Here is a 115,343-nt window from a genome sequence, read left to right on the forward strand (position 1 = left end):
GACAGACCACGAGCACCCGGCCGGTGAACTGGACCAGCCACGTGCCGTGGTCCTGGTGCCGGACGGGTTCGGCGGGTTCGGCGGGTTCGGCGGCTACGGATTCGGCTGGTACGGGTACGGGTGCGGCGGGATCGGAGCCCGTGGAGGGGAGGGACGGCATGAACGCCATGCTGCCAGCCCTCCCCCGCCGGGCGCCCGCCACCCGGCACCCACTCGGGGCCCAGCGGTCAGCCGGCCTTCCCGGGAGCGGCGGCCGTGGCCCGCAGCAGGTCCCTCAGGAGGACGAAGTCGATCTTCTCCGGTGTGCGGAAGCGCAGGCAGACCTTGCCCATGTCGTGGTCCGCGAGCCGCGCGCCGAAGGCCTCGCGAACCTCCGCGCGCATCAGGTAGAAGGAGACGTACTGCTTCTGGCTCGCGAAGGCGATCTCCCCGACCCCGTCCCGCTCGTACACGGGCATCCCGTACGCCATCGCTTCGGTGAATCCGCGAAGCTCCGTACGGCACAGCTCGCGCAAGCGCACCAGTGCCTCCCTGCGCCCCTCGGGAACCTCCGCGAGGTACGCGTCCACGTCTTCCGCCCGGCTCTGCACCATGGGTCCGAGCGTAGGCGAACTCGCGCGCCCCCTCCTCGCGCAACCTCACGGTTGCGGGATGACGAGGGACGTGCAACCCTGGAGTTGCACCGAATCACTCAATGGCTTGCGACGAAGGAGTCCCTGATGAACGCGGACCGGATCGAACGCGACACCCTGATCGAAGCGTCCCTCGAGCGGGTCTGGTCCCTGGTGGCCGAGCCGGGCTTCTGGGTGGGCGACGAGGGCAGCCTGGCCGGCACGGTGGCCCGGGAGGGCGAGTCGGTCGTGGCGAAGAACAGCGAGTACGGCGAGTTCCCGGTACGGGTGGAGAAGGTGGACCCCCCGACCTATCTGGCGTACCGGTGGGCCAGCGCCTTCCCCGGACAGGAGCTGCGCGCGGACAACAGCACCCTGGTGGAGTTCACGCTGAGCCGCGAGGGCGACAAGACGCGGCTGCGCGTCGTGGAGAGCGGGTTCGCGGCCCTGGCCGGGTCCGAGGAACTGCGCGACAAGGCGCTCAAGGACAACACCGGCGGCTGGCCGCAGGTGCTCGACGCCTTCAAGAAGCGCGTCGAACAACCGGCCGCGTGAGCGAGGACCCCCCCTCGGCCGACGAGGCGGTCGACCAGGTCCTCGTCGCACTGGCCGACCCGACCCGCCGCAGGCTGCTCGGCCTGCTCGCCGCTCACGGCGAGGTCACCGCGACCACGCTCGCCGAGGGGCTGCCCGTCTCCCGGCAAGCGGTGGTCAAGCACCTCGCCGTCCTGGACGCGGCCGGGCTGGTCTCCGGCAGCCGGGTCGGACGCGAGGTCCGGTACACCGTGCGGCCCGCGGCCTTGGACTCGACGGCACGGTGGATGACCACCCTCGCGGCCGACTGGGACCGGCGGCTGGCAGCCGTCAAACGGATCGCCGAGGCGGCGGAACGGGATGCGGGCCGGGGCGCCACGGACCGATAGTGGGAACTGTGAACGACTGGCCGGAGGGAACCGGACGAGCCGAAGGACCCGGGGGGACCGAAGCGGGCGGCGCGGACCACGGCGGCGGGCAGGAGCCCGTCGCCTGGTCCGGGCCGGAGGGCGCGCGGGCCTTCGCCTCCGTGGAGGCGGCCACGGACTGGCTGCTCGGGTATCCCTTCGTCTTCCGGGCCCTGGCCCGGTGGGTCGGCGACGGATCCGTCCTGGTGGACTACGGATGCGGGCCCGGCAAGGTGGCCGACCACGGGGCCCGGCTGCTCGGAGCGAAGGTGCTGGGCGTGGACGCCTCCCCCGAAATGCTCGCGCTGGCCCGCGGCTCGGGGACGGCGGTCGCCGAATACCACCTGGTCACGGACGGGCGCGCGGACTGCCTGGCGGACGGCGGCGCCGACGCCGTCATGTGCAACCACGTCCTGGCGTCGCTGCCCACCGAGGAAACGGTGCTCTCGGTGTTCCGGGAGATCCGCCGGATCCTGCGCCCCGGCGGCCCGTTCGTGCTGCTGGCCACCGATCCCGCGTGCAGCGGGACGGAGTACGCCTCGCTGAGCATCGGCGAGGCGGGTGCCGCGTACGGCCCGGGCGACGAGCTGCCCGTCCGGCTCCGGCGTACGGACGGCAGCTGGCAGGTGATGCCCAACCACGCCTGGCCCGTGGACTTCTACCCGGCCCTGCTGGAGCGGGCCGGATTCACCCTCCTCGTCCAGCACCGCCCGACCGTGGAGGAGGCCTTCGGCATCCCCGGCCTCGTCGACCCGGACCTCGCCGCCGGCCGCGACTGGGCGGCCGAACGGGCCGGCCCCCCGCTGGTGATCACCACGGCGCTGGCGGTCTGAGGGCGGGGGCCTTCCGAAGACACGGGCCCCCTCCAGGACACGGGCCCTTCCCAGGACACGGGCCCTTCCCGGAACACCGGACCGCACGGCGGTCAGCAGGCGCAGGAGATGCCCGAGCGCGGGGCGGTCAGATCGTCGATCGCCCGCTGGTCGGTGCCCTGAGCCGTCTGGAAGGCGAAGCCCTCGCGGACCCAGTACTCGAATCCGCCGAGCATCTCCTTGACCTGGTAGCCCAGGCGGGCGAAGGCCAGCGCCGCCCGCGTGGCGCCGTTGCAGCCGGGTCCCCAGCAGTACGTGACCACCGTCAGCGCCGGGTCGATCAGCGAGGGCGCCAGCTCCGCGATCCGTGCCGTCGGAAGGTGCAGCGCCCCCGGGATGTGGCCCTGGTCCCAGGCGGCCTCGCTGCGGGAGTCGACCACCACCAGGCCGGGGACGCCGGAGAGCAGGTCGGCCCGTACGTCCGAGACGTCCGCCTCGAAGGCGAGCCGGGCGGCGTAGTGGGCGGCCGCTACACCCGGAGCGGCGGCCGGAACGGAGAGGACGGCGCTGGTGATCTCGGACTGGGTGATCTCGGACGGGGCGATCTCGGCGGAGACGGTGGGCAGGACGGTCGCGGACATCGGGGAACTCCTCGTACGGGGTGAAGGGCGGGGCTCGCCGACCGGGTGGACTCCCTCGCGGCGATGACTCCATCCTCTGCGCCCGTCACTCCCGCCACGAGTGGCGTAAACGCCTTCACTCGTCAAGATCCCGCCAGGTGTCACGCCGGCGCCGCGGTGACCCTGACGAACGCCTTCCGGTAGGCCGTCGGCGTCGTCCGCATCTGCCGGGTGAAGTGGTGGCGGTACGTGGCGGTGGAATCGAAGCCGACCGCCGCGGCCACCTCGTCCACCGTCCCCTCGCCCGACTCCAGCAACGGCAGGCTCGCCGAGATCCGCTGGGAGACCACCCAGCGGATCGGGCTCACGCCGTTGCGACGGGTGAAGTGGCGGAGGAAGGAACGCTCCGACATGTTCGCCGCGCGGGCCAGGGCCGGAACGGAGAGCGGACCGTACAGCCGCTGGAGGGCCCAGGCCATGCTCCGGGAGATCCCGTCGTCGGCGCCGTCGGGGCCCATCTCCCCGATCGCCGCCTCGATGAACTGGGCCTGCCCGCCCTCGCGATGGGGCGGTACGACGAATCGGCGGGCCACGGTGTTGGCGACGGCGGCGCCGTGATCGGCGCGGACCAGGTAGAGGCAGAGGTCGATGCCGGCGGCGCTGCCCGCGCTGGTCAGTACGTCGCCGTTGTCGACGTAGAGGACGTCCGCGTCGACCTCCACCTCGGGGTGCTGCTCGGCGAGGGTGCGGGCGTAGCGCCAGTGGGTGGTGGCCCGGCGCCCGTCGAGGAGGCCGGTCGCCGCGAGTGCGAAGGCACCGGAGCAGATGGAGACCAGGCGCGCACCCCGGGCATGGGCCTTGAGGAGGGCCTCGACCAGCTCGGGCGCGATGGCGCCCCCCGCCGGGGAGACTCCGGGGATGATCACGGTGTCCGCGGCGGCGAGGGCGTCGAGCCCGTGCCCTGCGCGGAGCGTGAACCCGCCCACCACGCGCAGGTCCCGGCCGGGTTCCGCCGAGCAGACCCGCAGCTCGTACCAGGGCAGGTCCCCCAGCTCGGGGCGGGCGAGGCCGAACACCTCGACCACCACGCCCAGTTCGAAGGGGGCCATGCCGTCGAAGGCGAGTACGGCCACCACATGGGCCGGAGCCGGCTTGCCGAGGTGCAGGGGTATGGCCTGGGACGTCATGGCCGTACTGTAACCAGCCGTCCCCGCCGGGCCTCACGGCGCCGAATCGGGCCGCACCGGGCCCCTGGAGGAGCGGGTGAGGGGTGGGGGGAGAGGGGCGGGGAGGAATGCGCACTCCTTGCCACTTACAACATATAGCGCACTGGGGGGCTTGCGGCAAGGCCCCCGGCCTGGGGCAAAATCGCGGATCGAGGCCAGAACTTGCCGAAAAATGGGAGATTTAATCAGTGCGTGCTGATATGTCAGCTTATGGAGCACACGGTTCCGTCGAGGCGATGGCGACCGCCACCAGTGCGTTCGAACTTCCCGACCACCTCTCCCCCAAGGCCGACCCGGCTCTCATCGAGGGCGACGAACGGCATTTCGCGGCCATCGCGCACTGCCTGGAGCAGACGATCGCCGAACTCTCCGGCCGCCTGGAGGTCACGCGCAAGGCGCCCGGCGGCATCGGCCGGGGTGCGATGGACCGCGATGCGGAGATCCACCGCCTGACCAGCCGGCTGCGCACCCTGCGCCGCTTCGGGCTGGACCTGTGCCTGGGGCACATCGTCCCCGCCGACGGCTCCGAGCCCGTGTACATCGGACGCCTCGGCCTCACCGACAGCGCGGGCGACCGGCTGCTGCTGGACTGGCGCTCCCCCGCCGCCGAGCCCTTCTTCGCGGCGACGCACGCCGTCCCGATGGGTCTGGCGAGCCGTCGCCGGTACCGCTGGACCCGCGGGCGGATCAGCGACTACTGGGACGAGGTGTTCCGCGCGGACGGGCTCGAAGGGCGCGCCGCGCTCGACGACCAGTCCGCGTTCATCGCGAGCCTGGGCGGCAACCGGTCCGACCGCATGCGCGACGTGCTCGCCACCATCCAGACCGACCAGGACGCCATCATCCGGGCCGGATCCCGCGGCGCCCTCGTCGTCGACGGCGGACCGGGTACGGGCAAGACCGTCGTCGCCCTGCACCGCACCGCCCACCTGCTCTACTCCGATCCCCGGCTCGGCCACCGGCGCGGCGGCGTGCTCTTCGTCGGTCCCAGCCGGCCCTACCTGGCCTACGTCTCGGACGTGCTGCCCAGCCTCGGCGAGGAGGGGGTACAGACCTGCACCCTGCGCGACCTCGTCACCGAGGGAGCCGCCGCGACGGTCGAGGCCGATCCGCGGGTGGCCCTCCTCAAATCGTCCGCCGACCTGGTGAGGTCGATCGAGGCGGCGGTGCGCATCTACGAGGAGCCCCCCACCAAGGGGATCACCGTCTCCAGCCACTGGTCCGACCTCTGGCTGAGCGCCGACGACTGGGCGGCCGCGTTCGAGGCGGTGGAACCGGGCACCCCGCACAACGAGGCGCGCGACCAGATCCTGGAGGAGCTGCTCACGATCCTGATGGACCAGGACGACAGCGACGTCTCGCCCCAGCTGCTGCGCCGTTCGCTGCTCCAGGACCGGGACCTGATCACCACCCTCGACCGCGCGTGGCCGATGCTCGACGCGGCCGAACTCGTCGGAGACCTCTGGTCGGTGCCCGCCTACCTGCGCAAGTGCGCTCCGTGGCTCGGGCCCGAAGACGTGTCCCTCCTCCAGCGCGCCGACGCCCAGGCCTGGACGGTGTCGGACCTGCCGCTCCTGGACGCGGCCCGCCAGCGGCTCGGCGACGCCGAGGCCTCCGTGCGCAAGCGCCGCCACGAAGCCGCCGTCGCCGCCGAGCGGGCGCGCCGGTCCGAGGTCATCGACCGGCTGCTCCAGGACTCCGAGATCGACGAGAGCCAGGGCGCGGTGGGGATGCTGCGGGGACGGGACCTGCAGGACGCCCTGATCGACGGGGACGCGCCGTCCGGCGCCGAACCCGACCTGCTCGCGGGCCCGTTCGCCCACATCGTCGTGGATGAGGCGCAGGAACTGACCGACGCCGAATGGCAGATGCTGCTGGCCCGCTGCCCGTCGCGGAGCTTCACGATCGTCGGGGACCGCGCGCAGGCCCGGCACGGGTTCACCGAGTCCTGGCGGGAGCGGCTCGAGCGCGCTGGGCTCGACCGGATCGCCATGGCCTCCCTCGGCGTCAACTACCGCACGCCGGAAGAGGTCATGGCCGAGGCCGAGCCGGCCATCCGCGCCGCGCTCCCCGACGCGAACGTGCCGACCTCCGTCCGCAGCAGCGGCATCCCGGTCACACACGGCCGTGTCGCGGAGCTGCCGGCGGTCCTCGACGGCTGGCTCGGCTCCCAGTCCGACGGGGTCGCCTGCGTCATCGCCGGCGACGTCGGCGCTGTCACGCTCCCGGCGGCGACGTCGCGGGACGCCCGGGTCCGCGTGCTGACGCCGACGCTGTCGAAGGGGCTCGAATTCGACCTGGTCGTCCTCATCGACCCGGATACCTTCGGCGAGGGCGTCGAGGGCGCCGTCGACCGCTACGTCGCGATGACCCGGGCGACCCAGCGCCTGGTCATCCTCACCCGTTCCTGAACCGGCTGCCGGAGCGGCGGGCGGCCGTAGGCCCGGCCCGCCGCTCTCGGCGGCCCGCCGTTCTAGCGGAAGGCCCCGAAGGCCTTCGTGAACGCCAGCGGCTGCTGGAGGATCGAGCTGCACGTCGCGTCCGCGTAGTTCACGACCCCGGCAGGGCACTGCCGGTCACGGGTCGCGGACCACATCGCGAGCCTGCCGATTCCCTTCTCGCTCGCGAAGTCCACGAGCTGGGTGGCGTCGGCGACGGTGAAGATCTCCGTCGTGACGTCGTTGACACCGATCATCGGGGTGACGGCGACCGCCTTCCAGGCCGCCGCGTCGGAGAGGCCCAGTACACCCTTGATCTGGGCCTGCGTGGCCGTGGCGGCCTGGATCGCGTACTGGCCCATGTCGCCGCTGTAGGCCGGGCCGTAGTCCATGGCCATGATGTTGACGCCGTGGATCCGTACGCCCTCCTTCTTCGCGTCCGCCAACAGGGCCACGCCGGGCTGGGTGAGTCCCTCGGGCATCACGGGCAGGGTGAAGGCCACGTCGAGTCCCGGGTGGGAGCCCTGGAGCAGGGCGATGGCCTGTGCGCGGCGGGTGTTGGCCGCGGTGTCGGGCAGGGCCGCGCCCTCGATGTCGAAGTCGACCTTGGTCAGCCGGTACTGGTCGACGACCTTGCCGTAGGCGGCCGCCAGTTCCTGGGCGGAGCGGCAGTTCAGGGCCAGCTCGTGCCCGGCGGCGCCGCCGAAGGAGACGCGCACGTCCCCGCCCTTGGCCCGCAGGGCCCCGATCTGCGCGGCGACCTTGTCGTCTCCGAGCCCGGTGACCCCGCCCCACAGCGGGGCGCAGCCGCCGCCGGAGGTGATGAAGGCGAGGTGGAACTCCTTGACTCCGGTCCGGGCCGCCGTGTCGACCAGGTCGTAGGCCGGGTACAGGGAGGTGTCCACGTACGGCGCGAAGCGCGCGCCGCCGGCCGGGTTCCCGGTCGGCGGCGGGGTCGTGGCGGTGGCCGTCGCGGTGGGCGGGGCGGGCTTGGTCGGCCGTCCGGAGGGCGCCGGGGGCGTGGGGCTGGCGGGCGCGCTCGTACCGGCCGTCGGCGCCGGCGTCGGCGCGGTGGTGGGGGCGCCCGTGGGGGCGGTGGTGGGGCGGCCGCCCGGCGGGGGTGTCGGGCCCTGGTCCGCCGAGCACTTCGCTCCGTTGATCCGGCAGGCCTTCGGGTTGCCCGGGGTGCCGCTCGCGCTCGTGACGAAGCCGATCGTGACGGAGGATCCCGCGGCCAGCTCCTTGTTCCAGGCCACCGGCTTCACGGTGACGTGGCGGCCGGTGACCGTGTGCGAGGCGTTCCACAGGGAGTCGATCGTCGTGCCCGCGGGCAGGTCGAACTCCAGGGTCCAACCGGTCTGCGTCCGGCTCTTGTTGTTGGTGATCACGTACGTGCCGGTGTAACCGCCGCTCCAGGAGCTCGACTTCGTGTACACCGCGCCGACCGAGGAGGCCTGGGCCGTTCCGGTGAAGCCGAAGGCGGCGGCCGCGATCAGCGCGGCAACCGCCGTCCCGCCCGCGGCCTTGGCCTTCTTGCTCGTTCTGCGCCGGTGACCGGTCGTGCTGCCCATGGCGTGCCTGCCTCTGCGTTGCTGGGGAGTTCGGGGTGCGGCAGCACGCTAGCCGCCCTGAAACGGACATTTGATCGATTCGGGGTGGTGGTGGCGAACCTTAGGTTCCACTTAAGGAAGCGATCGGGCGACCTTAAGGCGGCGGCCTCGAGACCGCGGGCCCGCCCCGGCCGAGGCTCCGTCAAGTCCACTCCGTGAACAGTCGGTTGATCTTCGGGGCACGCGCGACCGCTGCCGCATATGCTCCCTCCGTACCTCAATGCGACGTACATCCGTCCGACCCGCATCCGAACGCCTCGCGAGCCGTAAGGGGACCGCCCCGTGAGTGTCCGAATTCAGCCCTCCTCCCAGGTCGACGAGACGGCCGAGCTCGGGGAGGGGACCACCATCTGGGATCTGGCGCAGGTGCGCGAGGACGCCACGCTCGGCCGCGACTGCATCGTGGGACGCGGGGCGTACGTCGGCCCCGGCGTGCGGATCGGGGACAACGTCAAACTGCAGAACTACGCACTGGTCTACGAGCCCGCCGAACTCGGCGACGGGGTGTTCATCGGCCCGGCCGTGGTGCTCACCAACGACTTCTACCCGCGGGCCGTCGACCCCGACGGCCGGCAGAAGCGCGGTGGCGACTGGGAGGCGGCCGGGGTCGTCGTGGCCGAGGGTGCCTCCCTGGGGGCCCGGTCGGTGTGCGTCGCGGGGGTCCGGATCGGGCGGTGGGCGCTGGTCGCGGCCGGCGCGGTCGTATCCCGGGACGTAGCGGACTTCGCGCTCGTGGCCGGGGTGCCGGCCCGGCGCATCGGCTGGGTGGGCCGGGCCGGGGTCCGCCTCGTGGAACGGAATGGCGAGCCGGGCGTCTGGGAGTGCCCGCGCACCGGCGCCCTGCACGACGAGACCGACGGAACCCTGACCGAGCGCGGCTGACGCAACGTCCGCAATTTGGGTCAATGGCATTTCCTCAAAACCACAATCAATGAACATCCTTGGGCATACCTTGTCCCTGTACACGGGATCTGAGCAGGCAACAGGCTGTGTTCAGTGGGGGGTTGTACACGACGAGGGCAACCACGGACGAGGTGACGGCGGGCGCGGGACCATGCGCCCGTCCGCCGCCGCCGTCCGCGCGCGCCGATCCGGAATCCGTTGGAGGGGGATCCAGCGGGCCCGGACCGCTCGTGCCATCGGGGGGATCACACCGTAGGCACGCGCGACGTCATGCGCAGTCCCCTCCGCCGGAAGACGACCGCCGGGTCTGTCCTAGGAACGATTTTTCAGAGGGGGTAGGTGTGTTGGAGCAGTACGGCTACAGCTCGGACATACAGGGCGAGCAGGACGTACGCGGAACCGGGGTGGGACCCCGGTGACCGCCAGACGATTAGCAGCACTGGCCCACGAGGACCCGGCGCTGCACGCCCTTGCCGAGCGGCTGCTCGCACTGGCAGAGGCGGGGCTGCCCGAGATGTACCTGCCGGGCGCGGAGACCTTCGTCTTCACCCGGGTGGGGACCGTCTCCCCCGACGGCGCGAGGCGCGTGGAACGGCGCGGTACCAGCACCCGGTACGCGGCCATCACCGTGCTGGGCGCGCAGTTCCTCCCCGAGGAGCGGCAGCGCCCCCTCTTCGGCGGCCTCAGCGCCCGGGAGTTCACGTCGCTCCTGGTGGAGCGGCTGCCCGCGGTGACGAACCTCGGCGACGCCGCGCTCATCGCCTGGGCCGCTGCCGAGACCGGCCATCCCAAGCTCGCGGACGCCGTGGCGAGGGTGGCCGAACTGGACGTCCCCGGGCGTCCGCAGTACACGGTGGAAGCCGCCTGGGTGCTGTCCGCCCTCACCGCGGCCCGCACCGCGGTGGACGTCGAGTACCGGCTGACCGCCGCCCGCGACCGCCTGCTGGCGGCCCGGGTCGGAGACGGCCCGCTGTTCCCGCACGCCACCGGGCACGGGCTGGTCCCCGGGTACCGCTCCCACGTGGCCTGCTTCGCGGACCAGACCTATCCGCTCCAGGCCCTGGCCCGGCTGCACGCCAGTAGCCCGGACCCTCGGGCCCTCGCCGCGGCCGACGCCTGCGCCGCCCGGATCTGCGCCCTGCAGGGGGACGGCGGACAGTGGTGGTGGCACTACGACGCCCGCACGGGCGGCGTGGTGGAGGGCTACCCCGTCTACAGCGTGCACCAGCACGCCATGGCCCCGACGGCCCTCTTCGACCTGGCCGAAGCGGGCGGCACCGACTTCGGCGCGGAGATCCGCCGGGGGCTGCGCTGGATGACGGAGGTGCCCGAGATCAGCGGGCCCGACGGCACCCCGCGCGAATCCATGATCCGCGAGGAGTTCGGGGTCACCTGGCGCAAGGTCTACCGCGGCGACCCCGCGAAGGCCGTGCGCGCCGCCCGCGGACTCACCACCCGGGTGGCCCCGCGGGCCCGGCTGGCCCCGCTCGACCGGATCTTCCGCCCCCTGGCGGTGGACCGCGAGTGCAGGCCCTACGAGTTCGGCTGGCTGCTCCACGCCTGGCTCGGGGGGCTCGGCGGATGAAGCACAGACAGTCGCTCTTCGGAGTGTCGCTCGACCCCCTGACCATGGACGAGACGGTCCAGCGCTGCCTCGACGCCGTCGAGCGCGGTGAGCAGATCGAGATCGGCATGGTCAACGCCGCCAAACTGGTCAACATGCGCCGCGACCCCCGCCTCGCCGCGGCGGTCGCCGGCTGCGACCTCGTCCTGGCCGACGGCCAGGCCGTGGTCTGGGCCGGCCGCGTCCTGGGCGTCCGGCTGCCCGAACGGGTCGCGGGAATCGACCTGTTCATGCGGCTGCTGGCCGCGGCGGAGACCGCCTCGATCCCCGTCTACCTGCTCGGCGCGCGGCAGGACGTACTGGACCTCATGCTCGGCCGGATCTCCGAGCGGTTCCCCGCGCTGCGCGTGGCGGGCAGCCGCAACGGCTACTTCGAGGACTCCGAACAGGGCGGGATCGCCGACGCGGTGGCCGCGAGCGGGGCCCGCATGCTGTTCCTCGGCATGACCTCGCCCAAGAAGGAGATCTTCACCGCCGGCTACGGCAAGCGCACCGGCTCCGACGTGGTGCACGGCGTCGGCGGCTCCTTCGACATCCTGGCCGGCATCACCAAGCGCGCCCCCCTGGTCTGGCAGCGGATGGGGCTCGAATGGTTCTACCGGGCCCTCCAGGAACCGCGCCGCCTGGGCAAGCGCTACCTCACCACCAATGCCGCCTTCCTCCTCATGACGGTCCGGGAACTCATCCGCCGCACACCGTCCACACCGCCTTCCACACCGCCTTCCGGTTCCGCGAAGAGGAGTCACTGATGCGCGTCGTCGTCGTGGGACAGGGATACGTCGGCCTTCCGCTGGCCATCAGGGCCGCCGAGGTCGGACACCAGGTGGTCGGCTACGACGTGGACGCGCGGCGGGTCAAGAGCCTCGCCGCCGGCGAGTCGTACGTGGAGGACGTCACCTCCGCGCGGCTGGCCAAGGCCCTGGAGCTGGGCACGTACCAGGCCAGTGACCAGGCCCGGGACTGCGGCGGGTTCGACGTCGCGGTCGTGACCGTCCCGACCCCCTTGCAGGACGGTGCCCCCGACCTGCGCTACATCGAGGAGTCGGCGCACACGCTGGCCCGGTTCCTGCGGCCGGGAGCCACCGTCGTCCTGGAGTCGACCACCTACCCCGGCACCACCGAGGAGCTGTTCGGCCCGATCCTGGAGGACGGTTCGGGCCTCACGGCCGGGGTGGACTTCCACCTCGGCTACAGCCCGGAACGCATCGACCCCGGCAACAAGGTGTGGGGCTTCCAGCAGACGCCGAAGGTGGTCTCCGGCGTCAACCCCCTCTCGCTCAAGGCCGTGGAGACCTTCTACGCGGGACTCGTCGACACCACGGTGCCGGTGCGCTCCCCCAAGGAGGCCGAGCTGGCGAAGCTGCTGGAGAACACCTTCCGGCACGTGAACATCGCCCTGGTCAACGAGATAGCGATGTTCGCCCGGCACCTCGACATCGACGTGTGGCAGACCATCGAGGCCGCCTCCAGCAAGCCGTTCGGCTTCATGAAGTTCACGCCGGGCCCCGGCGTCGGCGGGCACTGCCTGCCCATCGACCCCTCGTACCTGTCGTGGCGGGTGCAGCGCGAACTCGGCCAGAACTTCCGCTTCGTGGAGCTGGCCAACGACATCAACAGCCACATGCCCGAGTACGTGGCGCGCCGCGTCATGGACGCGCTCAACGCCAAGCGCCGCTCGGTCAACGGCTCCCGGATCCTGCTGCTGGGGCTGGCGTACAAGAAGAACACCGGCGACGCCCGGGAGTCTCCCGCGGTACGCGTCTCCCAACTGCTCCTGGACATGGGTGCCAAGGTGCGCGCCGCCGATCCCCACGTGGTGGAGAGCATCAAGGTCGACGCCCGCCTCTCGCGGGTGGAGCCGACCCGCAAGGAACTGGCCGCGGCCGACGTGGTCGTCCTGCTCACGGACCACGACTCCTTCGACTACCCGATGATCACCGAGCACGCCTCGCTGATCCTCGACTGCCGCAACCGGCTGTCGGGACCGACGGTGGAGGTGCTCTGACCCCATGCCCAGAATCATCTGCGTGGCCGGGGCCCGGCCCAACTACATGAAGATCAAACCGGTGATGGACGCTCTGGAGGCGCGCGGCGCGGAGGTCGTCCTCGTCCACACCGGCCAGCACTACGACGAGTCCATGAACGACGTCTTCTTCCGCGACCTCGGCATCCGCTCCCCCGACCGCTATCTGGGCGCCGGGTCCGGCAGCCACGCCGTACAGACCGGCCGGGTGATGGAGGCCTTCGAGCCGCTGCTCGACGAGCTGGTCCCGGACGCGGTCGTGGTCGTCGGGGACATCAACTCCACCCTGGCCTGCGCCCTGGTCACCGCGAAGGCCGGGCCGCTGCTGGCCCATGTGGAGGCCGGTCTGCGCAGCCGGGACTGGAGCATGCCCGAGGAGGTCAACCGGGTCGCCACCGACCGGCTCAGCGACTACCTGCTGGCCCCCTCCCCCGACGCCGCCGCGAACCTGCGGTCGGAGGGGTACCGGGAGGACCAGATCCACGTCGTCGGCAACGTCATGATCGACACCCTGTTCGCCAACCTGGACCGGGCCCGGCGCTCCGACGTCCTGGCCCGCTACGGGCTCACCCGCGGCGGGTACGGACTGGTCACGCTGCACCGGCCGGCCAACGTGGACGATCCGGACGCCCTGCGCGGGCTGCTCAAGGCGCTGGGCGAGATCGCCGGCCGCTGCCCGCTGCTGCTGCCGGTGCACCCCCGGGCCGCCGAGCGGCTGTCCGAGATCGGCGTCCCCGGCGGCATCCGGCTGGTACCGGCCGCCGGATACCTCGATTTCATCGCCCTGCAGGACTCGGCGCGCGTGGTCCTCACCGACTCCGGGGGCATCCAGGAGGAGACCACCGCGCTCGGCGTGCCCTGTGTGACCCTCCGGGAGAACACCGAGCGCCCCATCACCGTCGAGCAGGGCACCAACGTCCTGGCGGGCACCGACCCGGACCGCATCACCGCCACGGTGCACCGGGTGCTCGACGATCCGCCCGCGCCCCGCTGCCCCGAGCTGTGGGACGGCCGCGCGAGCGAGCGCATCGCGCAGGTGCTCCTGGAGGGCGGGAGCGCGGCGACCCGGCCGCGGCCCACCGACCTCGTCGCGGGCACCGGCCTCGTCGCGGGCACCGTGCCCGTCGTCTAGCCCCGTGGCGGGAGGGGTTCACCGGGTCCCGGTGAACCCCTCCCGCCACAGCACCGTTTCCACCCCTGTTCCACTTGGATCGAAAGAAGGCTGATGGACCTCGCGGAGATCTGGCGGGTCATGCGCAGGCGCTGGTACGTGCTGCTGCCCGGGCTGCTGCTCACGGCCGCGCTCATCACCGGCGTGTACCTGCTGGTCCCGGTGGAGTACCGGTCGCAGAGCACCGTGAGCCTCCTCAACTCGGACAAGGCCACGGTCCCCTTCGACGGCAACCCCTTCCTGAGCACCCAGGCCTCGCTCACCGGCATGGCCGACGGGCTGGCCCGAAACCTCAACTCCGACGATTCCAAGGCCGATCTCAAGGCCCACGGACCCGGCGGCCTGTACGAGGCGAAGATCGCCGACAATGCCCTGGGGCCCTTCATGTGGCTGAGCGTCACCGGCACCGACCCGGCCGCCGTACTGGAGGCGGACAAGTTCTTCACCGCGTACGCCGAGAAGCGGCTCCGGGAGTTCCAGGCCCAGCAGGCGGTGGCCCCCAACGCGATGATCCGCATGGTGACCATCGTGCCGCCGCAGAAGCCCGAGGCGCAGACGAAGACCCGGCTCCAGTACCTGGTCATGGCGGGGGCGCTGGGCTTCGTCCTCAGCCTGGTGGCCACCTTCTTCGTCGAGGCCCGGCGCCGCAAGGCCGACAAGCCCGGCCGGCGGGAGCCCGTAGGGGATGACCCGGAGCAGCCCGGGAACCCGGGCCCCGACGCCCTGGGCGGCGCCCTCGACCCCACGGCGACGATGGCGCTCAAGGTCCTGCCCTCGTCTGCCTTCCCCTCCAAGGCACCCCGGTGAGCGCCCCCACCACGGACGCGGGCCCCCAGGAGCCCTCCGGGGGCCCTCCGGAGGTCTCGCCCGGGGCGCCCTCCCTGGGGCGCAAGGTGGGATCCGCCGCCCGGTGGAGCCTGGTCAACACGATGGTGATGCGCCTGGGCAACTTCGTCACCGGCATCATCCTCGCCCGCTTCTTCCTCGGCCCCGAGGCCTGGGGCGTCTACGGGATCGCCCAGACGGTCCTGCTGGTCCTGCTCTCCGCGAACGAGCTCGGCGTCTCCCTGGCCATCGTGCGCTGGGAGGGCGACCCCCGCCGCTTCGCCCCGACGGTCCTCACCCTGAGCGCCGCCTCCAGCCTGCTCCTGTACGCGGTCCTGTTCGCGGCGGCCCCGCTGGTGGCCCGGGGGCTCGGTTCCCCCGAGGCCTCCGGGGTACTGCGCGTGATGTGCGTGTGCGTGGTCCTGGACGGGCTCTCGCAGGTGCCGGCGGGTTTCCTCACCCGGGAGTTCCAGCAGGGCCGGCGGATGGCCATCGACGCCGTCAACTTCGTCCTCAGCACCGCGGTGACCCTGCTGCTGGCCGTCCAGGGCTGGGGGGCGATGAGCTTCGCCTGGGGCTCCGTCGCGGGCAACGTGGCCGCGCTCGCCGGCTGCTGCCTGGCCGCGCCCGGCACCCTGAGGTTCGGCTGGGACCGGGCGCAGGCCCGGGCCCTGCTCCGCTTCGGACTCCCGCTCGCCGGGGCCAGCATGCTGGCGCTCGGGGTCGTCAACGTGGACACGATGGTGGTGGGTTCCTCCCTCGACCAGCTGGCCCTCGGGTTCTACGTGCTCGCCTTCAACATCTCCGGCTGGCCCGTACGGATCATCTCCGAGGCGGCCCGCCGGGTCTCCTTCGCCGGATTCTCCCGGCTGGCCGACAGCGGCACCGGAGGGGGGCCCGGCGCACTGGCCGCCGGCTTCGGCCGCGCCCTCGGCGTGGTGATGACGGGCACGGTCCCGCTCTGCGTGCTGCTGGCCGCCCTCGCCGGGCCGATCGTCGAGCTGGTCTACGGGGAGCGCTGGCTGCCCGCCGCCGCCGCGCTGCCGTGGCTGATGGGGCTCGGACTGGTCCGGATCGGCTGCGAACTGGCCTACGACTGCCTGGTGGCCATCGGGCACCGCCGCTCCCTCATCGGGGTCCAGGGACTGTGGCTCGCCGTCCTGGTCCCGGTGCTGGTGGCCGGGGCCGGCGCGAACGGGATCGAGGGCGTGGCCCAGGGTCACGTCCTGGTCGCCGGGGCCGTCGTGGTGCCGGTGTTCCTCTTCGCCCTGCACCGGGGCGGCGTCGGGCTGGGCACCGTGGCGCGCGCCTGCGCCTGGCCCTTCCTGGCCGGGGCCGTGATGACCGGCGTGGTCCTCGGGCTGGAACGGCTCCTCGGCGACGGCGTCCTCGCGCTCCTCGCGACGGGGGCCGCCGCCACCCTGGCCTACGCGGTGTGCGTCCTGCCGAGCCTGGGCTTCCTCCGCGGCACCGCACCGGCCGCCGCGGCCGCTCCGAAAACGACAATGAGGGACTGACACCCATGGCACGCCTTCGCAGACGCTTGTGGGCCTGGCTCCTGGCCGGGTTCTTAACGATCGCCGCCCTGACGCTCTACCAGGCCGAGCGGACGGGGCGCAGCGAGCCGGTGGCCGGTTCCTGCCCGGAGAGCGCCCTCGAATGCCCCGGCGAGGAGAAACCCCTCCCCCTGCCCGTGCCCGTCGAGCCCACCACCTCACCTTCCGCGTCCGCGAGCCCGAGCCCCTCCGCGACCCCGGTCTCCCCGTCGCCCACTCCACCGCCGGGCAGCAGTGCACCGCCGTCCTCAGCCGCGCCTGGCCCCGCCTGCAACGCGACCTCGCCGGGCGCCTGCGGCTTCCCCGACTCCCGCTCCACCGGTCCCCGGATCGCGCTGAAGCGGCACGACACGGGGAACATGTCCATCAAGACCGACGGCACGGTCATCAAGGGCTGGGACATCAGCGGTTCGCTGGACGTGTACGCCGACAACGTCACGATCATCGACAGCCGGATCACCTCCACCAACTGGTGGGGCGTCAACTTGCGTCCGGGCTTCAAGGGCCTGCGGGTCCTGCACACCACGATCACCGCCGTACCGGGCAAGGGACCCGACAACGGGGGCGTCAACTACGCGGTGTCCAACATGGGCGTGAGCTCCGTCGAGGTCGGCTGGTGCGACGTCTCGGTGTTCGGCAACGCCCTGTCCATGGGCCAGGGCGATCTGCACGACAACTACGTGCACGACATCGTCGCCTTCCGGAACCTCGGCGGGGAGTGGCAGCACACGGATGCCGTGATCAGCGGCGGCGGCAACAAGGGCCGGCTGACGGTCCGCCACAACACCCTGCTGAACTCGGTCCCCATCGACAAGGGCGCCAGCGCCGCACTCGGGCTCTTCGCCGACACCGGCGTGGTCTCCAACGTGATCGTCGACAACAACTGGCTGGCCGGAGGGGCGTACGCGCTCTACGGCGGCGGCCCGGGAGCCACCGGAATCCAGGTCACGGACAACGTGTTCTCCACCCAGTACCACCCCAAGAGCGGGCTCTACGGTGCGGTCGCCGCGTGGAACGCGGGCGGCGCGGGGAACGTGTGGCGCGGCAACCGCATGTCGGACGGGCGCCCCGTCGTACCCGAGCCCTCCCCCTGACCACCGAGAGGACATGACATGCGCCGCATCGCCCGGGCCCCCTGGGAGCTGCTCAAGCGGGCCTTCGGCTGGCTGGTGCTCTTCGAGGCCAGGAACAAGCTCCTGCTGGCCCCTTCGGCCGTGCGGCTGCGCCGTTTCGAGAACGCCGAGACCAGCCGGCTCGGCTCGCTCCTGAAGCGGCCGCCGTCCGCCCTGGTGGCCACCGTGATCGCCACCCACCGGCGTCCCGAGGCCCTGCGCGCGGCCGTGCGCTCGGCCCTGGCGCAGACCGTGTCCGACCAGGTGGTCCTCGTCGTGGACGACGGTGCCGGGCTGCCGGAACTGCCCGCTGATCCGCGGCTGTTCGCGGTGTCGCTGGCCCGCAACACGGCCACCGCCGGAGTCGTGCGCAACGTCGGGATACGGCTGAGCCGCTCGCGGTACGTGGCCTTCCTGGACGACGACAACCTGTGGGAGCCGGACCATCTGGAGCAGGCCCTGACGGTGCTGGAGTCGCCGGGCGGACCGGACGCGGTGTACACGGCGCTGCGCAGGGTGCTTCCCGACGGAACCCAGCGGGACGTGCTGTCGGTGCCCTTCGACCGCCGCCGCTCCGCGCACGAGGCCTTCCTGGACACCAACGCCTTCGTGGCGCGCCGCACCCCGGCCCTGCACTTCAGCCGCCTGCGGCGCACCCCTGAGGTCCTGCCCCGGGAGGACTGGGAGCTCGTACGCCGCTACAGCCGGCGCCACGAGGTCCGCCACCTGCCCCGGCCCACCGTCCGCTACCTGGTCAACCCGGACAGCTTCTGGACCGCGTGGGAGGGCCCGGCGCCCACCGGGCCCTCCCCGACCGTCTAGACCCGCCCGCTCACGGCCCCGGGGTGGCGCGCAGCGCGGTCCGGCTGGCCAGGGCCCGCGCCGCGGCCCGGCTCGCCGGGCGGCCGAGCGCCGCCCGGGAGGTTTCCCGTAGCAGCACGGCCGCGCGGAAGGCCGCGGTGGCCGGCGCCGAGTTCCGGCGGCCGTAGAGGCGTACGCGGTTGAGGGTCAGCAGGGTCCACAGGCGCGGGGAGACCTGCGAGTCCCCGCCCAGGTGGACGGCCGAGGCCGCCGGTTCGAGCCGGGTGAGGAAGCCGTGGTCCCCGGCCCGCAGGCAGTACTCGGTCTCCTCCGAGTACAGGAAGAACGATTCGTCCCAGGCTCCGCAAGCGTCCAGGCACTCCCGGGAGAGCGCCATCATGGCACCGGACGCCCAGTCGGCGACCGTCCGGCTCCGGTACGCGGCCGGATCGGTGACCAGCTCGCTCCACCGCGGGAAGCGCCCCGCGCGGCGGTTGCCGATCACGGCCTCGCCCAGGGCGCGCGTCACCCGCGATTCCCGGCGCAGCGAGTAGTGGAGGGTGCCGTCCTCCTCGTACAGCAGCGGCACGCTGATCCCGACCCGGCCCCCGCCGGCCCCGCCCGCCCCACCGTCGACGGAGGCGCCGAGCGCGCCGACGAGCTGTCGCGCGCAGCCCTCCCGCATCCGCAGGTCCGGGTTGCAGACCAGGCCGGCGCTGAAGCCGCCCTCCCATCCGGCGGCGGCCTCCAGGGCCGCGTTCACCCCGGCGGCATAGCCGGCGTTGCGGCCGGTCTGGACGATCGTGGCGTCCGGCGCCAGCGACCGGATCAGCTCGACGGTGTCGTCGGCGGAGTCGTTGTCGGCGACGACCAGCCGCCAGTCGGTCCCGGCCATGCCCTGCGGCAGGGAGGCGAGGAACCCGGGTATCACCTTGGCGCTGTTCCAGGTGACGACGAGGACGGCTACGGGGCCGGCTGCATCCGGCCGGTCCGGGCGGCGGTCGGCTGCTGGGCCGGAAGCTGTGCTGTCGGATGACACGGGTTCTCCAAGGTTCGGGGCTCGGGCGCGGCGCGCCGTATGAAGCCGAGGTGGCTACCGCCGGCGGCGATCGTCAGGAAGAACATCCCGGCGAACATCGGGAAGCTGAGGGCGTCGAAGGTGGCCGCGCTGACCAGGGCGACGAGGGCCGAGGCGAAGAAGGCCTGGCCCAGCTCCCGGTCGGACTCGGTGGCGGCGAGGCGGCGGATCGCGCCGCCCTGGTGGATTCCGGTGAGGAACAGCGCCAGGAGCGCGAACAGACCCAGCAGGCCCATCTCCGCCAGGGTCAGCATGTACTGGTTGTCGGTGAAGAAGTAGAGGTCCGGAGTGAAGGTGCCCAGCCCCCGGCCGAACAGCGGGCGCTCCTCCAGGTAGGGCACGATCGCGCTGTACTTCACGGTGCGGGCCTGGGTGCTGCTGTCGGAGTTCGACACGAAGGAGGCGAACAGCGTGGTGATCGTCCCGATCAGTCCGGGCACCATCACCTTGAAGACGGCCACCGAGCCGAGCAGCAGGCCGAAGGTGGTCCAGCGGCGCTGCGGCTTCCACCGCGGCACCATCACCAGGACCACGATGAGGGCGCCGATGATGGAGGTCCGCGACACCGTCAGCGGCAGCGCGCCGCCCATCAGCGCCACCGGCGCCCAGCGGCGCCAGCGCTTGAGGTGCGCCCGGGCCGGATCGAAGGCCTGCTGGATCGCGAAGGGCAGCAGCAGGGCGAGCATGCCGCCGAACTCCAGCGGCTGCGCGGTGGTCGAGCGCGGCCTGGTGAACGCCCCGCGGTCCAGGGTGGTGATCTGCGCGACGCTCGACTGGAGCCCGGGGATGCTGATCTTCTCGGCGATGTTCGTCGCGGTGAAGAAGTCGTAGTAGCCGATGGCGGCGACCACCGCCCCCATCACGACGGCCCGCCGCAGCAGCACGTCCAGCCGGGCCCGGTCCTGGATCCCGGCGGAGATCAGCACCACCAGCGACACCCAGACCAGCAGTCCGATCAGCCCGCGGTCGGCGCCCAGCACCTCCTTGTGCGAGCTGCCCCGGGAGGCGTTCGCCAGGTACGAGGCCAGGACCGAGACGGCCAGCAGCCACATCGCGACCCGGGGCAGCCGGGTGCCGGGGGCCGGTCTGATCCGGCCGGTGAGCCAGGTCGCCAGGTACCAGAACAGGGCCAGGAGCGCGAAGACGTTGGCCGGGGTCCCCACGCCGCCGAGGCCCGGCAGGGTCAGGTTCGAGGGGATGAAGAAGGCCAGCCCCAGATAGCCGGTGAGCAGGGCGGTGGCGTCCAGCTCGCGGTGGCGGGTCCGCCGGCGCACGCGCGGCGTGGCCGTACCGGCCGCGGCCGCGGCCGCCTCGCGCCGGCGCCGGCGGCCCGCCAGCAGGCTCTCCAGGACGAACGAGGCGGTGAAACCGGCCACGAGGCCGGCGATCAGCACGGCGAGGACCTGCTGGTAGCGGGTCTTGAGCTGCGGTTTCGGGGTCTGCGGCAGCACCACGGGGGCGGCCTGCACGTAGTACTGGCGTTTCACCTTGGCCGCCGCCTGGAGCGCGTCGAGCTGCTCCCCGGCGAAATTGGTGAGCGTGGTGGTCTCCTTGAGCACCTTCGCCCGGTTGGTGCCCGTGACGGTCAGGGTGAGCATCGGGCCCGAGGCGTTCGCGGCGAAGCCGACCGTGTAGGGGTCGGTCACCCCGAGGCCGTGCAGGTCGCGGGCCGCGTCGGCGCCCGACAGCGTCCTGATGAGCACGTCGGCGGTGACCACGAGCGAACCGCCCGCGTTCGCGATGGGGTTGCCGAAGGTGGGGGCCAGTTGGGCCACGGCCGTGGAGTCGAGCAGGGCCACCGAGCTCTGGGACTGGTAGGAGACCGGGACCGACTGGTACAGCTGCGCGCCCGCGAGGACTCCGCACAGGGTCAGGGGCGCCATGACGTACCAGCGGCGCCGCAATACCGCTGCTATCTCACCGATGTTCACTAACGCTCCCTCGCAACTGCCCGGGAACCGTTGGCGTGTTGCCCGGCGTCCTGGGAAGATCGAACACGACGGAAGGAATCCTGTGTCGCCTGGTGAGCTGTTCCGCGCGCTGCGCCGCCGCTGGTACGTGCTGGTCCTGGCGGCCGTGCTCGCGGCTGCCGGGGCGCTGCAGGTGCTCCGTCCCACGACGACCTACGTGAGCACCGCGATCGTCGTCCTCAAGCCGCCGGTGACCAGCAACCAGCCGAACCAGCTGGCCAATCTGCAGCCGCCGCTGGCGGCCGTCTCCCTCGCCGCGGTACAGCAGTTGGACTCCTACGACGGGGAGAGCGAACTGCGGGCCGCCGGGGTGGCGGGCGCCTACCGGCTGATCCCGCGCAACAGCGGCACGAGCGTCACCCCGCGCTATCTGATCCCCTCCCTCCAGATCCAGGCGGAGCACACGGACCCGGCCACGGCCGACAGCTCGGTGCTGAAGATCGTCGAGATCTACGGGAAGCACCTCTCGGACATGCAGGCCGAGCAGAAGATCCCGGCGGCGGGGCGGATGAGCGTCACGCTGCTCGTCCCGCCGTCCGCGGTGGCACAGCTCGGGACCAAGAGCCGCGGACTGGCCGGGACGGCCCTGCTGGCCCTGGTCACCGGGGTGGCCTGCGCCCTGTGGACCGACCGGTTCCTGGCGGCCCGCGCCCGGCGCCGGCGCGAACGCGCCGACGCCGGGGACGGTGGACGGGCGCGGGACACGAGCCCCGTGCCGGCGACCGCGGCGGCCCGCTGAGACAGCGGGCCGCCCGGCCGCCAACGCCCCCGGTTCGGGGCGGTGGTGCGGTGTCATCAGATCCCTCGGCGCTTCCAGGACTGCCACCAGAGCCACTCGCGCCCCCGGTCGGCGACGGCCGAGAGCACCAGCGGCTGGAGGTACGGCATCACGCGGGCCCCGATCCGCCGGCGCCGGCGCAGGGCCCCGTACTCGGCGAGCGAGGTGTACCGCGGCAGGCACTCGGCGGCGAAGGCCTCGAGTTCCTCGACCGGGACCACCCCGGTGCGCCCGCGGTCGTAGGCCCGGTAGGCGCGCCGCAGCGCGTACCGGGCGAGCCGGGTGCGGGCCGCCGTGGACAGCCGGCCCGCCTCCGGGAGCAGGTCGCCGCACTTCTCCAGCACCGAGTCGAAGGCGACGAGGCGCTGGCGGAGGTCGTCGAGCTGCCCGCCGAAGTCCGTGGTGGACATGTTGTTGCCGTGGACCCGGTAGAAGGCCTGGTCGGCGCCGCGGACGTAGCCCACGTCGGCGTGGGCCGCGAGCCGCATCCACATTTCGATGTCGCCGGCGTGCGGAAGGTCCGGGTCGTAGCCCCCGACCTTGCGCTGCAGGCTGGTGCGTACGACCACTTCGGGTGAGGTGATGCACCCGGTGCCCTCCCGGAAGCGCCGCTCCAGCCACCACCGGCCCGGATAGACCACCGAGCCGGTGGACCGGGTGCGGGCCGCGGGAAGCGGCCCGCCGTGCTGGAACCGCAGCGGCCTGCCGTAGGCGAAGCCGGCCCGCGGGTGCGCGTCGAGCAGGGCCGCGGCGCGCACCAGGGCGCCGGGGACCAGCCGGTCGTCGGCGGAGAGCAGGGCCACGTAGTCCCCGTCCGCCCACTCCAGCAGGCCCTCGTTGTAGGTGGCGATGTGGCCCTGGTTCTTCTCGTGGACCCGGACCTCGATCCGGGGGTCGGCGGCCGCGAGGGCGCGCGCGACGTCCGCGGAGTCGTCGGGGGAGGCGTCGTCGATGATCAGTACCCGTACGTCGACGCCTTCCTGTTCGTCCAGGACGCTCTTGACGCAGTCGGCCAGGAAGTGGCCGTACTTGTAGCAGGGGATCACCACGCTGACCGTGCTCACTGGCCGGACACCTCCGTGGATCCCTCCGCGAGCGGGGCGGGGGCCGTGGTGGTGAAGACCGGGCCGACCCAGTAGTTCACCGATCCGAAGGTGTTGTTCGGGAAGACCGTGGCCGCCCCGTACTTGTAGAGACCGTTGCCGTTGCCCGCGCCGCCGCCGTCGGCCGGGGCCACGAGCGGGTAGGAGCGGTGCGCGGCGCCGAAGTAGCCGCCGTCCACCGAGTACTTGCCGTTCGGCGCGTGGTACGAGGCCACGTACTCGGTGTTCGCGGTGACGGCCACCGGGGTGGTGAAGTGCAGCTGCTGCCAGCCGGACAGGGTCTCGCTGCCGAAGGTTCCGGTGGCCAGGAGCGTGCCGTCGGCCTTCCAGAGGCTGCCGGTGTGCGTGCCGGTGTTCCCGGGGCCCTTGTAGAAGCTGATGCCCGTGACGTAGCCGCCGACCGTGGACTGGAAACGGGTGCCCAGTTCCACGGAGTTGGTGTCGTCGCCGACGTTGGCGGTGGTCGGGGTGGCGTTCGGACCCCACAGGGTGCAGGGGCAGTTCACCGCCGGCGGGCTCGTGCTCGTGGTGAAGGTCCAGGTGACCGGTGCGGCCATGGCGTTGCCCCACAGGTCGGCGACCTGCACCGATGCCGTGTAGGTGGTGTTCAGCGCCAGTTCGGTGGACGGGGTGAAGGTGGCGCTGTTGGAGACGTCGAGGACCTTGCTTCCGGGGACGGTGGCGCCGCCGGGGTCCTTGACGGTGAACACCAGGGTGTCGGCGTCCACGGCCGAGCTGAAGGTGGCCTTCACGCTCGCGGTGATCGCCGTGCCGGTGGCCGCGGACTGCGGGCTGGTCGAGGTGACGGTCGGGGGCGTCGTGCTCGCGGTGGCGGTGTCCAGGACCGCGTCCACCCAGTAGTTGCTGCCGGAGGAGGCGGTGGAGGGGAAGCCGCCGGTGCCGCTGTAGCGGTAGACGCCGTTTCCGCCGTCGGTGCCGCTCTTGAGCGCGGTGAACGGAGCCAGCCCGGCGTCGGCCGAGGCGAAGGTGGCGTCGTAGGAGTATCCGCCGTTGGGGGCGAAGTACGAGGCGATGTAGGTGGTGTTGGCCTTGACGGGGATCGGCGAGGAGAAGTTGAGCTGCTGCCAGCCCGAGGCCGTCTCGTTGGTGAAGGTGCCCGTGGCCAGGCGCTGGCCGGAGCTGCTCCACAGGCTGCCCGTGTGGGTGCCGGTGTTGGCCGGGGACTTGTAGAAGCGGACGCCCGTGATCGAACCGGGCACCGAGGAGCGGACCTTGACTCCGAGTTCCACGGCGCTGCCGTCTCCGGCGTTCACCGTGCCCGGCACGGCCGCAGCGGGCCATACGGTGCAGGGGCACTGCTGGGGGCCCACGGTCAGCGGCACGGTGGTGGTGGCGCCGATGTTGACGCTGTCGTCCACCGCGCGGACCTTGATCTGCGCGGAACCGGGCATCATCGGGGTCCACTTGTAGCTCCAGGACCCCACGCCCGTGGTGGCCTTCCAAGTGGTTCCGCCGTCGGTGGAGACCTCCACCCGGGCGACGACTCCGCCGCCGCTGTCGGTGGCGGTGCCGGTGATCGTCACGGGCCGCAGGGCGGGCACGGTGGCGTTCGCCGCGGGGCTGGTCACGGTGATGGCCGGGCCGGTGTGGTCGGTGGAGGCGGTGGCCACCACCAGGTTGGTCTGCGGGGACTTGGGCTGGACCCCCATGTCGGCGAAGATGTTGACCGTCGCCTGCTGCATCCGCTTGTCCTCGGTGACCACCGCGTCGTCCGGATTCCCGGTCGGCATGTTGGTCAGGCCCCAGGACCACTGCACGGTGCCGGAGCCGAAGACCAGGGCGTTCGAGGTCTGGTCGCGGAAGGCGACCAGGCTGTGCGTCGCGGTCCCGTTGCCGTACGTGTTGCCGTAGTCCAGACGGTACTTGCCGTCGGTGATGTCCACCGTGGTGGAGGACATCGCGATCTGCCCGGCCGGGCGCGCCGCGTCCTCCACGTCGCTGTCCCACTCGTAGCCGAGCGTGCCGACGGGGAAGGTGGCGGTCTGGGAGGGGGTCAGGTTCGCGACGGTGGTGCCCCGCCACAGGCGCATCTTGGCGTAGGCGCCGGGGACGGTGATCGCGTCGCTGCGGTAGCCGTTCACGCTGAACAGCGAGCCGGTGACCTGGTTCTGCGGCTGGAAGGGCCGGCCGTTCGTGGCGCTGGCCGGGTCCATGAAGGTGCCGGTCCAGATCCCGCTCGGGTCGGGGATTCCGTTGGGCTGCGGGAAGGAGAGCTTGGTCTCCTTGTAGCAGACCAGGGTCCGGTTGGCCGTGTTGGCCCCGTCGATGCTGGGGGCCAGCCGGGTCTTCCAGAAGACCTCGTTGCCGGCGAAGTAGGTCTGGTTGACGCCCGCGTGGCGTGCGTTCAGGGCGTTGGTGAACTGGTCCTGGGTCCAGTACTCGTCGTGCCCCGAGGACATGAACACCTTGTGGTTCTGCAGCTGGGTGGCGCCCTTGGTCGACATGTCGATGCCCGACATGTAGCTGACGTCGTACCCGTTGCGCTCCAGCCAGGCGACCATCTGGTACTCGGATCCGTAGATCCCGTTCTCGCCGCCGATGTCCATCGGCCGGTTGTAACTGACCTCGTAGGCACGGCCGTCGGGCGCGGGTCCGGCGCCGTCGTACAGGTCCTGGCCGCCGTAGTTGTTGTACGCCTGCCAGGTCTGGTCGCTGGTCTGCACGACGATGTCGGAGTGACTGGAGTCGTTGCGGACCACGAACGGGTAGGGCATGACCCCGTTGCCGTCCGCCTGGTCGAAGTTGGCTATGTAGAGGCCGGAGACGGCGTCGGAGGGCACCGTCCAGGTCGAGGTGACCGGCCAGTTGCCGCAGTCGACCAGACCGGTGGACGGCTTGGTGGTGCAGCTCTTCGGGTTGCCGCCCTGGGGGAAGTTGGCGGGGTAGGTCTGGGCGGCCTGGGCCGCGGTGGACATCAGGCGGGCCCCGTCACCCCCGTAGTGGCCGAGCCGGTAGACCGAGACCTTGTAGGCGGTCGGCGACTGGACCTTGAACTGCAGGGTCTCGCCCGCCTGCACGCTCGTCTGGGCCGGGAAACCCTTGATGTCGCCGTAGGCGCTGGGTGCGAACCAGTCGGACATCGGCGTGCCCGCCTTCGAGTTCTCGCACACGATCGCGTTGGAGCCGGGGCCGCACGGGTCCGCCGCGACCGCCACCGATGGCGGCAACGCCGCCGCCATCAGCGCTGCCACCACGGTGAAGAGCCCGTACCGCAGCAGCCTTGTCCGTCTGTTCATCCGAACCTCATTTGGGAGGGGCTTGGTGATTCGACGCCGGAGCGTCAGCGCAGCGCTGCTGAGAGCGCGTCCACGACCCGCTGCTGTTGGGCGGCGGTGATCTGCGGGAAGAGCGGGAGGGACAGCATCCGGTCGGCGGCCAGCTCGGCGTGCGGGAAGGCCCCGCGGCCGTGGCCGAGGTGGGCGAAGGCCGGGGTGAGGTGGACCGGGGCCGGATAGTGCACGCCGGCGCCGATGCCCTCCGCGTTGAGCTTGCCGACGACCGCGTCGCGGTCCGCGCAGCTGACCCGGATGACGTACAGGTGCCATACGTGGACGTTGCCCGGCGCCGTGACCGGCAGGGTGAGCCGTCCGGTGGCCGCCAGGTCCGCGAGCAGCCCGTCGTAGCGGGCGGCGGCGGCCCGGCGGGCCTCGTTCCCGTCGGCGAGCCGGGCCAGCTTGGCCCGCAGCACGACGGCTTGCAGACCGTCGAGCCTGCTGTTGAAACCGGCCACGTCGTGCCGGTACTTGGCGACGCCGCCGTGGTTGGCCAGCGCCCGGACCAGGTCGGCGCTCTCCTCGTCGTCGGTCACCACCGCGCCCGCGTCCCCGTAGGCGCCGAGGTTCTTGCCCGGGTAGAAGCTGGTCGCCGCGATCCCGCCGCTGCCGGGGGTGCGGCCCTCGCGGGAGGCTCCCTGGCTCTGCGCGGCGTCCTCGACGAGCTTGGCGTGCGCGGGCAGGGCCGCGGCGAGCGCGGCGGTGTCGGCGCACTGCCCGTACAGGTGGACGGGGACCACCGCGCGGGTGGCCTTGGTGACCGCGTCGAGCGCGGCCCGCGGGTCCAGCAGCAGGGTGTCGGGGAGGCAGTCGGCCAGCACCGGCCGGGCGCCGATCCGGGCGACGGCCCCGGCGGTGGCGATGAAGGTGTTCGCGGGCAGCACGACCTCGTCGCCGACGCCCACGCCGCTCGCCCTCAGGGCCAGTTCCAGGGCGTCGGTGCCGTTGGCCACGCCGACGCAGTGTCCGACCCCGGCGAAGGCCGCGTACTCGCGCTCGAAGGCCCGGACCTCCTCGCCGCCGATGAAGGCGGTGTCGGCCAGGACGCGGTCGAATCCCGCACGTAATTCGTCCGCGACCTCGGCGTGCGCTGCCTTCAGGTCCACGAGCGGTATCTGGTTCATGCGGCTGTGCTCCCCATCCGTGTCTCCGGCCGGAGGCCGGTCTCCAACTCATCGGCCCGCAGCTCGTCGAGCGCCGGGCCCCCCGCCTCGCGCAGCCGGCGGGCGGGGCTTCCGGCCCACACCTCGCCGGCCGGTACGTCGGCCAGGACCGTGCTTCCCATCCCGGTCAGCGACCAGGCGCCGACCTCGATGTACTCCCGGACCAGTGCGCCGGCGCCCACGTAGGCCCCGCGCCCCAGCCGTACCCCGCCGCCGAGTCGGACCCCGGAGGCCAGGGTCGCGAAGTCCCCGACCTCGTCGTCGTGGGTGAGGACCACGTGCGGCATGACCGCCACGTGGGCCCCCACCCGTACCGCGGCCGTCAGGACGCAGTGTGCGAGCAGCACCGTGCCCGGTCCGAGGACCGAGGATCCGGAGAGCGCCGCCGTGGGGTGGACCACGGTGGCGTACCGGCTCTCGGGCAGGGCCAGGCGCCGCACCAGGCGGGCCCGTACCCCGTAGTCGCGGGGGCTGCCGACGCAGACCACCACGCGGGCGGCCGGGCGTTCGTGCACCAGGCCGGTGCCGCCCAGGACGGGCACCCCGTCGACCTCCCGTCCGTGCAGCGCCGGGTCGTCGTCCAGGTGCCCGGCCAGCCGCCGGCGCGGGGCCCGGCCGGCCGCCAGGTCGGCGGCCTCCGCGTCCCGTACGGCCTGGGCGGTCTCCCGGGCGAAGCCGCCCGCGCCGACGATCAGCAGCTCCTCGGTCGGCGCGGTCTCGGTCGGCGCGGTCTCGGTCGGGGCGGCCCCGGTCGCGGGACCGTGGGGCCCGCTCATCCGCCGTCGGCCCGTTCGCGCAGCACCGTCACCACCCGGTCCTGCTGCTCCTCCGTCATGGTGTGGAACAGCGGCAGGATCAGCGAGTCGCGGGTGATCCGCTCGGTCACCGGCAGCGCCGCCGCACCGTGACCGGCGTACGCCGGCTCCAGGTGGGAGGCCATGATCCCGCGCCGGGCCGAGATTCCGGCCTCGGCCAGCACCGCGAGCAGCTCGTCGCGGCCGATGGGGAAGTCCTCGGCCAGGAGCACCCAGTACGACTGGAAGTTGCCCTCGCCGTGGCCGGGGTCCCGGACCGGGGTCAGGCCGGGGACACCGGCGAGGAGCTGCCCGTACCGGGCGGCGAGGAAGCGCCTGCGGGCCACGATCTCGTCCAGTTTGCCCAGTTGCACCAGGCCCACCGCGGCCTGGATGTCGGTCATCCGGTAGTTGTAGCCGACCTCCAGGTAGCTCTCGGCGATCGGCTTGCTGCTCGCGTGCCGCTGCGCCGCGGACACGTTCATGCCGTGCTCGCGCAGGCGGCGCAGCCGCTCGGCCCAGGCGGCGTCGTCCGTGGTCACCATGCCGCCCTCACCGGTGGTGATCACCTTGCGCGGGTGGAAGGACCAGGCGGCCAGCAGCGCCCCCTGGCCGACCGACTTGCCGCCGACGGTGGCGCCGATCCCGCAGGCGGCGTCCTCCACCAGGGCGATGCCCCAGTCGGCGCAGGCCGCGCGCAGCGCGTGCACGTCGGCCGGCACCCCGCCCTGGTGGACGGCGATGACCGCCTTGGTGCGCGGGGTACGGACGGCGTCCACGGTGGCCGCGGTCAGGTTGCCGGTGGCCTCCTCGACGTCCGCGAACACCGGGTGGGCGCCCACGTAGCGCACCGCGTTGGCCGTGGCGATGAAGGACAGCGAGGGGACGACGACCTCGTCGCCCGGCGCGAGGTCCAGCGCGATCAGCGAGAGGTGCAGGGCGGTGGTGCACGAGCTCACCGCGATGCCGTGCTCCGCGCCCACCCGCTCGGCGAAGGCCCGTTCGAACTCGGCGACCCGGGGTCCCTGGGCCACCCAGCCGGACAGGACCGCGTCGGCGGCGGCCCGCGCCTCGTCCTCACCGAGCCACGGGATCATGACGGGGATGCGGGCGGGGGCGGGGGCCGGGGCGGCTCCGGCGTCCTGGGCGCTCATCGGCCGGCCTCCACCGCGGCGGCTTCCGCGTCGGCCGCGCGTTCGGCCCGCCACCAGTCGACCAGGTCCCGCAGCCCGCTGCGCAGGTCGATCCCGGCCGTGAAGCCGAGGCGCTCGGCGGCCTGCGAGGTGTCCGCGAGCCGGCGGGTCACCCCGTTCACGGCGCGGGCCGGTCCGTGCTCCGGCGCCAGGCCCTCGGCGCCCATGGCCTCCAGGAGCCCGTTCGCCAGGTCGAGGAGGCTGGTCTCGGAGCCGCTCGCGACGTTGAACACCTCGTCGGTCAGGTCCGATTCGGCGGCCAGCAGGTTGGCCCTGGCGATGTCCCGGACGTCGACGAAGTCCATGGTCTGGGTGCCGTCGCCGAGAATCAGCGGCGGCTCGCCCGCGGCGATCCGCTCCATCCACCGGATCAGCACCTCGGTGTACAGCCCGTGGATGTCCATCCGGGGGCCGTACACGTTGAAGTAGCGCAGCGCGACGTAGTCCAGCCCGTACATGGCGTGGAAACTGCGCAGCACGCCCTCGTTGAAGGCCTTCGCGGCCCCGTAGAAGGTGTCGTTGTTGTACGCGTGGTGGCGCTCGGTGGTCGGGAAGGACTCGGCCATCCCGTAGACCGAGGCCGAGGACGAGGCGATGACCTTGCCCACGCCGGCGGCCGCGGCGGCCTCCAGCACGTTGAACGTCCCGTCGACCATCACCTCGTTGGCCAGCCGCGGCTCCTCGGCGCACTGGGTGATCCGGATCGCCGCCAGGTGGAAGACGAAGTCGGCCCCCTCGGTCGCCTTGCGGACGGCGGCTATGTCCCGGATGTCGCCCTCGACCAGGTCCACGACCCCGCTGGGCAGGGCGCGGGCCAGGTTGGCGCGGCGTCCCCGTACGAAGTTGTCGAGCACGACGATCTCGCGTGCCCCGTTGTCCACCAGCAGGTCCACCAGGTGCGAGCCGATCGTGCCCGCTCCGCCGGTGACCAGAATCCTCTTGCCTCGTACGCTGCTCAACGCCCTGCCCCTACTGAGTCGGTCATGGTCTTCCCTGCTGTGCCCGGCGCGCCGCACGCGTCCCGGGCGACGCCGTCAACGCTCAACGTCCGGTGCGCAGTCCGACGACGGCGCCCTTGAACTCCAGGCTGCGGGAAGCCGCTTCGAGGATGTCGAGGACCTGGAGTCCCGCCCGGCCGTCGGTGAGCGGCGGTCGCCCCGCCCTGATCGACGCGGCGAATTCCTCGACCATGCTGCGCAGGGCCTCCTTCTCGCCGAGCGCGGGTGCCACCATGTCGCCGGTCCGGTAGGAGACGAGCATGTCGCGGCGCTCGTCCGCGCCGATCTCCTGCGGGGCCGTGAGGTCGACGCCCCGGTCGAACACCGCGACCCGCTGGGTGGGGTTGAGGTCGTCCCACACCAGGGTGCGCTTGGAGCCGCCGACCATGGTGGTGCGAACCTTCACCGGGGACAGCCAGTTGACGTGGACGTGCGCGATGGCGCCCGTGTTGAGCTGGAGCGTCAGATAGGCCACGCAGGACTGGCCGGCCCCGATCGGGTCGGCCCCGTGCGCGGCGACGGCGACCGGGTGGACGTTGTCCGGGAGGATGAAGTCGAGCACCGAGAGGTCGTGGGGGGCCAGGTCCCACAGGACGTCGATGTCCTTCTGGACCAGTCCGAGGTTGATCCTGACCGAGTCCACGAACTGGATGTCACCGAGTTCACCGGAGCGGACCATGTCCCGGATGCGGGCCACCGCCGGGGTGTAGCAGTAGGTGTGGTCGCACATCAGTGTGAGGCCGCGTTCCTCGGCCTCGTTCACCAGCCGCAGCCCGTCCTCGTAGGTGGCGGCGAGCGGCTTCTCCACGAGCACGTGCTTGCCGGCGCGCAGGGCCGCCAGGGCCACGTCGAGGTGGGTTCCGGCCGGGGTGGCCACGGCGACGGCCTCGACCTCGGGGTCGGCCAGGACCGCCGCGTAGTCGGCGGTCGCCTGGACCGTCGAGTAATTGCCGAGCACCTGCCGGGCCCGGTCGACATTCAGATCACAGAGCCAGCGGAGCCTGAACTCCGGACTGGACTGGAAGTTGCGGACGAGATTGGGGCCCCAGTAGCCCGCTCCGACGACGGCGACCCCTAACGGCTCGGTCCGTCCCGCACCCGCACCTGCGCCCGCGGCGTCCCGCCCGGCGTCCTTCGCGGTGTCCTTCACAGCATTCCCTTTCCTTCCGCGCACGCCCGCGGGCGTGTCGACGACCCATGGCCGGGACGCGTGCGAAGGAGGGGGGTTCCGCGGAGGGCAAGCCGGGCGCCTGTGCGACCCGTGCGTGACCCGCCGACGGTGATGGCCCCCACGACCGATGCCGTACGTGTTCCACGTACTTCCGCCCCCCCGGCCGTCCGGCACCCCTAGCGCCGGCCGGCCACGGACAGGCGGCCTGTTCCCCCAAGCCGCCGAACCCGTAAACCTGCCCCAACTACCCTGCGCCGACTGGACCACAGCGTGAGTCACGGCATTGCCGAACCACGCCGAATCCGGTCGGCTGCGTTCAATCTAGACCACGGGGCGTACGCCCGGGGAGAGTTGGAGGAAACGGTCGGTACGGGCGTTCGACCATGCATACTTCCCGTGTGACCAGCATCGTGATCCCGGCCCACAACGAGGGCCGGGTCATCGGCCGGCTCCTCGACGCGCTCCTGTCCGATCCGTCCGGAACTCCGGCCTCCGGGACCGACATCGTCGTGGTGTGCAACGGCTGTACGGACGACACCGCCGCGGTGGCCGCGTCGCGGGGTCCCCGCGTACGGGTCGTCGAGATACCGACTCCCTCCAAACACACGGCACTTCGGGTGGGAGACGAGCACGCTCGCGGCTTCCCCCGCCTCTACGTGGACGCCGACGTGGTGGTCGGCGCGGCCGATGTACGGGCCCTTGCCGACGCCCTCGCCGGCAGCCCGGCCCTCCTGGCCGCGGCCCCCGGCCGGGACATTCCGCTTGGCGCCTGCGCCTGGCCCGTCCGGACGTACTACCGGGTCTGGCAACTACTCCCGGCCGTCCGCGAGGGGCTGTTCGGGCGGGGGGTCATCGCGGTGTCCGAACCGGGGCACGCCCGGCTCGCGGCCCTGCCGCCGCTGATGGCCGACGATCTGGCCGCGTCCCTGGCCTTCGCGCCGGGTGAGCGGCGGGTGGTGGAGTCGGCCAGGGTCGTGGTGCTGCCGCCGCGCACCTGGGGCGACCTGATCAAACGCCGGGTACGGGCGGCCACTTCCTCCGCCGAACTGGAGCGCTTCCAGGCCGCGCGGGCGTCCGGACCGCAGGAGACCCCGCCGTCGGCACGCACCGGCACGGGAGACCTGCGGGCGCTGCTCCGGGCCCAGCCCCGGCTGCTCCCCGGGGTGGTGGTGTTCGTCGTGGCCGCCCTCGCGGCCCGCCGGGGGTCCCGCAAGGCCATCAGCAGCGGGGACTTCTCGACCTGGCTGCGCGACGAGAGCAGCCGCCAGGGCTGAGCGGCCGAATCCCGCCCTGCGCGACCCAGTTGTCCCGTACAACCATTAGGGTGCCACTCGCACGTACGACTGGCTCACCGTTCAGTTCAGACGCCGGACCGGGAGTTCGAAAGCATGTACCTCGCGGACCGCTCCGCGCCCGAGGACGCGAAGGCCAGCGCCGACGGATCCCCCGTCCGCGGACCCGCGGTCGCCTCGACCGTTCTCGCACTGGGCTCGGTCAGCCTGATCACCGATGTCTCCTCCGAGATGGTCACCGCCGTCCTGCCGCTCTACCTCGTCGCCGGACTGGGCCTGAGCCCGCTCGGATTCGGCGCGCTCGACGGCCTGTACAACGGGGTCAGCGCACTGGTGCAGCTGACCGGCGGCCACCTCGCCGACCGGATCCGCAACCACAAGCTGATCGCCGGCATCGGCTACGGACTCTCCGCCGTCTGCAAGCCGCTGCTGCTGCTCGCCCACAGCCTCGGCCCGGTGGCGCTGATCCTGGCCCTGGAACGCACCGGCAAGGGCCTGCGCACCGCCCCGCGCGACGCGCTCATCTCCCTGTCCACGCCGCCCGAGTCGCAGGGGCGGGCCTTCGGGGTGCACCGCGCCATGGACACCACCGGGGCCCTGCTCGGGCCGCTCGCCGCGTTCTTCGTCCTGAGCCTGACGGTCGACGGGTACGACGCCGTCTTCGGGGTCAGCGCCTGCGTGGCCGCCCTGGGTGTCGTGGTGCTCCTGCTGTTCGTCCCGTCCGGCGCCGAGCCGCGGCCGGCCCGGCCGAAGTCCGCCGCACCCCCGGCGCCCGTACCGGCCCCACGGGAGGCCGCTCCCCTCGAGGAAGCCGCCGCCCCGAAGCCGGACGCGGTGAACCTGCGCGACGCGCTGGGCCTGCTGCGGCTGCCCCGGCTCCGCGCCCTGGCGGGCTGCGCCGCCCTGCTCGGACTCACCACCGTCAGCGACGCCTTCCTGTACCTGCTGCTCCAGGACCGCACCGGCATCGGCGAGCGCTGGTTCCCGCTGCTCCCCCTGGGCACCGCGGCCGTCTTCCTGCTGCTGGCCGTCCCGGCGGGCGCCCTCGCGGACCGCGTCGGGCGCCGCACCGTGTTCCTCGCCGGGCACGCCCTCCTGCTGGCCGGCTACGGGCTTCTCCTGTGGGCCCCCGGGCTGCCCGCGCTCCCCTACCTGGTCCTCGCCCTGCACGGCATGTTCTACGCCGCCACCGACGGGGTGCTGCCCGCCGCCGTCGCCGCGACCGTCCCCGCGAAGCTGCGGGCCACCGGCATCGCTCTCGTCGGTACCGGCCAGGCCCTGTCCCGGTTCGGCTGCTCACTGGCCTTCGGCGCCGCGTGGACGGTCCTGGGTTCGGGCCCGGCGCTCGCCGCCGCCGCGGCCGGCCTGTGCTGCTGCGCGGCCGTCGCCGGTTTCGTACTCCGCCCCACGGCCCCGGACGGCGCTGCCGCCGGGGCCCCGCACCCCCGAAGCTCCCGAGGAAATCGATGACGCGCTCACGCCGGCTGCTCGTACTCGCCCTGGCCGTGCTGCTCCTCGGGGGCGTGGCCGGCGTGCTGGTGGTGCGCGCCGCCGCCCGCTCGGAGCAGACCCGCGCGGGCGACCCGACGGCCGCCCCGGGCAAGGTCACGCTCGACCGGCGCGGCGGCCTGGCCTTCCTCAACGGCGCGCAGGGCCCGCACCGCGGAGCCCTCGTCTCCGTACCGGACCGCTCACCGCAGGACGAGCGGACCGCCTCGGGCCTCACCTGTCTGCGGTTCCACGCCGCGGCCGGCACCGGTGTCTGCCTGAGCTCCGTGCCGGGCGCGCTCGCCCAGGAGAACCGGGCCCTGATCGTCGACTCGGAACTGCGCACGCGGCGCGAGTTCCCGCTCGCGGGCACCCCCTCGCGGGCCCGGGTGTCCCCCAGCGGCCGTTTCGCCGCCTGGACCGTCTTCGTCACCGGGGAGTCCTACGGCTCCGCGTTCTTCTCCACCCGGACCTCGATCGTGGACACCCGTACGGGGACGCTCGAACCCGACCTGGAGAAGTTCGCCATCGAGCTGGACGGCCGCCCCTACAGCGCGAGCGACGCCAACTTCTGGGGCGTCACCTTCTCCAAGGACGACGACACCTTCTACGCCACCCTCTCCACCGGCAACCAGACGTACCTGGTGAAGGGTTCGCTCGCGCGGCGCAGCGTCACCACCCTCGCCTCCAACGTGGAGTGCCCGTCCCTCTCCCCCGACGAGACCCGGATCGCGTACAAGAAGCGGGTACAGCGCGGTGCGTCCTTGTGGCGCGAACACGTGCTGGACCTACGGACGTCGCGGGAGCAGCCGCTGACGGAGAAGCGCAGTGTGGACGATCAGGCGCTCTGGCTCGACGACCGGACCCTCGCCTACGCCCTGCCCGCCGAGGGCTCCGTGGACACCACGGACCTCTGGACGGTCCCGGCGGACGGCACCGGAACCCCGCGCCTCCTGGCTCCGGCGGCCTCTTCGCCCACCCGGCTGGGCTGACGCGTCCCCGCTTGGAGCCCCGCGCTCCATCCCGCCGGCCCGGGAGGCGTACCCGGGGGCCCCGCAGAATCGTTGGGGCGGGCATGGGCACTCCACACGCCGTCTCCCCGTCCCCAGCCCGGCACCGGGCACCCGAGCGCACCCCCGCCGCGATGGCGCGGGGCATCCCCCGGCAGCAGTCGGGGGGTGCCGCCCCCTCGGGCGGGGCGGTCGTCTACGAGCAGCTCGCCCGCGAGTGGGAGGCGCGCGGGGCCACCGTCCCGGGCCGTCCCGACCCGCTGTGGGAACGGCTGATCACCTACGCGCACTTCCAGCGCGAGACGGACGCCACGCTGCGCAGCCTGCGCCTGGACGGAGCCGAATCCCCGCCGGCCCCCGCGGCGGCGCGCCCGCGCTGGACCCGGGCATGAGCCGAGCGTGACCCGGGCGGGACCCGGGGTGGCACGCAAAGGCCCGGGGGCCCGGTCGGCAGCTGCCGACCGGGCCCCCGGGCTCCGTACGCGTGGTTCCCGCGGCTCCCGCTACACGTCCGAGGGGGCGCCGAGCATGGCCGACGCCTTCTCGAGCGGGGTCAGGCCGACGGCGGGCGCCGGGACCGTTTCGAGCGGGCGGCAGGTGAAGCCCAGGGCGGTCAGTGCCCTGATCACCTCGGCGGCGGTGAAGTCACGGCGGTCCTGCCGGGTGACGACGGCGCCGACCTGCTTCACGGGGTAGGAACGACGCCCTATGACCACCGAGTCACCGGTGATCGGCTCGGGCTTGACGCCCTTCATCGATTCCAGGACCCCGGCCTTGGTCAAATCGAACGGAAAGCGGGCGATGACGAAGCGCATGCTGCCTCACAGGAAGAAGAGAACCGGGCCAGACACGATCCGAACGGGACGGCCTAAGCCGCCGAGGTGGCCGGGGACTGGCGCTGCGGCCCCCGGGCGGTCGCGGCGGACCTGCTGCGCCGGTCCTGTGCGGGCCGGCTGCGGCGGCCACGGGAGGCACCGCCGGCGGCGCCCCGCGGCCGCTCGCTGACGGGGGCCGTGATGACGACCGGGACGCCGGACGGCGCCTGGGCGCCGGTGATCCGGCTCAGCTCGGCCTCGCCGGAGCGGACCTGGGCGGTCTGCGGGGTGATGCCGGCGGCCTGCATGAGACGGACCATGTCGCGGCGCTGGTTGGGCAGGACCAGGGTGACCACGCTGCCGGACTCGCCGGCGCGGGCGGTGCGGCCACCGCGGTGCAGGTAGTCCTTGGGGTCGGTCGGCGGGTCCACGTTGACGACGAGGTCGAGGTTGTCGACGTGGATGCCGCGGGCCGCGACGTTCGTGGCCACGAGCACGCTGACGTGCCCGCTCTTGAACTGCGTGAGGGTGCGGGTCCGCTGCGGCTGGGACTTTCCGCCGTGCAGGGCCGCGGCGCGCACCCCGTTGCTCAGGAGGTGCTCGGTCAGCCTGTCCACGCCGTGCTTGGTGTCCAGGAACATGATCACGCGGCCCTCGCGGGCGGCGATCTCGGTCGTGGCGGCCTGCTTGTCGAAGTTCTGCACGTGCAGGACGTGGTGTTCCATCGTGGTCACCGCGCCCTGCGAGGGGTCGACGGAGTGCACGACCGGGTCGGTCAGGTAGCGGCGGACCAGCAGGTCCACGTTGCGGTCGAGGGTGGCGGAGAACAGCATCCGCTGGCCCTCGGGGCGCACCTGGTCGAGGAGCGCGGTGACCTGGGGCATGAAGCCCATGTCGGCCATCTGGTCCGCCTCGTCCAGGACGGTGATGGCCACCTGGTTCAGCCGGCAGTCACCCCGCTGGATGAGGTCCTTCAGACGGCCCGGGGTGGCGACGACCACTTCGGCGCCGGCACGCAGCGCACCGGCCTGGCGGTGGATCGGCATGCCGCCGACGACGGTGGCGATCCTCAGCTTCACGGCGCGGGCGTAGGGGGTGAGGGCCGCCGTGACCTGCTGGGCGAGCTCACGGGTGGGTACGAGGACCAGCGCGAGCGGCTGACCCGACTCGGCGCTCTGCCCGGCGGTACGGGCCAGCAGCGCCAGGCCGAAGGCCAGGGTCTTGCCGGAGCCGGTGCGGCCACGGCCCAGGACGTCACGGCCCGCGAGACCGTTCGGCAGGGTGGCCGCCTGGATCGGGAACGGGGTGGTCATGCCCTCACGGGTGAGCGTGGCGAGCAGCTGGGACGGCATCGCCAGGTCGGCGAACGCCTCCACCGCGGGCAGCGCGGGGACCACGGTGACCGGCAGGGCGAACTCGCCCTGCGGTGCGGCGGGACGGCGCCCGCCGTAGCCGCCGCCACCCGAGCGCTTGGGGCCGCCGGAGCGGCTGGGGGCGGAGGAGCCGAACCGGCTGGCCGAGGAGCGGCTGCCGGAGCCCGAGGAGCCACCGTAGGAGCCGTAGGAGCTATTGGATCCACCCGTACGGGAGGACGAAGACCGGTCATTCATGCGGGTCGTGCGGTTCATGCAGAACCTTCCTCGATACGGCGCACATCGAGGAGTTCTCGGCGGCGGAAATCTGGCCGCACGAGGATTCACAAGAATGAGCCGGAGCATAAAAAATATGACGAAGTCGAATCGAACTTCGATCGACGCCACATTAACGATTATCACCCTATGTGTCGGCGAAATATGCGCCGCATGCGGGGTGGGGAGCCGAGGAGCGTGTCCATCGGCCGAACGGTGGGGCGCTGGGACGGGGTTTCCCCGTCGCGCCGCTCACGCGGGCCGAACCGGCCCGCAGATCCAAAAACGCAACGAGCTGGGGCCCGCACCCAAGGTGCGGGCCCCAGCTACGCGGTTACGCGTGAACGTCAGGCGGTGACGATGTTCTCGGCGGTCGGGCCCTTCTGGCCCTGCGCGATGTCAAAGCTGACCTTCTGGCCTTCCTGAAGCTCACGGAAGCCCTGCGAGGCGATGTTCGAGTAGTGGGCGAACACGTCAGGACCGCCACCCTCCTGCTCGATGAAGCCGAAGCCCTTTTCCGCGTTGAACCACTTCACGGTGCCATTAGCCATGTTTTTTACTCCTTCGGGGCACAGCCCAGAGATCCGCACTGTGCGAATCTCAAGTCGCCGATGATTGCCCAGCCCGGAAAACGCCGGAAAAACAAGAACACTCGTCTCTGCTCCTCCGAGGAGGAGTGGGTATGAGGTGCTCGAAATTTTGGGAACCACAACTGCAACTCAAACCACAGTAGCACGGTGGGATCGGATCGGCGTGGAAATAAATCCGCACCTTCCGCTCGTGCGGAAATTCTCACTCGGCCGTGTTCGTTTTTCCGTCCCGGCGGACCTGGATTTTCGGTGGTGGTCGGAGGTCGGCCCTGGATCCCGTACAGTGATGTTCACAACGACGCGGGGTGGAGCAGCTCGGTAGCTCGCTGGGCTCATAACCCAGAGGTCGCAGGTTCAAATCCTGTCCCCGCTACGAAAGACTTCGGCCCCCTTGACGCCCAGGCGTCAAGGGGGCCGAAGTCGTTTCCGGGGTCAGGCGGCCACGCCGCCGTCGATCACCAGGTCGGTGCCGACCACGGAGCCGGCGTCCGGCGAGGCCAGGTAGAGCACCGCCGCCGCGACCTCGGCGGTGGAGGACACCCGGCCCACCGGCGATTCGTCCTTCATCCGCTCCGCACGCTCGGCGTCCCCCTCCCCCGGGCGCAGGGACATCGTGGTGGCGGTCGCGCCGGGGCTGACCGCGTTGATGCGGACACCGTCGGCGATGTGGTCGAGGGCCGCGGCCCGGGTCAGGGCGGAGACGGCCGCCTTGGTCGTGAGGTAGCCGGCGGCTCCCGGGATGCGGGTGTGCGCGCCGAGGTTCGAGGAGATGTTGACGATCGCCCCGCCGCCGGGCTGCTCGCGCATGGCGGCGACCTCGGCCTGGAGGCTGAGCAGGACGCCGGTGACGTTGATGTCCAGCATGCTGCGCCAGTCCTCCTCCGCCAGGTCCGCGACGGGGCCGCCGCCCCGGAAGACCCCCGCGTTGTTCACGGCGACGTCGAGGCTGCCGAAGTGTTCGACGGTGCTGCGCACCAGGGCACGTACGTCCTCGGAGCGGGTCACGTCCGCGGTCACCGCGACCGCCTTGCCGCCCTCCTTCTCGATCAGCTCGACCGTCTCGTCGAGCGGCGCCGCGGTGCGGCCGGCCACGACGACCGCGGCTCCCTCGGCGGCGAAGGCGAGGGCGACGGCCCGGCCGATGCCGGAACCGGCTCCGGTGACGAGGACGCTCTTGCCGGTGAAACGTGCGGACATGATGGTGATCCCTTACTCGGTGGTCTGTCGGTTGTTCGGTGGTCTGTCGGTTGTTCGGTGGTCTGTCGGTTACTTGGTGCGGGTGTGGAGGAAGGCGGCCGCGCCGAAGGCGAGCGCGGTGGCGGCCAGCGAGACCGTGTCGGAGCCCAGGGAGAGCACGGCGGCGAAGACGACCGTCGGGCCGAGCTCCATCGCGGTGTTCATGACCCCGCCGGCGAGTCCCGCCTGGTGCGGCTCCACCCCTTCGGTGGCGAGGACCGCGGCCCCGGCGAAGGCGGCCGCCGTACCGACGGGCAGCAGGATCAGGCCGGGGAGCAGGCCGTAGGCGTACGGGATCTGCGCGGCCAGGCCGGTGAGCGCGAGGAGTCCGAGTCCGCCCGCGGCGGCGACGAGGCCGGCGGTGGTGACGCGGGGCGCCCCGTACCGGCCCACGAGGGGACCGGCGACCCGGCCGGCCACGAGCAGCACCACCGCGAAGGGGAGGAACGCGGCGGAGGTCCGCAGCTCCGACCAGCCGAGTTCCTGCTGGAGGTGAAGGGAGAGGAGGACGAAGGTCACGGTCGTTCCGGCGGCGGTGAGGCCGATGGCCGTGAGAGCGAGGGCCCGGCGGCGGTCGCGGAGGAACGCGAGCGGGAGCAGGGGGTCACGGACCCGGCGCTCGACGAGCGGGAAGGCCAGCAGGAGCACGGCCGCGGTGAGCAGGGTGACCAGGACGCTCGTCGATCCCCAGGACCGGACGTCGGTGAGGACGAAGCCGTAGCTGACGAGGCTGATTCCGGCGGTGGCCAGCAGTGCGCCCGGCAGGTCCAGGGAGCGGCCTTCGCCCGCCGGGGTGGCGGGCAGCAGCCGGGGTGCGAGGAGCAGTGCGGCGACGGCCACCACGACCGGGACGGCGAAGGAGAACCGCCAGCCGGCCAGGGCCGAGATGACTCCGGAGAGCAGGTTGCCCGCGGTGGCGCCGAGTACCGACAGTCCGCCCCAGGTGGCCATCGCCCGTCCGAACGCGGCGGGTTCGGGGAAGACCGCCCGCAGTACGGCCATGGCGGCCGGTGCCGTGAGCGCGGCACCCACCCCCTGGGCGAAGCGGGCGGCGAGCAGGACCCCCGGTCCCTGGGCGAACGGTGCGGCGAGGGAGGCCACGGCGACGACGAGCAGTCCGGCGGTGAGCACCCGGCGCCCGCCGAACCGGTCGGTGAGGCGGCCCCCGAAGAGCAGGAGACCGGCGAAGCTCAGCCCGTAGGCGGCACTGAGGAGCAACAAGTCGTCGCGACCCAGGGCGAGTTCGCGGCCGATCGTGGGCAGCGGCACGACGAGCGAGGTGAGCGCGAAGATCAGCGTCATCTGTACGGTGCCGAGCAGCGCGAAGGCCGGGCCGGGCGCCGGTCGGGACGCCCTTGATCCGGACGCGGTGAGCGTCTGCGTGGTGCGTGCGGTCTGCGTGACGGTCATGACTCCCCCTCGATATTTGAACTGGATCGTACATTCCAGAATGAAGCCTGAAAAGAACCTCCCCGAAGGGAGGCGTTCTCGTGCGTCCGGTCAGTCGAGCAGACTCAGGGCCTGCTCCGCCGCCGCCCGGACCCGGCCCGGGTCCTGCGAGGCCTTGCCCACGACCCGCATGCCCTGCATCAGCACCAGCAGCATGCTGGCGAGGGTGCGCGGATCGCGGTCCGCGGGCAGTTCACCCTGGGCCTGGGCCCGGGTCAGCGCCGAGCGCAGCAGGGTTTCGATGTGGTTCCAGCTCGCTTCGACTTTGCGGGCCGCCGCCGGGTCGTGCGCCCCGAGCTCCGCGGCCGTGTTGGTCACGAAGCAGCCGTTCTGCCGCAGGTCACCGACACTGGACTCGGCGGCGAAGCGGCGTACCACCGTGCGCACGGCCGGCAGCGCGGGTCCCGGCTGGGACAGTTCGCGCAGCAGGTCGGGGTCGAGGTGCTCGCTGTAGCGGTCCAGCGCCTTCAGGTAGAGCTCGCGCTTGTTCCCGAAGGTGGCGTACATGCTGGCTCGCCCGATGCCGAGCGCCTCGACGAGGTCCGCCATAGACGTCGCCTCGTAGCCGCGCCGCCAGAACAGCTCCAGAGCCGACTGCAGCGCGGCGTCCGGATCGAATTCCTTGGTCCTGGCCACATCCCGTACTCTACGGATACTGGAACGGTCGGTCAAGTAATCCGTGCGGTTCGTTCAGATGGTCCGGGACTCCCCCGCCGGGTGGGCACTGAGTTCGACCACCTCGACGCAGCGCCGGAGCTTGGCCTGGGCGCGGGGCGAGTCGGCCGCGGGGACCACGATCTCGCACACCGCGAGCCCGCCGCCGTCGGCGGCCCTGAAGGACAGCCTCCTGACGGACAGGTTGTTCAGGAGCGCGGAGATGCGGGTGAGGGCGTGGCCGCCGTCCCGGACGGTGATGGTCAGCGTGTGGCAGGCGGTGTCGCCGGTACGCACGGCTTCGTCGACGGCGGGGAGAACATCGCTGCAGGTCATGAGGGGGTGGACTCCTGTCCTGGGGAGGTGCGTGGTCCCGGAAAACAAGAAGACCCCTCGCGGATGCGAGAGGTCTGCGTGCGGGCGGTGGGCTGCTGGGGTGGTCTCAGTTCAGCTCCGGGGCCGGCACGCCGGCGCTAATCTTCTGCTGGCGCATGCGGAAGAGTCTGGCACGCCGCCGCCGACATGTGACACCGCATCTCACGATACGGATGGCCCGCGCCATGGGGCCGTTCGGGGCCGCGGGCGTCGCCTACCCGGGCATGCGCAGCCAGACCGTGGTGTCCCCGGGCAGTACGGGCGCGCCGTCCGCGCCGGTGGCGAGCGGGCCGCTGGCGAGCAGGACCCGGGCGCCCCCGGGAAGCGGGACCGGGCTCGCGAAGGCGGTCAGGCAGCGGAAGCCGCCGGGGCGCTCGAAGCACAGGGTGTCGGGTCCCGCGTCGACCCACTCCAGCGTCTCGGGCAGCCGGGCCAGTTCGGCGCCGCGCAGGGCGAGGGCCTCGCGGTAGAGGGTGAGCACGGAGTGCGGGTCCTCCTGCTGCGCCGCCGCGCTGAGAGCGGCCCAGTGCTCGGGCTGGGGCAGCCAGGGAGCGGCCGGTTCGCCACCGGAGGCGCCGGGCGCCTGGGCGCAGAAGCCGAGGGAGGGGCCGTCGGCCTCCCACGGCAGGGGGACGCGGCAGCCGTCGCGGCCGCGGTCCGTGCCGCCGGAGCGGACGAAGGTCGGGTCCTGGAGGACCTCGTCGGGCAGGTCCTGGACCTCGGGCAGGCCGAGTTCGTCGCCCTGGTAGACGTAGACCCCGCCGGGCAGGGCCAGGGAGACGAGGGCCGCGGCGCGTCCCCGGCGGCGGCCGAGCGCGGCGTCGCTGGGGTCGAGGAGCCGCTTGTCGCCCATGTCGAAGGAGGTGTCGGCGCGTCCGTAGCGGGTGACGTGGCGGATGGTGTCGTGGTTGGAGAGCACCCAAGTGGGCGGGGCGCCGACCGGTTCGTGCGAGGCGAGCGTGGAGTCGACGACCTTCCGCAGGGCGCCGGAGTCCCAGGGGGCACACAGGTAGTCGAAGTTGAAGGCGGAGTGCAGTTCGTCGTGGCGCAGGTAGCGGGCGAACTGCGCGGCCTCCGGGAGCCAGACCTCGCCGATGAACACGCGGTCGCCTGGATAGGTGTCGAGGATCTTGCGCCAGGCGCGGTAGACGGCGTGCACGGCGTCCACGTCCTGGTAGGGCAGGTCGGTGGGGTCGGGGTTCGCGCCGATGTCGGGCAGACCGGGCTTCTTGGCCAGGCCGTGCGCCACGTCGATGCGGAAGCCGTCGACCCCGCGGTCGAGCCAGAACCGCAGGACGTCCTCGAACTCAGCTGCCACGTCGGGGTGTTCCCAGTTCAGGTCGGGCTGTTCGGGGGCGAACATGTGCAGGTACCAGGGGCCTTCGGTGCCGTCGGCCTCGGTGATCCGGGTCCAGGCGGGGCCGCCGAAGTAGGAGTGCCAGTCGTTGGGAGGCAGTTCGCCGTGTGCGCCGCGGCCGGGAAGGAACCAGAAGCGCTCGCGCTCGGGGGATCCGGGGCCGGCGGCGAGGGCCCGGGCGAACCAGGGGTGCCGGTCGGAGCAGTGGTTGGGGACGAGGTCCACGATGACCCGCAGCTCGTGGCCGTGGGCCTCTTCGATGAGCTGCTCGGCCTCGGCGAGCGTGCCGAAGAGGGGGTCGATGTCACGGTAGTCGGCCACGTCGTAGCCGGCGTCGGCCATGGGAGAGACGTACCAGGGGTTGAACCAGAGGGCGTCCACACCGAGTTGCCGCAGGTAGGGCAGCCGGGCGCGGACTCCGGCGATATCGCCCGTGCCGTCGCCGTTCCCGTCGCCGAAGCTGCGTATGTAGATCTGGTAGATCGCCGCGTGCCGCCACCAGGGGGAGGCTGCGGGGTGCGGGGTGCGCTGGGTCACGGGGTCTCCTGGTGGGGTGGGGGCGTACGCGTACACGGGCGCGGGGTGGGGTGCGGCGCCGGGGTGCGGGGCCCGGTCGGGCGGCGGGGTGGCTGGGGTGACCGGGCCCCGGGTTCCGGGGGGTGCGTGGTGCGGCGGTGCGTGGTGCGGCGGTGCGGCGGTGCGGCCGGGCTACCAGCCCGAGTTGCCGGCTCCGCGGTTCACGGCGAACCCGCCGGCGAGGCTCAGTCCGCCCGATGCGGCGTCGGTGACCGTGACCCCGCTGAAGGTGCCCGAGCCGGCCGCGTTGATCTCGATGCCGTAGCCGCCGGCCTTGGCGATCCTGGTGTTCTTCACGGTCAGGTTCCCGACGTTCTTCTGCCAGGAGACGAGCAGGCCGCTGTAGGTGCTGTCCAGGATGTCGTTGTCCTGGAGGAGCACCGGGGTGGTGATCTCCGAGGTGTCGGCGTACACCCACAGGGCGCCGAGCTTGCTCGCCCAGTTGGGCTCGTAGCCGCCGGCCCGGTCGATGGTGTTGCGCTGCACGGTCGCCGGTCCGCTGAAGGGGATGCCGAAGCGGGTGCTGACGGCGATTCCGGCGGCGCCGGTCACGGTGTCGGCGACCAGGTTGTCCTCGATCCGGTTGCCGCCGCCGCCGTAGATCGCTGCTCCGTTGGCGAGCAGCGGGAGCTGGACCGTGTTGAAGCGGAGCACGCAGTCGGTGACGGCCTGGGCCTCCGACCACATCGCGAGGGCGTCGTCTCCGGTGTTGCGGATGCTGCTCTGGGAGACCTCGCTGCCCGCGGTGCCCTTGTGCAGGTTGACCCCGTCGGCGTAGGTGTCCCGGATGCGCAGGCCGGTGGCGAGCAGCCCGCGGGTCGGTGCGTCGATCCAGAGGCCGACCTTGCTGTGCTGGATCCAGAGGTTCTGCAGGGTGGAGCCGGAGCCGAAGTCCCCTTCTACGGCGGCGTCGCTGTTGGCGTCGTCGCGGTGGTCGGACTCTCCGGTGACCGCCAGGTCCTGCACGGTGCTGGTGCCGCCGCGGCCGAAGAGCCCGCCCTTGCCGTTCTTGCCGCGCAGGGTGGTGTGCCATTCGCCCGCGCCGCGCAGGACGGCTCCGGTGAGGTTGACGGATCCCGAGATGTCGTAGGTGCCGGCGGGCAGCCACAGGCCCTTGCCCTGGGCGGTGGCGGTGGACAGTGCGCTGTTCAGGGCGCCGGTGTCGTCGCCGCCGTCGTTCGCGGTGACGCCGAGGGTGGTGGCGGAGACGAATCCGGTGGCGGGCATGGTGGCGGCCGCCGGGGCGGTCTCGGTCTCGACGAGGTCGATGGCGTAGGAGGCGGCGGTGTCCCCGGCGTCCTTCTGGAACTTCAGCACGGTGCCGGCGGGGAACTCGCCCGTGAGGGTGCGGGTCTCGTCGAAGAAGCGGTGGGCCTCGCCCTGGGAGGGGTCGTTGCCGTAGGGGTAGGCGCCGTACACCCAGCTGTACTTCGAGGTGAGGGCGAGATCCTTGGTGTGGGCGCCGTTGGCGTAGAGGCTGAGGGTGGCGCTGTTCCCCGTGCCGGCCGCGTTGTCCGGGATCGAGTAGCGCACGGTCACGGCGTTGGCGGCCTTGGCCAGGGTGAACTGGACGTACTCCCCCGTCTGGTCGAGTACGACGGCCCGCCGGCCCGAGGCCTCGGAGGCCAGGGTCTTGTAGGCGCGGTCCGGTCCCGTGACGGAGGCGTTGGTCGCGCCGGCCTCGGCCTCGTAGGCGGTGTACGGGAGGCTCGCGCCGCGGGTGGCGTTCGCGGTGGAGCCGGTGACCTCGATGCCGTCGAGCTGGAGGTCGCCGCTGTCCCCGGCCTCCGTGCGCAGGGTGAGGGTGTTGAGCTGGGCGCGCAGGGGCGCGTCGGTGGTGAAGGAGGCCCAGGCTCCCGAGGTGGCGGGGAGGGTGAGCCGGCGTACGGGGGCTCCGTTGGCCGTCAGGGTGATGGTCGCGGGGTTGGCCCCCGGGGTGCGGTAGCGCACGGCCACCTGCCGGGTGGCGGCGGTGGGCGCGGAGACGGAGAAGACGGCGCGGGCACCGGTGGCGGTGAAGCCCGTCAGGTAACCGGCTCCGCTGAAGCCGGCGACGGCTGAGGCGGGCGCGGGGCCGCCCGAGGCGAAGGCGGTCTCGGCCTGGTGGCTGAGGGAGCCGGGCGGCGGGTCGGTGGGCGTGGTCGTCGGGCCGGTGGGGGTGATGCCGTCGAGGTTCACGTTGCCGGAGTCGGCGGTGGTGAAGGTCAGCGCGACGGTATTGGCACCCTTGGCCAGCGGCAGCGGCTCCTGGCGGACGGCCCAGGTGTCCCAGTTCGCCGTGGCCGGAAGGGAGATCTGGCGGACCTTGACCCCGTTGGCGTAGAGGCTCAGCGTCTGGGGCGAGCCCGTGCCGTTGGCGTACCGGATCGCGACCGAACCCGTACCGGCCGCGGCCGACTGCACCGCGAAGGAGACCGAAGCGGCCCCCTTGTTGCCGTCCGTGAAACCGCCGACGTAGCCCGTACCGGTGTAACCGGAATGCTCCGACTCGACGCGGGCACCGCCCGACAAGGCGGCGGATTCCGCCTCCAGGCCGGTCGAGGGGGCGGTGGGTCCGGCTTCGGCCGGGGCGACGTGGTCGAGGTTCACGTTGCCGGAGTCGGCGGTGGTGAAGGTCAGCGCGACGGTATTGGCACCCTTGGCCAGCGGGACCGGCTCCTGGCGGACGGCCCAGGTGTCCCAGTTCGCCGTGGCCGGAAGGGAGATCTGGCGGACCTTGACCCCGTTCGCGTAGAGGCTCAGCGTCTGGGGCGAGCCCGTGCCGTTGGCGTACCGGATCGCGACCGAACCCGTACCGGCCGCGGCCGACTGCACCGCGAAGGAGACCGAAGCGGCCCCCTTGTTGCCGTCCGTGAAACCGCCGGCATAGCCCGTACCGGTGTAACCGGAATGCTCCGACTCGACGCGGGCACCGCCCGACAGGGCGGCGGATTCCGCCTCCAGGGTGACGGCGGCGGCGTACGACCCGGTGGCGAGGGTGCCGGTGAGGCCGGTGGTGGCCAGGGCGGTGAGGAGGAGTGGGGAGATGAGGCGTGCGGCTCTGGTGCGGGTTCCTCGGGAAGAAGACACGGCGGCGTGTCCTTTCTGAAGGCGCGCCCCGCGCGCGGGGGGCGGGAGGGCGCGGTGGGGGCCGCCGCGGCGGTCCGTCGCTGCGGCGGTGTCGAGGAGCAGTGCTTCGAGGTGGGGCGGGAGGCCCGGGGAGGGGGTGGATCCCGGGGTGGGAGGCGGTGACGGGGGGGACCTGGTGTGGTCAGCCCTTGAGGCTTCCCGCCGTGAGGCCGGAGATGATGTGCCGCTGGAAGAGGAGGAAGAGGACCAGCAGCGGGACGCTCGCCATGACCATGCCGGCGAGGAGCTGGTTGGCCGGCATGAACTCCGCCAGGCGATTGAGTGCGACGGTGATCGGCTGCTTCGTCTCGTCCGGCAGGACGAGCATCGGCCAGAGGAAGTCCTTCCAGACGCCGACGACCGCGAAGATGGACACCACCGCGAGCACCGGGCGGGACAGCGGGAGGATCACCGAGACGAGGATCCGCACCGTGCCCGCGCCGTCTATCCGGGCGGCGTCGAGCAGTTCCGTGGGGATCTGGTCGAAGAACCGCTTGAGGATGAAGACGTTGAAGGCGTTCGCCGCGGCCGGCAGCCAGATGGCGAACGGCGTGTTGATCAGGTTCACGTGGACGAGGGGAACGTCCACGACGGTGAGGTACACGGGTACGAGCAGTGCGGAGACCGGCAGCATCAGGGTGGCCAGCATCATCGCGAGCACCGCGTTGCCCAGCACAGGGCGGAGCTTGGACAGGGCGTACGCGGCGCAGACGTCGATGACGAGTTGGAAGAGCAGGGCTCCGAAGGCGAGCAGGACGGTGTTGAGGAAGTAGCCGGCGAGTCCCGTGTTGGTCCAGGCCTCGGTGTAGCTCTCGGGGTGCCAGCTGCTCGGGAGCAGGGTCGGATGGGGCTCGGCCAGCTCCGCGGAGCTCTTCAGGGCGCCGGTGGTCATCCAGTAGAGCGGGAAGACGAAGGCCAGCGTGAAGCCGGTCAGGGTCGCGCCCAGGACGAAGCGGTGCAGGAACCGGCCCACGGGCCGGGTGAGTTCGGCGGGCGCGATGAGCGTGCGGGAGCGAGGTTCGGTGGCGGCCATGGCGGTCCTCCTTTCAGTCCTTGGTCCGGGTCAGCCGCAGGTAGAGGCCGGCGAAGAGGCCCAGGACGACGAAGAGCAGGGTGCTCATGGCACTGGCCAGGCCGAAGTCGTTGTAGACGAAGGCGTAGCGGTAGAGCAGCAGCAGGATCGTGACGGTGGCGTCGTCGGGGCCGCCGCCGGTGAGGACGAAGGGTTCGACGAACACCTGCATCGTGCCGATGACTTGGAGCAGCAGGGTGATCAGGAGGATGAACCTGACCTGCGGGATCGTGACGTGCCACAGGCGCCGGCGGATGGAGGCGCCGTCGAGTTCGGCCGCCTCGTAGAGCTCCCCGGGGATGCCGCCGAGGGCCGCCAGGTAGATGAGCGTCGTGGTGCCCATGTTGGCCCAGGTGGAGACGAGGACCAGGGAGATCATCGCGAGGTGTTCCGACTCCAGCCACTGCTGGGCGGGCAGGTGCAGGACGCCGAGCACGTTGTTGAAGAGGCCGGGGCCGGGATCGTAGAACCAGCGCCACAGCAGCATGGTGACGATGGGCGGGAGCATCACCGGGAGGTAGACGGTGAGCCGCAGGTACGACTGGCCGCGGCGCAGTTCGTTCAGGACGACGGCCGTGACGAACGGGGCGGCGAAGCCGAAGACGAGTGCCAGGAGCGTGAAGTAGCCGGTGTTGCGCCAGGCGGTGGCGAAGAGCGGATCGGCGAAGAGGCGGCGGAAGTTGTCCAGGCCGACCCACTCGGCCGGCTGTGCGAAGGTCACCTGCTGGAAGCCCAGGAGGACGCCGCGGACGATCGGGTACCAGGCGAAGAGGGCGAAGCAGATCAGCGCGGCGGAGAGGAAGAGGTAGGCGACGAGGTTCTCCCGCAGCCGGCGGGCCCGGCCGGTGGCCGGAACCCGGCTCGCGGCCGTGGCCGGGCTCTCGCCCGCCTTCGGGTTCTCGCCCGCGTTCGGGCTCTCGCCCGCCTTCGGGTTCTCGCCCGCGGCTCCGGTCCGCCGGAGGTCCCGGAGGCGGCGTGCGCGCCGGCCCGGGGCCGCGGGGGTGGGGAGTGCGGACATGTCACTTCACCGTGGCGAGGATGGTGTCGGTGCGGGCGGCGGCCTGCTCGAGCAGGGTGTCGATGTCCGCGTCCTCCTTGGTCAGGACGGACTGCATGACACCGTCCAGGACGGTGTAGATCTGCTGCGCGTTCGGCGGCTCGACCTTGACCTCGACCTGGGGACTGCGGTCGACGAACGGCTTGTAGTTCTCCTGCGGCACGTTGGCGTGCGCGACGTGGATGGCGTCGATCTTCTGCTGGGCGGCGCCGCCGAAGAGGTTGGGCTGGGGGAGGCCGATCGGGACGCCGAGGCCGGAGAACTTGGTGACGTTCTCCTCCTCCCGGTCGGGGTTGAGGTACTTCCACTGGACCCACTGCAGGCCGGCCTTGATCTTCTCGGGCGTGGCCTTGGGGTTGAACATGAAACCGTCGCCGCCGCCGAGGGTGGCCGTGCCGGGGAGGGCCGCGAGGCCGAACTCCTCGTACTTGCGCTCGAACTGCTTGACGATCGTGGGGATGTTGTCGGGTCCGGCCATGTACATACCGAGCTTGCCTGAGCCCATCATCTTCTGGACGTCGCCGATCTCCAGGAGCTGGCGGGTGCCCATGCTCTTGTCGGTCCAGCGCATGTCGTGCAGGGTGTGGAGCGCCTTGCGGCCCGCGTCGCTGTCGAAGGCGGCCTTCCACTTGCCGTTCTCCTCGGTGGCCACCTCGCCGCCCATGGAGTACAGCCAGGACGTCAGGTGCCAGCCGCCCTGGTTGTTCTTGCTGTAGTCGGCGTAGCCCACGGTGTCCTCGCCGAGCTCGCTGATCTTCTTCGCGGCGGCCCGGACCTCTTCCCAGGTGGTCGGGGGCTTGTCGGGGTCGAGTCCGGCCTTGCGGAAGAGCTCGCGGTTGTAGACGAGGCCCATGGAGTAGTTGCCGGTGGGCAGCCCGTAGGTCTTGCCCTCCTTGTCCTTGAACACCTTCTGGAGCTCGGGGCGTATGTCCGACAGGTACGGGACGTCGGCGAGGTAGGGGGTGATGTCGGCGCCCTGCTTGCGCTGGATGAGCCCGGCCGGGTCGGTGAAGTAGACGTAGTAGACGTCTTCGAGCTGGCCCCCGGCGAGTTTGGCCGCGAAGGTCTTGGGGTCCATCTGGCCCTCGCGGGCATCGATCTTGATCTTCGGGTGGGCCGCCTCGAACTGCTTGACCAGCTCCTCGAAGTCCTTGCGGTCGGCGGCCTGCGTCTTGGCCGGCATGCCGTTGACCGTGATCGTCACCACCCCGCCCGCCTTGTCGCCGGCCGGGGCCGGTGTGCCGGCGCAGGCGGTGAGGCCGAGGCTCGCCACGAGGGCGGTGGAGAGGAGCAGGGCACGACGTCTGGTGATGCCATCCATGGGAACAGGCCTTCCGGGCGGGTCGGGCTTCGATGGCGTGACAGTAGAAGCCGTGAACGCAAGAAGTCAATAATGTTACGCAAGACATTACGCATGGAGATTCGGCTATGTGACGGATCGTGACAGGTCGGCTGTCACCTCGGCGGCAGCGGCGGACACGAAAAGAGGGCCCGGCGACCACCGGGCCCTCTTTTCCCGCACCGCCCCCAGCTCCCCCGGTCAGCGCCCCGGAGACGGGCGCGTGGTGGACGAGCGGACGATGAGTTCGGTGTCGAAGAGGATCTCCGAGGACAGGCCCACCCCCGTACGGATCTGCTCGGCCAAGAACTGCACCGCGGCCGAGGCCATGGCGGCGACGGGCTGGCGGGCCGTCGTCAGCGGCGGATCGGTGGCCACCATGAAGAGGGAGTCGTCGAAGCCCACGACGGACAGCCGGGCCGGGACGTCCAGCCCCCGCCGACGCGCCCCGCGAATGGCGCCGAGGGCGAGGGCGTCGCTGGCGCAGACGACCGCCGTCACCCCGCGCGGGAGGAGCTGGGTGATCGCCGTGGCGCCGCCCTCCATCGAGAAGAGGGCGTGGGCGACCAGCGGCCGCCACTCCTGGGCCGGGACCCCGCGCCGGGCGTTGAAAGCCGCGTAACCAGCGAGTTTGCGAACCGAGGGGACGTGGCCGGAGGGGCCCACGATCATGCCGATCCGCTCGTGGCCGAGCGCCGACAGGTGCTCCAGCGCCTGTTCGGCGGCTCCGGCGTCATCCACCGAGACCTGGGCGACGCCGGGGTTCTCGTCGGCCGGATTGACCAGGACGACCGGGATCCCGCGGCGGCGCAGCTCGCGCCCCTGGGCCTCGCCTATGTCGGTGTAGCTGGCGCCGACGAAGACGATCCCGCCGACGTTCTGCCCGAGCAGCATGTCCACGTAGTGCGACTCCGAGACGCCGTCGGCCGTGCGCGTGCACAGCACGGGGACCAGCCCCTGGCCGTTGAGGAGCCCGGCGAGCGCCTCCGCGGCCGCGGAGAAGACGGGGTTCTGGAGGTCGGGGACAACCAGCCCGATCAGCTGGGCCCGTTCCCTGCGGAACTCCGCCGGGCGCTCGAAGCCGCACACGTCCACGGCCGTCAGGACCGCCTCGCGGGTGGCGGGCGCCACGTCCCTGTTGCCGTTCAGGACGCGACTCACCGTAGTCGTGCTGACGCCGGCCATCTCGGCCACTTGGGCTAGCCTCTGGGTGCTCACGCGATCAAGCTACCAGTCGGGTGCGCAAAAAACAGTCCCACTGACGCAAATCTCTTGCAAGCGGATCGGAAGCACACCGCGGACGCGCACCCCGCACGCACACCACATACGCGCCCCTCGGCCCGAGCCCGTCCAATGGCGCACCCCGGTCGCGACCCGCCGTGGAGGGTGATGGTCTGGGTGGGTGACCGTGCGGCCGACCGGGGCCCGTGCGGCCGGGGTGAGGAGACACGTCGTGGCCAAGGCCTATCTGGTGGGTGCCGGCATCGCTTCCCTGTCGGCGGCGGCGCTGCTGATCAGGGAGGGCGGGTTCGCGGGCTCGGACATCACGATCCTGGAAGCCCAGGACCGCACCGGCGGAAGCCTCGACGCCGCGGGAGACCCCGAGAACGGCTACACCATGCGCGGCGGCCGGATGTTCGAGCTGCACTTCGAGTGCACGTACGACCTGCTGCGCTCCATCCCCTCGCTGGACGCTCCGGGCACCTCGGTCACCGAGGACACCTTCGCCTTCCACGAGGACTTCGCCTGGAACGACAAGGCCCGCCTGGTCGACTCCGCCGGTCTGCGGGTCGACACCCGTTCCATGGGGTTCTCCGAGCGCGACCGGCTGGACCTGGTCGCGTGCGTGGCCTCGCCCGAGTCCCGCCTCGACGGCAAGCGCATCTCGGACTGCTTCACCCCGGAGTTCTTCACCACCAACTTCTGGTACATGTGGTGCACGACCTTCGCCTTCGAGCCCTGGCACTCGGCGATCGAGTTCCGGCGCTACCTCAACCGGTTCGTGCACCTCTTCAAGACCTTCGACACCATGTCGGGCATCTACCGCACCCGCTTCAACCAGTACGACTCGATCGTGCGACCGCTCCAGAGCTGGCTGCGGACCAACGGCGTCGTGTTCACGATGAACACCACCGTGACCGACGTGGAGCTCGCCGAGGGCGAAGGCACCACCGTCACCGCCCTCGTCTGCACCCGGGAGGGCGCGGGCCTGCGGATCCCGGTCGCCGCCGAGGACCTGGTGTTCGTCACCAACGGGTCGATGACCGCGAACTCGACCCTGGGATCGACCGACACCCCCGCCGTACTGGACACCTCCGCGCCGGACGCCTCGTGGCGCCTGTGGCAGACCCTGGCGGCCAAGCGCCCCCACCTGGGCGACCCTTCGGTGTTCGACTCCTCCGTCTCGGACTCCACCTGGGGCTCCTTCACCGTCACCAGCCAGGACCCCACCTTCTTCAAGGCCATGGAGGAGTTCTCCGGCAGCGAGGCCGGCAAGGGCGGCCTGATCACCTTCAAGGACTCCGGCTGGCTGCTGACCATCGTCCTCAACCACCAGCCGCACTTCCACGAGCAGCCCGAGGGAACCTACGTCTGGTGGGGGTACGCCCTCTTCCCGGACAAGGCCGGCGACCACGTGGGCAAGACGATGGCCGAGTGCACGGGCCGCGAGATCCTCACCGAGGTGCTCGGGCACCTGCGCCTCGAACAGAGCGAGCAGATCCTGGAGTCCTCCATCGTCGTGCCGGCCCTGATGCCGTACATCACGAGCCAGTTCCTGGTGCGCAAGGGCGGCGACCGGCCCGAGGTGGTTCCGGAGGGCTCCACCAACCTGGCCTTCATCGGCCAGTACGCCGAGGTTCCCGACGACGTGGTGTTCACCGTCGAGTACTCGGTGCGCACCGCGTGGACGGCCGTGGCCCGGCTGCTGCACCTGGACCGGCAGCCGCCGCCGGTCTACAAGGGCGGCCACGATCCCCGGGTGCTCCTGGAGGCCCTGCACACGATGCACCGCCGCTGAGCCGTCGCTCGGCCGCCGCCGGGCCGCCGCGGTCGGGTACCGTACGCCCCTCGACGACAGAGAGGTGCGGCCATCGTGACCCGAATCCCGGACGTGGGCGATGTGGTGGGCGAGTTCTCGCTCCCCGGCGGCCTGCTGAGTGAGGACGCCTTCACGCGCGGGCGGTACACGCTCGGCGAGCAGCGCGGGAACCCGGTCGTTCTCGCCTTCTACCCCGGCGACAACACCCCGGTCTGCACGACGCAGTTGTGCTCCTACTCCGACGGGCTGGAGGCGCTCTCCGCGTGCGGCGCCCAGGTCTGGGGCATCAGCCCGCAGGACGTGGACAGCCACGAGGCCTTCGCCCGGGCCCGGGGTCTGCGGATTCCGCTGCTCGCCGACACCGACCGCGCGGTCGCCCGCGCCTTCGGCATCGCGGCTCCCGTGATCGGCCTGCGGCGCTCCGTCTTCGTCATCGCCCCGGACGGCACCCTGCACTGGAAGCACGTCGGGACCCTCGGCGTGAGGTTCCCCTCCGCGGACACCATCGCGGAGCAGCTCGCCGGTGTCACCACGGGCTGAAGGTCAGGAGATCAGGGGGCCAGCGGATTCCGGAGCCTCCGGACACTCAGGAGACTCAGGAGACTCCGGAGGCCAGGTCGGCCGCGGGCATGAGGCGGCCGACCGAGTTGACCATCTGCCGGCGGCTGAGCAGGCGGCCTCCGACGGCCAACACCCGGTTGAGGGCGCCGGAGATCACGCTCGGGCCCGGATTCCTGCGGTCGAGCGCCGCCAGCGCCGTGCGGACGACCTCCTCGCACGTCTGGACCCGGGTGCCGCCGCCCACCTCGCTGGTCCCGACGACGTCGAAGAACTCGGTCTTCGTCGCGCCGGGCGAGAGCGCCAGCACCCGCAGTCCGGTGCCCTGGGATTCGTGCCAGAGCGCTTCGGTGAAGCTCAGCACGAAGGCCTTGGTCGCGCCGTAGACGGCCATCTGGGGAATGGGCTGGTAGGCGGCCATGCTCGCGACGTTGACGAGGACGCCCTTGCCGTGGGCGCGCAGCGGGCCGATGAAGGCACGGCTGATGTCGACCACCGCGCCCACGTTGACGGCGAGTTCCTGGCGCAGCCGTGCGGGATCCTCCTGGTGGAGCGGGCCGAAGGTGCCGAAGCCGGCGTTGTTGACCAGGCTCGTGACCGTGATGCCGCGCCGCTCCAGCTCTTCGAGGAGCGCGTCGCCGATCCGGTCCGCTCCGAGGTCCATCGGGACGGGCGTGGCCTGGACCCCGTACTCCGCCGAGAGCTCCGCGGCCAGCCGCTCCAGGCGGTCGGCGCGGCGGGCGACCAGGACGAGGCCGGATCCGCGGGCGGCCAGTCGGCGGGCGAACTCCTCGCCGAGGCCGGAGCTCGCTCCCGTGATCAGTGTGGTCTGGCCCCGGTAGTCGACCGCGTTCATGACCCGTCTCCCCTGCGCGTGGTGGCGTGCCTCCCGTACCAGGGCCACCGTACGCGCCGGGTCCCCGGCCGTCCGGCGCGGGAGGCCGGACGAACGGGGACCCGGGCGTGGAGCGGGGCCCGTGCTCAGTTGTTGGAGCCCACCGTGTTGTTGAGGCCCGCGTTGAACACGTCGTCGGCGGCGAACTGCAGCCAGTCACCGAAGACGATCGTGTACGACTTCTCGGACGGGGCGTTGACCGTCACGTCGGCGGAAGCGGCGGAGGCGCAGCCGAGGACGATGACACCGGCGGCGACGAGGGAGAGCACGGAGCGTACGGAACGCATGGATGCACCTTTCGGAAGGTTCGGGTGGGGGCAGTGAGCACCATCGAACCTAGAGAGGCGCCGCCTGTCTGTCCCGCCGCAGGGCCGGGCCGGGCCGAGAGCCAACCGATCGGACGAATCGGACCGCGGAGCGCGGCTCAGCGCGCGCGGGCCGCGCCCGAGGCGAGGGCCTCGCCGACGACGCGGATGGCGCGGGCCAGCCGGGAGAGCTGCTGGAGCTCGGCGGCGTACATCCTGATCGAGGTCTCGATGACCCCTTCGGTCACCCCGAGGGAGGGGAGCTGGGCCCGGCCGGTTTCCAGGGCCACCCGTACGGCCCGCATCTCGTGCTGCACCTGCAGCTGGGCGTGGCGCGCGAGGAGCACGGGGCTCCGGGTCAGGGTCGCGTAGCCGGCGTAGCGGGCCGGCAGGAGATCGCGCAGCCAGTGGGTGGCCGTGCGTTCCCAGTCGTGGTTCCCGGGCCTCTTGACCTGCTGGGGCCAGTCCTGACTGCGGGTGCTGAGAGCCGTCTGAGACATTCCTGCCGCTTCCACGAGGTGTCGAACGCCGATGGAGACGTTTGGCGCGGCCTCGGCCCAGGGGTTGGCCGAGGCCGCAGAGGCGCTGCGGGATCCGAAAGCCGGACGGGACACCAGGCGTCACGTGAGGAGGAGAAACGTCACGTCGGGTGTCTGTTCAAAGACGGTGTGGGGACACCGCCCTCGGCATCTTGACGGATGACCGCGCCGCCATCAGTAAACATATATACCGTTGAGTAAGCAAGGGTATGAAAATATTCATGTGCAAGGGTGCCGTGAATATGGCACCTCGTGCCACTTCGTGGGCTCATGGGTGGATCTAGAGGCCCGGAGCGCCAGTGGGCGACAGGGCTGGGCGTCTAGAGGAAGAAGCCGTGCTGGTCGGCGGCCTGCTCATAGCTTTCGAGCCGGGTTTGCGTCCGCTCGGGGTCCGCGTCCGCCATTGCCTGGAGCAGCGCCGCGGACAGGACGCCCGGCGCCGCGTAGGAGTCGAAGACCAGCCGCGATCCGGTTCCGGCCGTCAGTGCCACGTCGGCCTCGTCCACCAGCGGCCCGAGCGTGCGGTCCGTGATCAGTGCGATCCGCAGCCCCGCCCCGCGGGCCACCCGCAGCGCGGCGAGGGTCTCCTTGGCGTGCCGGGGCATCGCGAAGGCCAGGACCCAGCTGCCGCCCGCCGCCCGGGCCTGCAGCAGCGCGTCCGAGGCGACGCTGCCGCCGCCGGTGACCAGGCGCACGTCGGGGTGGATCCGGCGGGCCGCGTACGCGAAGTACTCCGCGAGCGAGACGGAGATCCGCAGCCCGAGGATCGTCAGCGGCACCGACCGGGCCAGCTCGCGCCCGATGTCGAGCACCTGGTCGGTGTCGGCGAGCAGCTGGCGGACGGTGCGCAGGTTCTCGATCTCGGCGTCGACGGCCGCCTGCAGTTCGTTGCGCCGGGTCTGTGCGGGGCTGTCGGGGGCGCCGGCCACCGCGCTGAGCGCGATCGGCTGGAGCACGTCGCGCAGGGCCGGGTAGCCGCTGAAGCCGAGGGCGGCGGCGAAGCGGGTCACGGAGGGCTGGCTCACGCCGGCCCGTTCCGCGAGCTCGGTGATGGAGAGGAACGCCGCCTCGGTGAGGTGGTCGACGAGGTACTGGGCGATCCGGCGCTGGCCCGGCGAGAGCGGGTGCCCGTCGAACAGCGCCCGGACCCGGTCCGCCGGGGCCCGCTCGTGGTCGATCGGCTGCCCGCCCGGCGTGATCGCCGCCGCCTGTGCGCGCGCCTGCTGCCCCGATGACACCGGCGGTCCTCCCTTTCGTGCCGCTCCGTGATCCCAACATAGCTCACGGCATCCGGCTGACCAGCGCGCTTCCCCGCTCGGCCGGCCGCGCGGACGCACGCGGCGCCCTTCGGCGCGCACCGGCTCCGCGACAGCCGCACGGGCTGATGGATCGTCAGCAGTCCTGTACGGGCTGTCCCGTTGCGATCCGGTGCGGGGCCCGGCCGTCGAGGAGGAGCACCGCGAGGGCCCGCAGGGGCTGGTTCAGCGGAACGAACGCGCCGCCCTCGACGGGTACCGCCCGTACGCCGTGCAGGGCCAGGAGGCTGCCCGTCCGCGCGTACTGGGCCGGGGTGAGCCGGTAGCCGCAGGGCGGGTCGGCGAGGATCTCCCCCGCTGCCGCGGGAGCGTTGTCCGCGCCGCCCAGCAGGACCGGGCCCACCGCGCTCCCGGCTGCCCGTCGCGCGCCGTCCGAGGCCGCCGCCAGGGGGCCCGTACGTGTGGAGACGTAGGCGAACAGGCCCCTCAGTGCGGCCAGTTGGGAGCCGACCCGGCGGCGGTGGTTGAGGGACGGGTCGGCCCGCTCGGCTTCCCCGGCCCTGCCCGAGGGTGCTTCGACGCGGCTTTCGATCAGCAGCGCGACCGCGTGCTTGACGCCCGCCGTGTTGCGCAGGATCCGCTCCTGGCCGTCGCCGGCGGACTGCCCGACCGGGGCGCCGGTCACGGGGTCGGTGCGGATGCCGTAGGTCCCGGTGGAATGGCCCGACGCGTGCGCCGCGCCGCGTACGTACGCTTCGGACAGGGCGCGGGACTGCGCGTACACCGCCGGGTCGGTGTTGAGGTTGCGCGGCCAGAGGTCGAAGAGGTCCTTGTCGTAGGTCCCCGGCGTCGCCCGGTACTCGTGCAGGTCGTACACGAGGTGCGGTCGGTGGTCGCGCAGCACGGCGGCCATCGCCCGCGCCTCCGGTGAAGTCAGGGCCATGTGGTCGCGGTTGATGTCGGTGCCCCCGGCGTTGGCACGGGTGCCGGCCGCCCGCCCGTCCGGGTTGGCCGTCGGGACCACAAGCAGGGTGACCGCTTCCAGGAGCCGCAGGGCCGCCGCTTCCCGGGCGTGGGCGAGGTCCCGCACGGTGCTCAGGCAGGCCTCGCGCCCCGCCGGTTCGTCCCCGTGCTGGCCGCACACCAGCAGGACGGTGACGGGGCCCCGGCCCAGACTCACCAGGTGCAGCGGGCGGCCCCGCGGGGTCGTGCCGATGGTCCGGACGGTGGCGCGCCCGCCGGGCCGGCCGATCGCGTGGAGCAGCTCCCGCTCCTGGGACTCACTGGTCCAGTGCGCACCGTCCGTGGCCTCGAAGCCGGTACGGGGCGGCCCCTCGGCCGCACGCACCGGGCCGGAGGTCAGGGTCGCCGCGAGCACGGCCGCCAGGGTTGCGGCGAGCGCGGACAGGCCGCGCGCCGTCGTCTTCTCGGTCACGCCCCGGTTGTAGCGGGACCGGGACCCCCGCCGCAGGGATCTCCTCCTGAACTCACCCGGGTGGCCGGGCGAGTTCCTCCCGTAGGGCTCGCCCCGGGCCCCTGGCGCGGCCGGCCCTCCGACCCCCGGCCCGCACCGGCTACGGCTGTTCGTCCAGCCCCTCCGGCAGCCGGCCGGTGTGCAGCACCCCCAGGTTCTGGGTCGCGCGCGTCAGGGCGACGTAGAGATCGCTGGGCTCGTGGTCCGCGGGTTCCACGACGATCACGGTGTCGAACTCCAGGCCCTTGGCCTGCCGCGGAGCGAGCAGGACCACGGGGTGGGTGAGGTCGGGCTCCTCCCCCGCCCGGACGCCGGGCAGTGCGGCCGCCAGGGCCTCGTGAAGCGGGCGCGGGGCGATGACCGCCAGGCGGCCCCCGGCCGGCGCGCCCTCCCGTACCGCGTCGGCGACCGCCGCGGCCAGGTCGTCGGTCCGTGCCACCCAGGGGCGGCGCCCCGTGGAGCGGACCGAGCGCGGCGGCTCGAAGCCGGGGTGGCGGGCCCGGAGCACGGCTGCCGCCAGCTCCATGATCTCGGCGGGCGTACGGTAGTTGACGGCGAGGCGCACCAGCTCCCAGCGGTCTTCCACGTAGGGCGCCAGGATCTGCTGCCAGGAACCGCAGCCGGCCTCGTCGCCCGTCTGGGCCGGGTCGCCCACCAGCGTCATGGAACGGGTCGGGCAGCGCCTCATGAGCAGGCGCCAGGCCATGGCGGACAGTTCCTGCGCCTCGTCCACGATCACGTGCCCGAAGGCCCAGGTGCGGTCGGCGGCGGCCCGTTCGGCGGCGCTGCGGTGGTCGGCCTCCTCCTGCCGCTCGGCCATCCGCTCGGCGTCGATGATGTCGTGGGCCGCGAGGAACTCGTTCTCCATGTCCTCGAACTCGTAGGAGTCCGAGCCGGCCGACAGGTCCAGGACGCCCTGCGCGTACGCGACGCGTTCGAGGCGCTCGCGCTCCTCGGCGGCGCGCCGCGCGGTGTCGTCCACTCCGAGCAGTTCGGCGGCCTCGTCGAGCAGCGGGACGTCGGCCGGGGTCCAGTCCGCGTCGCCCGTCGTCGTGCGCCGGATCAGCTCGGCGTCCCGGTCGGGGAGGTAGGTGGGCTCGGCGAGGTAGTCGGAGATCAGCTGCCGGGGGGTGAGCGGGGGCCACAGCGTGTCGATGGCGGCGTGCACCTCGGCGCTGGTCGCGATCTCCTTGCCCAGTTGGGCGATGTCGTCGGGGCCCAGCAGGTTGGGGCCGCCGTAGGGGTCGGCGCCGAGCCGGTCGGCGAGCTGTTCGGTGAGCGCGTCGATGATCCGGAAGGCGAAGTAGGGGCGGGCGAGGTTGTGCGGCAGTCCGGTGGCGCGGGCCCGGTCCCGGGCCTCGTGGGCCATGGTCCGGTCAAGCAGCAGCGTCCCGTAGTCGTCGTGGTCGATCACCAGGGCCGGTTCGGGGACCACGTCGGCGTCCTCGCCGCTGCCCGCGGGCACGGTGTCCGGCAGGGCCTGGCGGTCGCTCACGACGTGGGCGAGGATCCCCGCCATCTCGGCGCGCCCCTTGACGGCGGCGGCGCCGGGGCGGTCGGCGGCGCTCGCGCGCACTCCGGGGAACAGTTCGCCCGGGGTGGCGAGCAGGACCCCGGTCTCGCCGAGGGCCGGGAGGACCTCGCCGATGTAGCCGAGGAAGGCCGGGTTCGGCCCGACGATCAGTACGCCGCGCTTGGCGAGCAGCTCGCGGTGCGCGTAGAGCAGGTAGGCGGCCCGGTGCAGGGCCACGGCGGTCTTTCCGGTGCCCGGGCCGCCCTCGACCACCAGGACGCCGCGGTGGGTGGAGCGGATGATGCGGTCCTGCTCGGCCTGGATGGTCCGCACGATGTCGTGCATCCGGCCGGTCCGGGCCGCGTCGAGCGCGGAGAGCAGCACCGCGTCCGCGTCGGCCCCCTCGTGGCCGGTGCGCTCCGTGTCGGCGAGGTCGAGGATCTCGTCGTGCAGGGCCGTGACCTCGCGGCCCCGGGTGGTGATGTGGCGGCGCCTGCGCAGCCCCATGGGGGAATATCCGGTCGCGAGATAGAACGGGCGTGCGACATCCGCCCGCCAATCGAGTACGAGAGGGGTGCGTTCCCGGTCGTCCTGCCTGATTCCGATGCGGCCGATGTGGTGGTCCGAACCGTCGGAGAACTCCAGCCTGCCGAAACACAGGCCGCTTTCGCCGGAGTTCAGAGCGGAAAGCAGACCGGACTGTTCAGCGACCACGATGTCCCGCTCCAGCCTCGCCTGGAACCCGCTGCCGGCCTCGCCGAGTGCGCCCCGCACGGCACGATCGGCCTGCTCCCGCAGGTCATCGAGGCGTACGTAGAGAGCCGTGATGAATTGCTGTTCATTCCGGAATTCTTCGGTCGGCTCGGTCGGCTCACTCGACTCGGGTGACTCGGTTGACAATTCCACTCCTGACGCGGTACGGTGTCCTCATAAGCTTCTTCACTTTTCGACTCAGCCTCGATGTGAAACATCAAATATACGCAGACAAACACCCCGGCCGTCAATCGGTCCGGGGTGTTTTTGCGTAGTGCCGATAGAGCGGCGGTATTCACTCCGTGCGCAGCATGCGGACCCTCTGGTCGACCAGGTCGTAGCGTGCGACGGCCACGGCGAGCCGGCCAGTGGCTATCCTGCGGGCCAGGTCCGGCTCCGCCGCCAGCAGGTCCCGGGTCCGGCGCGCGTGGGCGTCGATGGTGGCGGCGACCCGGGCCTCGCCGTGCTGACCGCGGTCGATGGACGGCCGGATCCGGTCGGCCAGGTACTGGATGTGGGCGGGCAGCTCGGCACCCGTCTCGTCGGCGTGCACCGCGGCGCCGACGGCCCCGCAGGACTGGTGGGCGAGGACCAGGATCAGGGGGACGTCGAGCTCCAGGACCCCGTACGCGATGCTGCCGAGCACCGCCTCGTCCAGCACCTCGCCCGCCGCGCGTACCGTCAGCAGATCCCCGAGCCCCTGGTCGAAGACGAGCTCCGGCGGCACCCGGGAGTCGACGCAGCCCAGTACGATCGCGAAGGGGTGCTGCTCCCGCGTCACTTGGAGCCGTACGGAGCGCGACTCGTGTGGATGCTGCTGGCGGTACGCAGCCCAGCGCCGGTTGCCGGCCGCCAGGCGGCGCAGCGCCTCCTCCGGGGTCCGCGGACGCGCCCCGTCCAGGAGTTCGGCGGAGGCCTCGGAGGCGGAGGCGGGGAAGACGGAGCCGAGCCCGATGACGGAGCCGGCGGAGCCGACGACCGCGGTTCCGGCCAGGGCGGTGCGCAGGAGGACTCGGCGGCTGGGCGAACCAGTGGAATGCGTCTGTGTGTTCGAGGACATTAGGGGACGCTAACCCCGCACCGGCGCGCCCGGACCCCCTCCGGACGGAAATGGCGGGTTCCCCCCGGAGCCCGGCTCGAACGGGACGAGCGAGTTGTAGGGAACGCCCGTTGACCGCCGGGCCGGCCGACAGTTGCTCCAAAAGCGGTCACCATGCTGCCGGAATGACCGCACCGCCGCCCCCTCCGCTGACCCTGGAAGCCGCCCGGGACCTTCAGAACATGCGCCGCGCCGAGATCGGGCCGGGCCTCGGCGAGCGGGAACTCGACGCGGTCGAGAGGCGCTTCGGGTTCACCTTCTCCGCCGACCACAGGGTCTTCCTCTCCGCCGGGCTTCCGCACGGGTCCCGGAGCTGGCCCGACTGGCGCAGCGGCGACCCCGAGGACCTGGCCGGGCGGCTCTCCCGACCGGTGGAGGGCGTCCTCTTCGACGTGGAGCACAACGGCTTCTGGCACCCCGCCTGGAGTCCGAAGCCCACGGGGACGTCCGAGGCCCTGCGGATCGCACGGACCGAGCTGGCGACCGTCCCGCAGCTGGTCCCCGCTACAGCCGCCGTTACCTGCCCGGCACGGCGGGCGAACACGGCCACCCCGTCCTGTCCGTCCAGCAGACCGACGTCATCTTCTACGGGAACGACCTCGCCGACTACGTCCGCCGCGAGTTCACCGGCCGGGCGAGCGGCCTTCCCGCCCACTCGACCGTCGGCTTCTGGTCGTACTTCGGAGAACGCCGATGCGCTCTTCGACCGGGTACTGGCCGAGCTGGGGCTGACGGAGGGCCTTCCCGCCGATGACACCGACCTGCCCTGGGAGGCGGCACGCTGGGAACTCGTGCGCTGGTGGCTCCGACTGATCGTGAACGGGAGTCTCGCCCCCCGGGACCGGCGGTGACCCGATCACCCACGAGGGCTGGGGCGCTCTGGCCCGGCCCCGGTCGCTCCGCCCGCTGGCCGACACGGTCGACGCGTACAACGACTGGGAGGCGGTCCGGCGCGGCGCCCGCGGGCAACTGGACGGAGCCATCGTCGCGGAGGCCGAGCGCCTGCTCGCCGGCCCCTGGCCACCGCCGGCCTGATAAGGCCCGCCACGGCGCCGGCCTCGGGGGCAGGAGCGAGGCCGGGTGTACGGCGCCCGCGCCGAAGCGCAGGCCGACCCGGTCGATGACCGGCTCCAGGGCGCGGGCGTTCTCCGTGGGCCGGTCGAAGGTCAGTTGTTCGGCGGCGCCGGCCGAGCCGGTCAGCTCGCCGACCCGGGCGGACACCGCCCTCACCCGCGCCCGTTGCAGCCCGAGCGCGGAGAACAATCCGTACAGCGTCTGCTGGAGGGAGGGAGTGTGGGCGGTGGGTTCGGGCAGGGTGCGCGAGCGTGTGGTGCTCGACCGGTCGGCGTAGGTGACCTGCAGCTCGACCGTCCGGGCGACCTGTCCGGCGATCCGTAGCCGGGCTCCGAGATCCGTGGCGGCGCCGAGCAGGGCGCGGCGGATCTCGGCCGGGTCGAGGACGTCCCGGTCGAAGCGCCGGGCGCTGGCGATGGTGGCGGGAGGTCCGGCCGGGGTGACGGTGCGGCGGTCGATCCCCCGGGCCCGCTCGTGCAGGAGGCGGCCGGCGGAGGCGCCGGCGATCCGCTGCACCGTGGACAGCGGGAGCGCGGCCAGGTCGCCGATCGTCTCGACCCCGTACCGGAGCAGCGAGCGCTCCAGGACGGACCCGACCCCGGGCAGTGCCCGCACCCGGCAGCCGTGCAGGAACCGCTCCTGTTCGGCCGGATCGTCGGGCAGCACCCGGACGGTGCCGGGCGGGGCGGTGTCGGCGGCGAGGGTCGCCAGGATCCGGTTCGGGCCGATCCCGCCCGTGCTGACCAGCCCGTACCGGGCCGCGAGCCGCGTCTGGAGCCGGTCCGCGAGCTGAGCCGGGGACTGCCCGAAATAGCGCGTGGCACCGGCCAGATCCAGCAGCGCGCCGTCCGGTGGGAGCGCCTGGACGACGGGGGTGATGTCGCCGAGCACCGTGAACAGTTCGCGGTAGATCTCGAAGCCGACGCGGTGGAAGCGCAGGTGGACGGTGGTCACCCTGGTACCGGTACTCGTGCTCGTACTCGTGCTGGTCATCCGGCGCTCCCCTGACTGGCGTGCCACAGCCGCCCGGCACCGCCGCCGCCCGGCCCGCCGGGAGCCGGCCGGGCCGGCGAAACGGCGTCGCCGTCGGAGTGCGGGGGCTCGCCGGCGAGCAGCGTGCGGACGGCGGCGGGACCGCCGTCGCGGTGGGCGTCGGCGATGTCCTGGAGGTTCCAGGCGTGGGTGCCGATGACGGAGACGGACTTGCCGCGACGGGAGACGGTGCCGCGCGCGAGCAGCAGGAAGTGGTGGAACAACGGGTGGGCGGCCTGCTCGTGGGTGTCGTCGAAGAAGGTGAGGTCGATCTGACCGGCCGGGCTGCCGTCGTCCAGGGAGACGAAGATGGTGCGCCGTCCGGAGCGCATGGGCGGGGTCTGGATGGCGACCTTCGCGCCGGCCACCAAGACGGTTCCGCCGGACGGCTGGTCCTTCAGCCGGTGGGAGGGGGTGACACCGAGCTCGGCCAGCAGCGGGTGCATCGGTTCCATCAGGTGCCGGGAGGCGTCCATGCCGATGACTTCCAGCTCGGCGTCCAGTTCCTCGCCCGGCGTCATCACCGGCAGACCGCTCGGCCCGGGGTACGGGCCCGCGGCGGCCGGGGTCAGGGTGAGCTGACCGGCGCCCGCGGAGGTCCGCCGGTGGCGGTGGAGCTCCTCGATCTGCAGGAGCAGGTCGCGGCGGCCGGTTCCGGGGGCGAGGGTGGCGAAGGCGCCGATCCGCGCGAGGCGATCGGCCACCGGGTGGGCGGGCCGGGAGCGGGCCCAGAAGTCGGCGAGGTCCGTGTACGGACGGCCCGCTTCGATCCGGGCCGCCTGCTCCTCGGTGATGCCGCGGACGTCGGCCAGCGACACCCGCAGGCCCAGCCTGCCGTCCGGGAGGCGTTCGGTGCGGTAGCTGGTGGCGGAGTACTGGACGTCGAGCGGCAGGATCGGCACGCCGCGGCGGCGGGCGTCGGACAGCACCAGCCGCTTCGGGTACATGCCGGGGTCGTGCTCCAGCAGCCCGGCGTAGAACGGCGCCGCGTAGTGCGCCTTCAGCCAGGCGGACTGCAGGGTGGGCAGGGCGAACGCGGTCGCGTGCGCCTTCGCGAAGCCGTAGGCGCCCATGTTCTCCAGCATCCGCCACACCCTGTCGATCGCCTCCGGCCGGTAGCCGGCCGCGGTGGCGCGCTCCCGGTACCAGGTCTGGAGGTTCGCCAGGCGCTCCGGCTGGGCCAGGGCGCGGCGCGCTTCCTCGCCCATGGCCAGGTCGCTCCGGGTCATGGTGGCGAACAGGCCCGCCACCTGCTCGTTGTAGATGACCACGCCGTAGGTGGAGCTCAGCCAGCGCTCCAGGTCAGGGTGGGGATAGGTGACGGGCTGCTTGCCGTGCCGGCCGAGGAGGAACGGGCGGATCATGTCCGCCTGGACCGGGCCCGGACGGAACAGCGAGATCTCGGCGACCAGGTCGGAGAAGGTCTCCGGCTGCAGGCGGCCGAGGAGGTCCTTCTGTCCCGGTGATTCCAGCTGGAAGACGCCCAGCGACTCGCCTTCGCGCAGCAGTTCGTAGGCGGCCGGGTCGTCCAGCGGCACCTGAGTGCGGTCGTCCAGGTCGATCCGCTCGCCGGTGGTGCGTTCGATCTCGCGGACCGCGTACGCCATCGAGCTCTGCATCCGCACGCCCAGGACGTCGAGCTTCAGGAGTCCGAGGCCGTCCTTTTCCACGTCTTCCTTGTCGAAGACGGTGGCGGGGAAGCCTTCGGTGGCGGTGGGGACGACGGGGGTGCGCCCCAGCAGGGTGGCGTCGGAGAGGATGACGCCGCAGGGGTGCATCGCGGTACCGCGCGGGAGCGCGTCGAGACCTTCGACGAGGTCCCACAGACGCCCGTAGCGCTCCGCGTGGGCGGCGACCTGCCGCAGTTCCGGGAGTTCGCGCAGCGCGGTGCGGGCCGAGCGGGCGGCGATGTGCGGGAAGGCCTTGGCCAGGCGTCCGACCTCGTCCGGGGGCAGGCCGAGCGCCAGCCCGGCGTCGCGGATCGCCCACCGCACCCGGTAGGTCTCCGGCATGCTGAGGGTGCAGACCCGCTCGGTGCCGAACCGGTCCATGATCCGGCGGTAGACGTCCAGGCGGCGGGCCGATTCCACGTCGATGTCGATGTCGGGCAGGGTGCGGCGGCGCAGGTTGACGAACCGCTCCATCAGCAGCCCGTGCTCCAGCGGGTTGGCGAAGGAGATCCCGAGCAGGTGCACCACCAGGGAGCCGGCGCCGGAACCCCGGGCTTGCACCCGGATGCCCATCTCCCGGATGTCGTCGACGACTTGGGCGACGGTCAGGGCGTACGAGGGCCAGCCGAGCGTGTTCAGCACCCGGAGCTCCTCGTCCAGACGGGTCCGCATGGCGGCGGAGCGGTCGTAGCCGTGGCGGATCATCGCCGCCTCGCACCGTTCGCGCAGGGTCCGGGCGGAGGTGCCGGGGGCCAGGCCGATGACGTGTTCCTCGGGGAAGTGGACCCGGCCGATCCCGAGGTCGGCGTACGGGTCGAGGCGGCACTCGGAGGCGGTGCGGGTGGTAGTGGCCAGCAGGTGTGCGGCCCCGCCGTTCTCCTGCCCGGCCGCCCGGGCGACTTCCTCGGCGAGCTCGCCCATCTCGGTGGCGCTCTTCAGCGACCGCTCGCCGTTGCAGGTGCGGCCGGGCCGGACGGGGGTGAGCAGGCGGGCCGAGTCCAGTACGTCGGCGACCGGCGCCTGGTCCCGGGTCGCGTAGCGGACGGCGTTGGTCAGGACGGCGAGCAGGTCGAGGTCGGCGGCCAGGCCGAGCGTACGGGCGGCCAGCCGGAGCGAGCCGGGCCCCGAGCCGGCGCGGCGGTGGTGCACGGCCTCCAGCCGCAGGTGCTGCCCGAACGCCTCACGCCACGGTGCGAGCAGCTCGGCCGCCCGGTCGGGGCGGCCGTCGGCGAGCGCCCGTACCGGCTCGGAGGCCGGTCCCAGCAGTACGGTCAACCCTTCGGCGTGCCGCTGGACCGCGGGCCAGGGGACGATCGGCTGCCCGCCGCCGGCCTGCTGCCGGGCGGCCCAGGCGGCGGTGATCAGCGCGCACAGGTTGGCCCAGCCGGTGGCATCGCGGGCCAGCAGGGTGACCCGGGGCGCGGAGTCGGCGACGAAGGCACCGCCCCGGGCCGGGGTGCGGCCCTTCGCCGGCGCCGGGCCGGCCGGGCCGAGGAGCGGGACCGCGAGGTCCGCGCCGAACAGCGGCCGGATCCCGGACTTCGCACAGGCCTGCGCGAAACGCACCGCCCCGGACACCGTGTCCCGGTCGGTCAGCGCCAGCTCCCGCAGGCCCTGCTCGGCCGCCCGCTCGGCCAGCCGGCCGGGCAGCGCGGCGCCGTAGCGCACCGAATAGCCGGAGGCGACGTGCAGGTGCGCGAACATCGCTCACCACCTCCAGCTCCTGATCAGCCCCCGATCGTCGACACCCGACTCCCCGTCCGGTCTCTCCAGCGTAGACCGTATTCGATAGTCTGTTCGACACGCACGTCAAGGCATTACGCCAGGTGGAGCAGGCACTACGGACCGTTCCCGCCCGTTCCGCTTCCCGCCGCCGCGGGGAACGCCGTGGGGAACGCCCTGGGAAACGCCCTGGGGACGTACGGCAGAATCCGGCTGTGACGTCCACGGGGGTACTGACCGGGCTGGAAGCCGGCATGGCGGAGCTGTCGACGCCGACGCGGGTGTACGTGGCGGCCGGGCGGTTCACCGAGCCGGACCCCGACCTGCCGGAGCTGGCCGCCCGGATCCGCACGCTGCTCGCCGGGGTCGCGGCGGACGAGGCCTGGCGACGCTTCCTGCCCGGGTACGCCCCGCCGTCCGTTCCCGAGATCCGCGCCGCCCTGGAGCCGGTCGAAACGCACGGGGCCGCCGCGTTCCTGGCCGGGGTCGCGGCCGTCGACCTGCTCTGGCCGGATCACCTGCACCTGCCCGTCGAGGCCGCCGCGCGCGCGGCGGAGCGGGTGGTGTCCCTGCTCGGACCGGAGGCCAGTTGGTGGACCAACCACGACGCCGGGTGCGGCGCCGTGAACAGGCTCACCCCACTGTTCGACAGCCTGCTCGCGGGAACGGACGGCGAGCACTTCGCGCTGGCCCTGCAGATCGCCGACGACTGAGCGTCCGCGGACCGATCCGGCACCAGCCGGGGAAGATCGGCGCGTGCGTAGAATCCGGCCATGTCGATCACACCTTCCCTACCCATCCTCCACGGCAGGAGAGGAACGGAACTCCGCGTACGCGAGGAGGAGTTGATCCTTCGCCGGGCACCCCACCAGGAACACCGCATCCCCTTCCCGGCGATCGCGCGCGTCCACGCGGAAGGGCGGGCCGTGGAGATCAGGCTCACGGCTCCCGCCGCGACCGCGCCGACCGTCTACCGGGTCGAAGACGTCAGCGAGGCGGCCGCCTCCGCCTTCGCCGAGGCGGTGAACGCCGCGCTCCCGCCGGCCGGCGGCTCCGCCGTGGTCGACGGGTCCACCCTCGTCACGGTCCGCGCCGCCGAGCCCGAGCCGGAGGGCAGGACCCCGAAGGAAGCGTTGTACCGCAAGCTCAAATGGCTCGTGGCGGGTTCGTTCCTCGCGATCATCGCGATGAGCGTGCTCGTCGGGTTCGTCGCGGACCCCGTCAACATCGTCTTCACCGTCCTCTTCGGCGGTGTCGGCTTCACGTTCACGATCGCCGCCTGGCTGCTGGCACCGGAAGGCCTCAGGCCCTGGCGCCTGCCCCGGCACGGCATCACGGTGACGGCAGACCACGCCCGCGACTCCGCGCAGCCGTGGCTCTACCTGTACTCGGACCTGGACGGGAACGTCCGGAGGTACCTCGATTCGAGCGGCCGCCCCAGTGTCGAGGTCAGCTACGACCCGCGCGACCCCGCCAAGGCCGTCCGCGCCGACGGTACGGGGCGGTGGATACCCGGGATCCTCCCCCTGTCCGCGGGCATCCTCGGCCTGCTCCTCCTCGTCGCGTTCTTCGCCACTCCCTTCATGGACCTCGGCCCCACGGGCGAGGAGTACCGGAACCAGTACCGGTAGCGGCCGGCCGCCGGGGAGGGGCGACGCGGCCGCCGGTCGTCGGGCGGGCTCAGGCGGTGGCGGCGCCGAACCACTTCGACAGGTGGGCCTCGAGGTCCCGCTGGTCCTCGCCGACCCATGCGACGTGGCCGTCCGGGCGCAACAGCACGGCGGGCAGGTCCAGTTCCTCACTGGTGTCGACGACGTGATCGATCCGGTCGGCCCACCCGGAGGCGGAGAGCCGGCCGGTCTGGTCGAGCAGGAGTCCGCGGCCGGTGTGCATCAGCGCGTAGAGACGCCCGCCCTTCAGTTCCACGTCCCGCAGCCGGCTGCCGAGCAGTTCGTGGCCCTCGCCGAAGTCGTAGCGGACCCCGACCGCGGTGATCAACCCCGTCACGTACCGGTTCACCTCCTCGAAGTCCATCAGCTTCGAGAACAGCTCCCGCAGCGCGGTGGGACCCGCGTCGCTCCCCATCAGAGCGATCTGTGCGCGGGTGTTGTCCAGTACGGCGGCGCCCACCGGGTGGCGTTCGCAGTGGTAGCTGTCGAGGAGGTCCTGCGGGGCCCAGCCGTTGACCGTGGCCGCGAGCTTCCAGCCGAGGTTGAAGGCGTCCTGCACACCGAGGTTGAGGCCCTGCCCACCGGTCGGCGGGTGGATGTGCGCCGCGTCGCCGGCCAGGAGGACCCGGCCGACCCGGTAGCGCTCGGCCTGCCGGGTCGCGTCACCGAAGCGGGACAGCCAGCGCGGAGAGTGCACACCGAAGTCCGTGCCGCCGAAGGCCCGTAGCTGCTGCTTGAACTCCTCCAGGGTCGGCGCGCTGCGGTCCTCGGACACGCCGTCGGCGGGGACGATGACGCGGCACGATCCGTCCTCGCCCGCGTGGACGCCGAAGCGGAGCTGGGTCTTGTTGACCTCCGCCACGACCGCGGCGATCGTCTCCGGATCCGCGGTCACCTCCATGTGGCCCAACAGGGTCTCGACCGTGGCGGGTTCGCCGGGGAAGCCGACGCCGAGCAGTTTGCGCACCGCGCTGCGGCCGCCGTCGCACCCGACGAGGTAGCGCGAGCGCAGCCGCGTACCGTCCGCCAGCTCGACGGTCACCCCGTCCTCGTCCTGGCTCAGGCCGACGACTTCGCAGCCGCGCCGGATCTCGGTACCGACTTCGAGGGCGTGCTCGCCGAGCAGCCGCTCGGTGACGGGCTGCGCGATGGCGAGGCCGTACGGGTGCGCCGTGTCGAGCCGGTCCGGCCACGGCTTCATGATGCCGCCGAACAGGCCGCCGACCTGGAACTTGTCGCTCGCCGCGAGGAATCGGTCCAGCAGGCCGCGCTGGTCCATCAGCTCCACGCTGCGCGTGTGCAGGCCTTGGCCGCGGGACTCTCCGCTCGGCTCGGTCAGCTTCTCCACCACGACGACGCCGACACCGTGCAGGCGCAACTCGGCGGCCAGCATCAAACCGGTCGGTCCACCGCCGACGACGATCACGTCGGTGGTGTCGGTCGCGTCGGTCGTTTTGGTCACGTCGGTCGCGTCCGTCACGTCGGTCGTGTGGGGTACTTCAGTCATCACGCAGTCACCGTTTCCGCAGGTTTCGCTGTCGGCCAGTGATTCTGCGTCACCACCGGGGTCTTGCCACAAGCCCCCCGGTGCGTTATAAGTTGAGAGTGGCAAGGAGTGAGGAAACCTCCTTGCCATTCTGCGTTCCCGGGGGAAATCAGCTGGCGAGCCGGTTCCCTCGTGCACCAGCATGGAGCGCATGAACGATCAAGGCGAGCGATGGACCCGGTCGACCATCTACCCCGACATGTGGGCGGACCCGGATGACGACCCCCGCAACAGCGGTGCGAACAGCGCGGAGGGCGAGCTCGCGACCCTGCGGGACTTCCTCTCGGACTACCGCCTGACCCTGCGGATGAAGTGCGAGGGCCTGGATCCGGAGCAGCTCGCCCGCCGGTCGGTCCCGCCGTCGACGATGTCGCTGCTCGGTCTGCTGCGGCACCTCGCCGAGGTGGAACGGGACTGGCAGAACTGGATCACCGAGGGCGATCCGCTGCCGAATCTGTACGGCGAGCGCGACGGGGACTTCGACGGAGCCGTCGCCGAGCAGGCCGTGGTCGACGGCGCGTACGCCGATCTGGAGCGCGAGCAGGGGGCGACCGACGCCGCGCTGGCGGAGCATCCGGATCTGGGCGAGCGGCTGGGGAAGGACCGGATCTCGGTGCGGGAGCTGATGGTGCACCGGATCGAGGAGTACGCGCGGCACTGCGGGCACGCCGACCTGCTGCGCGAGTGCGTCGACGGGAGGGTCGGCCAGTGACCGGGGGCGGGGCGATCGGGGGCGGGCCGGTCGGGGACGGGCCGGTCGGGGGCGGGCCGGTCGGGGACGGGCCGGTCCTCCTCCCTTCCCTCTGAGGGGTACGGGCGCAGCCCGTGTGACCATGGCTTCCTTCGTACATCAGCACCTCATGGGGGGACCATGCGCACCCGTACCACCACCGCCTCGGCCGGCCTCGCCGCCCTGCTCGCGGCAGCCCTCGTCCTGACCGGCTGCTCGGCGTCGCCCCGTGGGAGCGAGCCCGGGAAGGGCGCGGGCACCGGTCCTTCGGCGCCGGCGTCCCCCGCGGTGCCGGGCGGCGGCGGGTACGAAGGGCCGCGGCCGCAGGACCAGAACCTGCTGGCCTGGACCGGGGATCCGAACGACGCGGGGCACGTCACCGCCCAGTCCGCGGCCGGGGTCGGCGGACGGGTCACCCTGGTCCGGATGGTGCTGCGCGAGCAGCTCACCTGGTCCAACATCTGGCTGGGGCTGGCCGGCATCGACCCGAACGCCCGGCTGTCGAACTGCTACCTCGGCGTGTACGACGCCCGGGGCACCCTGGTCGCGTCCACCGCCGACATCTCCCCGCAGCTGATGACGGACGCGATAGCCAAGCCGTTCCCCCTCTCCAAGCCGTTCACCGCGGCCCCCGGCACCTACTTCGTCGCCCTGCTCCTCAACGGCGACTGGGCCACGAACGCCCTCACCCTCAAGGCCACGGGCGCCGGGATCTCGGTGAACGCGGGCCTGAACCCGCCGAGTCTGCGCTACAGCACCGTCCTGACCGGTCAGAGCTCGCTCCCGGTCACCGTGAACCTCGCCGAGCAGTCCACCAGCACGATCAACACCGGCTGGGCCAGCCAGTGGTACGCGATCTCCTGAACGGCCGCGAAAGGCCCTTCCCCATGTCTGGTAGGAAAGTTTCCTGTTTGCTAGCATCCCGCTTCGGCGGCTCGGCGCGGTGCCCGTACCCATGGGCATGACGCGCTCAGCGAGAGCTCTGACCCGGCCGCTGTGACCACGCCCGCCCCTGCCCGCACCCGGGCAGGGGCACGGGGTCTCGTACCGGTGCCAGCTCTCGCCACCCACCAGGCCAGGGAGTCAGGAATGCGCCTGAACACCCCCAGCACACCCCATGTCTCCGCATCACCCCGCACGGTCGGCGTGGTCCTCGCCGCCGTACTCCTGCTCGTAGGCGGCCTGTTGCTCGCCTACCCCGAGCGGGCCGGCGCCGCCGCCGACCCGCTCATCTCGCGCGGCAAGACCGCCACCGCCTCCTCCACCGAGAGTTCGGGCTTCGGCCCACAGAACGCCTTCGACGGCAGCTCCACCACCCGGTGGGCAAGCGCCGAGGGCAAGGACCCGCAGTGGATCCGCGTCGACCTCGGCGCGAACTCCAACGTCACACGGGTGGCGCTGCGTTGGGAGGCCGCGTACGCCAAGACGTACCGGGTGGAGATCTCCGCCGACGGCGCCACCTGGGCCCGGCTCGCCAACGAGACGGCCGGGAACGGCGGCACCGACGACTGGACCGGCCTGTCCGGCAAGGGCCGTTACCTGCGCGTGTACGGAACCGCCCGCGGCACCGCCTACGGGTACTCCCTGTACGAGGTGGAGGTGTACGGCACCACCGACGGAGGGACTCCTCCTCCGGGCGGCGCCTTCACGGTGGTCGCCGCCGGTGACATCGCCGCCCAGTGCACCGCCTCGGACAGCTCCTGCGCCCACCCCAAGACGGCGGCGCAGGCCCAGAAGATCAACCCGAAGTTCTATCTGACGATGGGTGACAACCAGTACGACGACGCCCGGATATCCGACTACCGGGCCTACTACGACACCTCGTGGGGCGCGTTCAAGGACAAGACCCGCCCGGTGCCGGGCAACCACGAGACCTACGACCCGGCCGGATCCCTCGCCGGCTACAAGGCGTACTTCGGAGCCATCGCCTACCCCCAGGGCAAGAGCTACTACAGCTTCGACGAGGGCAACTGGCACTTCATCGCCCTCGACTCCAACTCCTTCGACCAGAAGGCCCAGATCGACTGGCTCAAGGCCGACCTCGCCGCGAACTCCAAGGGCTGCGTCGCCGCCTACTGGCACCACCCGCTGTACTCCTCGGGCGGCCACGGCAACGACCCGGTGAGCAAGCCGGTCTGGAACATCCTCTACGGAGCCAAGGCCGACCTCGTGCTGAACGGGCACGACCACCACTACGAGCGGTTCGCCCCGCAGGACCCGAGCGGGAAGGCCACCGCGGACGGGATCACCGAGATCGTCGGCGGCATGGGCGGCGCCGAGCCCTACGACATCGAGAACGTCCAGCCCAACAGCCAGAAGCGGATCAGCGGTACCTACGGGGTCCTGAAGCTGGACTTCACCGACGCCGGCTACAGCTGGAGCTACGTCGCCACCGACGGGACGACGAAGGACACCAGCCCGAAGTACACCTGCCACTGATGTACCTGGCCACCACAGGCCGCCGGGCCCCGTCGGCCCCGCCCCCCACCACGGGGGCGGGCCGGCGTGTCCCCGCCGCCGTCCTCGCGCTCGGTACGGTCAGCCTCGTCACCGATGTCTCCTCCGAGATGGTCAGTGCGGTGCTGCCGCTCTACCTCGTCCTCGGTCTGGGCCTCTCCCCGCTCCAATTCGGCTTCCTCGACGGGCTGATGGGAGCAGCCGGCGCCGTCGTGCGGCTGCTCGGCGGGCACTTCGCCGACCGCGGCCACCGGTACAAGCAGGTCGCGGGCATCGGCTACGCCGTCTCGGCCTGCTCCCGGCTCGGCCTGCTGCTCGCGGGCGGGGCCACCGGCGGGATCGCGGCGGCCCTGGCCGCCGACCGGGTCGGCAAGGGCATCCGCACGGCGCCCCGCGACGCCCTGATCACCCTCAGCAGCCCTCCCGAGGAACTCGGCCGGTCCTTCGGCGTGCACCGGGCCATGGACACGACCGGCGCCCTGCTCGGCCCGCTCGCCGCCTTCGCCCTGCTCTGGGCGACCGCGGGCGCGTACGACGCGGTGTTCGTCGCCAGCTTCTGCGCCGGTCTGCTCGGTGTGCTGATCCTGGTCCTGTACGTTCCCGGCCACCACAGGCCGGCCACGCCATCCTCCCCGGCCTCCCCGGCCTCCCCGGCCGCCCGGCCCGGCCCGGCTCCCGCCCGGGGCAAGGCGTTCGCGGCGCTGCGCGACCCCGCCTTCCGGCGGATCCTGTGGGCCGCGGCCCTGCTCGGCGGCGCCACCATCGGCGACGCCTTCGTCTACCTCCTGCTCCAGCGCCGACTGGGCCTGGACCCCGGCTGGTTCCCGCTGCTGCCGCTCGGAGCGGCCGCGGGCTACCTGCTCCTGGCCGTCCCGGTGGGCCGGATCGCCGACCGGGTCGGGCGGCGGCGGCCGTTCCTCTACGGACACCTCGCCCTGCTCGGCGCCTACCTCGTCCTGCTCGCTCCGGCCGGCGGGCCGGCCCCGCTCCTCCTCGCGGCCGTCCTCGCCCTGCTCGGGGTCTTCTACGCGGCCACCGACGGGGTGCTGATGGCCCTCGCCGGGCCGGCGCTGCCCGCCGGGGGCCGGGCCGGCGGGCTCGCCGTGCTCCAGACCGGGCAGGCCCTGGCCCGGATGCTCGCCGCGGCGGGCTTCGGCGCCGCGTGGACGGTGTGGGGGCCGCGCCCCGCGCTGTGGGGGGCCGCGGCGGTGCTGCTCGCCGCGCTGGCGGGCGGCCGGGCCCTGCTGCCGCGCGATCCGGGCGCGCCGGGAGCCGTAGCCGTGGAGTCCGTACAGTCCCCCACCAGTGAGCGGAGCACCCTATGACCACACAGCTCACCGAGCCGGCGGCTCCCGCACGCCGGCCCGGCGCCCGGGCCCGTACCGCCGTCACGGTCGCCGCGGTCGTCCTCCTCGCGGGCTCCACCGCCGGGTACGCCCTGCACGCGGGACACCGGCCGGCCGGCCAACGGGGCGTCGCCGACGCCTCCTTCGCCCTCACCGGTCCCGCCCTGTACTTCCGCGACACCGCCACGGGACGGGTGGCCCGCCGGCCCCTCCCCGCGACGGCGGGCGGCGCCGAGCGCACTGGGGGCGGCCCCGTCTGCGACCGGTTCCACGCCGCCGGGGGCACCGCCCTGTGCCTGCGCGCCGAGCCGGGGGTACTGCCGAAGACGTACGCCGTCGTCCTCGACCGGCAGCTGCGCGAAGTGAGCCGGACCACCGTGCCGGGGGTTCCGACCCGGGCCCGGGTGTCCGCGTCCGGGCAGATGCTCGCCTGGACGGTGTTCGCGACCGGGGACTCGTACTCCACCACCGGCTTCTCCACCCGCACGGCCGTACTCGACCTGCGCACGGGGTACTTGGTGAAGTCCCTGGAGGAGATACCGCTCACCATCGACGGCGTCCGCCACCACTCCCCCGACGTCAACTACTGGGGCGTGAGTTTCGCCCGGGACGACAGCCGCTTCTACGCGACCGTCTCCACCAAGGGGCGTACGTACCTCGTCGAGGGGAACATGTCCGACTGGTCGGCGAAGACGCTGCGGGAGAACGTCGAATGCCCCTCCCTGTCACCGGACAACACGCGGCTCGCCTTCAAGAAGAAGGTGTCCGACGACCCCGCCGCACCCTGGCGGCTGTACGTCCTCGACCTGCGGACGATGGCCGAGACCGCGCTCGCCGAGACGCGGAACGTGGACGACCAGGCGGCCTGGACGGACGACGGGACGGTCGCCTACGCCCTGCCGGGCGCGGACGGTCGCGCGAGCGATGTCTGGACCGTTCCCGCGGACGGGACCGGAGCACCCCGGATGTCCGTCGCGGGCGGGTCGTCGCCGGTGGCGGTTTCGGGAGCGGCCGACGCGCGGTGATGCTCGATGATGCTCAGTCGGCCGCCACTTCGAGCATCTCTTGACATAGACCTGACAGTACGTTGCACTGTGGCCACTCCCTCCGGCAGTCACGGCCGGAGGGAGATGCCGCCGTGAACACCCGTGAACACCTGGGGACTCGCCATGCGTCTGCTCAGATTCCTGACCGCCACCGCCCTGGCATTAGCCGCCTCCTCCCTGCCCTCCGCCGCCGGGGCCGAACCCCTGCGGGCCGGGGCGTCCGTCGCCGCCGCGGCGCCGCAGACCGTGCCGGCCCTGCGGCAGTGGACGGCCGGCAGCGGGACGTACGACTTCACGAGCACCAGCCGGATCGTCGTCGATCCCGCCCACACCGCACAGCTGTCCGACGAAGCGGCCACGTTCGCGGAGGACTTGGGCGCGCTCGCCGGCCGTCCGGTGACCGTCGTCACCGGGAGCGCCTCCCCCGGCGACATCGCCCTGAGCCTGGGCGACGGCTCACTGCCCGCCGAGGGGTACCGGATGACCGTCGGCACGTCCCTCGCCATCCAGGCCGGGACCGACGCCGGAGCCTTCAACGGGACTCGCACGGTACTGCAGTTGCTGCGCCAGTCGGCCTCCGTACCGGCCGGAACGGCCGTGGACTGGCCGACCAAGGCCGAGCGCGGGCTGATGATCGACCAGGGGCGGAAGTTCTTCACCGTCGACTGGGTCAAGCAGCACATCAAGGAGCTGGCCTACCTCAAGCTCAACTACTTCCACTTCCACCTGTCGGACACCTTCGGCTTCCGGCTGGAGAGCGCGACGCACCCGGAGATCGTCTCCGCCGACCACTACTCCAAGCAGGACATCGCGGACCTGATCGCGCTGGGCCAGAAGTACCACGTCACGATCGTGCCCGAGATCGACACCCCGGGGCACATGAACCAGATCCTGGCCGCCCACCCGGAGCTCAAGCTCAAGGACAGCTCGGGAGCGGTCAGTTCCGAGTTCATCGACCTGTCCCTGCCCGGTTCGTACACCCTGATCAAGGACCTGATCGAGGAGTACCTGCCGCTGTTCCCCGCCCCGTACTGGCACATCGGCGCCGACGAGTACGTCACCGACTACGCCAGGTACCCGCAGCTGCTCAGCTACGCCCGGGCCCACTACGGCGTGAACGCCACCGCCAAGGACACCTACTACGGGTTCGTGAACTGGTCGGACGCCCTGGTCCGCGCGGCCGGCAAGACCACCCGGATGTGGAACGACGGTATCAAGGCCGGGGACGGGACGCTCTCTCCCGACGCCCGCATCCTCGTCGAGTACTGGTACAGCTACGGGCTCACCCCCCAGCAGCTGGTCAACGCCGGGCACACGATCGCCAACGAGTCCTGGACGCCCACCTATTACGTGCTCGGCGGCGCGAAGCCGGACACCAAGTGGATGTACGAGACCTGGACCCCGGAGCGGTTCGAGGGCGGCAACACCATCACCGACCCCGCGAAGAACCGCGGTTCGCTGATCCACGTGTGGTGCGACAATCCCAACGCCGAGACGGAGACGCAGATCGCCGCCGGCATCATGTACCCGCTGCGCGCGCTCGCCCAGCAGACCTGGGGTTCACCCAAGCCCGTGGCCACCTATGCGGCGTTCACGCCGATCGTGGCCGCGATCGGACATCATCCCGGCTGGCCGGGGACCACCCAGCCGGGCAACCTCGCCCGCAACCGCCCCACCACCGCGTCCAGCACCGAGACGGCGAACTTCCCGGCCGCGCTGGCGACCGACGGCGATCCCGGCACCCGGTGGTCCAGCGCGTACACCGACCCGCAGTGGCTGCAGGTGGACCTCGGGTCCGCCCAGGCCGTCAACCGGGTGGTGCTGCGCTGGGAGGCCGCGTACGGGAAGGGCTTCCAGATCCAGGTCTCCGACGACCAGAGCACCTGGCGCACCCTGTACTCCACCACCACGGGCACCGGCGGCGTCCAGGACCTGACCGGCCTGACCGGCTCCGGCCGCTACATCCGGGTGTACGGCACCCAGCGCGGCACCACCTACGGCTACTCGCTGTACGAGTTCGAGGTGTACGGCGGCCAGTTGAGCGGGACCCGGACCCTCACCGCGGCCGGGAAGGCGCTCGACGACCCGGCGAGCTCCACCGCCTCCGGCACCCAGCTGATCACCTGGACCCCGCACGGCGGCCCCAACCAGCAGTGGCGGCTGACCCTCGCCGCCGACGGCGGCTACACCCTGGCCAACGGCTCGTCCGGGCTCTGCGCGGACGTGGCGGGCGGCTCCACCGCCGCGGGCGCGGCCGTGGTTCAGAGCACCTGCGGCAGCGGGGACAGCCAGCGCTGGGTGCTCACGCCGCTCGGCTCCGGGGACTACACGGTGGCCAACAAGAGGAGCGGGCTGCTCCTGACCACCGCGTCCGGCGCGGACGGGGCCCTGGCGAGCCAGCAGGCCGACACCGGTTCGGTCTACCAGCGCTGGCAGATCAGCTGACCCCGGGCGGCGGGACGGCGGCCGGTCCGGCCGCCGGTCCGGCCGCGCTCACCGAGGCCAGCCGGGCCCCGGTTCCGGTGAGCCGGATCCGCAGTTCCCGCACGGTGAGGGGCTCCACCCGGTGCACGCGCCGGACCCCCACCGTGTGGCCGGAGGCGATCAGCCGGCCGTCCGCCCAGACCTCGTGGCCGTCCACGCGCTGCCCCCGGGTGAGGTCCTCGCGCAGTTCCACGTGGTCCACGCGGACGGGCCGGCCGAAGTCCGCGAGGAGGTCGTCGCCCTCGGCCGTGAGGGCGACGGAGACGGGATCACCGAGGCGCCGCCCCAACTCCCCCGTGAAGGACAGGAGTCGGTCCCGGTCGGCGTCGTCGATCAGACCGCGCCGGTCGGGCGGGACGCCCAGGAGCAGGCCCGCGCCCAGCCCGACGGAGGAGTACCAGATCTCCAGGAGCTCCTCACGGCTCTTGAGGGTGTCGTGGTTCCCGGGCTGCCAGAACCAGTCGTCCCGGATGGGGACATCGCATTCGGGCGGCAGGTAGGCGGCGGATTCGAGCTCGGTGCGCCCGTCGTCGTACAGGCTGACGCCCGTGGAGTGCGTGACGTAGCGGCAGGGGTCGGCGGCGAGCCCCTCCTCGTTGCCGACCCAGCGGATCGTGGGGCGGCCCATGTTGAAGACCATGGCGTCCGGCTGGTGCCGGTCGATCACGGCCATGACCGCGTCCCAGTCGTACGTGCGCCCCTCGGAGCCGGCGCCGTCGAACCACAGCTCGCACAACGGGCCGTAGCGGGTGCAGAGTTCGGTGAGCTGGCGGAGGTAGAAGGAGTCGTAGTCGGCGGGCTGCTCGTAGCAGTCCGCGTTGCGGTCCCAGGGCGAGAGGTACAGCCCGAGACCGAGGCCCGCCTCCCCGCAGGCCTCGGCCAGTTCGGCGACCACGTCGCCCGCTCCGTCCTTCCAGGGCGAGGAGGCCACGGAGTAGGCGGTGGTGTCGGTCGGCCAGAGGCAGAAGCCGTCGTGGTGCTTGGCGGTCAGCACGACGTACTTCGCTCCGGCCTCGGCGGCGGTGCGCACCCACTGGCGCGCGTCGAGCCGGGTCGGCCGGAAGGTGGCCGGGTCCAGGGTCCCGTCGCTCCACTCGACGCCGTTGAAGGTGTTGATGCCGAAGTGCAGGAAGATCCCGAATCCGGCTTCCTGCCAGGCGAGTTGTCCCGGTGTGGGCACCAGGGGCGGTGCGGTGGGACCGGCGAGGGGTGCTGCGGGACCGAGCGTCATGGTGGGCTTTCGTGGTTCGGCGGCGGGGCGCTCAGGCCGAGTGGGCCAGGCTCGCCGGGTGGACGGCGTAGGCGAAGGGGAGTCCTCGGGCGTACCGCTCCAACTCCTCTGCCGCGCAGGCGGCGAGTCGTCCGAGCTCGTTGCCGAGGGATCCGGCGACGTGCGGGGTGAGCAGCACGTTGGGCAGGTCGTAGAGCGGTGACGCGGCCGGCAGGACGTCGGGGTGGGTGACGTCGAGGACGGCGTACAGCCGGCCGGAGACCAGCTCCGTGGTGAGCGCCTCGGTGTCGACGAGCGTTCCGCGAGCGGTGTTGACGAGGGTCGCGCCGTCGCGCATGAGGGCGAGGCGGCGGGCGTCGACGAGGTGGCGGGTCTCGGCGGTCTCGGGCGCGTGCACGGTCACCACGTCGCTGCGGCCCATCAGTTCGTCCAGGTCGACGGGCTCGACCCCCAGGGCTCTGGCTTCGTCCCCGTCCAGGTAGGGGTCGTGGACCAGTACGTGGGCGTCGTAGGAGCGCAGCAGTTCGATGACCCGGCGGCCGATGCGGGAGGCGCCGATGATGCCGACGGTCCTGCCGTAGTTGCCGATCCCGGGGTACAGCGTGAGCGGGTTGAGCTGCGTGCGGGCCTCCCGGTAGGCCCTGGAGGTGGTGAGGACACGCTTGTTGGCGAAGACGATCGCGGCGACGGTGAATTCGGCGACGGGCCGGGCGTTGGCCTCGGCCGCGCTGGTGACGGTCAGCCCGCGCCGCCAGGCCGCGTCCGTCATCAGCCCCTTGACCGTGCCGGCGGTGTGCACCACCGCGCGCAGGGAGGGGAGCAGCTCGAGGGCCTGCTCGGTGAGGGGCGGGCAGCCCCAGCCGGTGAGCAGGACCTCGGCTTCGCGCAGCCGCGCGGGGTCGGCGGTGGCGAAGTCGGTGACCAGGTGTGCGGGGTCCAGCAGCGCGGTGGCGCCGAGCCGGGCCAGGGCCTGCTCGTCGAGCAGGGCCGCCTTCGTGGCCCGGTCCATGGCGAGGAGGGTGCGGGGCTTGCGGGGCCCGCCGGGCTCGCGGGCGGAGTCGGGCTCGCGGGCGGAGTCGGGTTCGCGCGTCGGTTCGGAGGTCGTCACTTGAGCGCTCCCGCCGAGAGTCCGGAGCGCCAGAACCGCTGCAGGCCGACGAAGGCGAGGGCGAGCGGGACCACGGCCACCAGGGATCCGGTGATCACCAGGGAGTAGAACTCCGGTCGCTCGAGGACGAATTGGTTCCAGTTGTAAATACCGAGCACCGCCGGATACAAGTGCTGGTCGTTGAGCATGACCAGCGGGCCGAAGAAGTTGTTCCAGCTCCCGGTGAAGGAGAAGAGGAAGAGGGTCATGAAGCCGGGCAGGAGCATCGGCAGCGAGATCGACCGGAAGACGCGCAGCTCGCTCGCCCCGTCGATGCGGGCGGCCTCCAGGACCTCACCGGGTACGTAGCCCTCGGAGAAGACCCGGGCCAGGTAGACGCCGAAGGGGTTGACGAGCGCCGGGACGAGCACCGACCAGTAGGTGTTGACGATCCCGACCTCGGAGGCGAGGAGGTATTGCGGGAGGGTGATGATGACGGTGGGCACGAGGGTGCCCGTCAGGACGAGGCCGAAGAGCGCGCCCTTGCCACGGAACTCGTACTTGTCGAAGCAGTATCCGGCGGCGACGCTGATCAGCGAGGACGCCAGTGATCCGACGACGGAGTAGAGGAGGCTGTTGAGCAGCCAGCGGCCGAAGATGCCGTCGCCGAACGTGAAGACGGCCCGGAGATTGTCGAAGAAGCGGAAGTCTCCGAAGGCGAAGCCCCCCGTCCCGAAGAGGTCGGCGTGGTTCTTGGTGGCGGCGATCAGCAGCCAGGTCAGCGGCATCAGGGTGTAGAGGACCGCCACCAGGAGCACGGCGTTGACCACGGCCCTGGAGGCCATGGAACCGCTCCGGCGCGGCCTCGCGGCCGTCTTGCGAGCCGCCCGTCGGGCGGTCGGGGCTCCGGGTGCGGGCGCCGGTTCGGCGCCGGGAGCGGCCTCGGGCGGGGCCGAGGGGGCGGTCTGGGTGCTCATGCCGAGTCACCTCGCTTTCCGATCCGGGTGACGGCGTAGGAGAGGGTGCCGGCGACGAGGGCCACGATGAGCGAGGCGGAGGAGGCGAGGCCGTAGTCGTGCCGCTCGAAGGCCGCCTTGTAGATGAACATCATCGGAGACCAGTCCGAGCCCATCGAGCCGGCCCGCTTCGACAGCAGCATCGGCTCGCCGAAGATCTGGACCACGCCGACACAGGTGAACAGGAGGGTGAGGAACACGGCGGAGCGGATCATCGGCAGTTTGATCCGCAGGGCGATGCGCAGTTCGCCGGCGCCGTCCATGACGCCCGCTTCGAGGACCTCGCGGGGCACGGCCTGCAGCGCGGCGAAGAAGATGATCATGTTGTAGCCGATCCACTGCCAGGCCGCGACGTTCACCAGGGAGGGCACAACGCTGCCTGGGGCGAAGAAGTCCCAGTGGCCGCCCGCCCCTTCGATCCAGTCCAGGACCGGGCTCAGGCCGGGGGTGTAGAGGTAGGTCCAGACGATCGCCGCGATCAGCCCGGGGACCGCGTGCGGCATGAAGACGGCGAACTGGACGAATCGCTTGGCCTTGGCCGCGGCCGAATCGACGAACAGGGCCAGGGCGAGCGCCACACCGATCATCACCGGGATGTAGACGGCGCAGTACGCGGCCACGTGCAGGAAGGAGGAGGTGAAGCCGTGGTCGCCGAGCGCTTTGGTGTAGTTCCCGAGCCCGCTGAAGACCCGTTCGGTGCCGCCGAATCCGAGACCGGAGGACTGCTCGGTGAAGAAGCTCATCCAGAGCGCGTACGCGACGGGCAGGATCAGGACCGCGGTGAAGAGCAGGAAGAACGGCCCGAGGAAGACGAGCACCGCCCTGCCCTGGCCTGGCCTGCGCGCGGGCGCGGCGCCGCGCGCTGAACGAGTGAGTGGTGCTGCCACCGGATCTCCTTGGTGGGTGCGCTACGGAGGAACGGACGGGAAAGGGAGTTCACTTCGGAGCGGGGCGGGGCGGGGCCCGGTGCCGAGGAGGCTTCGGGCCCCGCGGCGGCGCCTACTTCGCGAGGTTGAGCCCTCGGCCCTTGATGGCCGCCTCGGCGGCGGTCTGTCCGGCCGCGAGTCCGTCGGCCAGGGTGCCCTTGAGCCCGGCGTCCTGGATGGCGGTGTTGGTGGCGGTCTGCACCGGGCCCCAGACCCAGCCCGGGACGATGGTGTCGACCTGGGCGCCGGAGATCTCGTAGACCTTGTCACCGCCGAAGAAGCCCTTGTCGTCGAAGGCCGCGGCGGCGATCGGACGGAGCTCGGGGCTGGCGGGCAGGCTGCTGCTCGGCGCCTTCAGGCTGCTGAGACGGGCCTTGACGCCCTCGGGGCTGGTGGCCGCCCACGTGGCGAACTCGGCCGCTTCCTTGACGTGCTTGCTGTCCTTGGTGACGGCGTAGCTGGTGCCGCCGAACATGCCGGTGGCCGGGGTGCCCCAGTGCGGCAGCGGGGCGACGCCCCACTTGCCCGAGTCCTTGGCCAGAGCCGTCATCGTGCCGCCCGCGCTCCACGAGGCGCCGATGAAGCTGGCGATGGCCCCGTCGGCCTTGGCCTTCGCGATCTCCGGGCCGTTGAACTTCAGGTTCGTCACCAGGTCGTCCTTGACCAGGCCCTGCCAGTACGAGGCCACCTTCTGCGAGGGGGCGTCGTTGATGTTGACCTTCCAGCCGTCGCCCTCGGTGCCGTACCACTTGGCACCGGCCTGCCAGGAGAGTGCCGCCAGCATGGGCGCGTCGTCGTTGCCCCAGCTGCCGATGCGCACGTTCTTGTCGGAGGCCTTGATCTTCTCGGCGGCGGCCTTGTACTCGTCCCAGGTCTTGGGGACTTCGACGCCCGCGTTCTTGAAGAGGTCCTTGCGGTAGTAGAGGAGGTTGGGCGTGGCGTCGTACGGCACGGCCCAGGTCTTGCCGCCGAGGGTCACCCGGTCCTGGACGCCCTGGGGGAACTTCGCCTTCACGGTGGCGCCGGCCTGGGCGGTGATGTCCGCCAGGAAGCCCTGGCTGACGAACTCCGGGAGGGTCGGGTACTCGATGCCCGCGACGTCGGGAGCGTTCCCGGCCTTGATCGCGTTGCTGATCTTGGCGTACCCGTCCGGTCCGCCGGTGATGGCCGAGAAGGTGACCTTGATGTTCGGGTGGGACGCGTTGAAGGCGTCCACCACCTGCTGGGCGCCGCCGGTCCAGCCCCAATAGGTCAGGTTGACCGGCTCCTTGGGGGCGGCGTCCGCCTTGGACGCGGCCCCCTCGCTCCCACCGCAGGCAGTGGCGAACAGGGCCAGCGAGAAGGCGGCGAGGGCGACGCGGGAGGTACGGGAAGTTAGCTTCACTGCTCTGCTCCTCAGATGCGAGCCGTGGATGCGGCGAGGTGATGCACATCATTCGGCCAGAGGAGAAGCGAGTCAATAGAAAAGGAAAGTTTGAGAAAGAAAAGCGAAGTAACGGTTAGGCCTCGCTCGAGGCGCGCACCCGGAGCTCCGGAAGGATGGCGATCCGCCGTCTGGGCCGGCCCGGCTCGCGCAGCCGGCGTACGAGCAACTCCACGCCCGTGACGCCGACTTCGTGCTTCGAAGGCGCCACCGCACTCAGCGGCAGGTCCGCCAGTGAGGCCACCTCGTCGTCGTACGACACCAGCGCCACATCGCCCGGCACGGACAGCGCGGCGCCGCGCAGCCGCTGCATCAGCACCATGGCCTCATGGTCGGGATGGACCAGGGCGGCGTCGACGCGACCCTCCCGCACCGCTTCGACGAAGGCGGCCATCACCTCTTCGTAGGCGGCCTCGCCAGCGCCGTGCTCCGCCAGGTCGAGGAAGAGCGCGTGCCCGGCGACGCCGGGGCCCGCCTCGACCATCGCAGCGTCGTAACCCTCCTTGATCCAGGGTGCGGTGGGGGTCCCGCCGCGCATCACCAGGGCGATCCTGCGGCGCCCCGTGTCCAGGAGGTGGCCCACCGCCAGCCTGGCTCCGTACCCGTGGTCCGTGCCGACGTGCTCGGCGGCGGAGGCCTGCTGTTCGGGGCGGCGCTCGATGAGGACGACGGGAACGCCGAGCTCCTCGTACCACTGGCCGCCCGGCTTGCCGTCGCCGGCGGAGGGCGCGAGCAGCAGCCCGTCGACGCCGTCCGCGACCATCCGCGCGGCCTGCCCCTTCTCGGTCTCCACGTCGTACGTGGACACGGCGAGGGTCAGCCGCACCCCGAGGGCGTCCGCCGCCTCCCGGGCGCCCTTGATCACCTCGGGGTAGTAGTAGGCGGACGAGGGCACGATCAGACCCAGGACCAGCGGCCGGCCGGCTCCGGTCCCCGCCCCCGCCCCCGCGGCGGGAGCGGCCGAGGCCGCGCGGGCCGCCGCCGGGACGGCGGTCACGGGGGCGGTCTCCGCCCAGTCCTCGGGCAGCATCGCGCCGCCGTGCACCCGGGCCAGCAGGCCTCGCTCCGCCAGGACTTCGACGTCCTTGCGCACCGTCACCACGGACACGCCGAGCTCCGCCGCGAAGTCCGTGACGCGCATGGACCCCGCTTCGCGGACCCGGCGCAGGATCGCCTGCTGTCGTTCCTCTGCGTGCACGGTGGAGCTCCCCTCGACTGCGTCCCTGGTCGAGGTCAGGGTAACGCGCGAGAGCGGAAACTTACGTTTTCTTTCGAAAGAAAGGATTGCGTAGAACCCGCCGTCCCCCGGCCCTGCCCGGCGGGCGCTATCCGGCGTCCGGGTCGCCGCCGCAGTCGGGGTGCCCCCAGCGCGATCCGAGCTTGCTGATCTTCTCCCCCGCCGCGTACTGCTTCCCGCAGGGGCAGGTGCCGGGGAACTTGGCCTTGATGGTCACCCCGGCCCGGCCGGCGGTGGCGCTCTTGGTGGCGGTCGCGCTCTTGGCCGGCGCGGCTCCGGTCGTACGGCGGGCGGAGGCGCCGCGAGTCGAGGTGCTGCGGGCCGGGGTGCTGCGGGCCGGGGTGCTGCGCGCCGGCGCCGGGACGGGCATGGACGCGTGACCCAGCGCGGTACCGGCCGGCTCCTGGCTCACGGCCGCGTCGCTGGCCGCCTGGTCGGCGATCGCGTTCAGGTGGTCACCGTCCTCGCGGTGCGCGGGGACGTAGCGGAACTCCACGTCCCGGTCGGTCAGCAGGGCGTCGATGCTCTCGACGAGCTCGCGGTTGGCCACCGGCTTGCCCGCGGCGTTCTTCCAGCCGTTGCGCTTCCAGTTCGGGAGCCACTGGGTCACGGCCTTCATGGCGTACTGGGAGTCCATCCGCACCTGCACGGCCGTGCCGGGGGCCACGGCCTCCAGCAGCCGCTGCAGGGCGGTGAGTTCACCCACGTTGTTGGTGGCCCGGCCGAGCGGCCCGGCCTCCCAGCGCTCGGGGTTCCCGTGGGCGTCGGCGATGACCCAGGCCCATGCGGCCGGCCCGGGATTTCCCTTGGCCGCCCCGTCGCAGGCGGCGATGATGCGATCAGACATCCCCCGATCATGCCTCACCGCGACCGCTGCCCGTGCCCACGACTGCGGCTGCGGCTGCGGCTGCGGCTGCCGTCAGGCTCCGGCCGCCGGGCCAGCTCCTGCCCCGGCTCCTGCTCCGGCTCCAGCTCCCTCCGGCGCCGTGCCCGGCTCCCACGACGCCTCCGGCCGTTCCTCGCCGTGCGGCCGCGGCAGGAGCCGGTCCAGGAAGGGCGGCAGCCACCAGTTGGCCCGGCCCATCAGGAACATCGCCGACGGGACCAGCACGAGCCGCACCACGGTGGCGTCCAGGATCACGCTCACCGCCAGGCCCACCGCGAGCATCTTCACCACGACCGTGGGCGAAGCCGCGAAGGACAGGAAGACCGCGGTCATGATGAGCGCCGCACTGGAGATGACCCGGCCGGTCGACGCCAGGCCCGTGCCGACGGCCAGGGTGTTGTCCCCGGTGCGGTGCCAGGTACCGGCGATGGCGGAGAGCAGGAAGATCTCGTAGTCCATCGAGAGGCCGAAGACGATCGCGAACATCATCATCGGAACGAACGACTCGATGGGGACGGGCTCCGACACCCCGATCAGCCCGCTCCCCCAGCCCCACTGGAACACCGCGACGAGGACCCCGTAGGACGCGGCGGTGGTGAACAGGTTCAGCGCGACCGCCTTGAGCGGGACCACCACGCTGCGGAACACGAAGGTCAGCAGGACGAGCGCGGCGGCCAGCACGATGCCGATGATGAGGGGCAGCCGGTCCTTGACGGTGTCGCGGAAGTCCAGCTGCCCGGCGGTGGACCCGGTGAGGTAGCCCTCCGCGCCGGTGCCGTCGAGCGCGGTCGGCAGGGTGGTCCCGGTCAGCGTCGTGAAGAGGCCGCCCGCGCCGGCGCTCTGCGGTCCGGTGGCCGGGGTGACGGTGGAGACGAGCAGCCGGCCGTCGGGGCTGGGCGCGAGCGGGGTGAACCGGGCTATCCCGGCCGTGTCCCGCAGTGCCGCCGTGAGGTCGGCGCCGATCCGGTCGGCCTGAACTGTGGCCCCGTGGAGGTCGGCCACCAGGAGGAAGGGGCCGTTGGCCCCGGGGCCGAAGCCGGGACCCTCGCCCTCGGCGATCCAGTCGTAGGCCGTGCGCGTGGTGCTGCCCGCCCGGTCGGCGCCGTCGTCCACGTGGCCCAGGCGCATCGAGAACAGCGGTACGGCGCACAGCGCGAGCAGCAGGGTGCCCGCGGTGAGGAACTTCCACGGGTGCCGCGCCACCAGGGCGGCGTAGCGGTGCCAGCCGTCCTGGTCGCCGGAGGTCTCGGCGACCGGGCGGCGCAGTGCGAACCGGTCGATCCGGCGCCCCACCAGGCCCAGCGCGGCCGGCACCAGGGTCAGGGCGGCCGCCCCGGTGACGACCACGACGAGGGTCGCGGCCAGACCCATGCGGCCGATGAAGCTCAGTCCGCAGGTGTACAGGCTCAGCATGGCCACCGCGACGGTGACGGCGGCCACCACGACGGCGCGTCCGCTGGTGGCGGCGGTACGGGCGGCCGCGTCGACCGGATCGTGCCCGTCGATGAGGTCCTGGCGGAAGCGGGTGGTGAGGAAGAGGGCGTAGTCGATGCCCACGCCGAGACCGATCATGATGGCCAGGGTGGGGGCGGCGGTCGCGAAGCTGACGACGCCCGCCACGATGCCGACGATTCCGAGCCCCACCCCGACGCTGACCACCGCGGTGAGCAGCGGCAGCAGGGCCGCGGCGACGCTGCCGAAGGCGAGCAGGAGGATCAGCAGGGCCACGAGAACCCCCGCCGCCTCGCGCGCCTTGTCGTCGGCCGGCGGCCTGACGACCTGGTTCAGGTCCCCGCCGTACGCGACCTCCACGCCCGAGGCGCGGGCCGCGGCGGTGGCCGTGTCCAGGGTGCCGGTGTACTCGTGCCCGAGGGTCTTGACCTGCCGGTCGAAGGAGACGGTGGTGTAGGCGGTACGGCCGTCCGCGCTGGTGACGACCGGGGACGCGGCGGTGACGTGGGGCATCCGGGCGAGGCGTGCCGCGCTCTCGTCGACGGCCTGGCGGTGCCCGGCCAGGGAGCCGGAATCGACGTGGAAGACCACGCGTCCGTTGGGGTCCCCGACCCCGGGGGCGGACGCGGCCAGCAGGTCGGCGCCGGTACGGGACTGCGTGCTGGGGAGGCTGATCTGGTCGCTGTAGACCGGGGCGGCGAGCCGGCTGCCCGCCATCGCGCCGGCCAGCAGCAGGAGCCAGGCCGCGATCACCCAGACGGGGTGGCGGGCGCAGAAGCCGCCGAGGCGGCCGAGTCGGCTGGGACGGCCGAGGCGGCTGCGACGGCCGAGGCGGCTGCGACGGCTCGTTCGACCGAGTGGGGAGTGCACGACGCCTCCAGGAAGTGTCAGGACTGACACGAAACACCTTGGCAGAAAATGTCAGGACTGCCAATTGTCAGTTCTGACGATTGGCAGGGCTGACAATTGACAGGGCTGACGCCATTGCTAGGCTTCGACGGTGAACCAAGATCCGGCCGCGCCCGTCTCCGCGCCCCCGCCCCGCTCCGAGCCGGAGGCGGCGACGTCCGAGCACGGCCTGCGCGAGCGGAAGAAGGAGCGGACGCGCACACTGCTGCGCGAGGGCGCCGCCGCACTGTTCGCCGAGCACGGTTTCGCGGGCACCACGGTCGCGGACATCGCCGCCTGCGCGAACGTCTCCGAGCGGACCTTCTTCCGCTACTTCGACAGCAAGGAAGCACTGCTCCTGCCCGACAGCGTCTACCTGTTCGCGCACGTCGAGGCCGAACTGGCCCGGCGCCCGTCACACGAGGACCCGCTCGACGCGGTCTGCAACGCCCTGATCTCCGCGGTGGCCCCGTTCGCCGCGTCCAGCCTCACCGCCCTGACCCATTCGGTGGCCATCGCGGGTGACGAGCGCGTGGTGGCCGCCCAACTCGTTCAGCTCTTCGCCGAGTTCGAGAACCGGCTCACGCTCATCGTGCTGAACCGGCTCCCCGCCGACACCCCCCAGGCCGACCTGCGCGCCGGGGTGATCGCGGGCGCCGCCCTGTCCGCCGTCCGCGCCGTCCTGCGCACCCAGCGCCGGCGCCGCGCGAACGGCACCCTCACCGACACCCCGCCCTCCGCCCTCCTGCTGGAGGCCTTCGGAATGCTGAAGCAGATCGGATCCGCCGCACCATGAAGCTCCGACGCACCCCGGCCCTGGTCGCGGCCGGCATGGCCACCGCCCTGATCGGCGCCTTCGCGGCCGACCTCGCGGTCGAACACACCGCCCAGGACCGCATCGCCCGGGCGGCGGGCTGTCACCTCCAGGCCCGCGGACCCGTCACCGCGGAGCTCTCCGGCACCTTCGCCGGACTCCGCGCACTGACCGGCCAGGTGGGCTCCGTACACCTGGCGGCCGAGGACGTACGACGCGCCGGCATGGACGTGGACGTCAAGGCCGATCTGTACGACGTCACGCGCGACGGCGGCATGAGCGGCGGCCGGGCGACGGTCACCATCCCCTACGAAGCCCTGCAGAAGCGCCTGGCCGACTCGGGGGAAGCCGCCGCGGGCGTCGAGGGCCTGAAGGTGGGCGGCGACGCGAAGGGGCTCACCCTCACCGGAACCGTGGGCGGTCTGGGCCTGCCCGTCACGGTGCACGCGAGCACCAGCACCACGGCCGGCGGCCTCACGATCACCCCGAACACGGTGACCGTACTGGGCCGCGAACTGCCGATAGCCACCGTGAGCGGGCTGCCCGGGGCGGGCGGCCTGGCCGAGCAGCTCGCACCCCGGACCGTGGAGGTCGGCGACCTGCCCGAGGGGGTCAGCCTCACCGGGGCCCGGACGACCGGCGCCGGTCTCACCCTGGACGCCTCCCTCGCGAAGTCCTTCACGCCGGACGCCGCCGGAGGCAGCTGCAAGTCGGCGTAGCGCGCTCCAGGATTTCCGGTTAGCAAATATCCCCACACGGCCAATCCCCCTACGCGAGCCCACGCACTCAACCAAAATTGACTTTACGGATTCTTTAACTTTACCCTCCAGTCATGCGCAAATCATCCCCCACCACCCTCCCCGCCCTCGCCCTGGCCTGCCTGGCGCTCGCCGCCGCCGGCTGCTCCGCCGCTACGACCGAGAAGGCCGTGGAGCAGGTCGACAAGGTGGTGGACGAGACCTATGAGGTCACCTACGAGGTCACCGGCAAGACCGTCGACTCCGTCTCCTTCCACGACGGAGGCGGCACGGCCACCGCGCCGAACCTCGTGACCGCCAAGGAGCCGGGCACCGCGTGGACGAAGACGGTCACGCTGCGCGGCATCATGCCCCCGGCGGTCTCCCCCAGCTCGATCGACAACACCGCCGACCTCACCTGCAAGGTCATCTACAAGGGCAAGGTCATCAAGGAGGCCAAGGGCGAGGCGGCCATGGCCGGCGGCTGCGTGACCGTGTCTCCGATCGCCCCCTCGTAGGCGATCCGCAGACGCTCCGTAGGCGCTCCGCAGGCGCCCCTTAGGCAATCCAGCCACCGGGACACTTCACGCCTCAACACGCTTGACCTCAACCGCGCTTGAGGCATGACCGTGATCCTCATGACCACGGAATCACCGTCCCGCGCGGCGGACATCGAAGCGATCGGCCGGCTCGTCGCCACCGTCGAGCACTCCCAGCGGACCAAGGACTCCGAGGAGTTCCTCGGGCTCTTCCACCCCGACGCGATCTGGACGACGGCCCACGGCAAGGTCCTCATCGGTCTCGAGGCCATCTCGGAGTTCACCCGCAAGGTGCTGCCCGCGGCGAACTGGGACGGCCAGGTCACCTACGAGGTGGTCCACGTGCTCTTCATCCGCCCCGACGTCGCGGCCGTCAAGGTCCGCCAGCGCTACGTCTCCCCGGGCGAGGAGAGCGAGGGCGCCCCCCTGTACGTCATCGCGAAGCAGCCGGACGACCGCTGGCTGCTGACCGCCTGCCAGAACACCGGGGTCGTCGTCGACGGGGCCTGAGGGGACTGGCCCCGAGGGGACGGGACCCGAGGGAGACGCACCCTCATGGGCTCGCGCTAATAGGCTCGCGCGCGGCAGCCTCGGACGGAGAGGATGGCCCGCCCAGTCCACCCCGTCCGAAGGACCTCTGATGAGCCGCCCGCCGTACGCCCCGTCCGCCCGCGCCTCCCTGGACGGGCTGGTGATGGGCGATGCCTTCGGCGACAGCTGGTTCACCCTCTCCGGCGAGAACGTCGAGGCGCAGTGGGCGGCCCGCGGGCTCCGGCCCGCCCCGTGGCGGTGGACGGACGACTCCGCCATGGCGTTCGTGCTCTTCGCCCACCTCACGGCTCACGGGGAGGTCCGACCCGGCGTTCTGGCGCGGGAGTTCGCCGCCGAGTACGCGCGGGATTCGGGGCGCAAGTACGGGGCCTCCATGCACGAGGTGCTGGAACGGATCGGCGCGGGCGAGGCCTGGCGGGACGTCACCGGCGAGCAGTTCGGCGGGCAGGGTTCCTACGGCAACGGCGCCGCGATGCGGGTCGCGCCGCTCGGGGCCTGGTTCGGGGGCGACCCGGAGGAGGCCGCCGCGCAGGCCCGGCTATCCGCGACTGCCACGCACGCCCATCCCGAGGCGGTCGCGGGCGCCGTCGCCGTGGCGGTGGCCGCCGCGCTGGCGGCGGCGAGCACGGGCCACGACGCTCCGGTCCGCGCGGAGTTCCTCCGGGAGGTCGCCGGGTACGTACCGGGCAGCGAGGTCGGCTCCGGACTGCGGGCCGCCGCCGGACTCCCCGCGGCCACACCGGTGGACCGTGCCGCGTCCGTACTGGGCTCGGGATGGCGGATCTCGGCCCCCGACACCGTGCCGTTCGCCCTGTGGTCCGCCGCGGGGCACCTGGACGACCTGCCGGAGGCCCTGTGGCAGACCGTCGGCGGCTGGGGCGACCGCGACACGACGTGCGCGATCGCGGGCGGGGTCGTAGCGGCGCGCACCGGCACCGGCGGCGTCCCGGCCGCCTGGCTCTCGGCCCGCGAAGCCGTCCCCACGTGGAGCGGATGGACACCGCCCGAGCAGCCGGCTCCCTCGCCTCAGCCTCTGTTCCGGCAGATCATGTGACTACTAGGCTGCCGCGATGGAACATGATCGGGATCAAGGTCTGAGTCAGGGCCAGGGCCAGGGTCTGAGTCAGGATCGGGCCAATCATTACGACGGCTTCGCGGAGGCGTACGCGGCGGAGAACGAGGGCGGCCTCGTGAACGCCTTCTACGAGCGGCCCGCGATGCTGGCCCTCGCGGCGGACGTTTCCGGCCGCCGGATCCTGGACGCGGGGTGCGGCTCGGGGCCCCTCACCGCGGCCCTGCGCGATCGCGGTGCGGTCGTCACCGGGCTCGACTCCAGCGCCGGCATGCTGGCGCTGGCCGGGCGGCGGCTCGGTGACGACGCGGACCTGCACCTGGTCGACCTGCGTGAGCGCCTGCCGTTCGCCGACGGCGCCTTCGACGACGTGGTCGCGTCGCTGGTGCTGCACTACCTGGAGGACTGGGGACCGACGCTGGCCGAGTTGCGGCGCGTCCTCAGGCCCGGCGGCCGTCTGATCGCGTCCGTGGACCACCCCTTCGTGGCCTACACGATCCAGGACCCCCGCCCCGACTACTTCGCGGCCGGCAGCTACTCCTTCGACTGGACCTTCAACGGGACGTCCGTCCCGATGAAGTTCTGGCGCAAGTCCCTGCACGCGATGACCGGGGCCTTCGCCGCCGCCGGGTTCCGGCTGTCCGTCATCAGCGAACCCCAGCCGGACCCGGCTGCCCGTGAGCTGTTCCCCGACGGCTTCCAGGACCTTGCGAGCGCACCCTGCTTCCTGTTCTTCGTCGTCGAGGCACCTCTGTAGCCGGCTCATCGCGGACCTATCGCGGGCGTATCGAAAATCGCATACGGCCTCGCAACGGCCCACCGACTCCCCTGGGAACATGAACCACAACGCATCCCCGTCGACACCGCCCCGCCGCACGCTCAGGGTCGTGCTCCTCGGCCTGGCGGCCCTCGGCGCGGCGAGCGTCCTGTACGTCATACGCGGGCCGCTCCTGATGTCCGCGCCGAGGTGCATGGCCGGGCAGTGGCACGGATGCTTCGACACGTTCAACGGCGTGGTCCTCATGACCCTCGTCGCCGTGCCGCCGGCCCTGCTGCTCGTGTGGGCCCTGGCGCGCCGCCGGCGTGCCGCGGGCTTCGCAGCGGCGTGGCGGATCCCGCTGGCCGAGGTCGGCATGGTGCTCGGGACGCTGCCGTTCGTGTGGATGACCATGATGCCGGGGTCCGGAGCCGGGATCGTTCCCGGCCGGTTCAGCCTGGTACCGCTGCGCGACCTCGTCACGATGGGGCCGCTCGGCATCGGCGGCAACCTGCTGGTCTTCGCCTCGCTGGGGTTCTTCGCCCCGATGCGGTGGGCGGCACTGGCCTCCGTGCCGAGGGTGCTGGCCCTCGGGGCGGGATGCTCGGTCCTGATCGAGGTGGCGCAGTACGTCCTGCGACTGGACCGGGTCTCCTCCGTGGACGACGTCCTCGTCAACGCCACCGGCGCCGCCCTGGCCGCGCTGGCTTCGCGCCGCTGGTGGCGTACCACGGCGCCGGACTGGTCGGACCGGCCCGAGCCCGTCCTGGCTCCGGCCGGCTGACGCGCGTACCCGATGCGCACCATGCATACGACGGCGATATGTCCCGGTGTTTAGGCTTCGGGCATGCGCGTACTGATCGTCGAGGACGAGCCCTACCTGGCCGAGGCCGTCCGTGACGGCCTGCGGCTGGAGGCGATCGCCGCCGACATCGCCGGCGACGGCGACACCGCCCTGGAACTGCTCGGCGTGAACTCCTACGACCTCGCGATCCTCGACCGTGACATCCCCGGCCCCTCCGGCGACGAGGTCGCGCGCCGCATCGTCGCCTCCGGCAGCGGCATCCCGATCCTCATGCTCACCGCTGCCGACCGGATCGACGACAAGGCGTCCGGGTTCGGGCTCGGCGCCGACGACTACCTCACCAAGCCGTTCGAGCTGCGGGAGCTCGTCCTGCGGCTGCGGGCGCTCGACCGCAGGCGCGCGTACGCCCGGCCCCCGGTCCGCGAGATCGCGGGCCTGCGGCTCGATCCCTTCCGGCGGGAGGTCTTCCGCGACGGACGCTACGTCGCGCTCACCCGCAAGCAGTTCGCCGTGCTGGAAGTCCTCGTCGCCGCCGAGGGCGGGGTCGTCAGCGCCGAAGACCTGCTGGAACGGGCCTGGGACGAGAACGCGGACCCCCTCACCAACGCCGTGCGCATCACCGTCTCGGCCCTGCGCAAACGGCTCGGCGAACCGTGGATCATCGCCACGGTGCCCGGCGTCGGCTACCGCATCGACACCCAGCCGGAGACCGGGAGCACCACCTCATGAACCAGGGCAGGAATCAGGTCGTGCACCGGGCTGTGCACCGGGCCGTGCACCGGGCCGCCAAGAGATCCCCTGGATGGAGCGTTCGCTCCAAACTCACCCTCAGCTACGCCGGGTTCCTCATGGTCGCCGGCGTCCTGCTGCTCGCGGCGGTGTGGCTGTTCCTCCTGCGCTACGTCCCCGACCGCGCGCTCATCGTGTCCGCCGAGGCCCCCACCCACGGCGTCTTCCCCATCCGGTCCAACCTCCTGCGCGTCTTCGCTCCGAGGGCGGCCGCGGTACTGGCGTTCCTGCTGGTGCTCGGCCTCGTGGGCGGGTGGATCCTCGCCGGACGGATGCTCGCGCCCCTCACCCGGATCACGGACGCGGCGCGGACGGCCGGAAACCGGTCGCTGTCCCACCGGATCCACATGACGGGCCGCCAGGACGAATTCCGTGAACTCTCCGACGCCTTCGACTCGATGCTCGAACAGCTGGAGTCCCACGTGGCCGAGCAGCAGCGGTTCGCGGCGAACGCCTCCCACGAGCTGCGCACCCCCCTGGCCATCTCCCGGACGCTCCTCGACGTGGCCCGCGAGGACCCGACCCTCGACCGGGGCGAGCTCATCGAACGCCTGCACGTCGTGAACGCGCGGGCGATCGACCTCACCGAGGCCCTCCTGCTGCTCAGCCACGGCGACCGCGCTGACTTCGCGCGCGAGGGCGTCGACCTCTCGCTCTTCGCCGAGGAAGCCGCCGAAACGCTGCTCCCCCTCGCCGAGCAGCGCCGCATCACCCTCGACGTCACCGGCGGGGCGGCCCGGACCGACGGCTCCGCGGAGCTCCTGCTTCGGATGGTGACGAACCTCGTCCAGAACGCCGTCGTCCACAACCTCCCCGCCGACGGGACCGTGACGGTCCACACCGAGGAGGACGGCGGCACGAGCGTGCTGCGGGTCGAGAACACGGGCCCCCGGCTCGCGCCGGAACTGGTCCCGACGCTCACCGAACCCTTCCGCCGCGCGACGGAACGCGTACGCACCGACGAGCACGCCGGCGCCGGCCTCGGCCTGGCCATCGTGCACAGCATCGTCCGCGCCCACGCCGGCACCCTCGACCTCGCCCCCCGCGCGGCGGGGGGTCTCGTGGTGACGGTCCGGCTCCCGGGCGCGCGCTAGGGCCTGTCGTCAAACTCCCGTCGTCGCCCGAAGGGCGGCCGCGCGGCGTCCGGTGCGTGCTCTCGGCGTGCCGGGCGGAAAGCCGCGTACTGGACGTACCCGGCCTTCCGCCCGGTGCGGCGAGAGCGCGTGCCGGACGCCGTGCGGCAGGCGGGAGTTTGACGACAGGCCCTAGGCGACGCCCGTAGGCCCGTACGTGGCTGAGGCCGACGAGTTCGCCGATGCCTCAGCGATCCTCGCCCGGTTCCTTCGTGTCGAACGCCTGGGCGACGGCAAGGCTGTCCTCGTAGACGTGGTGCCGGGTGACGAGGCCGTCCTCGACAGTGAGGTGCAAAGCGAACCGGGCGCGATAGGCGCGGCCGGTGGAGCGGGCGGTCTGACGGATCTCGCCGAGCACGACCGCGTCGTTTCCGTCAATGAGGACGCGCTCGATCTCGGTCGCCGCCTGCCCGGGCACGTGGTGCTCGGCGAGTTCGCGGAAGTGAGCGGCGGCATCGGCACGGGTGGCACGGTGGCGGATCCACGGGGTGGCGGGCCGACCGTGCTCGGCCTCCGGCCAGTCCAGCTTCCAGTCGCCCCGTTCGGCATACATCTCGGCGATGCGCTCGGGATCGCCCTCGCCGATCCGGCGCAACAGCTCCTCCAGCACGGCGCGGGTGGTTGCGGGTACGGCTGTGGACACGACTCATCACTCCGATCCGGCATCCGCGTCCGGCTGACGCGGCGAGATCAGCATTCTGACCAGTGCCGACCGCTCCGTGCCATTACCTCCCGGGTAATGGCACGGAGCACAAGGACCCGCCTTCGCAACAGGCGGCCCTAGCCGAGGCGGAGGAGTTTCGCGCCGAAGGACGGTTCGGACAGGTCCGTCTGGAGGGCCACGGGGACCGTCGGCGCGCCCGGGCCGGTGCCGATGGTCAGGGTCCCGATCTCGGTGCCGGCCGGCGCGTGCGCGGGGAGGCCGTCGCCGCCGACGGCCAGGCTGAGAGCGAGCTGCTGGCCCGGCACGGCTACGGCGGCCGTGTCGCGGGTGGCCACCACCGGGGTCCGGGTCCCGAGCCCGTCGTCCACGTAGCCGACGACCTGGCCCTTCTTGATCGCGCCGGCCGGGGTCAGTGCCGCGCGGACGGCCTCGATGACCTTCTTGCTGTTCTGCTTGACCAGTTTCAGGCTGTTGGCGCCGTCGGGGTCGGCGCCGGTGACGTGCTGGTCGAGCATCGTGCCGAGGATCAGCGGGGTCTTGTCGCCCACCGTCTTGTACGCCGCCCACATCAGCGCGCCGCCGGCCGCCGAACTGGAGCCGGTCTTGATGCCGCTGACGCTGAGTTCGTCGATGAGCAGGTCGCCGTTGTTGTTGATGAGCGGCTCGCTCAGGCCGGGAACGGTCGCCTGGGGCAGCCTGACGATCGCCCGGAACGCGTCGGACTTCATGACCTCCTCGGCCAGTTTCAGCTGATCGGCGGCGGTGCTCACGGTCTTGGCGTCGAGCCCGCTCGGGTCGGTGTACGTGGTGGAGGTCATGCCGAGCGCCTTGGCCTCGGCGTTCATCCTCTCCACGAACGCGGCCTCGGAGTCGCTTCCGGTGTCCCAACGGGCCAGCAGGCGGGCGATGTTGTTGCCCGAGGGGATCATCAGCATCTTCAGCATGTTCTGCTGGGAGAAGCGGGTGCCGGCCGTCAGACCCTCGATGCGCGATTCGCTCTTCGAGGCACCCTCCGCGACGGCCTTGGCGTCGACCTCGATCCGCGGGCCGTCCTCGCCCTTCTTCAGCGGGTGGTCCTTGAGGATCACGTAGGCCGTCATGACCTTGGCGACGCTGGCCGTGGGCACGGGCTTCTGCTCCCCGAACGTCCCGACGTCGCCCGCGCCGCCGACCCGTACGGCGGCCTGGCCCTTCTCCGGCCAGGGCACCTCGAAACGGCCGTCGAGGGTGACGGAGGTCGCGGCGCCCCCACTGGTGAGGACGGCGTCGGGCAGCGGCCGCAGCGCCTGTACGACGGCCAGTACGGCGACCAGCAGGAGCAGCGGCGGCACCCAGATCCGGACCCGGCGGGCCACGGTCCGGGCGGGGGTCGCGGGCGGCGGCGGGGTATTGGTCAGCTCCGCGAGCAGACCGAGCGCGGGCAGCGGCTGCTCGGTGGTCCCCTCGGGGACGGAACCGTCCCCCTGCGCGGGGGCGAGGCCCCGGACCCTGCCTGCCACCGAATCCGCCCCCGGAGCCGGGGTGGTCCCCAGGACGGGCCCGACCCCCGGAGTCCTTTCCCGAACCGGAGCCCGTCCCGGAACCTGAGCAGTCTCCTGCACGGGGTCACCACCCGGTGCCCGGCCCGGGGTCGGGGCGGTCCTCGCGGGCGGAACGGTCCCCGAAGCCGGGGCGTCCGCTGCCGCCGGCACGGCGGGGGCCCGCCGCACAGGTAGGGGCGCAGACCCTGGCGCCAACGCCCATTTCGGCACCGGCGCCGACGCCGACGCCGACGCCGACGCCGGGGGAGCCTCGTCCAGCGGCTTGAGCGCGATGAACTTGCTCGTCTTCTCAGAGTCCGACTCAGGAGGGAGAACAGGCCGACCGGCACCGGGACCGCCGGTCGGCATCGCGTCCGCCCCGGGAACGGCCCCCGGCCACGAGTCGGGGCCAGGCACGGCCGCGTCCCCAAGCGCGGACGCGGGCCCGACCCCGGGACTGGATTCGGGAGCCGACGGGGTCGCGGCTTCGGCGGTGGAGGCGGGCCCGGGTTCGGATTCGGGAGCGGACGCGGTCTGAGGCCCGGCCGCGGGGTCGGCCTCAGGTTCAGGAGCCGACGCAGCCTCAGGTTCGGTAGCAGGCTCGGGCTCGGCCTCGGCCTCGGCCTCGGGCTCGGGCTCGGCCTCGGGCTCGGGCTCGGCCTCGGCCTCGGGCGAATGCGCAGCGTCGGCCACCGACACCGGCGCGGCCACGGATCCAGCCGCGGGTTCGGACCCGGGCGTCGGTTCGGAAGGGGCCGCAGGACCAGCATCGGGCGCAGTCGTCGCCACGGGGTCCGCCTCCGGCGCCCGCACGGTGCGCGGGTCCGGAATCGGCGCGGGCTCTCGGCCTGGCCGGGGGGCGGGAGTCGGCGCGGGCGCCCGGCCCGGTCGGGGGGCGGGGGGCGGTGTCTGCGCATCGTGCGGCCCCGGCGTCCTCGCCGGGTGCTCGTCCCTCGTCGCGCCGGGCGTCTCGCCCTCCACCGGTACCGCCGTCATGCCGTACACCGCCTTGGTCGTGCCGTTCTGGATCAGACGCCAGTCTCCGTGCCGCATATGCGCAGGTGATGCGCACGGGATGACCAATTGGTCACAATCCGTCCGGCCGGGCCGGCCCGGGGACCGTATCCGTCGTCGAACGGTCATCAAACGATCACGCCCCCCTCATGAGCGCCCCGTTGAATCGCCGTTCCCCCACGCGAAGCACCACCCGGAACCGGACATCGCTCATGCACCCCAGTCACCCCCACCCCCGCCCCCATCCCCCGCCTCCGTCGAGGCGGCGCCTGCTCGCCGGCGGCGGGGCCGTGTTCCTCGCCGCGACCGCCGGTTCCCTGGTGGCCGCCGCCCGGTCCGGCGGAGCCGGAGGGGCCGGGGACGACCGTGGCCGGGGGGCGGGACAGCCCCCAGCTTCGGCCACCGCCTCCCCCGCTTCCGGGTGGATGCCCGGGGTGGCGAAGATCCCGCTGGAGCGCAACTTCGTCCACGGCGACCGCGACGCGCAGCGCGGGCTCGTGCTCCATGTCCAGGAGGGCGAGGGCTCTTTGTACGAGCGGTTCAACACCCCCGGGATCAAGACCTCCTCGCACTTCTGGGTTTCCCGGGACGGGGAGACGGAGCAGTACGTGTCCGTACTGGACCGGGCCTGGGCGCAGGTGGACGGCAACGGGGGCTGGGCCTCGGTCGAGACCTCCGGTTTCGCCACCCGGCCGCTCACCGAGGCGCAGGTCGAAGCCGTGGCCCGCGTCTACGCCTGGGGCGCGGGCGCCCACGGCTGGCCGCCGGCCGTCAGCGAACGGCCGGATCAGCCCGGTCTGGGCGTCCACGCCATGGGTGGCGCCGCGTGGGGAGGCCACGCGTGCCCCGGCGGCCTCCGTTCCGGCCAGCGCACCGAGATCATCCGCCGGGTGCTCGAACTCCTGCCGCCCGCTGGGGAGTGAGCCGCCACGATCTCGTGCGGGAGCGCCCATAGGCGTGTCCTCCCGGCCAACCTCCCGGCCCGCCTTCCGGCCAACCTCCCGGCCGGGGCGACCCGGTTCGAGGAACGCTCCGCCTCCTCGGTAGCCTGCGTGACCATGACACGTGCCTGGAAGTTGCCCCTGCTGCTCCTGGTCTGCGGCTCCGCCTTCGCGGCGGGGTCGGTGTTCACGGGCAGCCCCGCCACCGCCGCCGTGCTCCTGCTGATGTTCCTGGTGCTCGCGGGCGTGCACTCGCCCCTCGTCTTCCCGAGGCCGATCACGCTGCTGGAGGCACGGCGCCGCAGCGCGGCCGACGGCCGGCCGGTCGTCCTGTGGCGGCCCGGATGCCAGTACTGCATACGGCTGCGCGTCCGGCTCGGCCGCAACGCCGGCCAACTGCACTGGGTCGACATCTGGCGCGACCCGGCGGGGGCCGAGGCGGCACGTGAGGCCAACGACGGCAACGAGACCGTACCCACGGTCATCGTGGCCGGCCGGCCCCACACCAACCCCGATCCCGCATGGGTGCGCTCCCAGCTCTCCCCGACCGTCTGATCCGGGGTCAGGGGGCGGGCTGGGAAGGCGGGTACAGGGCCAGCAGGGCCGAGCGGTGGGAGACCCAGCCCAGGAGGCGGAGCCGTTCCTCGTCCAGGACCGGGAGGCCGTCGCCCTCGCTCGCCGCGAGCAGCGGCAGTGCCTCCTGGAGGGACTGGCCGGCGAGCAGGGCCGGCGGGTGGTCCCGTACCGTCTCGACGGGCGTGTGCTCCGAGAGTCCCGCGTGCAGGGCCCGGGAGAGGGCGAGCGCGCCGACCGAACCCGCGTAGTGGCCGTGCCGGTCGACCAGCGGCAGGCGCTCGGCGCCCGCCTCGATCATCGCCGTGATCGCCTCGCGCAGGCCGGTGCCGGGCGCGAGCGCGGGCGGTGGCGGTCCCATGGCGGTCCGGACCTCGACGGCGGCCGGGCCGGTCAGGTCCAGGTCCACCCCGCGGCGGCGGAGTTTGGCCGTGTAGACGGTGTCCCGGCTGAGCGCGTGGCTGACCCCGGTGGCGACGGCGACGGCGACCATCAGGGGCAGGATGATGCCGTACTCGCCGGTCAGTTCGTAGATGATGACGACGGCGGTGATCGGCGCGCGGGCGGAGCCCGCGAAGACCGCGCCCATCCCGATGACGGCGTAGGTGGTGGCCGAGCCGGTCACTCCGGGGGCGAGGCCGTCCATCGTCTGCCCGAAGGCGCTGCCGAGCATGGCGCCGATGAAGAGGCTGGGGGCGAAGACGCCGCCCGAGCCGCCGATCCCGATGGTGACGCTGCACGCGATGATCTTGCCGACGAGCAGGACGAGCAGGAATCCGATCGCGTACCCGCCCACCGCCGCCTTGCCGAGGACCGGGTAGCCGACCCCGTACATCTCGGGCAGGGCCAGCAGGATCGCGCCCAGCACGATGCCGCCGGCGGCCGGGCGGAGCCATTCCGGGCGGCCGCGCCAGACGGCGTCGCAGAGGTCTTCCACCCCGTAGAGCACCTTGCTGAAGAGCACACCCACGGCTCCGGCCACCGCTCCGAGCAGGATGTACAGGGCGTACGCGGCGAGGTGACCGGCGCTTACCGGCACCAGGTCCAGGAACCGCTGGTCGCCGAGGGCCGCGCGTCCGATCACGCTGGCGGTGACCGAGGAGACGGCCACCAGGCCGAAGGCGCGGGCCGTGAAATCGCGCAGGATCAGTTCCATCGCGAAGAAGACGCCGGCCAGGGGGGCGTTGAAGGTGGCGGCGATGCCACCGGCCGCGCCGCAGGCGACCAGCAGCCGCATCCGTTCCTCGCGCATGCGCAGGAGGGCTCCGGCGGTGGAGCCGAGGGCGGCCCCGATCTGGACGATGGGGCCTTCGCGGCCCACGGAGCCGCCGCCGCCGATGCAGAGCGCGGACGCGAGCGATTTCACCACCGCGACCCGGGGCGGGATCCGGCCACCCTGGCGGGCGACCGCGTACATCACCTCGGGAACCCCGTGGCCGCGCGCCTCCTTGGCGTAGCGGTAGACGAGCGGTCCGTAGAGCGCGCCCGCGACCACGGGCGCGAGCAGCACGAAGTACGGTCCGAGCCAGGGCACGTACGGGTTGTCGGCGTGGCCTGCGGCGGAGTAGTCGTCGTGGCCGGACAGCGCCTTGGTGAAGACCTCGATCAGCCAGCGGAAGGCCACCGCGCCCAGTCCCGCTCCGGCGCCCACGAGGACCGCGGGCAGCAGCATCGCGGCCTGGGTGCGGTTCAGCGCGTCCCGTGCCGCGTCCGCCGGGAACGAGTACGAGAACGGACCCATCGTCACTCCTCAGGAACCGTTCCACTGCCGATCGCGCGTCCCGGCCCCTGACCACGATCCCCCGGACCCCCATCCAACGGGCCGCCTCCCGCCGGGCCCCGGAGGCGGGCCGCAGGTACACCCGCCCGGCGTAGGGCCTGCCGCCGCGGACCGGGTACGGACGGTGCGCGGTGCCCGGCCGGACGCTGTGCCGCACCCCGCCGGACCGCGCTCAGCGCCCAGCCGGACCGCGCTCCGCGCCTGGCCGAAGGCCGACCCCCGCCCGTTCCCGGTCCCGTACAGTCCGTGCTGCCGCCGGCCGGGCGCGGGCGGAACCCGGCGGAACGCAGCCGGCCGGCGAACGGCCGAACGGACGAACAGGGGAACACCGATGGCCATCGAAGCCGGTCCCGTGGGCCGCCTCAGTCCCCCGGTCCCCGTCCTGGATCCCGCCGTCGTGGCGCGGTGGAGCGCGGGAGGAGGCCAGCTCGTGGAGCTGCTGGCCGAGGTCTGCGGACGGCTCGGCGGGGTCGGCGCGTTCCGGCTCGGGGGTCGCGAGGCCGGGCCCGGCGATCGGCCGACCGTGCTGGTCACCGGGCCGGGGGCGATCCAGCAGGTGCTGGCCCTGTATCCGCAGCGCTACGTCAAGCGTTCGCACCGCGCCCGGCCGCTGGTCGGGGAGGGCGTGCTCTCCGCGACCGGCGAGGCGTGGAAGCGGCAACGGCGGCTCCTGCAGTCGCAGTTCACGGGGACCGGGATGCGCCGCTACGAGCAGCGGATCGCCGGGGCCGCGCGGACGGCCGCCGGGCGCTGGGCCGCGTACGCCCGTACCGGGGAGGTCTTCGACGTCGGCGAGGAGATGCGGCGCTTCGCCCTCGACACCATCTGGCGCTCCCTGACCGGTCATCCGCTGGACGCGGACACCGACCGCGAACTGGGCGCGGTCGCGGCCGTGGTGGCGGCGCTGCCGACGCTGCCCGCCGATTCCGCCGGCGCCGGGGAGGCGGTCGCCGCCGATCTGGCCAGGATCGACGCCGTGGCCCACCACGCCATCGCCGCCGCCCGCCGGGGCCGCGCGGGCCCCGACGGGCCCGGGCTGCTCCACCTGCTGGTGGAGGCGTCCGCCGAGCGGCCCGAGTACACCGACGGGCTGATCCGCGACGAGCTGGTCACGCTGCTGGTCGCCGGGCACGAGACCACGGCCACCACCCTGACCTGGCTGTACTTGCTCCTCGACCGCCACCCCGAGGCCCGCGCCCGGGCCCTCGCGGCCGGCCCCGCGGGCTCGGCCGAGCGCCGCGAGGCGATCCAGGCCCTGGTCAGCGAGACGCTGCGGCTGTACCCGTCCGCCTGGATCCTGCCCCGGCACGCCGTCGAGGACGACGTCCTGGGCGGCTTCGCCGTCGAGGCGGGCACCGACGTGGTCGTCTGCCCCTACCTCGCGCACCGCGACCCCGTGCTGTGGCCCGATCCCGAGCGCTTCGACCCGCTGCGCTTCACCGTTCCGGGCGGGCGACCGTCCGTCCCGGGCGGGTACGTGCCCTTCGGCATCGGCCCCCGCGCCTGCCTCGGGCTGCAGTTCGCGCTGCGCGAGTCGGTCGTGCTGCTGGAGCACCTGCTGCCGGACCGTGTGCCGGCCTTCCGGTCCGTCCCGGACAGGGCCGCCTACAGCATCACGGTCCGGCCGGACGGTCCGACGCCGGCCACGCTCACAGCTCGCCCAGACCCAGGGCGGTGAGGAAGCCCGCCACCATGACCAGCCCGGTGGCGAGGTGGGCGTCCTCCTGTGCCTCCGGGAGCATGGTGTCGGCGATCATCGCGAGGATGGCGCCGGCCGCGAAGGCCGTGACCGCGGCGAGGGCCTGCGGCGGGGCGTCACCGAGCAGGGCGTTGCCGAGCAGCGCGGCCGCGCCGCTGAGGAGGGCGATCCCGCCCCAGAGCCCGAAGACATAACCCCGGCCGCGGCCCGCGGTGCGCATGCCGGCGGCGCTGGCCATGCCTTCGGGGACGTTGCTGATGAAGACGGCGCCGATCGTGGCCAGTCCGACGGATCCGCCGCCGAGCAGGCTCGCGCCGATCACCACGGACTCGGGCACCCCGTCGAGGACGGCTCCCATCGCGATGGCGCTGCCCGAGCCGGGCTGCTGCTCCTCGGAGGGCTGGTGGCCGCCCGAGCGTTTGCGGTGCCGGCCGCCGCGCCGGGCCAGCAGCGCGTTGCCCGCGCTGTAGACGGCCGCGCCCGCGGCCGTGCCGAGCGCGGTGGGGAGCAGGCCGCCCGTCTCGTGGGCCTCGGCGATCAGGTCGTAGGAGACCGCCGCGATGAGCACGCCGGAGCCGAACGCCATGATCAGGGCGATCAGCCGGCGCGGCACCGCGAAGAAGGTGCCGAGGGCCGCGCCCGCCAGCAGGGCGCTGCCGGCGAGGAGCCCCCAGGCACCGGCCACGAGTGCGTCGTACACGCTGCGCTTCCTTCCCCTGATGCCGTTGATTCCGTTGATTCCATTGAATCGGTGGAATCGGTGGAATCGGTGATCCAGGACGACGCGCTCATTGTTCCCTTTGTTCCCCTCGGCCCCGGCGGGACGGGCCGGTGGTGACCGGGATCACCGCCGGCGGGACCGCCAACGCGCGCCGCCCATGACGCCCACGATGAGCAGCAGGCCCGCCGCGGCGGCGCCCAGGCCGGGCCGGAGCCCTTCGGGGGTGTACGAGCACGACACCCGGTCGGCGCCGCCGGACCCCAGGGGGATGCCGAGCAGGCCGTGGTAAGAGATCGGGGCGCGGGCCGGGCCGCCGTCCACCGAGCACGTCCAGCCCGGGGAGGCCGTGGTGGCCAGCACCGCGGTGCCGGTCGAGCCCTTGGGGAGCCGGGCCTCGACGGAGTGCCCGCCGGCCGTGACCTCGGTGGCCCCGCCGGACTTCAGCCCGGTCACGGCCGCGTCGAAGGCGGCCTGGTCGAGGCAGCCCAGCGCGTCGGGCGGCAGGACCTGGCCGTCCTTGGGGGTGCGCACGGAGAAGGTGAAGCGGCCGTCGGCTCCCGCCTTGCCCAGTTCCTTGATCGGAGCGCTGACCGCGGGAGGCCTGGCGGAGAAGCTGTCGCGGCGGCCGGTGCCTTCGGCCCGGGCGGTCGCGTTCAGGTCGGGTGCGTAGACGAAGGCTCGTGCGCCGGGGGTGCACTTCCCGGTGAAGGTGGCCCAGCTCTCCGGGCCCTCGCCCGTGCCCTTGGTCAGGGGGAAGCCCTTTCCGGGCGCCGGGACGGACGCGGCCGGAGCTCCGACGCGGGTCAGCGGGGGCACGGTGTAGACCTTGGCGCCGAGGGCGGCCTGGCGCCGGGCCCAGATGGAGCCTTCGGGGGCCCCGTAGGCCTGGTCGCTGCCGGTGGCGCGCAAGGTGACCAGCGGCGGGGCGGGCAGGGTGCGCACGGTGACGTCGTCCGCGCCGGCCGGTTCGAGGACGGTGCCGACGCCGAGCAGGGCCCGCAGGACCGGGTCGTTCGCGGGCCACAGGTGGCGGCCGCCCATGCCCTGGCCGAGGCCGAGGCCGCGCAGGGCGGTCGCGGTCTCCACGCTGACGTAGCTGCTGTAGTAGGAGCCGCCCTGGCCGCCGACCAGCATCGCGTCGTTGTTGGTGACGAAGATCCCGGGTCCGGCGTCGGCGCGGGTGGCGGGCCAGTTCCGGTGTGCGTCCAGGGCCTCCTGCGCGCTCCGGCCGAGCTCGGTCATCGTCTGGGGGCGGCTGGGGCCGCGGCGGCGGGGGTCGTTGGCGACGGCGTTGCCGTAGACGGTGTACGTGGTGCCGGCGAAGACGGAGAAGGCCAGCAGCAGCATGACCCCGATGCGCAGGGGGCGGCGCAGCCCGCGCGCGTAGAAGAGCAGCAGGACGGCGGTGACGGCGCCGCCGATCAGGACGCCCTTGAGGGCGTGCCGGTTGACCGCCGGGTAGTCGTAGGTGGCCGCGACGAGCAGGGCCAGCAGGCCGGCGCCGCCGAGCAGAGCCCGGGGGCGGGGCATGTGGGCGAGGCAGATCCAGGCGGCCATCGCCAGCATGCCGCTGAACACGAAGGACTCGCGGAAGGGGGCGCCGTGCGGGAGGGCCCCGCCCTGCCAGAGCTTGGCGGTCGGGACGAGGACGAAGGAGAGCCCGGTCAGCACGATGAGCGAGAGCCAGGCGAGGCGTTCGCGGACGTGCACCTTCGACTGGAAGGGCAGGGTCAGGACGAGGAGGAGGACGAGCACCCCGGCGTAGACGTTCGGTGCCGGCGTGAGGGGGTGGGTCCCCGGTATGAGCATCGACAGGAAGGTCAGCGGGTCGGTCTTCACGCTGACCACGTACAGCTCGGTGGGCTGGGCCCGCTTGTTGGCGAGGGCGCACACCAGGATGGCGGGGGCGGCGAGGAGCAAGCCGGTGCCGGTCATGGTGGCGGCCCGCCACAGCGCCCGGCCGCGGGTGCGCCAGTCGGTGTCGGCGAGCAGGAGCCGTACGAGGAAGACGAGCGCGGTGGCCATGGTGGCCATGGCGGCGGTGTAGAAGTTGGCGTACCAGCAGAGGGCGAAGAGGAGGCTGCCGAGCACCCAGCGGCGGCCGGTCAGACACCAGTCGGCGGCTATGCCCAGCATCGGTATCGCGACCAGGCCCCAGGTCCACATCGGGACGATGGTGCCCTCGGTGACTCCCCAGCCGCAGACGGCGTAGCCGACGGCGATCAGGCAGCGCAGCCAGGGCGAGCCTGGGCGCAGGCGCCCCAGGTACACGGTCATCAGCGCGGCGGCGAGGCCGATGCTGCAGAGGCTGACGAGGTAGACGGAGAGTTCCGCGTGCTCCCGCGGCAGGAGGCCGGCCAGCAGGGAGAACGGATTGCCGAGATAGGTGAAGAAGTCGCCGAGGAATCCGACGCCGTACCCGCTCTGCCAGTTGAACAGGAGGTCGCCCTGGGCGTTGCCGTGCAGAAGGTCCCAGAGATGGGTGTGGAAGGGGACGTACTGGTGGCGCAGGTCGTTGGTGGCGCGCGGGATCTCTCCGAAGGGATACACACCGCGTGCCGCCAGGCCGGCGCTGTAGGCCCCCATGGATATGAGTGCGGCGACGAGAGCGGAGAGGAATGCGATATTCCGCTTGACCCCGCCGACCTGGGCCTCGACCTCTCTGCGACGTCCCGTCGAGAGGGGTTTTCCAGCGGGCGGCAGCGAAGTGGCGGTCATATGTGGCAAACCCTCGTGCGTGAATTATCGGCCACAGTCAGGCCGCCGATCCACGCACCCTATGTACACCGCCGAAAAATTCATGCATCCGATGCGGCAAATATGATCGCAATCACGGGAAGGTATGGTCCAGGCAGCATAAAAACTGGACAATTAGCCATGTTTCACCCACCCCGCCCCGAGGGGGCTCCCGGCCCGGACAGGATGCCGGAACCACCGGATCCCGTAGGCTCGTCGGATGGCAAAGTACTTCGACGTACACCCCGAAAACCCCCAGCCCCGCGCGATCGGCAGCATCGCCGACGGCATCCGCGCGGGCGGGCTCGTCGCCTACCCGACGGACTCCTGCTACGCGCTGGGCGCCCAGCTGGGCAACCGTGACGGGGTGGACCGCATCCGGTCCATCCGGCAGCTCGACGACCGCCACCACTTCACCCTGGTGTGCGAGAACTTCGCGCAGCTCGGCCAGTTCGTCATCATCGACAACGACGTCTTCCGCGCGATCAAGGCGTCCACCCCCGGCAGCTACACCTTCATCCTCCCGGCGACGAAGGAAGTACCGCGCCAGCTCCAGCACCCGAAGAAGAAGACGGTCGGCGTGCGCATCCCCGACCACGTCGTGGTCCAGGCACTACTGGCCGAGCTCGGCGAGCCGATGCTGTCGAGCACGCTGCTCCTGCCCGACGAGGCGGAGCCGATGACGCAGGGCTGGGAGATCAAGGACCGCCTCGACCACGTCGTCGACATGGTGGTCGACTCGGGCGAGTGCGGGACGCTGCCGACGACGGTCATCGACTTCTCCAGCGGCGAGGCCGAGATCGTCCGGCGGGGCGCGGGGGACACCACCCGCTTCGAGTGACGGCGTTGACGGCGTTCCGGGTGACGGCGTACGGGCGGCGGGCAGGCCGGGCCTGCCCGCCGCCCGTACGCCTCATGAAGACCGCTTGTCAGGACCGCTTCTCAGGACCGCTTCTCAGGACCGCACGGCAGAACCGCGCGTCAGGACTGCCTGCCGGTGGGCGGGTGCAGGACGGGCTTGAGGCCGTAGTCGAGCTCGGAGCCGTCCACGAGGAGCGCTTCCACCGTTCGGGTGACCGGATCGATGTCCGCCACCATCCCGTCACCCGAGTAGCGCGGGTAGCCGGAGGCGCCGTTCTGGCCGGTCGGTGCCACGACGGCCGAGCGGACGGCGTCATCGGCCGACCCCTCCACCACGTGTTCGGGCACCAGCAGGATCTCGAAGCTCTGCGGTTCGGTACTCATCCCCCGACGCTAACCGGGTCCCGCGGATCACGCCGTGCGGCGCCGCCGTCGATGAGCACCTGGAGCCCGGGCGCGTACAGGTCCGCCAGTCGTCCGGGCGGGGTACGGGTACCCGCGCCGTCGGGGCGGTGCAGGCTCAGCGTCGCGCCCAGGCCCAGCAACTGGCCGGCGATCAGCTCGGCGCGCAGCTCCCGGTCGGCGCCGGCGAGACGGGCCGCGAGGCGGGCGGTGACCTGTTCGCGGAAGCGCTCGCGCAGCAGGGTGCGCTCGTCGTCGATGCCCAGCGAGAAGACCACGCGCAGCAGCGGGTCCCCGCGGAGTTCGTCGCGCAGCCGGACGACGGTCAGGACGAGGTGGCGGCCCAGTACGGCCGGCTCCGCCGCGAACAGGGCGTCGGCGGCCGGCTCGAAGTCGGCGACCGTGTTGAACAGCCCCTCCTTGCTGCCGAACCGCTTCACGATCAGCGACGGGCTGACTCCGGCGTCGGCCGCGATGCCGCGCAGGGTGACCTCGGCGTAGGGGCGCAGGGTGAAGGCCCTGCGGGCGGAGCGCACGATGGCGTCGCGGCCCGACTCCTCGGCGGTGGTCATGTGCCCTCCCGGAGCGCGGGCGCGGACTCGGTCACCCCGACCGTACCGGCCGCAGCGGCCCGCGCGGACGCGGCCGCGCTGCCCGGTGGCAGGCAGAGGGCCGCCGCCAGCGCGGCGAGCGCGGCGCCGCCCGCGATCAGGAAGATCAGCAGGTACGCGTGCAGGGTGGGGGCGGTGTGTCCGCCCGCCCGGAAGGTGACCTGGGCGAGTACGGCCGCGACGACCGCGCTGCAGCAGGCCTGGCCGACGGAGCGCATCAGGGTGGTGAGGCCGTTCGCGGCGCCCGTCTCGGTCACGGGGACGGCCCGCATCACGAGCGCCGGCAGCGCCGAGTAGGCGAGGGCGGTACCGCAGGCGACCACCGTGGCACCGGCGACGATCAGCCAGAGGGTGTGGCTGGTGAAGAAGCGGACGAGGTAGCCGAACGTCATGACCGCCGCGCCGAGGGCCAGCGCGGTCCGCGGGCCGTACGCGGCGGAGAGCCGTGCCGACACCGGGGACAGCGCGACCATGGCCAGGCCGCCGGGGAGCAGGCACAGGCCGCTCACCACGAGGGAGGCGCCGAGCCCGTACCCCGTGCTCGTCGGCTCCTGCACGAGCTGGGCGGTGACCAGGGAGTTCCCGTAGAAGGCGAAGCCGATGAGCAGGGCCGCGAGGTTGGTGAGCAGCACGGCGGGGCGCGCCGAGACCCGCAGGTCGACCATCGGGGAGGCGGTGCGCAGCTCGTGGCGCCCCCAGAGGATTCCGACGGCCGGGGCGGTGACGAGCAGCGCGAGCGTGGATGGTGCGGTCCAGCCCCAGTCGGCGCCCTGGGTGATCGCGAGGAGCAGGGCCACGAGGACGGTGGCCAGGCCCAGGGTGCCCGGTACGTCGAACCGGCCGCGGGTGCGCGTCGGGGACTCGGGGACGGTCCACAGGACGAGGAGGACGTCCAGCACTCCGAGGGCGGCCGAGGCCCAGAACATGGTGTGCCAGTCGAAGCGGTCGACGACGAGGGCCGCGACCGGGAGGCCGATCGCGGCGCCGATCCCGAGCGTGGAGCTCATCAGCGCGATGGACGGCAGGACGCGTTCCGGCGGGAGTTCGTCGCGGATGATGCTGATGCCGAGGGGGATGACGGCGAGCGCGGTGCCCTGGAGCGCGCGGCCCGCGATCAGGACCGAGATGTCGGAGCTGATCGCGCACAGCACGGACCCGGCGGTGAGGACGCCCAGCGAGGCCAGGAGCACGCGGCGTTTGCCGTACATGTCCCCGACCCGGCCCAGTACGGGGGTGCAGACGGCGCCGGTGAGCAGGGTGACGGTGACCAGCCAGCCCGCGGCGGCGCGGCTGCTGCCCGTCAGGTCCGGGATGTGCGGCAGCAGGGGGACGACCAGGGTCTGCATGACGGCGACGACGGCCCCGCAGAACGCGAGGACGGCGACCATCGGGCGGGAGCGGGGGTGCGTTGTGGCGGACATACGGCTCCCGAACACTGGCCCGACGGCGGGGGTGCACACGCGTTCACCCCCAGGGTAAACGCGTGTGCACCCCCTCGTCTACGGGCGTCGCGCGCCGTCTGGCTGCGGCACGGCCGCCTCGTCCGCGGCCGCCGAGGGGTGGCGCAGCAGACCGCGCGCCCACCGTTCGTTCAGGCCCGCGAGGAAGCCGATGGCCGCCCAGAAGAACCAGGTCCTGACCAGGGCCCCGTGTCCGTCGGCGGAGAGCGGGCCGGGCCCGCACAGTTCGGCCGGGGTGGCCGGCGGAGTGAGGAGGGTGAGGATCCCGCCGGCGACGAGGAGGTAGAGCGCGGTGGCCAGGAACCACCCGACCACCACCCGGTACCAGCCCTCCTGGCGCAGCGCCCGGGACAGCTGGACCGGATCGGCGGCCGGACCGCCGGACCCGCCGGGGCTGTCGCGGATGAGCTGCCGGGGATCGCGCAGCCGGACGATGACGCTGAAGACCGCGCCCATCGCGCCGCCGGCGAAACACACCAGGGCTCCCGCCAGGGCGAGCCGCTCCTGGCAGCCGAGGCCCACGCCGAAGAGCCGGGGCACCCACTCCCCCAGCGCGAAGACCACCAGCAGGATCACCGGGCTGATCACGATCCCGCAGGTCAGTCCGGTGTTCAGGCCGCGCGCCCCGGCGGTGGCCGTATCGGCCTCCAGCCGCGTCGCGGCCAGCGCGACGGCCGTCTCCAGCCGGGCCACGTCCGCTCCCCGGGCCACGGCGCGCAGGGCCCGGAGCAGCTCGTCCGTGACGGCGGCGCGCGTGCGCCGCTCGAAGGCCCGCTGCGCGGCCGTGTGCAGGCCGTCGAGGCGGAGCATCAGCTCCGGTTCGGCACACCACAGTTCCCGCAGCCGCTCGGGATCGATGCCGGGCACGTCTTCCAGTGCCCGTATCTCGCCGTCGGCCGCGCCGTCGAACCACTCGCGCACATCGCGCAGCATCGGCTTCCCCTCTTCGCACAGCAGTTGTACCCGCCTTCGCCGCGCGAGGATAGCCGCAAGCCCGGTGGAGCACCGCCGTCAGTCCGCGGGACCGGCCTTGTCGGGGGTCCCGCCGCTCCCGAAGGCGCGGAAGAGGGCGTGGAGCAGGACCGCGGTGAGCGTGCCCGCGACCACCCCGCTGCCGAGGACGGTCCGGGCCCAGGTGGGGAACCCCTGGTAGAGGTCGGGGGCGACCACCGGCAGCAGTCCGGCCGTGAGGGCCAGCGCGATCACGGTGGAACCCCCGCCGGCGCCGGGCGCCGTCCGCCCGAGCATGTCGACGCCCATCACCGCGATGATCCCGTAGATCACCAGGGCGGATCCGCCCACGACGGGCGCGGGGACGGCGGCGAGCAGGCGGGAGACGGGTGCCAGCAGGCCGACGGCGATGAGCAGCACTCCGGCGCCGGCGGTCACGAAGCGGCTGCGGACCCCGGTGAGGCGTCCGATGCCGATGTTCTCGGCGCTCGTGACCATCAGCGAGGTGCCGAACAGCCCGCCGAACACGGAGATCAGGGCGTCGGCCCGGGCCACCCGGGGCACATCGCGTCCGGGGTCGCCGGCGCGGCCCACGGTCTCGCTGTTCAGGACGGTCTGCCCGGTGATCTCCGCGAGGGTGGTCAGGCTGAAGACGAGCAGGGGCAGCGCGGCGAGCACGTCGAACCGCGGAGCGCCGTACGGGAGGAGGTGCGGCAGGGTCAGTCCCCCGCCGGCTCCGCCCACGGGTGCGAAGTGGCCGAGGCCGGTCGTGAGCGCGATGAGGGTGCCGGCGCCCATGCCGAGGAGCACGGCGGTCTGCCGCCAGATCCCGCGCAGCACCAGGAGGAACAGCACGGTGCAGCCGATGGTGGCGCCGGCCAGCACGACGGCCGAGGGCGCGGCGTATCCGGGGCTCCCGGGGCGGCCGGTGACCAGTTGGGCGGCGACCCGGATCATGGCGATCCCGATGAGCAGCACGGTGGTGCCCATGACCAGGGGCGGGAAGAGCCGTACGACCTTGGCGTAGAAGGGGAGCACGGCGAAGAGCAGCGCGGCTGCGAGGAGCACCGAGCCGGTCGCGGTCGCGGGGCCGTGGTCCTTGGCTATCTGGAGGAAGAGGGCGGTGGCCGCCCCGCCGGGGAGCATGACGAACGGCAGCCGGGCCCCGAACCGCCACACCCCGAGGGATTGGAGCAGGGTGCCGGCTCCGCAGAGCACGAGGGTGGCGCTGAGCAGGGAGGCGGTGTGCGCGGCGGTGAGGCCGAGGGCCTGGCCGGTCAGGAACGTGGTGGAGACGGGCGCGGCCACCATCGCCAGTACGTGCTGGGCGGACAGCGGTGCCAGCCGGCGCAGCGGCAGCCGCTCGTCCTCGGGACTCACCGGGTTCGCCGGGCTCACCGGCGCCCCCTGCTCGGGCAACGCGCGGGCGGCGCTCATCGGGCGGCCTCTCTGTTCAGCCAGGGCAGCTCTTCGGCGGTGTACCGGTAGGCGCGGAAGACCGCGTTGAGTTCGGACGGGAACAGGCCGCGGACCTCGGACTCCTGATAGGCGCCGAAGTGGGGGACGACGTACTCCCAGCAGAGGTAGCCCTCGGGGGTCACCTCGAAGAGGCGGCCGGACGGGGAGTCGGTGACCAGGGTGTTGCCTCCGGCGAGGCGCTGGGCGCTGCCCATGAACGGGGCGAAGAAGGCCTCGCGGGCGGGGTCGTGGTACTCCCAGACGACCTTGCCCGAGGAGCGCTCGACCTCGATGACGCGGGAGTAGGGGACGTCCGATCCGGGCCGGAAGACGCCGTTGTCGAACACCAGCACCCGGCCGTCGGCGAGTTCGGTGGGGGCGTGCTGCTGCGAGACGACTCCGGGCTCGGTGCGCCAGAGGATCTCGCCGGTCTCCCGGCTGATGACGACCACGGCGGAGACGCTGCGCAGGCTGGCGAGGACGTTCCCGTCGGCGAGCGGTACGACGCTGTTGATCAGCGGCCAGTGTTCGCGCGCGTAGTCGGGGTGCAGGGCGTATTCGGCCCGGTCGAGGTGTTCGGCCGCACTCCACGACCAGCGTACGGAGCCGTCGGCGTCGACCTCGGTGATGGTGTCGGCCCATACCGTGCCGTCGGCCGCCTCCGAGCCGGGCACTCCGCCGAGCACGCCCGCCGCGTCCGCGCCCCGCAGGGGTTCGAGCGCGGTGTAGAGGACGCGGCCGCCGCCGAGGTGGTGGGCGTCGTGGTGCTGGAGCGGATCGCGGTGTTCGCGCAGGACGGTGCCGTCCGGGGCGGCTTCGAGCATCACGCCGCCGCGGTACTTGTGCCACATCGGGAAGAGGGCCTCCTCGCCGGGGAGCACGCCGCTGTAGGCCAGGTTCCCGTTGTCGAGGATCCGGGCGTGCCGGCCGGGGCGGTAGGGCAGGTGCCACTCGTGGACCACCTCGCCGTGGATGTCGATCAGGTAGACCTCGCCGGTGCCGGTGAGCGGGGCGTAGAGGGTGTACCCGCCTTCCGAGGCGGCGGGGTCGAGGGCGATGAGACCGGTGCCGCGGCGGCGGCGGAAGTTCTGGTCGACCGGGGGCATGCGGGTGTCCTCCTGCAGAGCGTGAAACTTTGTTTGATGCGAGCAATCTCCTTTGAAGCTAGCGGCGCATTGTTGCGGCACTGTGAAGGGAGTGCGAAGCCCGCGGCGAGGTGCGGGAAGATGATCGTCAGAGGCGGCGGCGAACGGGGAACGGGGTGGGCGGCCAGGTGGAAGACGAGACCTCGGAGCGGCGGATCGGTGCGGGCATCCGCAGACGGCGCAGGGCTCTGGACCTCACCCTCGCCGAGGTGGCCGCGCGCAGCGGGCTGTCCTCGCCCTTCCTCAGCCAGATCGAGAACGACCGGGCCCGCCCCAGCATGCGTTCGCTCCAGCGGGTGGCCGACGCCCTGGACACCACGGCCGTGCAGCTGCTGGCCGCCGGGGAGACCCCGCGCCGGGTGGACATCGTGCGGGCCGGCGCCGATCCCGGGCT

At 72.4% G+C, this 115,343-nt stretch carries 98 protein-coding genes and 1 tRNA gene (2 of these 99 only partly in view); 43 read left to right on the forward strand and 56 right to left on the reverse strand.

Going from position 1 to position 115,343, the window contains the following annotated elements:
* On the reverse strand, window positions 1-169 hold the beginning of the coding sequence (locus OG730_RS01790; RefSeq protein ID WP_327302433.1) for a hypothetical protein. Its footprint begins 509 nt before the window's first position; 169 of the gene's 678 nt are visible here — the first part of the coding sequence; the start codon lies at window positions 167-169; its stop codon lies beyond the left edge, outside the window.
* A 58-nt stretch (window positions 170-227) separates the two neighbouring features.
* Window positions 228-593, reverse strand: coding sequence for an iron chaperone (locus tag OG730_RS01795; RefSeq protein ID WP_327302434.1), 366 nt, complete (start codon window positions 591-593; stop codon window positions 228-230).
* A gap of 126 nt (window positions 594-719) precedes the next feature.
* On the opposite strand from OG730_RS01795, the gene OG730_RS01800 reads away from it, so the two are divergent.
* Genes OG730_RS01800 through OG730_RS01810 form a run of 3 tightly spaced genes read left to right on the forward strand, consistent with a single transcriptional unit; the run spans window position 720 to window position 2,385 of the window.
* Window positions 720-1,166: an SRPBCC domain-containing protein gene (locus OG730_RS01800; protein WP_327302435.1), complete on the forward strand. Its 447-nt coding sequence runs from the start codon at window positions 720-722 to the stop codon at window positions 1,164-1,166.
* On the forward strand, window positions 1,163-1,534 hold the full coding sequence (locus OG730_RS01805) for an ArsR/SmtB family transcription factor (protein WP_327302436.1): 372 nt from the start codon (window positions 1,163-1,165) through the stop codon (window positions 1,532-1,534). Before OG730_RS01800 ends, OG730_RS01805 begins: the two co-directional genes overlap by 4 nt.
* Before the next feature lie 8 nt (window positions 1,535-1,542).
* Window positions 1,543-2,385 carry a class I SAM-dependent methyltransferase gene (locus tag OG730_RS01810; RefSeq protein WP_327302437.1) on the forward strand — a complete coding sequence of 281 codons (843 nt, stop codon included), beginning with the start codon at window positions 1,543-1,545 and terminating at the stop codon, window positions 2,383-2,385.
* A gap of 92 nt (window positions 2,386-2,477) precedes the next feature.
* Here OG730_RS01810 and OG730_RS01815 read toward each other — a convergent pair whose 3' ends face one another.
* Both OG730_RS01815 and OG730_RS01820 read right to left on the reverse strand, forming a co-directional pair.
* Window positions 2,478-3,005, reverse strand: coding sequence for a rhodanese-like domain-containing protein (locus tag OG730_RS01815; protein ID WP_327302438.1), 528 nt, complete (start codon window positions 3,003-3,005; stop codon window positions 2,478-2,480).
* A gap of 140 nt (window positions 3,006-3,145) precedes the next feature.
* A complete protein-coding gene (locus OG730_RS01820; RefSeq protein ID WP_327302439.1) occupies window positions 3,146-4,171 on the reverse strand; it encodes a helix-turn-helix domain-containing protein in 1,026 nt (341 codons plus the stop codon).
* Window positions 4,172-4,446: 275 nt separating this feature from the next.
* Between OG730_RS01820 and helR the strand changes: the two genes are divergently transcribed.
* Window positions 4,447-6,621, forward strand: coding sequence for an RNA polymerase recycling motor ATPase HelR (gene helR / locus OG730_RS01825; RefSeq protein WP_327302440.1), 2,175 nt, complete (start codon window positions 4,447-4,449; stop codon window positions 6,619-6,621).
* A gap of 62 nt (window positions 6,622-6,683) precedes the next feature.
* Here helR and OG730_RS01830 read toward each other — a convergent pair whose 3' ends face one another.
* Window positions 6,684-8,219 carry a cellulose binding domain-containing protein gene (locus OG730_RS01830; RefSeq protein ID WP_327302441.1) on the reverse strand — a complete coding sequence of 512 codons (1,536 nt, stop codon included), beginning with the start codon at window positions 8,217-8,219 and terminating at the stop codon, window positions 6,684-6,686.
* Between the two features lie 321 nt (window positions 8,220-8,540).
* Between OG730_RS01830 and OG730_RS01835 the strand changes: the two genes are divergently transcribed.
* From OG730_RS01835 to OG730_RS01875, 9 genes are all read left to right on the forward strand, one after another.
* Window positions 8,541-9,140, forward strand: coding sequence for an acyltransferase (locus OG730_RS01835; RefSeq protein WP_327302442.1), 600 nt, complete (start codon window positions 8,541-8,543; stop codon window positions 9,138-9,140).
* Window positions 9,141-9,576: 436 nt separating this feature from the next.
* A complete protein-coding gene (locus OG730_RS01840; RefSeq protein WP_327302443.1) occupies window positions 9,577-10,746 on the forward strand; it encodes a hypothetical protein in 1,170 nt (389 codons plus the stop codon).
* Window positions 10,743-11,534: a WecB/TagA/CpsF family glycosyltransferase gene (locus OG730_RS01845; RefSeq protein WP_327302444.1), complete on the forward strand. Its 792-nt coding sequence runs from the start codon at window positions 10,743-10,745 to the stop codon at window positions 11,532-11,534. The genes OG730_RS01840 and OG730_RS01845 overlap by 4 nt, the downstream gene beginning before the upstream one ends.
* Window positions 11,534-12,790: a nucleotide sugar dehydrogenase gene (locus tag OG730_RS01850; protein WP_327302445.1), complete on the forward strand. Its 1,257-nt coding sequence runs from the start codon at window positions 11,534-11,536 to the stop codon at window positions 12,788-12,790. The genes OG730_RS01845 and OG730_RS01850 overlap by 1 nt, the downstream gene beginning before the upstream one ends.
* Window positions 12,791-12,794: 4 nt before the next feature.
* Window positions 12,795-13,940: a non-hydrolyzing UDP-N-acetylglucosamine 2-epimerase gene (wecB, locus tag OG730_RS01855; RefSeq protein WP_327302446.1), complete on the forward strand. Its 1,146-nt coding sequence runs from the start codon at window positions 12,795-12,797 to the stop codon at window positions 13,938-13,940.
* Between the two features lie 93 nt (window positions 13,941-14,033).
* On the forward strand, window positions 14,034-14,786 hold the full coding sequence (locus OG730_RS01860; RefSeq protein WP_327302447.1) for a YveK family protein: 753 nt from the start codon (window positions 14,034-14,036) through the stop codon (window positions 14,784-14,786).
* Window positions 14,783-16,321 (forward strand): oligosaccharide flippase family protein, encoded by a 1,539-nt coding sequence (locus tag OG730_RS01865; protein WP_327302448.1) that lies wholly within the window; start codon window positions 14,783-14,785, stop codon window positions 16,319-16,321. The genes OG730_RS01860 and OG730_RS01865 overlap by 4 nt, the downstream gene beginning before the upstream one ends.
* A gap of 5 nt (window positions 16,322-16,326) precedes the next feature.
* Entirely contained in the window at window positions 16,327-17,454 is a 1,128-nt protein-coding gene (locus tag OG730_RS01870) for a hypothetical protein (RefSeq protein ID WP_327302449.1), read from the forward strand.
* Window positions 17,455-17,472: 18 nt separating this feature from the next.
* Complete coding sequence (locus OG730_RS01875; RefSeq protein WP_327302450.1) at window positions 17,473-18,294, forward strand: glycosyltransferase family 2 protein; 822 nt, start codon at window positions 17,473-17,475, stop codon at window positions 18,292-18,294.
* 10 nt (window positions 18,295-18,304) lie between these two features.
* On the opposite strand, the gene OG730_RS01880 is transcribed toward OG730_RS01875, so the two are convergent.
* A complete protein-coding gene (locus OG730_RS01880) occupies window positions 18,305-19,312 on the reverse strand; it encodes a glycosyltransferase (protein WP_327302451.1) in 1,008 nt (335 codons plus the stop codon).
* Window positions 19,237-21,282 carry an O-antigen ligase family protein gene (locus OG730_RS01885; RefSeq protein WP_327302452.1) on the reverse strand — a complete coding sequence of 682 codons (2,046 nt, stop codon included), beginning with the start codon at window positions 21,280-21,282 and terminating at the stop codon, window positions 19,237-19,239. The genes OG730_RS01880 and OG730_RS01885 overlap by 76 nt, the downstream gene beginning before the upstream one ends.
* An 82-nt stretch (window positions 21,283-21,364) precedes the next feature.
* Between OG730_RS01885 and OG730_RS01890 the strand changes: the two genes are divergently transcribed.
* Window positions 21,365-22,060, forward strand: a complete 696-nt coding sequence (locus OG730_RS01890) for a hypothetical protein (protein WP_327302453.1) — start codon at window positions 21,365-21,367, stop codon at window positions 22,058-22,060.
* A 56-nt stretch (window positions 22,061-22,116) separates the two neighbouring features.
* On the opposite strand, the gene OG730_RS01895 is transcribed toward OG730_RS01890, so the two are convergent.
* The 7 genes from OG730_RS01895 to OG730_RS01925 all read right to left on the reverse strand — a co-directional run bounded on the left by OG730_RS01895 (window position 22,117) and on the right by OG730_RS01925 (window position 31,793).
* Complete coding sequence (locus tag OG730_RS01895; RefSeq protein WP_327302454.1) at window positions 22,117-23,163, reverse strand: glycosyltransferase; 1,047 nt, start codon at window positions 23,161-23,163, stop codon at window positions 22,117-22,119.
* On the reverse strand, window positions 23,160-26,459 hold the full coding sequence (locus OG730_RS01900) for a DUF4082 domain-containing protein (RefSeq protein ID WP_327302455.1): 3,300 nt from the start codon (window positions 26,457-26,459) through the stop codon (window positions 23,160-23,162). Before OG730_RS01900 ends, OG730_RS01895 begins: the two co-directional genes overlap by 4 nt.
* A gap of 44 nt (window positions 26,460-26,503) precedes the next feature.
* The gene (locus tag OG730_RS01905) at window positions 26,504-27,619 is read right to left on the reverse strand and encodes a DegT/DnrJ/EryC1/StrS family aminotransferase (protein WP_327302456.1); all 1,116 of its coding nucleotides are present in this window, start codon (window positions 27,617-27,619) and stop codon (window positions 26,504-26,506) included.
* Window positions 27,616-28,434 (reverse strand): NeuD/PglB/VioB family sugar acetyltransferase, encoded by an 819-nt coding sequence (locus OG730_RS01910; protein ID WP_327302457.1) that lies wholly within the window; start codon window positions 28,432-28,434, stop codon window positions 27,616-27,618. The genes OG730_RS01905 and OG730_RS01910 overlap by 4 nt, the downstream gene beginning before the upstream one ends.
* On the reverse strand, window positions 28,431-29,606 hold the full coding sequence (locus tag OG730_RS01915; protein ID WP_327302458.1) for a DegT/DnrJ/EryC1/StrS family aminotransferase: 1,176 nt from the start codon (window positions 29,604-29,606) through the stop codon (window positions 28,431-28,433). Before OG730_RS01915 ends, OG730_RS01910 begins: the two co-directional genes overlap by 4 nt.
* Window positions 29,603-30,604: an NAD-dependent epimerase/dehydratase family protein gene (locus tag OG730_RS01920; protein WP_327302459.1), complete on the reverse strand. Its 1,002-nt coding sequence runs from the start codon at window positions 30,602-30,604 to the stop codon at window positions 29,603-29,605. The genes OG730_RS01915 and OG730_RS01920 overlap by 4 nt, the downstream gene beginning before the upstream one ends.
* A gap of 82 nt (window positions 30,605-30,686) precedes the next feature.
* Window positions 30,687-31,793 (reverse strand): Gfo/Idh/MocA family protein, encoded by a 1,107-nt coding sequence (locus OG730_RS01925; RefSeq protein ID WP_327302460.1) that lies wholly within the window; start codon window positions 31,791-31,793, stop codon window positions 30,687-30,689.
* Between the two features lie 419 nt (window positions 31,794-32,212).
* On the opposite strand from OG730_RS01925, the gene OG730_RS01930 reads away from it, so the two are divergent.
* The 4 genes from OG730_RS01930 to OG730_RS01945 all read left to right on the forward strand — a co-directional run bounded on the left by OG730_RS01930 (window position 32,213) and on the right by OG730_RS01945 (window position 35,996).
* Window positions 32,213-33,088 carry a glycosyltransferase family 2 protein gene (locus OG730_RS01930; RefSeq protein ID WP_327302461.1) on the forward strand — a complete coding sequence of 292 codons (876 nt, stop codon included), beginning with the start codon at window positions 32,213-32,215 and terminating at the stop codon, window positions 33,086-33,088.
* 114 nt (window positions 33,089-33,202) lie between these two features.
* Window positions 33,203-34,576 carry an MFS transporter gene (locus tag OG730_RS01935; protein WP_327302462.1) on the forward strand — a complete coding sequence of 458 codons (1,374 nt, stop codon included), beginning with the start codon at window positions 33,203-33,205 and terminating at the stop codon, window positions 34,574-34,576.
* A complete protein-coding gene (locus OG730_RS01940; protein WP_327302463.1) occupies window positions 34,573-35,586 on the forward strand; it encodes a TolB family protein in 1,014 nt (337 codons plus the stop codon). Before OG730_RS01935 ends, OG730_RS01940 begins: the two co-directional genes overlap by 4 nt.
* A gap of 83 nt (window positions 35,587-35,669) precedes the next feature.
* Window positions 35,670-35,996 carry a hypothetical protein gene (locus tag OG730_RS01945; RefSeq protein ID WP_327302464.1) on the forward strand — a complete coding sequence of 109 codons (327 nt, stop codon included), beginning with the start codon at window positions 35,670-35,672 and terminating at the stop codon, window positions 35,994-35,996.
* A gap of 111 nt (window positions 35,997-36,107) precedes the next feature.
* On the opposite strand, the gene OG730_RS01950 is transcribed toward OG730_RS01945, so the two are convergent.
* From OG730_RS01950 to OG730_RS01960, 3 genes are all read right to left on the reverse strand, one after another.
* A complete protein-coding gene (locus tag OG730_RS01950) occupies window positions 36,108-36,419 on the reverse strand; it encodes an SCO5918 family protein (RefSeq protein WP_327302465.1) in 312 nt (103 codons plus the stop codon).
* A 53-nt stretch (window positions 36,420-36,472) separates the two neighbouring features.
* Window positions 36,473-38,047, reverse strand: coding sequence for a DEAD/DEAH box helicase (locus tag OG730_RS01955; RefSeq protein ID WP_327302466.1), 1,575 nt, complete (start codon window positions 38,045-38,047; stop codon window positions 36,473-36,475).
* 347 nt (window positions 38,048-38,394) lie between these two features.
* Entirely contained in the window at window positions 38,395-38,598 is a 204-nt protein-coding gene (locus tag OG730_RS01960; protein WP_053678014.1) for a cold-shock protein, read from the reverse strand.
* 338 nt (window positions 38,599-38,936) lie between these two features.
* On the opposite strand from OG730_RS01960, the gene OG730_RS01965 reads away from it, so the two are divergent.
* Window positions 38,937-39,010 (forward strand) — tRNA-Met (locus tag OG730_RS01965).
* A gap of 59 nt (window positions 39,011-39,069) precedes the next feature.
* On the opposite strand, the gene OG730_RS01970 is transcribed toward OG730_RS01965, so the two are convergent.
* From OG730_RS01970 to OG730_RS02015, 10 genes are all read right to left on the reverse strand, one after another.
* Entirely contained in the window at window positions 39,070-39,834 is a 765-nt protein-coding gene (locus OG730_RS01970) for an SDR family NAD(P)-dependent oxidoreductase (RefSeq protein WP_327302467.1), read from the reverse strand.
* A 69-nt stretch (window positions 39,835-39,903) separates the two neighbouring features.
* Window positions 39,904-41,283, reverse strand: a complete 1,380-nt coding sequence (locus OG730_RS01975) for an MFS transporter (RefSeq protein ID WP_327302468.1) — start codon at window positions 41,281-41,283, stop codon at window positions 39,904-39,906.
* A 90-nt stretch (window positions 41,284-41,373) separates the two neighbouring features.
* The gene (locus tag OG730_RS01980) at window positions 41,374-41,958 is read right to left on the reverse strand and encodes a TetR/AcrR family transcriptional regulator (RefSeq protein ID WP_327302469.1); all 585 of its coding nucleotides are present in this window, start codon (window positions 41,956-41,958) and stop codon (window positions 41,374-41,376) included.
* A 54-nt stretch (window positions 41,959-42,012) separates the two neighbouring features.
* Window positions 42,013-42,312 carry a hypothetical protein gene (locus OG730_RS01985; RefSeq protein ID WP_327302470.1) on the reverse strand — a complete coding sequence of 100 codons (300 nt, stop codon included), beginning with the start codon at window positions 42,310-42,312 and terminating at the stop codon, window positions 42,013-42,015.
* A 253-nt stretch (window positions 42,313-42,565) separates the two neighbouring features.
* Window positions 42,566-44,245, reverse strand: coding sequence for a glycoside hydrolase family 13 protein (locus OG730_RS01990; RefSeq protein ID WP_327302471.1), 1,680 nt, complete (start codon window positions 44,243-44,245; stop codon window positions 42,566-42,568).
* Between the two features lie 171 nt (window positions 44,246-44,416).
* Complete coding sequence (locus OG730_RS01995; RefSeq protein WP_327302472.1) at window positions 44,417-47,353, reverse strand: carbohydrate-binding protein; 2,937 nt, start codon at window positions 47,351-47,353, stop codon at window positions 44,417-44,419.
* A 181-nt stretch (window positions 47,354-47,534) separates the two neighbouring features.
* Complete coding sequence (locus OG730_RS02000) at window positions 47,535-48,425, reverse strand: carbohydrate ABC transporter permease (protein ID WP_327302473.1); 891 nt, start codon at window positions 48,423-48,425, stop codon at window positions 47,535-47,537.
* Between the two features lie 13 nt (window positions 48,426-48,438).
* A complete protein-coding gene (locus OG730_RS02005; protein WP_327302474.1) occupies window positions 48,439-49,482 on the reverse strand; it encodes a carbohydrate ABC transporter permease in 1,044 nt (347 codons plus the stop codon).
* A 1-nt stretch (window position 49,483) separates the two neighbouring features.
* Window positions 49,484-50,842 carry an ABC transporter substrate-binding protein gene (locus tag OG730_RS02010; RefSeq protein WP_327302475.1) on the reverse strand — a complete coding sequence of 453 codons (1,359 nt, stop codon included), beginning with the start codon at window positions 50,840-50,842 and terminating at the stop codon, window positions 49,484-49,486.
* 219 nt (window positions 50,843-51,061) lie between these two features.
* A complete protein-coding gene (locus OG730_RS02015) occupies window positions 51,062-52,078 on the reverse strand; it encodes a LacI family DNA-binding transcriptional regulator (RefSeq protein WP_327302476.1) in 1,017 nt (338 codons plus the stop codon).
* Window positions 52,079-52,313: 235 nt separating this feature from the next.
* On the opposite strand from OG730_RS02015, the gene OG730_RS02020 reads away from it, so the two are divergent.
* Both OG730_RS02020 and OG730_RS02025 read left to right on the forward strand, forming a co-directional pair.
* Complete coding sequence (locus tag OG730_RS02020; RefSeq protein WP_327302477.1) at window positions 52,314-53,879, forward strand: oleate hydratase; 1,566 nt, start codon at window positions 52,314-52,316, stop codon at window positions 53,877-53,879.
* Window positions 53,880-53,954: 75 nt separating this feature from the next.
* Window positions 53,955-54,440: a peroxiredoxin gene (locus OG730_RS02025; protein ID WP_327302478.1), complete on the forward strand. Its 486-nt coding sequence runs from the start codon at window positions 53,955-53,957 to the stop codon at window positions 54,438-54,440.
* 55 nt (window positions 54,441-54,495) lie between these two features.
* Here OG730_RS02025 and OG730_RS02030 read toward each other — a convergent pair whose 3' ends face one another.
* The 9 genes from OG730_RS02030 to OG730_RS02070 all read right to left on the reverse strand — a co-directional run bounded on the left by OG730_RS02030 (window position 54,496) and on the right by OG730_RS02070 (window position 67,772).
* Window positions 54,496-55,314 carry an SDR family NAD(P)-dependent oxidoreductase gene (locus OG730_RS02030; RefSeq protein ID WP_327302479.1) on the reverse strand — a complete coding sequence of 273 codons (819 nt, stop codon included), beginning with the start codon at window positions 55,312-55,314 and terminating at the stop codon, window positions 54,496-54,498.
* Between the two features lie 125 nt (window positions 55,315-55,439).
* Window positions 55,440-55,640, reverse strand: a complete 201-nt coding sequence (locus OG730_RS02035; protein ID WP_266883522.1) for a hypothetical protein — start codon at window positions 55,638-55,640, stop codon at window positions 55,440-55,442.
* Window positions 55,641-55,777: 137 nt separating this feature from the next.
* Window positions 55,778-56,158, reverse strand: a complete 381-nt coding sequence (locus tag OG730_RS02040) for a hypothetical protein (RefSeq protein ID WP_327302480.1) — start codon at window positions 56,156-56,158, stop codon at window positions 55,778-55,780.
* A 359-nt stretch (window positions 56,159-56,517) separates the two neighbouring features.
* Complete coding sequence (locus tag OG730_RS02045) at window positions 56,518-57,435, reverse strand: MurR/RpiR family transcriptional regulator (RefSeq protein WP_327302481.1); 918 nt, start codon at window positions 57,433-57,435, stop codon at window positions 56,518-56,520.
* Between the two features lie 154 nt (window positions 57,436-57,589).
* Complete coding sequence (locus OG730_RS02050; protein ID WP_327302482.1) at window positions 57,590-58,888, reverse strand: M14 family metallopeptidase; 1,299 nt, start codon at window positions 58,886-58,888, stop codon at window positions 57,590-57,592.
* Window positions 58,889-59,027: 139 nt separating this feature from the next.
* Window positions 59,028-61,346 (reverse strand): HelD family protein, encoded by a 2,319-nt coding sequence (locus tag OG730_RS02055; RefSeq protein WP_442814801.1) that lies wholly within the window; start codon window positions 61,344-61,346, stop codon window positions 59,028-59,030.
* A gap of 142 nt (window positions 61,347-61,488) precedes the next feature.
* Complete coding sequence (locus OG730_RS02060; RefSeq protein WP_327302484.1) at window positions 61,489-62,253, reverse strand: carbonic anhydrase; 765 nt, start codon at window positions 62,251-62,253, stop codon at window positions 61,489-61,491.
* A 645-nt stretch (window positions 62,254-62,898) separates the two neighbouring features.
* A complete protein-coding gene (locus OG730_RS02065) occupies window positions 62,899-64,359 on the reverse strand; it encodes a DinB/UmuC family translesion DNA polymerase (RefSeq protein ID WP_327302485.1) in 1,461 nt (486 codons plus the stop codon).
* On the reverse strand, window positions 64,356-67,772 hold the full coding sequence (locus OG730_RS02070) for a DNA polymerase III subunit alpha (protein ID WP_327302486.1): 3,417 nt from the start codon (window positions 67,770-67,772) through the stop codon (window positions 64,356-64,358). Before OG730_RS02070 ends, OG730_RS02065 begins: the two co-directional genes overlap by 4 nt.
* A gap of 233 nt (window positions 67,773-68,005) precedes the next feature.
* Here OG730_RS02070 and OG730_RS02075 point away from each other — a divergent pair, with 233 nt between their 5' ends.
* Together OG730_RS02075 and OG730_RS02080 are read left to right on the forward strand one after the other, a co-directional pair.
* Window positions 68,006-68,503 carry a hypothetical protein gene (locus tag OG730_RS02075; RefSeq protein ID WP_327302487.1) on the forward strand — a complete coding sequence of 166 codons (498 nt, stop codon included), beginning with the start codon at window positions 68,006-68,008 and terminating at the stop codon, window positions 68,501-68,503.
* A gap of 60 nt (window positions 68,504-68,563) precedes the next feature.
* Complete coding sequence (locus OG730_RS02080; protein ID WP_327302488.1) at window positions 68,564-69,421, forward strand: hypothetical protein; 858 nt, start codon at window positions 68,564-68,566, stop codon at window positions 69,419-69,421.
* Window positions 69,422-69,470: 49 nt separating this feature from the next.
* Here the strand turns inward: OG730_RS02080 and rox are convergent, their stop codons facing one another.
* The gene (gene rox, locus OG730_RS02085) at window positions 69,471-70,967 is read right to left on the reverse strand and encodes a rifampin monooxygenase (RefSeq protein WP_327302489.1); all 1,497 of its coding nucleotides are present in this window, start codon (window positions 70,965-70,967) and stop codon (window positions 69,471-69,473) included.
* 190 nt (window positions 70,968-71,157) lie between these two features.
* On the opposite strand from rox, the gene OG730_RS02090 reads away from it, so the two are divergent.
* The 6 genes from OG730_RS02090 to OG730_RS02115 all read left to right on the forward strand — a co-directional run bounded on the left by OG730_RS02090 (window position 71,158) and on the right by OG730_RS02115 (window position 79,030).
* Window positions 71,158-71,718 carry a DinB family protein gene (locus tag OG730_RS02090; protein ID WP_389432354.1) on the forward strand — a complete coding sequence of 187 codons (561 nt, stop codon included), beginning with the start codon at window positions 71,158-71,160 and terminating at the stop codon, window positions 71,716-71,718.
* A 159-nt stretch (window positions 71,719-71,877) separates the two neighbouring features.
* Entirely contained in the window at window positions 71,878-72,600 is a 723-nt protein-coding gene (locus OG730_RS02095; protein ID WP_327302491.1) for a hypothetical protein, read from the forward strand.
* Window positions 72,601-72,825: 225 nt separating this feature from the next.
* On the forward strand, window positions 72,826-74,175 hold the full coding sequence (locus OG730_RS02100) for a discoidin domain-containing protein (protein WP_327302492.1): 1,350 nt from the start codon (window positions 72,826-72,828) through the stop codon (window positions 74,173-74,175).
* Window positions 74,175-75,518 carry an MFS transporter gene (locus tag OG730_RS02105; RefSeq protein ID WP_327302493.1) on the forward strand — a complete coding sequence of 448 codons (1,344 nt, stop codon included), beginning with the start codon at window positions 74,175-74,177 and terminating at the stop codon, window positions 75,516-75,518. Before OG730_RS02100 ends, OG730_RS02105 begins: the two co-directional genes overlap by 1 nt.
* Window positions 75,515-76,564, forward strand: a complete 1,050-nt coding sequence (locus OG730_RS02110) for a TolB-like translocation protein (protein WP_327302494.1) — start codon at window positions 75,515-75,517, stop codon at window positions 76,562-76,564. The genes OG730_RS02105 and OG730_RS02110 overlap by 4 nt, the downstream gene beginning before the upstream one ends.
* A gap of 144 nt (window positions 76,565-76,708) precedes the next feature.
* On the forward strand, window positions 76,709-79,030 hold the full coding sequence (locus OG730_RS02115; RefSeq protein WP_327302495.1) for a family 20 glycosylhydrolase: 2,322 nt from the start codon (window positions 76,709-76,711) through the stop codon (window positions 79,028-79,030).
* Here OG730_RS02115 and OG730_RS02120 read toward each other — a convergent pair.
* The 8 genes from OG730_RS02120 to OG730_RS02155 form a co-directional block, all read right to left on the reverse strand.
* A complete protein-coding gene (locus OG730_RS02120) occupies window positions 79,023-80,300 on the reverse strand; it encodes an alpha-L-fucosidase (protein ID WP_327302496.1) in 1,278 nt (425 codons plus the stop codon). The two genes, OG730_RS02115 and OG730_RS02120, sit on opposite strands and share 8 nt — an antisense overlap.
* Window positions 80,301-80,331: 31 nt before the next feature.
* Window positions 80,332-81,309 carry a hydroxyacid dehydrogenase gene (locus OG730_RS02125; RefSeq protein WP_327309119.1) on the reverse strand — a complete coding sequence of 326 codons (978 nt, stop codon included), beginning with the start codon at window positions 81,307-81,309 and terminating at the stop codon, window positions 80,332-80,334.
* Between the two features lie 95 nt (window positions 81,310-81,404).
* Window positions 81,405-82,364, reverse strand: coding sequence for a carbohydrate ABC transporter permease (locus OG730_RS02130; RefSeq protein ID WP_327302497.1), 960 nt, complete (start codon window positions 82,362-82,364; stop codon window positions 81,405-81,407).
* A complete protein-coding gene (locus tag OG730_RS02135; protein WP_327302498.1) occupies window positions 82,361-83,290 on the reverse strand; it encodes a carbohydrate ABC transporter permease in 930 nt (309 codons plus the stop codon). The genes OG730_RS02130 and OG730_RS02135 overlap by 4 nt, the downstream gene beginning before the upstream one ends.
* A gap of 112 nt (window positions 83,291-83,402) precedes the next feature.
* Complete coding sequence (locus OG730_RS02140; RefSeq protein WP_327302499.1) at window positions 83,403-84,713, reverse strand: ABC transporter substrate-binding protein; 1,311 nt, start codon at window positions 84,711-84,713, stop codon at window positions 83,403-83,405.
* A 115-nt stretch (window positions 84,714-84,828) separates the two neighbouring features.
* The gene (locus OG730_RS02145; RefSeq protein WP_327302500.1) at window positions 84,829-85,950 is read right to left on the reverse strand and encodes a substrate-binding domain-containing protein; all 1,122 of its coding nucleotides are present in this window, start codon (window positions 85,948-85,950) and stop codon (window positions 84,829-84,831) included.
* Between the two features lie 127 nt (window positions 85,951-86,077).
* Window positions 86,078-86,836 (reverse strand): ribonuclease H family protein, encoded by a 759-nt coding sequence (locus OG730_RS02150; RefSeq protein WP_327302501.1) that lies wholly within the window; start codon window positions 86,834-86,836, stop codon window positions 86,078-86,080.
* Between the two features lie 72 nt (window positions 86,837-86,908).
* On the reverse strand, window positions 86,909-89,197 hold the full coding sequence (locus tag OG730_RS02155; protein WP_327302502.1) for an MMPL family transporter: 2,289 nt from the start codon (window positions 89,195-89,197) through the stop codon (window positions 86,909-86,911).
* Between the two features lie 130 nt (window positions 89,198-89,327).
* Between OG730_RS02155 and OG730_RS02160 the strand changes: the two genes are divergently transcribed.
* The 9 genes from OG730_RS02160 to OG730_RS02200 all read left to right on the forward strand — a co-directional run bounded on the left by OG730_RS02160 (window position 89,328) and on the right by OG730_RS02200 (window position 96,374).
* A complete protein-coding gene (locus OG730_RS02160; RefSeq protein WP_327302503.1) occupies window positions 89,328-90,011 on the forward strand; it encodes a TetR/AcrR family transcriptional regulator in 684 nt (227 codons plus the stop codon).
* Window positions 90,008-90,748, forward strand: a complete 741-nt coding sequence (locus OG730_RS02165; protein ID WP_327302504.1) for an LmeA family phospholipid-binding protein — start codon at window positions 90,008-90,010, stop codon at window positions 90,746-90,748. The genes OG730_RS02160 and OG730_RS02165 overlap by 4 nt, the downstream gene beginning before the upstream one ends.
* A 113-nt stretch (window positions 90,749-90,861) precedes the next feature.
* Window positions 90,862-91,284, forward strand: coding sequence for a hypothetical protein (locus tag OG730_RS02170; protein ID WP_327302505.1), 423 nt, complete (start codon window positions 90,862-90,864; stop codon window positions 91,282-91,284).
* Window positions 91,285-91,404: 120 nt separating this feature from the next.
* Complete coding sequence (locus tag OG730_RS02175; RefSeq protein ID WP_327302506.1) at window positions 91,405-91,815, forward strand: SgcJ/EcaC family oxidoreductase; 411 nt, start codon at window positions 91,405-91,407, stop codon at window positions 91,813-91,815.
* Between the two features lie 130 nt (window positions 91,816-91,945).
* A complete protein-coding gene (locus OG730_RS02180; RefSeq protein ID WP_327302507.1) occupies window positions 91,946-92,911 on the forward strand; it encodes an ADP-ribosylglycohydrolase family protein in 966 nt (321 codons plus the stop codon).
* Window positions 92,912-92,927: 16 nt separating this feature from the next.
* Window positions 92,928-93,686, forward strand: coding sequence for a class I SAM-dependent methyltransferase (locus OG730_RS02185; protein WP_327302508.1), 759 nt, complete (start codon window positions 92,928-92,930; stop codon window positions 93,684-93,686).
* Between the two features lie 79 nt (window positions 93,687-93,765).
* Window positions 93,766-94,470 carry a VanZ family protein gene (locus OG730_RS02190; protein WP_327302509.1) on the forward strand — a complete coding sequence of 235 codons (705 nt, stop codon included), beginning with the start codon at window positions 93,766-93,768 and terminating at the stop codon, window positions 94,468-94,470.
* 63 nt (window positions 94,471-94,533) lie between these two features.
* Entirely contained in the window at window positions 94,534-95,220 is a 687-nt protein-coding gene (locus OG730_RS02195) for a response regulator transcription factor (RefSeq protein ID WP_327302510.1), read from the forward strand.
* A gap of 119 nt (window positions 95,221-95,339) precedes the next feature.
* On the forward strand, window positions 95,340-96,374 hold the full coding sequence (locus tag OG730_RS02200) for a sensor histidine kinase (RefSeq protein ID WP_327309120.1): 1,035 nt from the start codon (window positions 95,340-95,342) through the stop codon (window positions 96,372-96,374).
* A 226-nt stretch (window positions 96,375-96,600) separates the two neighbouring features.
* On the opposite strand, the gene OG730_RS02205 is transcribed toward OG730_RS02200, so the two are convergent.
* Window positions 96,601-97,056, reverse strand: coding sequence for a nuclear transport factor 2 family protein (locus tag OG730_RS02205; RefSeq protein ID WP_327302511.1), 456 nt, complete (start codon window positions 97,054-97,056; stop codon window positions 96,601-96,603).
* 137 nt (window positions 97,057-97,193) lie between these two features.
* A complete protein-coding gene (locus tag OG730_RS02210) occupies window positions 97,194-98,576 on the reverse strand; it encodes a D-alanyl-D-alanine carboxypeptidase family protein (RefSeq protein WP_327302512.1) in 1,383 nt (460 codons plus the stop codon).
* A gap of 1,469 nt (window positions 98,577-100,045) precedes the next feature.
* On the opposite strand from OG730_RS02210, the gene OG730_RS02215 reads away from it, so the two are divergent.
* Entirely contained in the window at window positions 100,046-100,534 is a 489-nt protein-coding gene (locus tag OG730_RS02215; RefSeq protein ID WP_327302513.1) for a peptidoglycan recognition protein family protein, read from the forward strand.
* Between the two features lie 135 nt (window positions 100,535-100,669).
* The gene (locus OG730_RS02220; protein WP_327302514.1) at window positions 100,670-101,107 is read left to right on the forward strand and encodes a glutaredoxin domain-containing protein; all 438 of its coding nucleotides are present in this window, start codon (window positions 100,670-100,672) and stop codon (window positions 101,105-101,107) included.
* Between the two features lie 7 nt (window positions 101,108-101,114).
* Here OG730_RS02220 and OG730_RS02225 read toward each other — a convergent pair whose 3' ends face one another.
* A complete protein-coding gene (locus OG730_RS02225; RefSeq protein ID WP_327309121.1) occupies window positions 101,115-102,797 on the reverse strand; it encodes a chloride channel protein in 1,683 nt (560 codons plus the stop codon).
* A gap of 439 nt (window positions 102,798-103,236) precedes the next feature.
* Between OG730_RS02225 and OG730_RS02230 the strand changes: the two genes are divergently transcribed.
* Window positions 103,237-104,583, forward strand: coding sequence for a cytochrome P450 (locus tag OG730_RS02230; RefSeq protein ID WP_327302515.1), 1,347 nt, complete (start codon window positions 103,237-103,239; stop codon window positions 104,581-104,583).
* Here the strand turns inward: OG730_RS02230 and OG730_RS02235 are convergent.
* Both OG730_RS02235 and OG730_RS02240 read right to left on the reverse strand, forming a co-directional pair.
* Window positions 104,555-105,304, reverse strand: a complete 750-nt coding sequence (locus OG730_RS02235; protein WP_327302516.1) for a ZIP family metal transporter — start codon at window positions 105,302-105,304, stop codon at window positions 104,555-104,557. The genes OG730_RS02230 and OG730_RS02235 overlap by 29 nt on opposite strands.
* Before the next feature lie 144 nt (window positions 105,305-105,448).
* Window positions 105,449-108,043, reverse strand: coding sequence for a YfhO family protein (locus tag OG730_RS02240; RefSeq protein ID WP_327302517.1), 2,595 nt, complete (start codon window positions 108,041-108,043; stop codon window positions 105,449-105,451).
* A gap of 238 nt (window positions 108,044-108,281) precedes the next feature.
* Here OG730_RS02240 and OG730_RS02245 point away from each other — a divergent pair, with 238 nt between their 5' ends.
* A complete protein-coding gene (locus tag OG730_RS02245; protein WP_327302518.1) occupies window positions 108,282-108,902 on the forward strand; it encodes an L-threonylcarbamoyladenylate synthase in 621 nt (206 codons plus the stop codon).
* Between the two features lie 140 nt (window positions 108,903-109,042).
* On the opposite strand, the gene OG730_RS02250 is transcribed toward OG730_RS02245, so the two are convergent.
* The 6 genes from OG730_RS02250 to OG730_RS02275 all read right to left on the reverse strand — a co-directional run bounded on the left by OG730_RS02250 (window position 109,043) and on the right by OG730_RS02275 (window position 114,910).
* Window positions 109,043-109,306 carry a hypothetical protein gene (locus tag OG730_RS02250; RefSeq protein ID WP_327302519.1) on the reverse strand — a complete coding sequence of 88 codons (264 nt, stop codon included), beginning with the start codon at window positions 109,304-109,306 and terminating at the stop codon, window positions 109,043-109,045.
* Window positions 109,303-109,896: a TetR/AcrR family transcriptional regulator gene (locus OG730_RS02255; protein WP_327302520.1), complete on the reverse strand. Its 594-nt coding sequence runs from the start codon at window positions 109,894-109,896 to the stop codon at window positions 109,303-109,305. The genes OG730_RS02250 and OG730_RS02255 overlap by 4 nt, the downstream gene beginning before the upstream one ends.
* Window positions 109,893-111,356, reverse strand: a complete 1,464-nt coding sequence (locus OG730_RS02260) for an MFS transporter (RefSeq protein ID WP_327302521.1) — start codon at window positions 111,354-111,356, stop codon at window positions 109,893-109,895. Before OG730_RS02260 ends, OG730_RS02255 begins: the two co-directional genes overlap by 4 nt.
* Before the next feature lie 78 nt (window positions 111,357-111,434).
* Window positions 111,435-112,328, reverse strand: a complete 894-nt coding sequence (locus tag OG730_RS02265) for a hypothetical protein (RefSeq protein WP_327302522.1) — start codon at window positions 112,326-112,328, stop codon at window positions 111,435-111,437.
* 78 nt (window positions 112,329-112,406) lie between these two features.
* Window positions 112,407-113,783: a uracil-xanthine permease family protein gene (locus OG730_RS02270; protein ID WP_327302523.1), complete on the reverse strand. Its 1,377-nt coding sequence runs from the start codon at window positions 113,781-113,783 to the stop codon at window positions 112,407-112,409.
* Window positions 113,780-114,910: an aryl-sulfate sulfotransferase gene (locus OG730_RS02275; protein ID WP_327302524.1), complete on the reverse strand. Its 1,131-nt coding sequence runs from the start codon at window positions 114,908-114,910 to the stop codon at window positions 113,780-113,782. The genes OG730_RS02270 and OG730_RS02275 overlap by 4 nt, the downstream gene beginning before the upstream one ends.
* A gap of 167 nt (window positions 114,911-115,077) precedes the next feature.
* Here OG730_RS02275 and OG730_RS02280 point away from each other — a divergent pair, with 167 nt between their 5' ends.
* A protein-coding gene (locus tag OG730_RS02280) for a helix-turn-helix domain-containing protein (RefSeq protein ID WP_327302525.1) crosses the window boundary here: on the forward strand, window positions 115,078-115,343 show its 5' end (the start). It continues 397 nt past the right edge of the window; only the first 266 of its 663 coding nucleotides appear in the window; the start codon lies at window positions 115,078-115,080; its stop codon lies beyond the right edge, outside the window.

Source organism: Streptomyces sp. NBC_01298, assembly GCF_035978755.1.
GTDB lineage: Bacteria > Actinomycetota > Actinomycetes > Streptomycetales > Streptomycetaceae > Streptomyces.

Bases quoted from the DNA above. Each gene is read 5' to 3' on its own strand.
- OG730_RS02110 (WP_327302494.1), top strand. From the start codon at position 75,515: ATGACCACACAGCTCACCGAGCCGGCGGCTCCCGCACGCCGGCCCGGC.
- rox (WP_327302489.1), bottom strand. From the start codon at position 70,967: ATGACTGAAGTACCCCACACGACCGACGTGACGGACGCGACCGACGTG.
- OG730_RS02035 (WP_266883522.1), bottom strand. From the start codon at position 55,640: ATGCGTTCCGTACGCTCCGTGCTCTCCCTCGTCGCCGCCGGTGTCATC.
- OG730_RS01915 (WP_327302458.1), bottom strand. From the start codon at position 29,606: ATGAGCGCCCAGGACGCCGGAGCCGCCCCGGCCCCCGCCCCCGCCCGC.
- OG730_RS02010 (WP_327302475.1), bottom strand. From the start codon at position 50,842: ATGGATGGCATCACCAGACGTCGTGCCCTGCTCCTCTCCACCGCCCTC.
- OG730_RS01830 (WP_327302441.1), bottom strand. From the start codon at position 8,219: ATGGGCAGCACGACCGGTCACCGGCGCAGAACGAGCAAGAAGGCCAAG.
- OG730_RS01870 (WP_327302449.1), top strand. From the start codon at position 16,327: ATGGCACGCCTTCGCAGACGCTTGTGGGCCTGGCTCCTGGCCGGGTTC.
- OG730_RS01935 (WP_327302462.1), top strand. From the start codon at position 33,203: ATGTACCTCGCGGACCGCTCCGCGCCCGAGGACGCGAAGGCCAGCGCC.
- OG730_RS02030 (WP_327302479.1), bottom strand. From the start codon at position 55,314: ATGAACGCGGTCGACTACCGGGGCCAGACCACACTGATCACGGGAGCG.
- OG730_RS02060 (WP_327302484.1), bottom strand. From the start codon at position 62,253: ATGTCCTCGAACACACAGACGCATTCCACTGGTTCGCCCAGCCGCCGA.
- OG730_RS02275 (WP_327302524.1), bottom strand. From the start codon at position 114,910: ATGCCCCCGGTCGACCAGAACTTCCGCCGCCGCCGCGGCACCGGTCTC.
- OG730_RS01910 (WP_327302457.1), bottom strand. From the start codon at position 28,434: ATGAGCGGGCCCCACGGTCCCGCGACCGGGGCCGCCCCGACCGAGACC.
- OG730_RS01820 (WP_327302439.1), bottom strand. From the start codon at position 4,171: ATGACGTCCCAGGCCATACCCCTGCACCTCGGCAAGCCGGCTCCGGCC.
- OG730_RS02175 (WP_327302506.1), top strand. From the start codon at position 91,405: ATGACCACGGAATCACCGTCCCGCGCGGCGGACATCGAAGCGATCGGC.
- OG730_RS02240 (WP_327302517.1), bottom strand. From the start codon at position 108,043: ATGACCGCCACTTCGCTGCCGCCCGCTGGAAAACCCCTCTCGACGGGA.
- OG730_RS02185 (WP_327302508.1), top strand. From the start codon at position 92,928: ATGGAACATGATCGGGATCAAGGTCTGAGTCAGGGCCAGGGCCAGGGT.
- OG730_RS02125 (WP_327309119.1), bottom strand. From the start codon at position 81,309: ATGGACCGGGCCACGAAGGCGGCCCTGCTCGACGAGCAGGCCCTGGCC.
- OG730_RS01940 (WP_327302463.1), top strand. From the start codon at position 34,573: ATGACGCGCTCACGCCGGCTGCTCGTACTCGCCCTGGCCGTGCTGCTC.
- OG730_RS01950 (WP_327302465.1), bottom strand. From the start codon at position 36,419: ATGCGCTTCGTCATCGCCCGCTTTCCGTTCGATTTGACCAAGGCCGGG.
- OG730_RS02190 (WP_327302509.1), top strand. From the start codon at position 93,766: ATGAACCACAACGCATCCCCGTCGACACCGCCCCGCCGCACGCTCAGG.
- OG730_RS01900 (WP_327302455.1), bottom strand. From the start codon at position 26,459: ATGAACAGACGGACAAGGCTGCTGCGGTACGGGCTCTTCACCGTGGTG.
- OG730_RS01955 (WP_327302466.1), bottom strand. From the start codon at position 38,047: ATGAACCGCACGACCCGCATGAATGACCGGTCTTCGTCCTCCCGTACG.
- OG730_RS02070 (WP_327302486.1), bottom strand. From the start codon at position 67,772: ATGTTCGCGCACCTGCACGTCGCCTCCGGCTATTCGGTGCGCTACGGC.
- OG730_RS02230 (WP_327302515.1), top strand. From the start codon at position 103,237: ATGGCCATCGAAGCCGGTCCCGTGGGCCGCCTCAGTCCCCCGGTCCCC.
- OG730_RS02220 (WP_327302514.1), top strand. From the start codon at position 100,670: ATGACACGTGCCTGGAAGTTGCCCCTGCTGCTCCTGGTCTGCGGCTCC.
- OG730_RS02150 (WP_327302501.1), bottom strand. From the start codon at position 86,836: ATGTCTGATCGCATCATCGCCGCCTGCGACGGGGCGGCCAAGGGAAAT.
- OG730_RS02165 (WP_327302504.1), top strand. From the start codon at position 90,008: ATGAAGCTCCGACGCACCCCGGCCCTGGTCGCGGCCGGCATGGCCACC.
- OG730_RS02115 (WP_327302495.1), top strand. From the start codon at position 76,709: ATGCGTCTGCTCAGATTCCTGACCGCCACCGCCCTGGCATTAGCCGCC.
- OG730_RS01875 (WP_327302450.1), top strand. From the start codon at position 17,473: ATGCGCCGCATCGCCCGGGCCCCCTGGGAGCTGCTCAAGCGGGCCTTC.
- OG730_RS02095 (WP_327302491.1), top strand. From the start codon at position 71,878: ATGCGCACCCGTACCACCACCGCCTCGGCCGGCCTCGCCGCCCTGCTC.
- OG730_RS02170 (WP_327302505.1), top strand. From the start codon at position 90,862: ATGCGCAAATCATCCCCCACCACCCTCCCCGCCCTCGCCCTGGCCTGC.
- OG730_RS02225 (WP_327309121.1), bottom strand. From the start codon at position 102,797: ATGCTGCTGCCCGCGGTCCTCGTGGGCGCCGGAGCGGGACTGGGCGCG.
- OG730_RS01800 (WP_327302435.1), top strand. From the start codon at position 720: ATGAACGCGGACCGGATCGAACGCGACACCCTGATCGAAGCGTCCCTC.
- OG730_RS01985 (WP_327302470.1), bottom strand. From the start codon at position 42,312: ATGACCTGCAGCGATGTTCTCCCCGCCGTCGACGAAGCCGTGCGTACC.
- OG730_RS02200 (WP_327309120.1), top strand. From the start codon at position 95,340: ATGGTCGCCGGCGTCCTGCTGCTCGCGGCGGTGTGGCTGTTCCTCCTG.
- OG730_RS02090 (WP_389432354.1), top strand. From the start codon at position 71,158: ATGAACGATCAAGGCGAGCGATGGACCCGGTCGACCATCTACCCCGAC.
- OG730_RS01845 (WP_327302444.1), top strand. From the start codon at position 10,743: ATGAAGCACAGACAGTCGCTCTTCGGAGTGTCGCTCGACCCCCTGACC.
- OG730_RS02105 (WP_327302493.1), top strand. From the start codon at position 74,175: ATGTACCTGGCCACCACAGGCCGCCGGGCCCCGTCGGCCCCGCCCCCC.
- OG730_RS02120 (WP_327302496.1), bottom strand. From the start codon at position 80,300: ATGACGCTCGGTCCCGCAGCACCCCTCGCCGGTCCCACCGCACCGCCC.
- OG730_RS01795 (WP_327302434.1), bottom strand. From the start codon at position 593: ATGGTGCAGAGCCGGGCGGAAGACGTGGACGCGTACCTCGCGGAGGTT.
- OG730_RS02100 (WP_327302492.1), top strand. From the start codon at position 72,826: ATGCGCCTGAACACCCCCAGCACACCCCATGTCTCCGCATCACCCCGC.
- OG730_RS01815 (WP_327302438.1), bottom strand. From the start codon at position 3,005: ATGTCCGCGACCGTCCTGCCCACCGTCTCCGCCGAGATCGCCCCGTCC.
- OG730_RS01970 (WP_327302467.1), bottom strand. From the start codon at position 39,834: ATGTCCGCACGTTTCACCGGCAAGAGCGTCCTCGTCACCGGAGCCGGT.
- OG730_RS01905 (WP_327302456.1), bottom strand. From the start codon at position 27,619: ATGAACCAGATACCGCTCGTGGACCTGAAGGCAGCGCACGCCGAGGTC.
- OG730_RS02250 (WP_327302519.1), bottom strand. From the start codon at position 109,306: ATGAGTACCGAACCGCAGAGCTTCGAGATCCTGCTGGTGCCCGAACAC.
- OG730_RS02005 (WP_327302474.1), bottom strand. From the start codon at position 49,482: ATGTCCGCACTCCCCACCCCCGCGGCCCCGGGCCGGCGCGCACGCCGC.
- OG730_RS01945 (WP_327302464.1), top strand. From the start codon at position 35,670: ATGGGCACTCCACACGCCGTCTCCCCGTCCCCAGCCCGGCACCGGGCA.
- OG730_RS02245 (WP_327302518.1), top strand. From the start codon at position 108,282: ATGGCAAAGTACTTCGACGTACACCCCGAAAACCCCCAGCCCCGCGCG.
- OG730_RS02255 (WP_327302520.1), bottom strand. From the start codon at position 109,896: ATGACCACCGCCGAGGAGTCGGGCCGCGACGCCATCGTGCGCTCCGCC.
- OG730_RS01860 (WP_327302447.1), top strand. From the start codon at position 14,034: ATGGACCTCGCGGAGATCTGGCGGGTCATGCGCAGGCGCTGGTACGTG.
- OG730_RS02260 (WP_327302521.1), bottom strand. From the start codon at position 111,356: ATGTCCGCCACAACGCACCCCCGCTCCCGCCCGATGGTCGCCGTCCTC.
- OG730_RS02040 (WP_327302480.1), bottom strand. From the start codon at position 56,158: ATGTCTCAGACGGCTCTCAGCACCCGCAGTCAGGACTGGCCCCAGCAG.
- OG730_RS02180 (WP_327302507.1), top strand. From the start codon at position 91,946: ATGAGCCGCCCGCCGTACGCCCCGTCCGCCCGCGCCTCCCTGGACGGG.
- OG730_RS02000 (WP_327302473.1), bottom strand. From the start codon at position 48,425: ATGGCCGCCACCGAACCTCGCTCCCGCACGCTCATCGCGCCCGCCGAA.
- helR (WP_327302440.1), top strand. From the start codon at position 4,447: ATGGCGACCGCCACCAGTGCGTTCGAACTTCCCGACCACCTCTCCCCC.
- OG730_RS01850 (WP_327302445.1), top strand. From the start codon at position 11,534: ATGCGCGTCGTCGTCGTGGGACAGGGATACGTCGGCCTTCCGCTGGCC.
- OG730_RS02195 (WP_327302510.1), top strand. From the start codon at position 94,534: ATGCGCGTACTGATCGTCGAGGACGAGCCCTACCTGGCCGAGGCCGTC.
- OG730_RS02080 (WP_327302488.1), top strand. From the start codon at position 68,564: ATGTCGATCACACCTTCCCTACCCATCCTCCACGGCAGGAGAGGAACG.
- OG730_RS02270 (WP_327302523.1), bottom strand. From the start codon at position 113,783: ATGAGCGCCGCCCGCGCGTTGCCCGAGCAGGGGGCGCCGGTGAGCCCG.
- wecB (WP_327302446.1), top strand. From the start codon at position 12,795: ATGCCCAGAATCATCTGCGTGGCCGGGGCCCGGCCCAACTACATGAAG.
- OG730_RS01960 (WP_053678014.1), bottom strand. From the start codon at position 38,598: ATGGCTAATGGCACCGTGAAGTGGTTCAACGCGGAAAAGGGCTTCGGC.
- OG730_RS02265 (WP_327302522.1), bottom strand. From the start codon at position 112,328: ATGCTGCGCGATGTGCGCGAGTGGTTCGACGGCGCGGCCGACGGCGAG.
- OG730_RS02130 (WP_327302497.1), bottom strand. From the start codon at position 82,364: ATGAGCACCCAGACCGCCCCCTCGGCCCCGCCCGAGGCCGCTCCCGGC.
- OG730_RS02065 (WP_327302485.1), bottom strand. From the start codon at position 64,359: ATGACCAGCACGAGTACGAGCACGAGTACCGGTACCAGGGTGACCACC.
- OG730_RS01975 (WP_327302468.1), bottom strand. From the start codon at position 41,283: ATGACCGTCACGCAGACCGCACGCACCACGCAGACGCTCACCGCGTCC.